110 protein-coding genes, 8 tRNA genes, 1 other RNA gene and 1 riboswitch (1 of these 120 running past the window's edge) are annotated in these 115343 nt (G+C 43.6%); of the genes, 52 read left to right on the forward strand and 67 right to left on the reverse strand.

What is annotated here, in order from left to right:
• A partial coding sequence (locus FTV31_RS01105) for a transposase family protein (protein WP_180012712.1) occupies positions 1–333 on the reverse strand: 333 nt, incomplete at its 3' end.
• Between the two features lie 315 nt (positions 334–648).
• Here FTV31_RS01105 and FTV31_RS01110 point away from each other — a divergent pair.
• Positions 649–1134, forward strand: coding sequence for a hypothetical protein (locus FTV31_RS01110; protein WP_180012805.1), 486 nt, complete (start codon positions 649–651; stop codon positions 1132–1134).
• Positions 1135–1168: 34 nt separating this feature from the next.
• On the opposite strand, the gene FTV31_RS01115 is transcribed toward FTV31_RS01110, so the two are convergent.
• On the reverse strand, positions 1169–2050 hold the full coding sequence (locus FTV31_RS01115) for an alpha/beta fold hydrolase (RefSeq protein ID WP_180012713.1): 882 nt from the start codon (positions 2048–2050) through the stop codon (positions 1169–1171).
• A 154-nt stretch (positions 2051–2204) separates the two neighbouring features.
• Here FTV31_RS01115 and FTV31_RS01120 point away from each other — a divergent pair, with 154 nt between their 5' ends.
• Both FTV31_RS01120 and FTV31_RS01125 read left to right on the forward strand, forming a co-directional pair.
• Positions 2205–2477 (forward strand): hypothetical protein, encoded by a 273-nt coding sequence (locus FTV31_RS01120; RefSeq protein ID WP_004784921.1) that lies wholly within the window; start codon positions 2205–2207, stop codon positions 2475–2477.
• Between the two features lie 138 nt (positions 2478–2615).
• Entirely contained in the window at positions 2616–3113 is a 498-nt protein-coding gene (locus tag FTV31_RS01125) for a DUF2505 family protein (protein WP_005236909.1), read from the forward strand.
• Positions 3114–3166: 53 nt separating this feature from the next.
• Here FTV31_RS01125 and FTV31_RS01130 read toward each other — a convergent pair whose 3' ends face one another.
• Positions 3167–4444 carry an MFS transporter gene (locus FTV31_RS01130; protein ID WP_180012714.1) on the reverse strand — a complete coding sequence of 426 codons (1278 nt, stop codon included), beginning with the start codon at positions 4442–4444 and terminating at the stop codon, positions 3167–3169.
• 316 nt (positions 4445–4760) lie between these two features.
• Here FTV31_RS01130 and def point away from each other — a divergent pair, with 316 nt between their 5' ends.
• The gene (def, locus tag FTV31_RS01135) at positions 4761–5249 is read left to right on the forward strand and encodes a peptide deformylase (RefSeq protein ID WP_180012715.1); all 489 of its coding nucleotides are present in this window, start codon (positions 4761–4763) and stop codon (positions 5247–5249) included.
• Here def and FTV31_RS01140 read toward each other — a convergent pair whose 3' ends face one another.
• The 9 genes from FTV31_RS01140 to sdsA form a co-directional block, all read right to left on the reverse strand.
• Entirely contained in the window at positions 5250–5687 is a 438-nt protein-coding gene (locus FTV31_RS01140) for a YbjQ family protein (RefSeq protein WP_180012716.1), read from the reverse strand.
• Between the two features lie 3 nt (positions 5688–5690).
• On the reverse strand, positions 5691–6047 hold the full coding sequence (locus tag FTV31_RS01145) for a YbjQ family protein (protein WP_180012717.1): 357 nt from the start codon (positions 6045–6047) through the stop codon (positions 5691–5693).
• Positions 6048–6104: 57 nt separating this feature from the next.
• Complete coding sequence (locus tag FTV31_RS01150) at positions 6105–6902, reverse strand: RsiV family protein (protein WP_159123400.1); 798 nt, start codon at positions 6900–6902, stop codon at positions 6105–6107.
• Between the two features lie 137 nt (positions 6903–7039).
• The gene (gene adeK / locus FTV31_RS01155) at positions 7040–8506 is read right to left on the reverse strand and encodes a multidrug efflux RND transporter AdeIJK outer membrane channel subunit AdeK (RefSeq protein WP_180012718.1); all 1467 of its coding nucleotides are present in this window, start codon (positions 8504–8506) and stop codon (positions 7040–7042) included.
• Entirely contained in the window at positions 8506–11682 is a 3177-nt protein-coding gene (locus FTV31_RS01160) for an efflux RND transporter permease subunit (protein ID WP_180012719.1), read from the reverse strand. Before FTV31_RS01160 ends, adeK begins: the two co-directional genes overlap by 1 nt.
• A gap of 13 nt (positions 11683–11695) precedes the next feature.
• Positions 11696–12964, reverse strand: coding sequence for an efflux RND transporter periplasmic adaptor subunit (locus FTV31_RS01165; RefSeq protein WP_034170140.1), 1269 nt, complete (start codon positions 12962–12964; stop codon positions 11696–11698).
• 35 nt (positions 12965–12999) lie between these two features.
• A complete protein-coding gene (locus FTV31_RS01170; protein ID WP_180012720.1) occupies positions 13000–13602 on the reverse strand; it encodes a phosphatase PAP2 family protein in 603 nt (200 codons plus the stop codon).
• A gap of 158 nt (positions 13603–13760) precedes the next feature.
• Positions 13761–15803, reverse strand: coding sequence for a site-specific recombinase (locus FTV31_RS01175; protein WP_180012721.1), 2043 nt, complete (start codon positions 15801–15803; stop codon positions 13761–13763).
• A 15-nt stretch (positions 15804–15818) separates the two neighbouring features.
• Positions 15819–16796, reverse strand: a complete 978-nt coding sequence (sdsA, locus tag FTV31_RS01180; protein WP_004784900.1) for an All-trans-nonaprenyl-diphosphate synthase — start codon at positions 16794–16796, stop codon at positions 15819–15821.
• 444 nt (positions 16797–17240) lie between these two features.
• Here sdsA and rplU point away from each other — a divergent pair, with 444 nt between their 5' ends.
• The 8 genes from rplU to FTV31_RS01220 all read left to right on the forward strand — a co-directional run bounded on the left by rplU (position 17241) and on the right by FTV31_RS01220 (position 23593).
• The gene (rplU, locus tag FTV31_RS01185; protein ID WP_004784898.1) at positions 17241–17552 is read left to right on the forward strand and encodes a 50S ribosomal protein L21; all 312 of its coding nucleotides are present in this window, start codon (positions 17241–17243) and stop codon (positions 17550–17552) included.
• Between the two features lie 19 nt (positions 17553–17571).
• Positions 17572–17826 carry a 50S ribosomal protein L27 gene (gene rpmA / locus FTV31_RS01190; RefSeq protein ID WP_004784896.1) on the forward strand — a complete coding sequence of 85 codons (255 nt, stop codon included), beginning with the start codon at positions 17572–17574 and terminating at the stop codon, positions 17824–17826.
• Between the two features lie 247 nt (positions 17827–18073).
• Positions 18074–18766: an outer membrane lipoprotein chaperone LolA gene (gene lolA, locus FTV31_RS01195; protein ID WP_004784895.1), complete on the forward strand. Its 693-nt coding sequence runs from the start codon at positions 18074–18076 to the stop codon at positions 18764–18766.
• Positions 18767–18931: 165 nt separating this feature from the next.
• Positions 18932–19690, forward strand: coding sequence for a DUF3298 domain-containing protein (locus FTV31_RS01200; protein ID WP_180012722.1), 759 nt, complete (start codon positions 18932–18934; stop codon positions 19688–19690).
• 100 nt (positions 19691–19790) lie between these two features.
• Positions 19791–21062, forward strand: coding sequence for a serine--tRNA ligase (serS, locus tag FTV31_RS01205; protein ID WP_005236894.1), 1272 nt, complete (start codon positions 19791–19793; stop codon positions 21060–21062).
• 73 nt (positions 21063–21135) lie between these two features.
• Complete coding sequence (gene cysG / locus FTV31_RS01210) at positions 21136–22509, forward strand: siroheme synthase CysG (RefSeq protein ID WP_180012723.1); 1374 nt, start codon at positions 21136–21138, stop codon at positions 22507–22509.
• Between the two features lie 34 nt (positions 22510–22543).
• Complete coding sequence (locus FTV31_RS01215) at positions 22544–23020, forward strand: tRNA (cytidine(34)-2'-O)-methyltransferase (RefSeq protein ID WP_180012724.1); 477 nt, start codon at positions 22544–22546, stop codon at positions 23018–23020.
• A 183-nt stretch (positions 23021–23203) separates the two neighbouring features.
• Positions 23204–23593, forward strand: a complete 390-nt coding sequence (locus FTV31_RS01220; protein ID WP_180012806.1) for a hypothetical protein — start codon at positions 23204–23206, stop codon at positions 23591–23593.
• Between the two features lie 69 nt (positions 23594–23662).
• Here FTV31_RS01220 and FTV31_RS01225 read toward each other — a convergent pair whose 3' ends face one another.
• The 6 genes from FTV31_RS01225 to rpoD form a co-directional block, all read right to left on the reverse strand.
• Positions 23663–25051 (reverse strand): APC family permease, encoded by a 1389-nt coding sequence (locus FTV31_RS01225; protein ID WP_004784881.1) that lies wholly within the window; start codon positions 25049–25051, stop codon positions 23663–23665.
• A gap of 264 nt (positions 25052–25315) precedes the next feature.
• Positions 25316–26500 carry an iron-containing alcohol dehydrogenase gene (locus FTV31_RS01230; protein WP_034170151.1) on the reverse strand — a complete coding sequence of 395 codons (1185 nt, stop codon included), beginning with the start codon at positions 26498–26500 and terminating at the stop codon, positions 25316–25318.
• A gap of 1 nt (position 26501) precedes the next feature.
• Entirely contained in the window at positions 26502–27035 is a 534-nt protein-coding gene (locus FTV31_RS01235; protein ID WP_180012725.1) for a hypothetical protein, read from the reverse strand.
• Positions 27036–27109: 74 nt separating this feature from the next.
• On the reverse strand, positions 27110–27769 hold the full coding sequence (gene lipB, locus FTV31_RS01240) for a lipoyl(octanoyl) transferase LipB (protein ID WP_180012726.1): 660 nt from the start codon (positions 27767–27769) through the stop codon (positions 27110–27112).
• Positions 27770–27932: 163 nt separating this feature from the next.
• Positions 27933–28220, reverse strand: coding sequence for a YbeD family protein (locus tag FTV31_RS01245; protein ID WP_004784874.1), 288 nt, complete (start codon positions 28218–28220; stop codon positions 27933–27935).
• A gap of 107 nt (positions 28221–28327) precedes the next feature.
• A complete protein-coding gene (gene rpoD / locus FTV31_RS01250; RefSeq protein ID WP_180002122.1) occupies positions 28328–30214 on the reverse strand; it encodes an RNA polymerase sigma factor RpoD in 1887 nt (628 codons plus the stop codon).
• Positions 30215–30587: 373 nt separating this feature from the next.
• Here rpoD and FTV31_RS01255 point away from each other — a divergent pair, with 373 nt between their 5' ends.
• Both FTV31_RS01255 and FTV31_RS01260 read left to right on the forward strand, forming a co-directional pair.
• Positions 30588–30794 (forward strand): PA3496 family putative envelope integrity protein, encoded by a 207-nt coding sequence (locus FTV31_RS01255; protein ID WP_004784869.1) that lies wholly within the window; start codon positions 30588–30590, stop codon positions 30792–30794.
• A 71-nt stretch (positions 30795–30865) separates the two neighbouring features.
• The gene (locus FTV31_RS01260; protein ID WP_004784868.1) at positions 30866–31390 is read left to right on the forward strand and encodes a YecA family protein; all 525 of its coding nucleotides are present in this window, start codon (positions 30866–30868) and stop codon (positions 31388–31390) included.
• Positions 31391–31477: 87 nt separating this feature from the next.
• Here FTV31_RS01260 and FTV31_RS01265 read toward each other — a convergent pair whose 3' ends face one another.
• The 4 genes from FTV31_RS01265 to FTV31_RS01280 form a co-directional block, all read right to left on the reverse strand.
• A complete protein-coding gene (locus FTV31_RS01265; RefSeq protein WP_180012727.1) occupies positions 31478–31906 on the reverse strand; it encodes an ABZJ_00895 family protein in 429 nt (142 codons plus the stop codon).
• A gap of 29 nt (positions 31907–31935) precedes the next feature.
• Entirely contained in the window at positions 31936–32553 is a 618-nt protein-coding gene (locus FTV31_RS01270) for a DedA family protein (RefSeq protein ID WP_180012728.1), read from the reverse strand.
• A gap of 88 nt (positions 32554–32641) precedes the next feature.
• Complete coding sequence (locus FTV31_RS01275; protein ID WP_159123452.1) at positions 32642–32920, reverse strand: FUSC family protein; 279 nt, start codon at positions 32918–32920, stop codon at positions 32642–32644.
• Between the two features lie 206 nt (positions 32921–33126).
• On the reverse strand, positions 33127–34059 hold the full coding sequence (locus FTV31_RS01280; protein WP_004784858.1) for a rhodanese-related sulfurtransferase: 933 nt from the start codon (positions 34057–34059) through the stop codon (positions 33127–33129).
• Positions 34060–34115: 56 nt separating this feature from the next.
• Here FTV31_RS01280 and FTV31_RS17240 point away from each other — a divergent pair, with 56 nt between their 5' ends.
• The 3 genes from FTV31_RS17240 to FTV31_RS01290 are packed head-to-tail and all read left to right on the forward strand — an operon-like array spanning position 34116 to position 35390.
• The gene (locus tag FTV31_RS17240; RefSeq protein ID WP_257218376.1) at positions 34116–34244 is read left to right on the forward strand and encodes a hypothetical protein; all 129 of its coding nucleotides are present in this window, start codon (positions 34116–34118) and stop codon (positions 34242–34244) included.
• A gap of 3 nt (positions 34245–34247) precedes the next feature.
• Positions 34248–34736, forward strand: a complete 489-nt coding sequence (locus FTV31_RS01285) for a DUF1289 domain-containing protein (protein ID WP_180012729.1) — start codon at positions 34248–34250, stop codon at positions 34734–34736.
• Between the two features lie 42 nt (positions 34737–34778).
• Positions 34779–35390, forward strand: coding sequence for a LysE family translocator (locus FTV31_RS01290; protein ID WP_180012730.1), 612 nt, complete (start codon positions 34779–34781; stop codon positions 35388–35390).
• Between the two features lie 59 nt (positions 35391–35449).
• On the opposite strand, the gene ribB is transcribed toward FTV31_RS01290, so the two are convergent.
• A complete protein-coding gene (ribB, locus tag FTV31_RS01295; RefSeq protein WP_180012731.1) occupies positions 35450–36109 on the reverse strand; it encodes a 3,4-dihydroxy-2-butanone-4-phosphate synthase in 660 nt (219 codons plus the stop codon).
• 106 nt (positions 36110–36215) lie between these two features.
• A riboswitch (FMN riboswitch) is annotated at positions 36216–36372 on the reverse strand.
• A 171-nt stretch (positions 36373–36543) separates the two neighbouring features.
• On the opposite strand from ribB, the gene FTV31_RS01300 reads away from it, so the two are divergent.
• Together FTV31_RS01300 and FTV31_RS01305 are read left to right on the forward strand one after the other, a co-directional pair.
• A complete protein-coding gene (locus tag FTV31_RS01300; RefSeq protein WP_180012732.1) occupies positions 36544–38349 on the forward strand; it encodes a DUF2157 domain-containing protein in 1806 nt (601 codons plus the stop codon).
• A complete protein-coding gene (locus tag FTV31_RS01305) occupies positions 38346–38909 on the forward strand; it encodes a GDYXXLXY domain-containing protein (protein WP_180012733.1) in 564 nt (187 codons plus the stop codon). The genes FTV31_RS01300 and FTV31_RS01305 overlap by 4 nt, the downstream gene beginning before the upstream one ends.
• A gap of 66 nt (positions 38910–38975) precedes the next feature.
• Here the strand turns inward: FTV31_RS01305 and panD are convergent, their stop codons facing one another.
• The 11 genes from panD to FTV31_RS01360 all read right to left on the reverse strand — a co-directional run bounded on the left by panD (position 38976) and on the right by FTV31_RS01360 (position 45073).
• The gene (gene panD / locus FTV31_RS01310) at positions 38976–39356 is read right to left on the reverse strand and encodes an aspartate 1-decarboxylase (RefSeq protein ID WP_004784844.1); all 381 of its coding nucleotides are present in this window, start codon (positions 39354–39356) and stop codon (positions 38976–38978) included.
• Positions 39357–39499: 143 nt separating this feature from the next.
• Positions 39500–40081, reverse strand: a complete 582-nt coding sequence (gene pth, locus FTV31_RS01315) for an aminoacyl-tRNA hydrolase (RefSeq protein ID WP_005236857.1) — start codon at positions 40079–40081, stop codon at positions 39500–39502.
• Positions 40082–40100: 19 nt separating this feature from the next.
• Positions 40101–40397, reverse strand: a complete 297-nt coding sequence (gene rplY / locus FTV31_RS01320; RefSeq protein ID WP_004784841.1) for a 50S ribosomal protein L25 — start codon at positions 40395–40397, stop codon at positions 40101–40103.
• Positions 40398–40497: 100 nt separating this feature from the next.
• The gene (locus FTV31_RS01325; RefSeq protein WP_004784839.1) at positions 40498–41451 is read right to left on the reverse strand and encodes a ribose-phosphate pyrophosphokinase; all 954 of its coding nucleotides are present in this window, start codon (positions 41449–41451) and stop codon (positions 40498–40500) included.
• A gap of 36 nt (positions 41452–41487) precedes the next feature.
• Positions 41488–41562, reverse strand: a tRNA-Gln gene (locus tag FTV31_RS01330).
• 91 nt (positions 41563–41653) lie between these two features.
• Positions 41654–41728: transfer RNA gene (locus FTV31_RS01335), tRNA-Gln, on the reverse strand.
• Positions 41729–41748: 20 nt separating this feature from the next.
• Positions 41749–41823, reverse strand: a tRNA-Gln gene (locus FTV31_RS01340).
• A gap of 26 nt (positions 41824–41849) precedes the next feature.
• A tRNA-Gln gene (locus tag FTV31_RS01345) sits at positions 41850–41924 on the reverse strand.
• Positions 41923–42753: a 4-(cytidine 5'-diphospho)-2-C-methyl-D-erythritol kinase gene (gene ispE / locus FTV31_RS01350; protein WP_180012807.1), complete on the reverse strand. Its 831-nt coding sequence runs from the start codon at positions 42751–42753 to the stop codon at positions 41923–41925. The genes FTV31_RS01345 and ispE overlap by 2 nt, the downstream gene beginning before the upstream one ends.
• A gap of 21 nt (positions 42754–42774) precedes the next feature.
• Complete coding sequence (gene lolB / locus FTV31_RS01355) at positions 42775–43353, reverse strand: lipoprotein insertase outer membrane protein LolB (protein ID WP_180012734.1); 579 nt, start codon at positions 43351–43353, stop codon at positions 42775–42777.
• Positions 43354–43369: 16 nt separating this feature from the next.
• On the reverse strand, positions 43370–45073 hold the full coding sequence (locus FTV31_RS01360; RefSeq protein ID WP_159123462.1) for a tetratricopeptide repeat protein: 1704 nt from the start codon (positions 45071–45073) through the stop codon (positions 43370–43372).
• A gap of 78 nt (positions 45074–45151) precedes the next feature.
• On the opposite strand from FTV31_RS01360, the gene hemA reads away from it, so the two are divergent.
• The gene (gene hemA / locus FTV31_RS01365) at positions 45152–46435 is read left to right on the forward strand and encodes a glutamyl-tRNA reductase (RefSeq protein WP_180012735.1); all 1284 of its coding nucleotides are present in this window, start codon (positions 45152–45154) and stop codon (positions 46433–46435) included.
• Positions 46436–46506: 71 nt separating this feature from the next.
• Here the strand turns inward: hemA and FTV31_RS01370 are convergent, their stop codons facing one another.
• Both FTV31_RS01370 and FTV31_RS01375 read right to left on the reverse strand, forming a co-directional pair.
• Positions 46507–48411, reverse strand: a complete 1905-nt coding sequence (locus tag FTV31_RS01370) for a DNA primase (RefSeq protein WP_180012736.1) — start codon at positions 48409–48411, stop codon at positions 46507–46509.
• Positions 48412–48607: 196 nt separating this feature from the next.
• A complete protein-coding gene (locus tag FTV31_RS01375) occupies positions 48608–49600 on the reverse strand; it encodes an outer membrane protein assembly factor BamD (RefSeq protein WP_180012737.1) in 993 nt (330 codons plus the stop codon).
• A gap of 71 nt (positions 49601–49671) precedes the next feature.
• Here FTV31_RS01375 and rluD point away from each other — a divergent pair, with 71 nt between their 5' ends.
• From rluD to FTV31_RS01390, 3 genes are read left to right on the forward strand one after another with little or no spacing between them, the layout of a single operon-like run.
• Complete coding sequence (gene rluD, locus FTV31_RS01380) at positions 49672–50724, forward strand: 23S rRNA pseudouridine(1911/1915/1917) synthase RluD (RefSeq protein WP_180012738.1); 1053 nt, start codon at positions 49672–49674, stop codon at positions 50722–50724.
• Between the two features lie 41 nt (positions 50725–50765).
• The gene (gene pgeF / locus FTV31_RS01385; RefSeq protein ID WP_180012739.1) at positions 50766–51506 is read left to right on the forward strand and encodes a peptidoglycan editing factor PgeF; all 741 of its coding nucleotides are present in this window, start codon (positions 50766–50768) and stop codon (positions 51504–51506) included.
• 40 nt (positions 51507–51546) lie between these two features.
• Positions 51547–52107: a flavodoxin family protein gene (locus tag FTV31_RS01390; protein ID WP_005236845.1), complete on the forward strand. Its 561-nt coding sequence runs from the start codon at positions 51547–51549 to the stop codon at positions 52105–52107.
• Positions 52108–52157: 50 nt separating this feature from the next.
• On the opposite strand, the gene smpB is transcribed toward FTV31_RS01390, so the two are convergent.
• Positions 52158–52634: an SsrA-binding protein SmpB gene (smpB, locus tag FTV31_RS01395; RefSeq protein ID WP_004784822.1), complete on the reverse strand. Its 477-nt coding sequence runs from the start codon at positions 52632–52634 to the stop codon at positions 52158–52160.
• 138 nt (positions 52635–52772) lie between these two features.
• On the opposite strand from smpB, the gene coaD reads away from it, so the two are divergent.
• The 5 genes from coaD (at position 52773) to FTV31_RS01420 (ending at position 54937) form a co-directional block, all read left to right on the forward strand.
• Entirely contained in the window at positions 52773–53264 is a 492-nt protein-coding gene (gene coaD / locus FTV31_RS01400) for a pantetheine-phosphate adenylyltransferase (protein WP_180002110.1), read from the forward strand.
• A gap of 1 nt (position 53265) precedes the next feature.
• Entirely contained in the window at positions 53266–53529 is a 264-nt protein-coding gene (locus FTV31_RS01405; protein ID WP_008305083.1) for a YfhL family 4Fe-4S dicluster ferredoxin, read from the forward strand.
• Between the two features lie 26 nt (positions 53530–53555).
• An RNA gene (gene rnpB / locus FTV31_RS01410) (RNase P RNA component class A) lies at positions 53556–53933 on the forward strand.
• Positions 53934–54005: 72 nt separating this feature from the next.
• Positions 54006–54082, forward strand: a tRNA-Met gene (locus FTV31_RS01415).
• 123 nt (positions 54083–54205) lie between these two features.
• Complete coding sequence (locus FTV31_RS01420; RefSeq protein ID WP_257227121.1) at positions 54206–54937, forward strand: hypothetical protein; 732 nt, start codon at positions 54206–54208, stop codon at positions 54935–54937.
• On the opposite strand, the gene FTV31_RS01425 is transcribed toward FTV31_RS01420, so the two are convergent.
• Positions 54921–55547: a CatB-related O-acetyltransferase gene (locus tag FTV31_RS01425; RefSeq protein WP_180012740.1), complete on the reverse strand. Its 627-nt coding sequence runs from the start codon at positions 55545–55547 to the stop codon at positions 54921–54923. The genes FTV31_RS01420 and FTV31_RS01425 overlap by 17 nt on opposite strands.
• Positions 55548–55645: 98 nt before the next feature.
• Complete coding sequence (locus tag FTV31_RS01430) at positions 55646–56050, reverse strand: RidA family protein (protein WP_180012741.1); 405 nt, start codon at positions 56048–56050, stop codon at positions 55646–55648.
• A gap of 137 nt (positions 56051–56187) precedes the next feature.
• On the opposite strand from FTV31_RS01430, the gene FTV31_RS01435 reads away from it, so the two are divergent.
• Positions 56188–56769 (forward strand): TetR/AcrR family transcriptional regulator, encoded by a 582-nt coding sequence (locus tag FTV31_RS01435; protein WP_180012742.1) that lies wholly within the window; start codon positions 56188–56190, stop codon positions 56767–56769.
• Positions 56770–56846: 77 nt separating this feature from the next.
• Here the strand turns inward: FTV31_RS01435 and greA are convergent, their stop codons facing one another.
• The 3 genes from greA to carA form a co-directional block, all read right to left on the reverse strand.
• A complete protein-coding gene (greA, locus tag FTV31_RS01440; protein ID WP_005236827.1) occupies positions 56847–57323 on the reverse strand; it encodes a transcription elongation factor GreA in 477 nt (158 codons plus the stop codon).
• 85 nt (positions 57324–57408) lie between these two features.
• Positions 57409–60639: a carbamoyl-phosphate synthase large subunit gene (carB, locus tag FTV31_RS01445; protein WP_180012743.1), complete on the reverse strand. Its 3231-nt coding sequence runs from the start codon at positions 60637–60639 to the stop codon at positions 57409–57411.
• Positions 60640–60652: 13 nt separating this feature from the next.
• Positions 60653–61792 (reverse strand): glutamine-hydrolyzing carbamoyl-phosphate synthase small subunit, encoded by a 1140-nt coding sequence (carA, locus tag FTV31_RS01450; protein ID WP_180012744.1) that lies wholly within the window; start codon positions 61790–61792, stop codon positions 60653–60655.
• A 310-nt stretch (positions 61793–62102) separates the two neighbouring features.
• Between carA and FTV31_RS01455 the strand changes: the two genes are divergently transcribed.
• A complete protein-coding gene (locus tag FTV31_RS01455; RefSeq protein ID WP_180012745.1) occupies positions 62103–62591 on the forward strand; it encodes a hypothetical protein in 489 nt (162 codons plus the stop codon).
• A 102-nt stretch (positions 62592–62693) separates the two neighbouring features.
• Entirely contained in the window at positions 62694–62918 is a 225-nt protein-coding gene (locus FTV31_RS01460) for a hypothetical protein (RefSeq protein ID WP_180012746.1), read from the forward strand.
• Positions 62919–63194: 276 nt separating this feature from the next.
• On the opposite strand, the gene FTV31_RS01465 is transcribed toward FTV31_RS01460, so the two are convergent.
• Together FTV31_RS01465 and yhbY are read right to left on the reverse strand one after the other, a co-directional pair.
• Complete coding sequence (locus FTV31_RS01465; RefSeq protein WP_180012747.1) at positions 63195–63734, reverse strand: DOMON-like domain-containing protein; 540 nt, start codon at positions 63732–63734, stop codon at positions 63195–63197.
• A gap of 11 nt (positions 63735–63745) precedes the next feature.
• Positions 63746–64069 (reverse strand): ribosome assembly RNA-binding protein YhbY, encoded by a 324-nt coding sequence (gene yhbY, locus FTV31_RS01470; RefSeq protein ID WP_004784797.1) that lies wholly within the window; start codon positions 64067–64069, stop codon positions 63746–63748.
• A 196-nt stretch (positions 64070–64265) separates the two neighbouring features.
• Between yhbY and rlmE the strand changes: the two genes are divergently transcribed.
• From rlmE to FTV31_RS01495, 5 genes are all read left to right on the forward strand, one after another.
• Positions 64266–64916, forward strand: a complete 651-nt coding sequence (gene rlmE / locus FTV31_RS01475) for a 23S rRNA (uridine(2552)-2'-O)-methyltransferase RlmE (RefSeq protein ID WP_004784794.1) — start codon at positions 64266–64268, stop codon at positions 64914–64916.
• Positions 64917–65049: 133 nt separating this feature from the next.
• Positions 65050–66939 carry an ATP-dependent zinc metalloprotease FtsH gene (ftsH, locus tag FTV31_RS01480; RefSeq protein WP_034170205.1) on the forward strand — a complete coding sequence of 630 codons (1890 nt, stop codon included), beginning with the start codon at positions 65050–65052 and terminating at the stop codon, positions 66937–66939.
• Between the two features lie 106 nt (positions 66940–67045).
• Positions 67046–67660: a GNAT family N-acetyltransferase gene (locus tag FTV31_RS01485; protein WP_159123477.1), complete on the forward strand. Its 615-nt coding sequence runs from the start codon at positions 67046–67048 to the stop codon at positions 67658–67660.
• A 78-nt stretch (positions 67661–67738) separates the two neighbouring features.
• The gene (gene folP, locus FTV31_RS01490) at positions 67739–68590 is read left to right on the forward strand and encodes a dihydropteroate synthase (protein ID WP_180012748.1); all 852 of its coding nucleotides are present in this window, start codon (positions 67739–67741) and stop codon (positions 68588–68590) included.
• Positions 68591–68694: 104 nt separating this feature from the next.
• Positions 68695–69009 carry a DUF5713 family protein gene (locus FTV31_RS01495; RefSeq protein ID WP_125278212.1) on the forward strand — a complete coding sequence of 105 codons (315 nt, stop codon included), beginning with the start codon at positions 68695–68697 and terminating at the stop codon, positions 69007–69009.
• A gap of 28 nt (positions 69010–69037) precedes the next feature.
• On the opposite strand, the gene FTV31_RS01500 is transcribed toward FTV31_RS01495, so the two are convergent.
• The 3 genes from FTV31_RS01500 to FTV31_RS01510 all read right to left on the reverse strand — a co-directional run bounded on the left by FTV31_RS01500 (position 69038) and on the right by FTV31_RS01510 (position 70805).
• Entirely contained in the window at positions 69038–69727 is a 690-nt protein-coding gene (locus tag FTV31_RS01500) for a hypothetical protein (RefSeq protein WP_005236809.1), read from the reverse strand.
• A gap of 93 nt (positions 69728–69820) precedes the next feature.
• Positions 69821–69906, reverse strand: a tRNA-Leu gene (locus tag FTV31_RS01505).
• Positions 69907–70076: 170 nt separating this feature from the next.
• A complete protein-coding gene (locus FTV31_RS01510) occupies positions 70077–70805 on the reverse strand; it encodes a hypothetical protein (protein ID WP_159123479.1) in 729 nt (242 codons plus the stop codon).
• Between the two features lie 168 nt (positions 70806–70973).
• On the opposite strand from FTV31_RS01510, the gene FTV31_RS01515 reads away from it, so the two are divergent.
• Positions 70974–71480: a hypothetical protein gene (locus FTV31_RS01515; RefSeq protein ID WP_180010610.1), complete on the forward strand. Its 507-nt coding sequence runs from the start codon at positions 70974–70976 to the stop codon at positions 71478–71480.
• 38 nt (positions 71481–71518) lie between these two features.
• Here FTV31_RS01515 and FTV31_RS01520 read toward each other — a convergent pair whose 3' ends face one another.
• The 3 genes from FTV31_RS01520 to FTV31_RS01530 form a co-directional block, all read right to left on the reverse strand.
• Complete coding sequence (locus tag FTV31_RS01520; protein WP_159123481.1) at positions 71519–71797, reverse strand: hypothetical protein; 279 nt, start codon at positions 71795–71797, stop codon at positions 71519–71521.
• Positions 71798–71852: 55 nt separating this feature from the next.
• Positions 71853–73175 carry a hemolysin family protein gene (locus FTV31_RS01525; RefSeq protein WP_180012749.1) on the reverse strand — a complete coding sequence of 441 codons (1323 nt, stop codon included), beginning with the start codon at positions 73173–73175 and terminating at the stop codon, positions 71853–71855.
• A gap of 131 nt (positions 73176–73306) precedes the next feature.
• A complete protein-coding gene (locus tag FTV31_RS01530) occupies positions 73307–74296 on the reverse strand; it encodes a LysR family transcriptional regulator (RefSeq protein ID WP_004784775.1) in 990 nt (329 codons plus the stop codon).
• A gap of 680 nt (positions 74297–74976) precedes the next feature.
• Between FTV31_RS01530 and FTV31_RS01535 the strand changes: the two genes are divergently transcribed.
• From FTV31_RS01535 to FTV31_RS01555, 5 genes are all read left to right on the forward strand, one after another.
• A complete protein-coding gene (locus FTV31_RS01535) occupies positions 74977–76578 on the forward strand; it encodes an isocitrate lyase (RefSeq protein WP_159123482.1) in 1602 nt (533 codons plus the stop codon).
• A 256-nt stretch (positions 76579–76834) separates the two neighbouring features.
• Positions 76835–79930 (forward strand): multidrug efflux RND transporter permease subunit, encoded by a 3096-nt coding sequence (locus tag FTV31_RS01540; RefSeq protein ID WP_180012750.1) that lies wholly within the window; start codon positions 76835–76837, stop codon positions 79928–79930.
• A 172-nt stretch (positions 79931–80102) separates the two neighbouring features.
• The gene (locus FTV31_RS01545; protein WP_180012751.1) at positions 80103–83228 is read left to right on the forward strand and encodes an efflux RND transporter permease subunit; all 3126 of its coding nucleotides are present in this window, start codon (positions 80103–80105) and stop codon (positions 83226–83228) included.
• Positions 83229–83269: 41 nt separating this feature from the next.
• Positions 83270–84604, forward strand: coding sequence for a magnesium transporter (gene mgtE, locus FTV31_RS01550; RefSeq protein ID WP_180012752.1), 1335 nt, complete (start codon positions 83270–83272; stop codon positions 84602–84604).
• Between the two features lie 75 nt (positions 84605–84679).
• Positions 84680–85261 (forward strand): DUF4112 domain-containing protein, encoded by a 582-nt coding sequence (locus FTV31_RS01555; RefSeq protein WP_180012753.1) that lies wholly within the window; start codon positions 84680–84682, stop codon positions 85259–85261.
• 74 nt (positions 85262–85335) lie between these two features.
• Here FTV31_RS01555 and htpX read toward each other — a convergent pair whose 3' ends face one another.
• Together htpX and FTV31_RS01565 are read right to left on the reverse strand one after the other, a co-directional pair.
• Positions 85336–86241 (reverse strand): protease HtpX, encoded by a 906-nt coding sequence (htpX, locus tag FTV31_RS01560; RefSeq protein WP_180012754.1) that lies wholly within the window; start codon positions 86239–86241, stop codon positions 85336–85338.
• 177 nt (positions 86242–86418) lie between these two features.
• A complete protein-coding gene (locus tag FTV31_RS01565) occupies positions 86419–87291 on the reverse strand; it encodes a lytic transglycosylase domain-containing protein (protein ID WP_180012755.1) in 873 nt (290 codons plus the stop codon).
• Between the two features lie 501 nt (positions 87292–87792).
• Between FTV31_RS01565 and ttcA the strand changes: the two genes are divergently transcribed.
• Both ttcA and FTV31_RS01575 read left to right on the forward strand, forming a co-directional pair.
• Entirely contained in the window at positions 87793–88719 is a 927-nt protein-coding gene (ttcA, locus tag FTV31_RS01570) for a tRNA 2-thiocytidine(32) synthetase TtcA (RefSeq protein WP_180012756.1), read from the forward strand.
• A gap of 218 nt (positions 88720–88937) precedes the next feature.
• Positions 88938–89324, forward strand: coding sequence for an SCP2 sterol-binding domain-containing protein (locus FTV31_RS01575; protein ID WP_004784757.1), 387 nt, complete (start codon positions 88938–88940; stop codon positions 89322–89324).
• Between the two features lie 94 nt (positions 89325–89418).
• On the opposite strand, the gene FTV31_RS01580 is transcribed toward FTV31_RS01575, so the two are convergent.
• Complete coding sequence (locus tag FTV31_RS01580; protein WP_180012757.1) at positions 89419–90534, reverse strand: transglycosylase SLT domain-containing protein; 1116 nt, start codon at positions 90532–90534, stop codon at positions 89419–89421.
• A 364-nt stretch (positions 90535–90898) separates the two neighbouring features.
• Between FTV31_RS01580 and greB the strand changes: the two genes are divergently transcribed.
• From greB to FTV31_RS01595, 3 genes are all read left to right on the forward strand, one after another.
• Entirely contained in the window at positions 90899–91393 is a 495-nt protein-coding gene (gene greB / locus FTV31_RS01585; protein ID WP_159123487.1) for a transcription elongation factor GreB, read from the forward strand.
• Positions 91394–91481: 88 nt separating this feature from the next.
• A tRNA-Ser gene (locus FTV31_RS01590) sits at positions 91482–91572 on the forward strand.
• Between the two features lie 260 nt (positions 91573–91832).
• Positions 91833–91923, forward strand: a tRNA-Ser gene (locus tag FTV31_RS01595).
• Positions 91924–91978: 55 nt separating this feature from the next.
• Here the strand turns inward: FTV31_RS01595 and FTV31_RS01600 are convergent.
• Positions 91979–92932, reverse strand: coding sequence for a LysR substrate-binding domain-containing protein (locus tag FTV31_RS01600; protein WP_180012758.1), 954 nt, complete (start codon positions 92930–92932; stop codon positions 91979–91981).
• Positions 92933–93190: 258 nt separating this feature from the next.
• On the opposite strand from FTV31_RS01600, the gene FTV31_RS01605 reads away from it, so the two are divergent.
• From FTV31_RS01605 to epmA, 3 genes are all read left to right on the forward strand, one after another.
• Entirely contained in the window at positions 93191–94414 is a 1224-nt protein-coding gene (locus FTV31_RS01605; RefSeq protein ID WP_180012759.1) for an acyl-CoA dehydrogenase, read from the forward strand.
• 211 nt (positions 94415–94625) lie between these two features.
• Positions 94626–95693, forward strand: a complete 1068-nt coding sequence (locus FTV31_RS01610) for a 4-phosphoerythronate dehydrogenase (protein ID WP_180012760.1) — start codon at positions 94626–94628, stop codon at positions 95691–95693.
• Positions 95690–96670: an EF-P lysine aminoacylase EpmA gene (gene epmA, locus FTV31_RS01615; RefSeq protein WP_180012761.1), complete on the forward strand. Its 981-nt coding sequence runs from the start codon at positions 95690–95692 to the stop codon at positions 96668–96670. The genes FTV31_RS01610 and epmA overlap by 4 nt, the downstream gene beginning before the upstream one ends.
• Positions 96671–96709: 39 nt before the next feature.
• On the opposite strand, the gene FTV31_RS01620 is transcribed toward epmA, so the two are convergent.
• From FTV31_RS01620 to radA, 12 genes are all read right to left on the reverse strand, one after another.
• Positions 96710–97150, reverse strand: coding sequence for a GNAT family N-acetyltransferase (locus FTV31_RS01620; protein WP_180012762.1), 441 nt, complete (start codon positions 97148–97150; stop codon positions 96710–96712).
• Positions 97151–97317: 167 nt separating this feature from the next.
• Entirely contained in the window at positions 97318–98550 is a 1233-nt protein-coding gene (locus tag FTV31_RS01625) for a multifunctional CCA addition/repair protein (protein ID WP_180012763.1), read from the reverse strand.
• 83 nt (positions 98551–98633) lie between these two features.
• Positions 98634–100913 carry an NADP-dependent malic enzyme gene (locus FTV31_RS01630; RefSeq protein ID WP_005236761.1) on the reverse strand — a complete coding sequence of 760 codons (2280 nt, stop codon included), beginning with the start codon at positions 100911–100913 and terminating at the stop codon, positions 98634–98636.
• Positions 100914–101054: 141 nt separating this feature from the next.
• A complete protein-coding gene (locus FTV31_RS01635) occupies positions 101055–103931 on the reverse strand; it encodes a bifunctional diguanylate cyclase/phosphodiesterase (protein ID WP_180002092.1) in 2877 nt (958 codons plus the stop codon).
• 177 nt (positions 103932–104108) lie between these two features.
• A complete protein-coding gene (locus FTV31_RS01640) occupies positions 104109–104819 on the reverse strand; it encodes a 16S rRNA (uracil(1498)-N(3))-methyltransferase (protein WP_180012764.1) in 711 nt (236 codons plus the stop codon).
• A 31-nt stretch (positions 104820–104850) separates the two neighbouring features.
• On the reverse strand, positions 104851–105687 hold the full coding sequence (metF, locus tag FTV31_RS01645; RefSeq protein ID WP_180012765.1) for a methylenetetrahydrofolate reductase [NAD(P)H]: 837 nt from the start codon (positions 105685–105687) through the stop codon (positions 104851–104853).
• 183 nt (positions 105688–105870) lie between these two features.
• A complete protein-coding gene (gene ahcY / locus FTV31_RS01650) occupies positions 105871–107253 on the reverse strand; it encodes an adenosylhomocysteinase (protein WP_005236746.1) in 1383 nt (460 codons plus the stop codon).
• Positions 107254–107436: 183 nt separating this feature from the next.
• Entirely contained in the window at positions 107437–108009 is a 573-nt protein-coding gene (locus tag FTV31_RS01655; RefSeq protein WP_180012766.1) for a hypothetical protein, read from the reverse strand.
• On the reverse strand, positions 108006–109442 hold the full coding sequence (dgt, locus tag FTV31_RS01660) for a dGTPase (RefSeq protein ID WP_180012767.1): 1437 nt from the start codon (positions 109440–109442) through the stop codon (positions 108006–108008). Before dgt ends, FTV31_RS01655 begins: the two co-directional genes overlap by 4 nt.
• A gap of 104 nt (positions 109443–109546) precedes the next feature.
• A complete protein-coding gene (locus FTV31_RS01665) occupies positions 109547–110071 on the reverse strand; it encodes a tetratricopeptide repeat protein (RefSeq protein ID WP_180012768.1) in 525 nt (174 codons plus the stop codon).
• 249 nt (positions 110072–110320) lie between these two features.
• A complete protein-coding gene (locus FTV31_RS01670) occupies positions 110321–111322 on the reverse strand; it encodes a Tim44 domain-containing protein (protein ID WP_180012769.1) in 1002 nt (333 codons plus the stop codon).
• 117 nt (positions 111323–111439) lie between these two features.
• Positions 111440–112828, reverse strand: coding sequence for a DNA repair protein RadA (gene radA / locus FTV31_RS01675; protein WP_180012770.1), 1389 nt, complete (start codon positions 112826–112828; stop codon positions 111440–111442).
• 188 nt (positions 112829–113016) lie between these two features.
• Here radA and FTV31_RS01680 point away from each other — a divergent pair, with 188 nt between their 5' ends.
• The gene (locus FTV31_RS01680) at positions 113017–113448 is read left to right on the forward strand and encodes a hypothetical protein (protein ID WP_180012771.1); all 432 of its coding nucleotides are present in this window, start codon (positions 113017–113019) and stop codon (positions 113446–113448) included.
• Positions 113449–113521: 73 nt separating this feature from the next.
• Here FTV31_RS01680 and FTV31_RS01685 read toward each other — a convergent pair whose 3' ends face one another.
• Complete coding sequence (locus tag FTV31_RS01685; protein WP_180012772.1) at positions 113522–114868, reverse strand: sodium:alanine symporter family protein; 1347 nt, start codon at positions 114866–114868, stop codon at positions 113522–113524.
• A gap of 321 nt (positions 114869–115189) precedes the next feature.
• On the opposite strand from FTV31_RS01685, the gene FTV31_RS01690 reads away from it, so the two are divergent.
• A protein-coding gene (locus FTV31_RS01690) for an amino acid permease (RefSeq protein WP_166137739.1) crosses the window boundary here: on the forward strand, positions 115190–115343 show its beginning. 1250 nt of this gene lie beyond the right edge of the window; 154 of the gene's 1404 nt are visible here — the first part of the coding sequence; the start codon lies at positions 115190–115192; its stop codon lies off the right edge, out of view.

Consider the following 115343-nt stretch of genomic DNA (forward strand, 5'->3'; position numbering starts at 1 on the left):
AACATTCCAGTCGATGCCTTCGCCCTCGGGTAAATCTTTGGGTAAATTAAACAGATTGGACCGAATCAGGCAGTCTTCAACATGACGGACAATTCTTGAGGCTGTGGGCTCTGAAACCCCGTAACTCGTCGCAACGTGAAATAAGGTTCGGTATTCCCGCCAATAGCTCAGACAGAGCAGAACCTGATCCTCCAGGCTTAACTTGGGCGGTCTGCCTTTGGCAGAGACATGCTTCTGCAATTGCTCAACCATCAAATAGAAAGTTGACCATGAGATGCCTGTGTATCGCTTGAACTGAGGATCAGAAAGCTTGTTTGAATCGATGTATTTCATCCGCAGATTATGCACGAATGCTAAGAAATCCGGAGTGCAAATATTAACCAAAAAGAAGATCGTTTTTTGATTTATGAAAGAGATCTAATATTGGTCTTTTGAATTAATTCTAATTTTTAACAAGATTTTAGATTTTCATTTCAAATTAAATACTAGGAAATAGGGCTCAACCAAAGAAAAAATCCAAGAAGATCTAAAAAAATCCTCAAGTTTTCTGTACAAAAAATAGACTTGTGTTAAGTTGAAAGAAGATCGCCAAATCAAGAATTGGCAGACCGTGATAAAAATAAAATTAACCACACGAGATGATCAATGATTCTTAAATTCCTGATTTTTTCATGTCTAGCCCTGATAATTTATGCGATGTGGTTTATCGGCATGAAAATCTATAAAACCCAACGGTATGTAAAGAGTAAACGTGTCGAAAAAGCGGACCCGATTTCCAGGAATGCTGAAGAGAATCAATCTGAGTCTCAGGAAACATTGCATGTGGTCGATGCCTATGAGCTGGAACTGTTTGATGATGTGGCGCAATTATTTTTCCAACATCAGGTTCAGATTCAGGACCGCAGTGAAGCAGAGCAGTTACAGCAGGAATTGCTCCGTAAGATGCCGATGCATACCGGTACACAAATCCGTCAGATGGATTTAGGCGAATGGTCAATTTTCTGGAATTTTTATGACCAGTCACTGGAATATTATGTCGGCCGTTATGGGGTATTTTATGCCCATGTCGACCGTTTCGGCGAGGAACACCGTCAGGAAATCAGAACCGATATTCAACAGGCACGTTATGCTTAAGCAGCTAAATGCTTAAATGCTCTAGAAACTAAAATCAAGCTGCATATTTGAGTTGATGTAATTCGCTGAACTTGGTGAGCACTTCATCCCAGAGCTGTTCTGCGCCCTGACGGAAATAACCCATATGTCCAATGTGCTTGAGTCCATAATCAGCTGCCTGAATATTGATATAATGCAACGGAGCCTGACGATAATGTTGCATAAAAGCCTGTCTGGATTCAGGTAAGGCCCAGGCATCATCAAGCGCGGCTACGGCATAAATAGGTGTTTTTACCGCGGCATAATGGGTATGCAGGTCTTTCAATTCAGGGTCGGCAAAGAAATAGGTCGGATTTTTACACCATTTTCGCCACTGACGATAAACATCACGTGGCAAGTCAGCGCCCATATTTAAACGGCTCCATGGCAAATAGCCTGTCACTGCCACCATCGGTGGAAAAACAATATTCCAGATTACCTGAACCTTGATTCTTTCAGTTAAAGGCATATAACCATGCCAGCCAGCACCAGTGCCAAAGCAGTACATTGCTTCAATACGATCATGATATTTGCTTAATCCCAAGGCCTGTCCGCCATAGGAGTGGCCAATCATATAAATGTCCATACCGGTTTGGCTCAGATAATCAATCGCAGCGCTAAGATCATATTGTCCCCAGTCCAGATAGGACATTTTGAAATTCTTTAAACGTTTGGGTGCAGAATCAGCCACCCCGCGATAATCAAAAGTCAGTACCTGAAAACCTGCGTGTGCTGCATACTCGGCAAAGCGTCGATAGAAAGCTTGGGGAACACCGGTCGCACAGGCAATGACAATATTGGCTTTGGCATATTCACTGCGGTAAAGCTTGCCCGTTAAGGTATAGCCATCTTCTGCCAGAAACTGCACGGTTTCGACCTGAACTTTTCCTTGTTGCATACTGGATATCCTTATACGTGGATTGAATCAGGGGAGGTGAATCTATATTATTTTTAATCTGATCTAAGTCATGATGTCAAAACTCACAAGTCGAAAATGACATCTATGCTTAATATGGCATGCAATCGCCTCATACAAAAGGAAGGGCTGCCTCATGCTGATTGATTTTCATCAGGCACAATTACAGAAATTTATGGCTCTGGCGACTCAGGTTGAAGCCGAACCGGAACACTATCTACAGTTTGATTCGGTTTCTGATTTTTATAAGGCCAGCTGGTTAAAGAAATTTCCTGCGGGCACGGTCTGGTATGCTTCTGGTCTGGATGATGGGGCAGAAGAATTTCATGCGGTTATTGAGTATCGTGAAGTTCAGCTTTTACTCAGCTGTGGACCCTGTATATCTGCAAAAATTGCCTGGAAACATTGACCTCAATGCCAATTTTTCTCAATAAAAAAATAATGACAGCCGATGTAAAATTGACTTAAATAGCTTATCTTCTCTGTCAGATGATTCATTTGACTTAATTTGAGTCCATAACCCCTAATAAAAATAAGGAAAATAGATATGGCCCACCAGTTTACCGTAAACGCAATTATTCGTGGTGTTTCGATTGATGAGTTTAAACGTCTGGCAAATGACATCAGTTTGCATGAAGCGGTTTGTCATCGGATCCCTGCTCAAAATATGGAAATTCTGGTTTCAGAAAAGCAGGGACATCTGTATACCCTGAAACGTGCCTACAATCTGGATGTCAAAATTCCGGATATTGCAAAAAAACTGCTAAAAGATGCGTTTCGCTTGCAACGTACCGATGTCAGCAACTTGGAAGAAATGACTTCAGTCGTGGAACTAGGTGCCAATCTGCCGATTGAAGCCAAATGTCAGCGTGCCGTTACAGGTGATGAACAGCAGATCCAGTTCCAGTTAAACTGGACGGTGAATGTGAAAGTGCCTTTGGTCGGGGGCATGCTGGAAAAACATGCCGAAGGTGAAATCCGTAAATTCAGTGAGATCGAGATCAGCATTGTGGAAGATGAGCTACGCAAGAATCTGAAAGCTTAAGCTCGTATTTTTACGCTTAAAAAAAGAGCCTGTGAGTCAGGCTCTTTTTTATTTTAGGTTGTTTTTTCAAATTTGCTGCGGTAAAGCAGGGCAGTGAATAAGGTCACTAGACAAACGGTCCAGATATAGTACAAGGCGCCAATATTGCTATACAGGCTTAACCATTGCACCAGTGGCAAGGTAATCCCACCTGCAATCGCATAGGCCAGATTATAGGAAAATGAAATTCCGCTGAAACGGATTTGTGCCGGGAACATTTTCACCATGCTATAAGACACCATGCCCACGGTTCCTGAGCTTAAACCGAGCAACATGTAAAGCATGAACACCGTTGACGCTTCAACATGACCCAGACTGTGATAAAAAATCCCAGCCACTACCGCTACAAATATAGAGCCAAGCAAAATCACTTTACCTGCACCGAAACGGTCAGCCAGTACACCCGCAATAATGCAACCGAGCATTTGCATCAGGATCGCAGCACTTTGCATTTTGAATGCATCAGCACGTTCGAAGCCAAAACTAGCCACCAGCAGATTCGGCATCGCCAGAATCAAGACCACCACACAGCCGGTCAGGAACCAGGTAAATAACATCCCAATGCCTACAGCAGTTTTGTGGCTTAACAGCACTTGCTTGACCGGTAATTCTTTAGAAAGCTCTTTTCGAGCTTGCATGGCTTTAAAAACTGGAGTTTCTTTCAAATAACTGCGCAGGTAAAGGGCAATAAAACCGAAAATCCCACCTAGAATGAATGGAACGCGCCAAGCCCAGTCTTTGATTTCCGCTTCAGTGAACTGAAGTGAAATAAATAGCGACATTAGGGCACCAAGTAGAATCCCGAGCGATAGGCCGGCAGTCAGCAAACCATTGGCAATCCCAATTCGGCGTTCTGGCACATGCTCTGACACAAAGGTCCAGGCAGCCGGAATTTCACCGCCAATCGCAATACCTTGAATAACACGCATCAATAGCAGCAGTAATGGTGCAGCATAACCAATACTTTCAAAGGTTGGCATGATCCCGATCATGAGGGTCGGTAGCGCCATCAGCAAGATGGATAAACTGAATAGTCGTTTACGACCGATCAGATCCCCAAAATGCGCCATCACCACACCGCCGAGTGGACGGAAGAAATAGCCTGCGGCAAAGATGCCATAGGTATTCAGCATGGCCCAAAATGGACTCAGGGTACTTGGGAAGAACAGTTCGGAAATTAATTTGGCATAGAACACATAAATGACGAAATCATAGAATTCCAGTGCGCCACCTAGGGACGATAGTCCGAGGGTGCGTTTATCAGCACGGCTCAGATAGGGTTGTGCATTCATGTAGTCGTTCCATTATTTAATATCCATGACTTGATTGCTGATTTTAAAGAAGGGTTATTTTCTTGAATAATCAATCTTTCTTTGTTTAATCTAAACTAAAAGTTATTAAAATTTAAATGAATAAAATTATTTGGAATGTTTTGATTAATTATTTTCCTTTCAGGTGAAGTCTTTAAGGCAACAATAAGCTGGAGTTCAGAAAATCATTCAAAACAGAGCTTATCTTTTTTAAACATATTTATTCATTTTATCCTGATGTTCATTCTGTAATTTTCCCTCTAAGATAGAATTGGATGAAAAATTGCAGGATAGCGCGATGACAAATACCTTGGCGGTGGCACAGCAAGGTGAGGCCATTTTAACCCTAATTGCCAGTCTGGTCACACAGGCTGAATTTGACAGTGACTGGTTGCGGCAATTTAACAGCGCCTTGATGGAGACCATGCAACAACGTCAGGGCGTGGGCATTGCAGCGCCCCAAGTTTATGTGTCTAAACGCATTATTATTGTCGCATCACGGCCCAATTTACGTTATCCGGATGCGCCGTATATGGAAGCCGTGACCATGATCAATCCGGAGATTATCAGTACTTCAGCTACACAAGTATTGGGTGAGGAAGGCTGTTTAAGTGTGCCCGAGCAAAGAGGGAGGGTAGCTCGAGCAGAAGAGGTTCAGGTGCGTTATTTTACTTTAGAGGGAAGGGAAATAGTTCAGTCGTTCAAAGGCTTTCCGGCACGAATTGTACAGCATGAAATTGATCATCTGAATGGAATTTTATTTGTAGAGAAGCTTTCAGAAGCATAATTACTTGGCTTGAATTGCGGTGCCATAAGCGAAGACTTCAACCATACCACCTTGCATGCCAAGTTCAGTCGTACTGAGGCGGATTCCCATAATCTGGTCAGCACCCATTTTTTCTGCTTCCAGTTTTAACCGTACTATAGCTTCACGTCGTGCCCGTTCAACGACACTCTCATAACTGGTCAAACGACCACCTAACATGTTTTGCACATTAGCAATCGCATATTTAAAGTAATCATGTGAAATCACCACATTGCTGCTGATCATATGGCCGGGGAATGTAGATTCGATGAAACGGCTATTATTGACCTGGATATAAGCCAAACGCTGTTCCTGTTCATCCAGATATTGCAGATGCTTGCGCTCGTTATAGCGACCAAAACCGAAACCCACACTGAACAGAATGGCAAAAATGACAATCTGTATAATCAATCCGTCCATGCATTAGTTCGCCTGTGAAAATGGATCAGGCAGTTTAGGCATGACTGGATCAACGATGACTGCTGTGCCATAAACAAACAGTTCAGAAGCACCTTGGGCAATATTTGAGGTAGAAAAACGAATACCCACAATCGCATTGGCACCCATACTGCGAGCTTTTTCAATCATCCGGTTCATGGCTTCCTGACGGGATTCTTCCAGTAATTCGGTATAAGCGGTCAACTCGCCACCGACAATATTTTTCAGGCCGGCCAATAAATCACGTCCAACATGCTTACTGCGCACAGTACTGCCATAGACCACATCGATTTGCTGGCGAATGGTATGTCCCGGTACAGATTCCAGATTGCTTAGTAACATTCATATCCCTAAATTAGAAAAAATACTTTGATTATTATTACACTTAAAATAGATAATTTAGTCATTATAAATTTCTTCAGATGACTCAGGCAGCTGGGGTAAATACTTTGTTTGGATCACCCCTTGAGCTGACCAATAGGGAAGTTCAAGTTCAGTAATACCTTCTGCATAAGAAGCCAATTCATACAATGGATAGACAAATACAATTCCATTGGCATTGAAATAGAAATTATCACTTACTTCAAATGCATTTTGCTCAATATGATGTTGTTCAAGCCACTCACGATTATGTTCGTAAAGTTCAGTTTTGAGTTTTTCTTTGCTTGCAGGTGCCAAAATATCATTCAGGCTTAAACGCTGCTTGGTATTGAGATCAAAAATAACGTAGTCACTATGATGCATACCATGTGCAGCGCCTGCTGGGTAATATTCGGAAAAGTATGTAAAGTTTGCGATATTGTAATGCTGACCGATATAACGTACAGCAGTGGTACTGTAGTTGGTTGATGGCATTTCAGGATCAAGAGTGACCTCTACAGCAGGTGATTTGTCGAAAGCTTCAGCATGGTCTTTTTGTAAACGCTCCAAAAAATATTGGTTTAACCAATTTACATTCGTTTTCACTGTTTGCAGATGATATTTAGTGCAACTGGCAAACTCATCCTCACTGGCTGGATGGCATACTTCATTTTTACTGAGCTGTACACGTTCAGTTTTAGCCTTAATCAACGGTAAGCTTTCTTTTTCAGCGACGGTTTCCGCTGTTGGTTCAGGTTTTGAATCTACTGTATTTTTTTGTTGGCATGCGGTTAAGAAAATTGAACTTACCAAGGCAGATAACAATATTTTTTTCATCGATTTACATTTTATAAAGTGTTAAGTCTCATCCAATTGAGTATACAGATTTCTTGATTCAATAAAATATATCGGCTATTGGACCAACGTATAAAAAAAGCCCACCGAAGTGAGCTTTTCTGAAAAAGAGATTAAGCTTATTTTGCCTGTTCCGCACGACGCTGTTCGGTCACAGACGGGCGATACGGTACGGTGTCTGAAGTGTTAACTTTCAAACCACCACCAAGACTCTTGTACAGCTCAACCTGGCTGTTCAGATTCGCCTGTTCAAGTAATAACAAACCTTGTTCTGCTGCATATGAAGCACGTTGTGCATCCAGTACAGTCAGATAGCTGTCAATACCGGCACGGAAACGTGCTAGAGACAGACGGTAAGTGGTATTAGTTGCATCGACCAGACGGCGTTGAGCAGCAATACGGTCACCAATATTCTGACGTACCGCTAGGGCATCATTCACTTCACGGAATGCAGTCTGAATTGATTTTTCGTAATCTGACAGCGCAATTTGCTGATCTGTTTCGGAAATACGGATATTCGCCTGACGTGTACCCCAATCGAAGATTGGAATATCCAGACTTGGGCCTACAGACCACGCAAAACTGCCAGATTTGAACAGATCACCCAGATCCGCAGATGCAAAACCTGCAGAACCCGTCAGGCTGATGGTTGGGTACAGACGCGCACGGGCAGCACCAATATTGGCACCTGCAGCAGACAGACGATATTCAGCTGCACGTACATCCGGACGGTTAATCAGCAGATCACTTGGTAAACCTGCACCTAGTGCCGCATTAGAGGTAATGCGGGTAACACGTTGTGCCGGTAACAGGTTGGCCGGTACAGGTTGACCTACAAGTAGATTTAGCAGGTTTTGTGCCTGAGCCACCTGGGTGCGATAGTTGGCAACATCATTACGTGCAGTTTCAACAGAAATCTGTGCCTGACGTACTGGAAGTTCGCTATCGATTCCCACATCAAAACGTTTCTTGTTTAGGTTATAGGATTCAAGCTGGGCTTTCAGTGTTTGCTCAGCCAGTGCCAGATTGGCATTGGCAAATGAGTAACTGAGCCATGCTTGGGCTACCTGACCGATCAGGGAAATCTGAGTCGCATCACGCGCACTTTGAGTCGCCAGATAAGTATCTAAAGCATTGTCACGCAAGCTACGCACACGACCCCAGAAATCTAGCTCAAATGCAGTTACACCCAGACCAACGTTGTAAGTCGTTACAGCGCCACGGCTTTGCGGGTTGTTACTGCCAGTATCCTGACGTAACACGCTGCCGCTCGCACCAATGGTTGGCAGGCGGTCATTTTCAGAAATCTGATAAGCCTGTTGGGCACGTTGAATGTTTAATGCGGCAGTACGCAAATCACGGTTATTGGTCAATGCCAAGTCCAGTACCTGTAACAGGCGCTGGTCAGCAAAGAATTCTTTATAACCCTGTTCTGCTACAGAAGTACCTGAAGCATTGGTATAACTGCTTGGGATATTTGCCTCTGCAAGGGGCTCTGGGCCACGCATGCTTTGACATGCAGTCAAAGCAAGCGCGAGGGCAGATACCGCAATGCTACGACCTGTAATAGACCATATATTTTGCATTACGACTTGTACTCCTGATTTTGTTGTTTTGGTTTGTATTTAAAGATACTTCGAATCCACACGTAGAATACAGGAATAAAGAAGATACCTAAAAGAGTCGAACTGATTACACCACCAAGGACACCATAACCGACAGAGTGCTGGCTACCGGCACCGGCGCCTGAAGCAAGTGCTAGTGGAAGTACACCAAAACCGAAGGCAAGGGTGGTCATGATAATTGGACGTAAACGCATTTTTGCTGCATGCAGGGTCGCATCAAACAACTCTTCGCCTTGTTCCTGCAGCTCTTTGGCGAATTCCACAATCAAGATTGCATTTTTCGCAGAAAGACCAATTACGGCAATAATCGCTACCTGGAAGTAGATGTTATTCGACAGGTTCGGGTCTTTAAACAGAATCATACCGCCAAAGGTCAATAGTAATGCACCCACGATGCCTAATGGTACAACCAGAAGAACCGAGAATGGAATTGACCAGCTTTCATACAATGCAGCCAGACACAGGAACACGATCAACAGTGAAAGCGCGTACAAGAATGGTGCCTGTGTGCCAGACTCACGTTCTTCCAGAGACAGACCCGTCCATTCATAGTCGAAACCTTGCATGCCCATTTCAGGAAGCTTGGCAATGATTTCTTCCATCGCACGCATTGCATCACCTGAGCTCACGCCCGGTGCCGGTGTACCCTGAATGTTCATTGCAGATACGCCGTTATAGCGTTCTAGACGAGGCGAACCATAGGTCCATTCACCGGTTGCGAATGCCGAGAACGGTACCATTTCGCCACGGTTGTTACGAACATACCACTGGTTCAGGTCTTCCGGCATCATACGAGAGCTGGCTTCACCCTGAACGTACACTTTTTTCACACGACCACGGTCAAGGAAGTCGTTGATGTACGAACCACCCCACGCCATGCTCATGGTGCTGTTAATTTCAGAAATGCTGACACCTAAAGCACCGGCTTGTGCATGATCGACAATCACACGGTACTGCGGGTTATCTTCCTGACCATTTGGACGGACACCTGCAAGACGTTTGTCTTGTGCAGCCAGACCCAGAACAGTATTACGCGCTGCTAAAAGTTGCTCATGGCTTTGACCACTTGCTGCTTTTAACTGCATGTTAAAGCCGGCAGATACACCCAGTTCAGGCATCGCTGGCAATTGTAACGGCATGATGTAAGACGCATCTTTCACAATCATGTTCAGTGCCATACCACGCTGGATAATTGCACCGACCTGTGATTCTGGTGTGGTACGTTCAGACCAGTCTTTTAGCTTGATAAATGCCAGACCAGCGTTTTGACCTACACCTGTGAATGAGAAACCAGCCACACTAAAGACAGATTGGACATGATCTTTTTCATTTTCCAGGAAGTAGCCAGTCATGGTGTTGATGACTTTATCGGTACGTTCCAGGGTTGCATTTGGTGGCAACTGTACCAGCGTCATCACGACACCTTGGTCTTCATCAGGTAAGAATGAAGAAGGCAGTTTCTGGAAGATCAGCACAATAATCCCGATCACCACCGCATAGATGATACCGGAGAAAATCTTGTGGTGTGTCATACGATTGACGCCGCCCTGATATTTCACAGAAACACGGTCAAAGCTATGGTTAAACCAGCGGAAGAAACGCGCAGCCGGATTGTTACTTTGCGGCTTGTTCGGATCATGCTGTTTCAGAATGGTCGCACACAGGGCAGGGGTAAAGGTTAAGGCCACCACCAGTGACAGAACCATTGCTGTGACCAGCGTGATTGAGAACTGACGATAGATAACCCCTGTAGAACCACCAAAGAATGCCATTGGTACGAATACTGCAGACAGTACAGAGGTAATACCGATCAGCGCACCAGAGATCTGTTTCATCGACTTTTCAGTCGCGCTCACAGGATCAAGATGCTCTTCAGCCATGACACGTTCAACGTTTTCAACCACAACGATCGCATCATCGACCAGCAGACCAATCGCCAGTACCATCGCAAACATGGTTAAGGTATTGATCGAGAAACCGAAAATATTAATGATTGCAAAAGTACCTAATACAACCACTGGAACGGCCATGGTTGGAATAATCGTTGCGCGCCAGTTCTGCAAGAACAGGAACATAACGATGAAGACCAGAATGACTGCTTCAATGAGAGTGTGAACCACCGATTCAATCGATAACTGAATGAATGGTGTGGTATCAAATGCCAGTGTATCCACCATCCCTTGAGGATAGTTAGGACGTAACTGTTTTAAACGTTCTTCAACTGCTTCAGCGGTATCCAGTGCATTGGCACCAGTTGCAAGTTTAATCGCAACACCGCCAGCCGGTTTACCGTTGAATTTAGAATCAAACTGGTAGTTGTCTGCACCCAGTTCTACACGTGCGACATCGCCCAGACGGACTTGAGCACCTGAAGTGGTATTTTTCAGGAAGATGTTTTCGAACTGTTCAGGTGTTTGCAGCAGACTTTGCGCATTCACCGTCGCATTCAGCACCTGACCTTCAATCTGTGGCGCACCACCTAATTGACCGACAGCCACCTGAGCGTTCTGGGTGCGGATTGCCTGAGCCACATCACTTGGAGTCACTTGCAGACTAGCCATTTTGGCCGGATCCAGCCAGATACGCATTGCATAAGAGCCACCAAAGACCTGAACTTCACCAACCCCGGCCACACGGCTTAAAGGTTCAGAAATATTTGAGTTCACATAGTCTTTAATGTCATCTGCAGTCAGGCTGCCATCAGGAGAATAGAAGGCTAATACCTGAAGGAAGCTGGCACCAGATTTGGTCACACGTACACCTTGACGTTGTACATCATCCGGTAAAAGTGCAGTCGCTGACTGTAACTTGTTTTGTACCTGAACCTGTGCAATATCAGGATCGACACCTTGTTCAAAGTTTAAGGCGATGGATGCCTGACCGTTACCGGCACTGTTCGAGGAAATATAACGCAAGCCATCCAGACCGTTCATCTGCTGCTCGATGATCTGCGTTACTGTATTTTCTACAGTCGCTGCAGATGCACCCGGATAAGTCGCAGAAATGGTCACTGTTGGTGGCGCGATCGTCGGATACTGAGCAATTGGCATTTTGCTGATGGTTAAAATACCCGCCAGCATAATTACCAATGCAATCACCCATGCAAAAATCGGGCGATGGATAAAGAATTGAGCCATGAACCATTACTCCTTATGCATTTGCAGCAGGTTTTTGTTCAGGTTGTTTCTTTGCATCATCTGCCTTTTTTGCATCTGCTGCAGGTTGTTGTGCAGCTGGAGCAGCACCTTGTGGGGCCGCTGCTTGAGGTTGATAAGGTTTAGGCACCACTTGCTGTTCAGGTTTTACCTTGGCAATACCATCAACAATCACTTTATCACCCGGATTCAAACCTTCGGTTACGATCCAGTTACTACCTTGAGTACCGACTGTCGTTACTGGACGTGGAGTTACTTTATTGTCAGCACCCACCAGCATCGCCATGGCCTGACCAGTAGGCGTACGGGTTAACGCCGCTTGTGGAATCAGGAAAGCATTTGGAATTTCGCCTTGTACGATTTGCGCTGTGGCAAACATACCTGGCAGAAGTAAATGGTTTTTGTTCGGGAATACCGCACGTAAAGTCACAGTACCTGTTTCAGGGTTCACGCTGGCATCCGAGAATGCCAGACGGCCTTCAACTGGGTAGATGCTGCCATCTTCAAGCTTTAACTTTACTTTGGTGTTGTTTGAGCTGTTGAGGTTGCCTTTGCTTAGCTGTTGACGCAAGCGCAGCAGTTCAGCACTAGATTGGTTGATATCTACATAGATTGGATCTAGACGCTGGATCGTAACCAGTGGTTCTGTCTGATTTGCAGTCACTAAAGCACCCGCCGTAATCGAAGAACGGTTGGTCTGACCAGAAATCGGTGCACGTACGGTTGAATAGCCCAGGTTGATTTCAGCATTACGTAAAGTTGCACGGTTGGCATTCAAATCAGCTTCAGCCAGTTTGACCTGTGCTGCGATGTCATCGTATTCCTGTTTAGAAATGGCATTGGTACCGACCAGTTGACGGTAACGGCCTTCTTTAACACGCAATACACCTAAATTCGCTTCAGCACGGGCAATCGCAGCACGAGCATTATCGACAGTAGTACGGTTAGTGCTTGAATCGATTTCATACAGCGCCTGACCTTCACGGACATAGCTACCTTCAGTGAATAAGCGTTTAAGCACCACACCACTAGCCTGTGGACGTACTTCAGAAATCTCAAATGCTGTTGTACGACCTGAGAGCTCTACAGACTGCTCGACACTTTGTGGCTGTGCAACAAGAATACCGACTTCAGTCGGTGGCATTTGCTGCTGAGCACCAGCTTGCTGGCCCTCTTTAGGATCTTTGCTACAACCAACAAGTGCAAGACTTGTTGCTAATGCGCAAGCAGTCAGGGCGGGTGCCCAAAGCTTTGCAGACATCATTGTTCCACCTCAATTGGATTCTTATCTAAATTTTTTTATTTGTGAACCGTGCAATATCTGATCCAGACCATATACCACAACGAAATCCAAATAAAACTTATACTCCAGCCGGATATGACATCTGAAGGAAAATGTACACCTAGATAAACTCTTGAAATACCCATAATCAGCATCCATGCACCTGCACCCATCCAGATGATGGTATGTCGGGGATGTTGCCGATATATGAATATTGCCAGACAGCCGAGACAGGCTGCATAGACGCTATGGGCACTCGGGAAGGAGCTTCCATAGCTTTCAACCAGATGAAAAGACTCTGCTGGTCGAGATCGGGCAATACTGAATTTTAAAAGCCAGCCTAGGAGAATTCCTCCGATAATTCCGATACATATAAAAATTACGCTTGCATGCTTTTTATACCACAGTAGAAAAATACACCATAGTGTGGATAAAAATAATACAAATGGCATGCCACCTATCACTGATAAGGACTGATTAATTTGATTTAAAAATTCTGTGCGATAGCCGCTAATCCATTCTATTGCAAGCACATCTAACTGGCTTAAAGTTGCAATATCAAGAAATAACACACTGAAAATTAAAAATAAAATTCCGACAATAAGTAACAAGTAATGCATGCCAAAAATCCTTGTCCTTTTAACCGTTATTCAACCGGTTAACTGTCTGCGCTAAAGTGTACTTGCCAGTACACTTTTTTTCAAGAGTGCGTATTTTATGCAAATTCCATTTTTTATTTATGGGATTTTGTACTAAATGCCCAAATATTCTCGCAATTTTACAGTTTTGTGGATGTATGATTTTCGTCAATTTCAATGGTTTGCTTCGGCGGCCAGAAAAACTCACTTGGGCGAGTCAGGAAATGGGTCATGACCAGTTTGGCGAGCGGTTTCCACTGTTCGAAACGCACCCGTCGTGCGCGTAATGCCACAATAATGGTCAGGCTGAAACTTACAAAAAGGTTAGTCAGACCAATCAGCAGAACACCCAGGAAAGAGATGATAATGAGTCCAATATCTGGACCATTAATATTGATCAGTCCTTGGATAAAGTTGGCAGAGGCAAAGGCAATATGACGAATATCTAAAGGCAAGCCAAGAATGAAACCGATGGTACCCATACTGCCCAGCATAACCCCAAAAATAAAATTACCCGCCAGTGCCCCTAAATTACGCTCAATATAATCGGCAAATCGATGCAAACGTTCTTGTCCCATGAGTTGCGACAGGCGAACATGAGCTCTCAGACGAGGACCGACCTTGCGATACACTGCCATATTGTCAAAATAACCCGCCAGCAAACCTGACAGGAATAGACAGACCCCAGCAATGGCCGCATGTGGAATAGCCAGAGAGGTAAAGGGATTCAGGTCATGCAGGGTTTTGGCTGCTTTGGCATGATTCATCAACGGTTCATGCAATGCGGCATCCCAGAAAAAAGCAATCAAGGCCGCGACCGGAATGGCAATCGAAATATTTCCAAGAATTGCCACAAACTGGGTCCGGATAATATTCACAATCAGGGCAGCCAGTTCAGCAATCTGGGCAGTTTTCGAACCCTTACGCTGCTGTACGGTAGAAGCCAGTGCAGCTGCGGTCATTGCCGGTTGTTTGGTCGCAACGGTAAAGTGCAGTACATGAATTAGCATAAAACCGAGCGAATAGTTCATGCTATAGCTAAAGGCTTGCATTAAAGGTGCCATAGTGACACGCGTCATTAAGACTTTCAGCGAAGCCATAAAGGCAATGATGACACCGGCACCGGCTGCCGATTTGTACATAGCCAGAAAGCCTTTCTTGTCGGTACTTACATAATGTTCACCGGTCTTGCTGGCATTTTCAGTCACCTGTAAAGCCAAGAGTTCACTATTGGTGGTCAGTAAAGCACGCACACTGCGTTCACTATAAATCGCTTCAGTAATATCTGCGATAAACAGGCCTATAGATTGATAACGTAAATCATCGTCATCCAGCACCATATTCAGCAGAATTTCAATCCGTTCCAGACATTGTTCCAGTAAAGCCAACATGTAAGTCAGGCTAACACTGACCCCAATCCGTTTGGTAGAGCGGCGAATTTTGGCGACAACATCATGACACTGCTCTAGCATGACCAGAGCTTGGGAAGCATCTGGCGGTGTAATCGCATCCACCAGTTCTACGGTGTTATAGCGTTTTTTATATTCCTGGATAAACTCAATGATCTCACGGTTTTGCACCAGAAAAGGTGATTCATATTCCATGAGCTCAGGCTGGGCATTAATAAATTCAGGATGCAGACCGATCCCACTCACCCGGTAGGACAGAATGGTTAGTGCTTTAATGATCTGATCTTTGATTCGGGTTTTTTCTACCTGATTAGAATGACCCTGATTTACAACAGCAAAAAGTCGCTGCCAGTCTGCTTCATCAAAATAATCCAGCCAGTATTTATCGGTACGCAAATAGAAAATCTTGCGGAACAATTCCTGAAGCTGCAGATGATCTGGAATCACCGGCAGGATATGCGCCCCGATCCGCTGATTCAGCTGGTTCCAGAAACCATCTAGAGAAAGAATCCCAGTATCGGAAAACAGGCTGGCTTGTTTATAGCGGTTGATAATTCTTAAAGTGAAACTTTGTAAAGTTAAGACTGCATTGGGAGTAAGCAATAAAGCCCGGATAAATGCATTAAATTTTGTTTCGATTTCTTCTGTATTTCTGCTGTCTTCTGGGCGTATACGTTCTACAAGTTGGATGAGCAGATTCTCATCCAGCACCGCTTGGGGTTGTTCAAGCTGGTGCTGCATGCTTTGAAAAATATCAAGAAAATTAATATGCATAGGTGAGGTAAGCGGCTATTGAATCCGGTGAAGAGCCAGTTTGGCCAGATTAACGAGGGCCTGACGATACTCTGAATCGGGTAGTGCATTCAAGGCTTGAATTGCAATTTCTGTTTCTTCGGTTGCACGCTGGCGGCAATAATCCAAGGCACCAGAATCATTTACAATCTTGATGACTTCTGCCAAATGATCTGTTCCGCCCGTTGCAATACTGCGACGAATAATTTCATGTGATTCACCGGTGGTATTCTTCATGGCAGCAATCAATGGCAGGGTCGGTTTACCTTCCATCAGGTCATCACCGATGTTTTTACCTAGGGTTTCAGCATCGGACGTGTAATCCAGAATGTCATCAATAATCTGGAAAGCATTACCGAAGTGACCGGCGAATTTACGTAACGGTTCACGGAACTCAGTCTTGTCGGAAAGAATAGCGGCACCTTCGGTCGCCAGTTCAAACAGGCGAGAAGTCTTGCCATGAATAATGCTCAAATAGGTTTCTTCTGAGGTTTCTGGCTGATGTTGCGATTGCAGTTGCAGAACTTCGCCTTCGGCAATTTCGCAGGTACCCGTAGAGAAGTCTTTGAGCAGGGTCATATTGTTAAGGTCGACCAACAAATCAAAGGCACGCGAAATCAGGAAGTCTCCCACTAGCACAGCTGTCTGATTGTTCCAGGTGGCATTAGCGGTTGGACGGCCACGGCGTAAGCCTGATTCATCGACCACATCATCATGAACTAGAGTTGCCGTATGCAACATTTCGATAATGGCGGCCAGTTTGCGATGCTGTTCCAATTCTACGGCACCACAGGCTTTCGCTGCCAACAGGCACATGATGGGGCGCATACGTTTGCCGCCAGCTTCAACGACATGCTTGCTGACCGCCATCACCAGCGCCACTTTTGAGGTAATTCCTTCGTTAATGAATGTGTCCATCGCAGCAAAGTCGTTAGCAACAGGAGCGAGAATATCTTGCTTAAAGTCGATGGCCATGTGAAAGAAAACCTCTAGTTTGGTAAATCGCAGCGGGTAGTTTAACAATTTATAACATGAGTGAAAGCTAAGAAAAGCACAAACTCCACTAAAAATCAGCTTTTTATAGCACTTATTCGAGTTTAGCCTAAATTTTGACATTTAAAAAATGAACAATATCTTTCCGCTAAAGTTTTTTTCTAAACATTCTCAGGCAGCCGGAAAACTCGGAATTGAGCAGCGTTTCTTGGTCAGTATATCCGGTATTAATCTTTGATTTTGAATGAATAATTTAATGATTTATAGGCTTTGTAATGGAGTTCATGATTATTTCCTTAAAATGGCTTGTTGTTTCTTATAATATCCCTTAAAATCTTTGCCCTTGTATAACCCCCAGTGGCGCGCGTTTTAAGATCGATATATTCCTTTATCGGCACGTCGACACGGGCATGTTTGGAGTACATTATGTACGCAGTAATCCAAAGCGGTGGTAAACAGCACCGTGTAGTTGAGGGCGAAACCCTTAAAGTTGAATTATTGAAAGCTGAAACTGGTTCAACAATTACGTTTGATGACGTACTTATGCTTGTAAACGGTGATAGCATTCAAATCGGTGCTCCAGTTGTAGCTGGCGCTAAAGTAACTGCAGAAGTAGTTAGCCATGGTCGTCACGACAAAATCCGCATCATCAAAATGCGTCGTCGTAAGCACTACCGTAAACAACAAGGTCACCGTCAATGGTTCACTGAGTTGAAAATTACTGGTATCTCAGGCTAATTACTAGGAGTAAATAGACATGGCAACTAAAAAAGCCGGTGGTTCGACTAAGAACGGTCGTGATTCGAATCCTAAGATGTTAGGTGTTAAAGTTTACGGTGGCCAAACTGTAACTGCAGGTAACATCATCGTTCGTCAACGTGGCACTGAATTCCACGCTGGTCAAAACGTAGGTATGGGCCGTGACCATACATTATTTGCTACTGCTGATGGCGTAGTAAAATTCGAAGTGAAAGGTCAATTTGGCCGTCGCTACGTATCTGTTGAAGCATAATTTGCTGAAATAGAAAAAAGACCCACAGTTTCTGTGGGTTTTTTTATGCATGAAGATTTATCGGCTTATAAAGCTGTGACAGCGAATGTAAATATCACTATTGAATCTTCATCATGATGAATAAAAACAGGAATTCTGCATTAATAACAATACAAAACTTCTTATTTTCTATCATCTTAGTTCGAGAAATTGGTTTAATATGAGCCATTAGATAAATAGCAATATGCAAATACAAAAAGGTGAGATTATGAGTATGCTTCGTAAAACTGTATGTGCCATAACAATCGGTACGGCGACACTGGCACCTGTCATGAGCACGACTGTATTTGCCGCAACTGCAGCGACGGAGCAGCAAGCTACTGCGAATCTGGTGAAACAGCTCAGCAATATCCGTAGCTTAACTGCAAATTTTGAACAAACGACTAAAGTCACGAATCCGAAAGCGACCCAGAAAAAAGGCTTAACCGCCCAGCACATGAACCAGACCTTTAAAGGTGTGATGAAGGTGGCGCGTCCAGGTAAATTCTACTGGGAAACTTCTAGTCCATCTAAACAGACCATTGCCACTACAGGTAAAACCGTATGGATCTATGATCCAGACTTGCAGCAAGCAGTGCGTCAGAGTCTAGACGATCAAGTGGCAAATACACCGGCATTATTATTGTCCGGCAATACCAGCCAGATTATGCAATCTTATCGCGTAACTCAGCCGAATAAAGCTAAAACCTATTACACGCTTTATCCGAAAAATACCGATGGGGTGTTTGAAAGCCTGACTATTAGTTTTGGTGCCAACAAAGCGCCTAGCTTGATGATTTTGCAAGATTCCTTAGGTCAGACTACGAATATTAAATTTAGTAATGTAAAACTGAATACCACGATTCCGGCATCTACGTTTAACTTTACTCCGCCAAAGGGCACAGACATTATTGATCAGTAAGCATCAATACACCCTAAATAAAAAAGCAACCTCCGGGTTGCTTTTTTTGTTCCTGATCGGGATGGATTTGGAGTCATTACAAGGTTGGCGTATATCTAGAAGTTCGGGTGTTTTAGAATAAACAAAAGTTGAGTCAATGAAATTGCAAAATTTTAGGAGCTCAGGATGAAAATCACTTTATATAAAATAGGCTGGATCGGTTTTATCTTATGTTTGAATCTGGGGTTATTTGCCTGTCAGCCTCAAACCTCTTCAGTCACTACATCCGCGCAATCAGAAGACACGGGGCAAATTCAGTCCAAAACAATTCCGGTTAAAGATGCTAATCAGGTCGTGTGTGAAATCGAAGGTTGTGTGCGTTTTGATTTGCAGACTGTAGATACCAATATAAGCTGGATTGATCAGTATTTTATGGAGCGGATCCAGCGTACTGAGCCGGTCGCTTTTAGCAAAGTGACCAGTAATAAAATTAAAGCAAAGGATGAGCCGAAATTTATTGATCAGCGTTCCATTCAGGTGAGTTACCTGAATCAGCATGCTCATCTAGCTACTTTTATCTTCAAAACTACTCATCAGCCTGAACGTGCCCAGTCACAATCTCATAGTGAATATGTCAATCTAGATATAAAACAGAAGAAACGTCTAGCTCTTCATCAGGTTGTGCGCGGTAATACAGATGAAAAACTGAAACAGGCTCTATATCAAGCAAATAAAGACTGGCTAGATCGCTATCAAATCACCCAGCAGAAATTAGCATTGAGCGACAATTATTATTTTGACGGTCAGGGCTTGGTACTGGTTTATCCGGCAGGTGAGTTGAGTAAGCCAATCAGTGACATGGCAGAATTAAAAGTACCTTATACAGCATTAAGCGAAATCATCCGGCCTGAATATTTATCGCTTCTGCCTCAAACAAGCCTTTAAATATTGTGCTAATAAACTCCAGCCGGTAGGTCAGTCACTGTATTTTTTGACGTTAAGAGCTTACACTATAGCCAGTTTTTTTCTTATCCAAAGATTGACTATGATCGACCCGAAATTACTTAGAAATAATATTGAGGCTGTAAATTTAGCCTTGGCAAAACGTGGTGTTCAACTGAATGTTGAGGAGTGGGCATCATTGGAAGCTCGACGTAAAGAGATTCAATCCAAAACTGAATCCTTGCAAGCTGAGCGTAATGCCGGTGCCAAGCAAGTGGGTCAGATCAAAAAAGCAGGTGGCGATGCCTCTGAAATTATGGCACGCATGTCTGCGATTGGTGATGAAATTAAGGCTGCTGAAGCTGCTCTGGCTGAACTGCAAGCTGAACTAGAAGAAAAATCACTGTCTATTCCAAACCTTCCAGATGAATCTGTACCTGAAGGTAAAGATGAAAATGACAATGTGGAAGTCCTGAAATGGGGTACACCACGCGAATTTGATTTTGAAATCAAAGACCATACTGACCTGGGCGAAATGATGGGCGGTCTGGAATTTGAAACTGCGACCAAACTGACCGGTTCACGTTTCAGCGTTCTGAAAGGTCCTTTAGCGCGTCTGCAACGTGCCATCACTCAGTTCATGCTGGATACGCATACCACTAAAAATGGCTATACCGAAGCCTATGTTCCTTATTTGGTGAATGCAGACTCTCTACGCGGTACTGGCCAGTTACCGAAATTTGAAGAAGACCTGTTCAAGCTGCAAGGCGAGAAAGAATTCTACCTGATCCCTACGGCTGAAGTGCCTGTAACCAACTTCGTACGTGATGAAATTATCGATGCCGACCGTCTACCACTGAAATATGCAGCGCATACCCCATGTTTCCGTAGTGAAGCTGGCTCTTATGGCCGTGATACCCGTGGTTTGATCCGTCAGCACCAGTTTGACAAAGTTGAGATGGTGCAGATTGTAAAACCTGAAGACTCTATGCAGGCACTGGAAGAGCTAACTGGTCATGCAGAAGGTATTTTGCAGGCATTAGGTCTGCCATACCGTAAAATCATTCTGTGTGGTGGTGATATGGGCTTTGGTGCATGCAAAACTTATGACCTTGAAGTCTGGGTGCCAAGTCAAAATACGTATCGTGAGATTTCATCTTGCTCAAATATGTGGGATTTCCAGGCACGCCGTATGAAAGCGCGTTACCGTGCTGACCAGAAAAAAACTGAATTCGTACATACGCTGAATGGTTCAGGTCTGGCTGTAGGTCGTACTTTACTGGCAGTGATGGAAAACTATCAACGTGCTGATGGTTCAATTGAGATCCCTGAAGTACTGCGTCCGTATATGGGTGGCGCAACTTACATCGACTAAATATCGGTGTATGCACCAAAATGTGCATGAAAATTGCTTAGACAGTCAGATTTAAAACTTTTTGAGGCATTTTGTGGATATCTTTCCAATCTCGTTAAAGTTGCAACAGCAACCTTGTCTGATTGTCGGTGGTGGACATATTGCATACCGTAAAGCGGTATTGCTACATAAAGCAGGGGCAGTCATTTCGGTGATTGCACCTAAGATTGAAGCGAGTCTGCTTGAGATTGTTCAAGCGACCGCCGGTCAATATGTTCAGGCACCTTTCAATTCTGAAATTCCTCTACGTTCCTATCGTCTGGTGATTGCAGCGACCAATGATGCTGGAGTCAACCGTCAGGTGTTTGAAGACTGTGAAGCTGAAAATGTGCTGGTCAACAGTGTTGATGATCCGCCACATTGCCGTTTCATGGTTCCAGCAATTATCGACCGCTCACCACTGATTATTTCAGTAGCCAGTAACGGTACTTCACCGGTATTGTCTCGTCAGATCCGCACTCAGCTTGAAGCTACCATTCCGCATGGTATGGGTAAACTGGCTGAGTTCTCTGGTAAGTGGCGTAGTGCAGTTAAAGCCAAGATCACTAATCCCGATGAACGCCGTATCTTCTGGGAAGATTTATATGCCAGTCCTTTGAAAGAACAGATATTTAATGACAATCTGGCTGAAGCTGACCGTCTGATTGAACAAGCCTTAAATGAATGGCAAAAGCCAAAAGGTGAGGTTTATCTGGTCGGTGCTGGACCGGGTGATCCAGAGTTATTGACGCTAAAAGCCTTACGTTTGATGCAACAAGCCGATGTGGTGATCTATGACCGTTTGGTCTCTGCACCAATTATGGATCTCTGTCGCCGTGATGCAGAGAAGATCTATGTCGGTAAGGCGCGGTCTAATCATGCAGTGCCACAAGAAGGAATTAATGCCTTACTGGTGAAATATGCCAGCGAAGGCAAGCGCGTTTGTCGTCTAAAAGGCGGTGATCCGTTTATCTTTGGTCGTGGCGGTGAAGAGATTGAAGAGCTGTTTGCTGCTGGTGTGGCCTTTCAGGTCGTGCCTGGCATTACTGCAGCTTCAGGCTGTTCAGCTTATGCTGGTATTCCGCTCACTCATCGTGATTATGCGCAAAGCGTGCGCTTCCTGACAGGTCATTTAAAAGAAGGTTCACCAGAGCTGCCTTGGAATGAACTGGTCTATGAAAACCAGACCTTAGTACTATATATGGGACTGGTTGGACTGGAAAAAATCTGTGCACAATTGATTGAGCATGGTCAGCGTCCAGATATGCCAGTAGCCCTAGTCTCAAAAGGCACCACACCAGAGCAAAAAGTCGTGGTGGGAACGCTCCAAGATATTGCATCGAAAGTGAATGAGCACCATATTCAGGCACCAACCTTGACCATTATTGGTGAAGTGGTGCGTTTACGTGAAAAATTGAAGTGGTCCTAAACGGCCATTGGACTCCCAAAAGTAGAGAAAAGCTGTGATTCATGTTGTTTTATATGAACCTGAAATTCCTGCCAATACAGGTAATATTATTCGCCTATGCGCAAATACGGGAGCACAGTTACATTTGGTCAAGCCACTTGGCTTTGAACTGGATGATAAAAAACTAAGACGTGCCGGTCTCGATTATCATGAATATGCCAATATGCAGATTTGGGAAAATATTGAAAACTGTCTGGCCGATCTGGCTACTAAGGGCGTAGGTGTGGATGCGGTTTATCCGCTGACTACCAAAGGTTTTGAAACCCCGCATACCTCAGATCTAAATCGTTCTGTAGCCTTGTTGATGGGGCCTGAAACTCGTGGCTTGCCAGAGCATGTACGTATGATGTTTCCAAAAGAGCACTGGATTCGTCTGCCAATGGCAGAGAATTCACGCAGCTTGAACTTGTCTAATGCGACTGCTGTGATTGTCTATGAAGCTTGGCGTCAGCAGGGTTTTAAACCGCTTTAAGCTCATCGTACGGATTTAAAAAGCTGCCTAAGGGCAGCTTTTTTATTTTATGTAACAGATGTGGGTACATATTTGGCCTTTCAGGTAATCTTGCAGATAAACTCTTGAGAATGTAGAAAAAAGGAACAAGATGTGAAGAAAGGATGGTTTTTAGCAGGCTGTAGTACGGTATTGCTGGCCAGCATGATGACACAGGCTCAAGAAGCGCCACAGCAATCAGTATCATCACAAGATACAGTTCAGCCCATTACTCAGGAAGAAATCCGCCAAGGGCTGGCAGCGATGCAACAACGCTTAAATAGCCTCATTGAGCAATGGGGTAAAACCTTTAGCCGTGATGATTTCGAGTGGACCTGGCGTGGACGTCAGATGAAACCAGCCAAACGTCAGGAAGTTTGCGATATTTTCCAGGGCGTGGTGAATGAAATGTATCAAATGGCGGTGAGGAACAAGGCTCGGCTCAGCCCAGAAGATCAGAAACTATTATCCAATCGTGATCAGTTTATTGAAAAATTGGGCTTTCAAAATAACCGGGTAAATACCCAAATGGGTTTTGATTGTCGTCTGCAATAAGCTCAGTCCATTATCCAAGAAAATAAAAAAGGCGCATAAAGCGCCTTTTTTAGGTATGAACAATATTGATTATTCAAACTCATTATGTTGTGGAGCAGGGTGCTTAAAGCCCTTGGTTTTATAACCCAGGTACAAAATACCGAACATCGCCCACCATAAACCGTATTTCAGTGCAGTTTCTTCAATTTCCAGCCACATCGCAAAGATACTGATAAAACCAAGCATCGGGATGACCACAAAGCTGAAAATATCTTTCGCAGTTTTAGTACGACCATCACGCAGTGCATAACGTGAAATCACTGACAGGTTCACGAATGTAAATGCAGTCAAGGCACCAAAGCTGATCATTGAAATCACGATATCCAGATCCATGAAGCCAGCAGTTAAGGCCACTGCACCTACAATCAGAATATTGTAGTTTGGCGTATAGCTTTTCGGACTGATATGACCAAAGATTTTCTTGTTGATCACGCCATCACGACCCATGACATACATCAGACGAGATACACCTGCGTGAGCAGAGATACCAGACGCCATTACGGTAATGATCGCAAAAGTCAGAACATAAGACTGGAACAGTGAGCCGCCGACAAGAAGCAGAATTTCTGGCTGAGTTTCAGCAATATTCTTGAAGTAAGAACCCGGTGTAGAAGGGAAGTACAACTGCATGAAGTAAGTACTGATAATGAAAATCACACCAGCGATTAAAGCAGTCAAGAAAATTGCCTTAGGTAAGGTGTTTTCAGTATCTTTGGTTTCTTCTGCCAGAGAACTTAAAGAGTCAAAACCAGTGAATGAGAAGCACAGTAAGGTCGCACCAGTAATCAAGGCACCGACTGAAGTCAGTTCATTCCAGAACGGTTCAAGACTCCAAAGCTGGTAACGCTGTTCAGCTGTAATCGGACCATCAGCATTGAAACCGGCCTGTAGTTTGGTAAATACCATCCAGGTAAAGATACCGATCACCAGTAACTGTACCAGTACGATCAAACTGTTAAAGTTCGCCACGAAGCGTGCACCACGCAGGTTCACCCCGGTCATGAAGGCAGTCAGTACGATTACCCAGACCCAGTGGTTCACATCAGGAAACAGTGCTTCAAGATAGATCACCGCCAGGATGATGTTCACCATTGGTGATAACAGATAATCCAGCCAGGAAGACCAGCCCACCATGAAGCCAATATTCGGGTGAATCGATTTTTGGGCATAGGTATAGGCCGAACCCGAAGAAGGGTAGCGGCGAATCATGTGACCATAGCTGATCGATGTAAACAAAATTGCAATCAGGGCAATGATGTAAGAAGTAGGAACATGCAAATGACTTTCTTCAGATACCAAACCAAAAGTATCAAATAAGGTCATTGGTTGAATGTAAGCTAAACCAATAATAATGATGTGCCAGAGCCCTAGCGTTTTTTGCAGTTTAGCTGCCGATTGAGTCCCAGAGAAATTTGTCAACGGCGTTATCCTCTTAATCGTTGATCAAGGATCAGTCATATTTAATAAGGATCGTTTGAGACGAACGATCCCCCCTACAATTTTCTATAAAAGCGCGCCAATCTACTTTAAAATTACGGCTTTTACTAGCTATTTTTTGAATTTAGGCCTGCACGAAATGTGCCATTCGAAGAAAAAAACGGCGATTTCCTGCAAGATAAAAGCCCGATGTCTAAAAAAACATCAGGCTTAAATTTTTCGCTATATTGGCTTATTTTTCAGTAATTACCAAGCCTTTTTTAAGATAGATTTCAAATCTTCCAAACTGGCTTCTTTCGGGTTGTAAATGATGGAACCATCATTTAATGCTTTTTCAGCAACTTCATCCAGCTGTGCTTCAGAAATCTTACCTGTTTCACTTAATGTGCGCGGTAATTTGGTCAAGCTATAGATTCGATCACGCATGGTTAAAATTGTAGCAATGGTCTTGTCTGCACGTAAGTGTGCTGGTGTTTGTGCATAGATGTCTGCACCCGCCAATGGCAGCAGCAGCTCGGCAATCTTGTCGCCATTCACTTCCTTGTTGTATTCCAGTACATAAGGCAGGAACAGATTCATACATAGGCCATGCGGCAAATGCGCGACTGCACCTAGAGCATGTCCAAGGGAGTGCACCAGACCCACCATCGAATTGGAGAAGGCAATACCAGCCATGGTAGAGGCCTGAGCCAGCTCCAGACGACCTTGGGCATCAGTTGGGTTGTCGAGTACGTTAAATAGGTTGGCACTGACCTTTTTCACGGCAGCTGTGGCATAGGCATCTGAAATTGGATTGGCTGCCATACAGGTGTAGGCTTCTACAGCATGTGTCATCGCATCCATGGCTGTCATGGCAGTCAGATGCGGTGGCAGGGTCTGAGTCATACGTGGATCCAGAATCGCTGCATGCGGCATCAGATAATAAGATGCAAATGGCATTTTCACATTCTTTTCGGTATCCGATACCACAGCAACCATGGTCACTTCAGAACCGGTACCAGAAGTCGTAGGAATTACGAAAAATGGCTTCAGCGGTTTAGGCAGGTTATGCGCACCAGAATATTTGAGTAAGTCGTCACCACCTTCAGAGACCAAAATATTGGTCGCTTTTGAGGTATCAATCACTGAACCGCCGCCAACAGCAATAATGGCATCGCAATCATGATCACGATAAAGCTGTGCTGCGCTGCGCACTGTACCTAAACTGGAATCTGGCGGTACATCATCGAAAATCGCTGCAATTTTGGCATCGGTCGATTCAAAAGCAGCTTCAATCGGTGCCAGCAGGTTATTGGCACGTACACCTTTATCGGTAATGATCAATGGACGTTTGGCACCTAAAGTGGCCAATTCAAAAGGAATGTGTTCTAACGCGGCATGACCAGCAATTACTTTGACTGGGCAGAAAAATTCATAATAAGGTTTTGCCATGTTATACACTCCGTTTCAAATAAGATTGAGCGACTTTTAAGTAGATGCTGCTCGCTTCCATGATTTTATCTTTGAGTCCCAGATTATTCGGGTATTCTTTGACTGCCAGTTGCGCCACCATTTTCGGCAAGATCAGCGCTTCCATTTTGTTCAGGCAACGTACCAGACGGATCGCATAGGAAATATCACCATCGGCAACCATGCGGTCATTGGCAAAGGCTTGAGACGTGCTTTCCTGAAAGGAAAACACCAGAAAAGCATGATGCAGATGCTTAAAAGTAATGGTCAGGTCTGGCTTGATGCTGCTGTCTTTGACCAGTTCCAGCTGATGTTGTTCCGTGACCCGGGCAACGAAGGCCGGGCCATGCGGAAAAACATTCATTGAAAGCCTAAAATTGGCGGGAAACTGGGCAACTTCCTGTTTGATTTCTGGGTCTACCTGACTTGCCATGACCAAGCCACGGCCAATGATATCCATCATCAGTTTGACATAGGCAAGCTGCAAAGCGGGTTTTACGGATTTTGTCGCAATCACGTGATGATCCCTATCTTGATATTATTGGTTTAGAGTAATTACTCTAATTTATTTATTATTAAAATGCAAAGGCTTTATCTTTGCTCGACGTTCACCTGATTAAAGTAACCGCTGCTACTTAAAGTTTCAATAATTTCAACACATAAGTCATTAAACTTTGGCGGATTGCTGACGAGGTCATTAATTCGCACCATTTCCAGGCCTGCATAGCCGCACGGGTTAATGGTATGGAAACCGGTCAGGTCGCAATCAATATTTAAAGACAGGCCATGATAGCTACGGCCTTTACGAATCTTGAAGCCAAGCGAACCAATCTTGCGTTCATTCACATAGACGCCCGGAGCATCGGGTTTGGCATAGGCTTCAATCTCATGCTTTTTAAGTAGCTCAATCATTAGGTTTTCGGCATACGACACCAATGTACGGACATTCCAGCCCAGACGGTTCAGGTCAAACATAAAGTACGCCACCAGCTGGCCTGGGCCATGCCAGGTCACCTGACCACCACGGTCAGTTTGAATCACGGGAATATCGGTTGGAATCAGGATATGTTCCGGTTTGCCTGCCTGACCTTGGGTCAGTACATCATGATGCTGCAAAATCCATAACTCATCAGGCGTATTTTCATCACGGTTTTCCGTGAAGCTTTTCATTTCCAGAAAACGGTCTTCGTAGGGAGTCAGGTTATTATATTGACGGATAATCAGGGAGGGTTTTTGAACCGCAGCTGTCACAGTGTGCGTCCTTAGAAAATTAAATCATACTGCAAATAATTATAATGATTTCAGCAATAGATAGGAGAGAGATTCGTAGTAATTGTTGGTGAGCTAGTCACACACATAAAAAACACGCCCGAAAGCGTGTCTTTTAATTTGCCAAAGTTGGAGCAGAATAATCTTAAAGAGCAGTCTTGATTAGTGGGCAAGCAGCCAAGTCTGCATATACAGCATGCACCTGTTCCAGTTCAAGAAAACGTAGCTGAGCAGTGATTGAATGATATTTACCAGTACGAGATGGAGTGATGCTTACGCTATCGCCATCAAAGTCAGGGAAATGTTTGGTAAAAATCTCAACGACTGCATTCAGCAGTTCTTCACCTGCAAGGCCAATGAGTTTGATTGGGTAATCCATTGGAAAAACCCAAAGATCTTCGCGGAGTTCACGAGATGGTGTACGGTCTAACATGTAGTCTCCCTATTCGAAACGCCTGCATAGCGCAGGCGTTTGGGTGTATTGCAATACAAAATGGAGGCAGTTGAAGAAATTTCAACTCTCCAGGTTTGTATCAAATCTTAGTCATTTTCCAAGAATGAACGCAGGTGTTCAGAACGGGAAGGGTGACGCAGCTTACGCAGTGCTTTGGCTTCGATCTGACGGATACGTTCACGGGTTACATCGAACTGTTTACCAACTTCTTCCAAAGTATGGTCCGTTGGCATGTCGATACCGAAACGCATTTTCAGGACTTTCGCTTCACGTTCAGTCAGGTTTTCCAGCACTTCGCGAGTCGCTTCTTTCAAGCCTTCTGAAGTTGCAGCATCAACAGGAGAGGTGATGTTGCTGTCTTCAATGAAGTCACCCAAATGCGAATCTTCATCATCACCGATCGGTGTTTCCATCGAAATCGGTTCTTTAGCGATTTTCAGTACTTTACGAACCTTCACTTCGTCCATTTCCAGACGTTCGCCTAGTTCTTCCGGAGTCGGTTCACGGCCCATTTCCTGAAGCAATTGACGAGATACACGGTTGATCTTGTTAATCGTTTCAATCATGTGTACTGGAATACGAATGGTACGTGCCTGATCCGCGATTGAACGGGTAATTGCCTGACGAATCCACCAGGTTGCATAAGTCGAGAACTTGTAACCACGACGGTATTCAAATTTGTCTACCGCTTTCATCAGACCGATGTTACCTTCCTGAATCAGATCTAGGAACTGCAGACCACGGTTGGTATATTTCTTCGCGATCGAAATTACCAGACGTAAGTTTGCTTCAACCATCTCTTTCTTGGCACGACGCGCTTTCGCTTCACCGACTGCCATACGTTTGGCAATGTCTTTGATGTCACGAACTTTAAGATCAAGGTCTTTTTCGATATCTGCAATTTTTTGCTGGAAGGCCAATACGTCAGGACGTACTTTTTCCAGATAAGCTTTCTGATCAGCAGGCGCTTTTGCAATTTGCTCATCTAACCAGGCTGGATTCGATTCCTGACCCGGGAAAGTGGTACGGAACTGGGTACGGTCCATACGGCCACGACGGACGGCATAACGCATCACTTCACGTTCTGCACCACGGATCTGGTCATGTGTGCCACGAATCATTTCAGAAATGATATCGAACAGACGCGGCGTGAACTTGAACATCATGAACACAGTAGCAAGCGCTTGAAGTGCTTCTTCTGCTTCTTTGCTGTTACGGCCGTGTTTTTCCAGTACCGCTTTGGTATTTTTCCAGGCATCGGAAAGTTCGGCAAAACGAACTTTGGCAATTTCTGGATCTGGGCCTGAGTCACCTTCAGAATCGTCATCGCTATCAGACTCTTCATCTTCCTCGTCATCATCCAGTTTTACATCTTTGGTTGACTTGGTCGTTGCTTCTTCGTCTTCTTCGATTTCAGCGACTTCTTCCAGGACTTCTGGAATTTCTTCATCTGATTCAGGGTCTAAATAACCTGACAGAATGTCAGCAAGGCGGCGTTCGCCAGCTTCATAATCTTTGTATTCTTGTAGTACAACTTCTACAGCATTCGGCCAGTAAGCAATAGAGTGAAGAACGTCTCGGATACCTTCTTCAATGCGTTTTGCAATGCTAATTTCGCCTTCACGCGTTAAAAGTTCAACGGTACCCATTTCACGCATGTACATACGTACAGGGTCAGTCGTACGACCTGGTTCGTTTTCTACAGATGCAAGTACAGCCGCAGCTTCTTCTTCTGCAACTTCATCAGCAGCTTCTGCAGTATCCTCGAACATTGCATCATCAGATTCAGGCGCACGATCATGGACAGGAATACCCACATCATTCAGCATTTGAATGATGTCTTCAATCTGTTCGCTTTCTGTGATGGAGTCCGGGAGATGATCGTTAACCTCAGCGAAGGTTAAGTAACCTTGTTCTTTGCCTCGGCTAATCAGAGCCGCTACTTGAGAAGTAGGGGAAGTCATATCGCTCATCTTTGCTTACTCTTCGTTGAATCTGTGGCAGTGAAAAACCGTGCATGATAGCACAATTCACCTGAAATAGTTTTGGAATTGATCAGTCAAGCATGATTTTATAAATATGTTTGAATAACAATTGAATATCGATATTGGGTCTAAGTTTATCTTTTCAAGTGTATTTCCCAATCTAATTTTAGAAACGTCCCTCATCCATGGGATAAAAAGCGTTCACTATCTAACCAGCTAATAAATACACAATTATGCTGTAGAAAAACAAGAGCCAACTAGTATAAACATACAAAATATATAAATAAAACTTGACAAGTTTTTAAAGGCAAGATAAATAGCGCCTAGACCCATTTACATTTTTCACTACGAGGTAGTTTTAGTGTCTTCGACAGATTTTGAACTAGATGATAGCTACGGTGATGATGATGTTAATTTCGATGAGGCATCGAGTAAGCTAAGTGCGAAAGAGTCGTTGGAAAAACGTCGTCTGATTGATGATCTGCTCTCGCAACGCCGCCTGGAACGCGAACTCAAAGATTTTGATTATGACTTCGACGATGATGACGACTTTGACGACGAAGATTAACGAATTCAGATTTAGCATAGCCTGAATAAATGCTATGCTAATCCTTTCGGTTTTCTAAGTTTGGATGTTAAATGAGTGCTTTAGATTTAGACCTGTTGAGTGAATATCTGGATGGCGACCAAAATGAGTATGGTCTGGATTTTGCGGCAACTCATGGTTTCTTATGTGCTATCGCAGTAGGCCCGCAATTTGACAAATGGATGGATGAACTTTTTGAAGGCAACCAGAAAAAAGTGCCTGCAGAAATCATCAATCAGGTTAAAGCATGGTTAGAGTCAATCCGTCAAAGCTTGGCCAATGAAGAAGGGATCACTTTCCCGTTTGAAATTGAAGAAGCAGATACCGAATCAAGTCTAGGTGACTGGAGCGTGGGCTTTGTAGATGCCATGTTCCTGAACGAAGAAGCCTGGTTTACAGAAGAATTTGAAGAACAGTTGGTCGATTTAACGCTGCCAATTATGGTATTCAGTGGCATCGATGAAGAAGATCCGCAAATGGAATCCTTCCGTCGCAATGGCCAGTTAATGGATGAGCTTGCAGAAGAGATTCCAGAAAACTTGAATGAATTATATTTGATGTATCACACACCAGAATAAGTCATGTGCCGCCATGAAAAAGCACCGTCAGGTGCTTTTTTTAGCTCAGGTGTTTTATACAACGTTCGGACTAGTGGATGATTTAATCTAAGGTTTATGATCGGCACCCGTACGCTTGCTCAAGCTATAACGTGCATAGCCATTGTAGGCGATATGGAACAGCAAGGCATGTAAGGCAATACTTGCAGCCACCAGAAACGAATTTGGCCCGCGCCCTGTATAAGCCATTCTTCTATAGATTTCCTCGGTCTGCGGATGCAGCCAGATCACTATAAACAAAAAGATAAATCCGAAGGTCATGGCAATAATCGTGGAACCCCAGACCAGTCTGCTTTTCTCTTCCTGGGTGGGTAGTCGGAGTTCTTTTTTCACAAAGTATCGGGCGCTGAGAAAGGCGGAGGCAATCAGGGCAGGAATCAGCAGAATGGCGCCCAGATTGAACACGTAGATGAGTATGCCCACTATTAAGATCAGAGTCAGATAAACGGTGGCAAAATATTTAAGATAATGCGACATCGTTTTAGCCTCCTTATGCTGAGGTCTCTTCAGGATGGACGATTTTTACGTTGATGTCTACGGTATAAAACCCAACCCACGATGATCACGACAATCGCAATAATCACATAACTGACCTGACTGAAGATTTTGTGCATCAATTCCTGATTTTCACCAAAATAAAAACCGACACAGGCCAGGAACGTGGTCCAGATAACAGTACCTAGTCCACTATAGAACATGAATTTCCAGAAAGGCATATGGCTCATGCCAGCCGGGATACTGATGAGGGAACGTACTGCCGGAACCATCCGGCCAAAGAATACAATCCGGTGTCCATACTGCTCGAACCATTCCAGAGATTTTTTCACGTCTTCAGATTTGATAAACAAGAATTTTCCATATCGGTCTATGAATCTGAAAATACTGTCGTGGTTAAATTTATAGCCAATCCAATAGAGCAATGCCGCTGCCAATAACGAACCGATACTGCCTGCAATAATGACTCCAACCAGCAGTAATTCTCCTTGAGATGCGGAATAGCCGGCAGAAGGCATGATAATTTCAGAGGGGATCGGGGGAAAGACATTGTCAAGAAACATGAGCAGGGCAATGCCCCAGTAGCCCAGCTGTTCCATGACAGAAATAATCCATTCAGTCAGATTCATAAAATTGGCAAAATAAAAAATACTGCTTGTATCCTAAGCAGTATTTTTAAGAGGGTAAAGTTAAGTTATATAAATGGCCAAGTGCGGATTAACTATGGGTTAAGGTATAAATGTAAACTTTACGTAAGCTGTAAGCCAGGCAAACTGGCAGAGCACTGAGCAGTAAATAATGTGCTGCTGTAGCCTCAATATGGTAGCCGATAAACAGGGCAAGAATGGCACCAATGATAGTTCCCAAGATCACAATAAACAGATGTGATTCTGCTTCCAGCTCATCTGTCAGTTGGGTAATACGTTCCAGTTTTGTATTTTCTTTAGGTTGGAATCTAACAATATTATCTGGATCCCGAGCAAGTGAATTGGCCATTTTGTTTTCCTTTTCATTTAAAAAATTAATTAATAATGAAAGACTTATGGTAACAAAGTAATGTGATATAAAGACTATCAAGCTTGGCTGTAAAAATATGCTGTTCTTGGTAAGGGATTGGTAAGTTTTTTATTGCAGATGTAATGCTTATGTAAATAAAAAGCCCTCCGAAGAGGGCTTAGATATTTTTAGTTACAAAACTGGAGTTAGAGACGTTTACGTTTTGCAGCCAGAATTTGCGATTGACGCATACGGAAACCTTCTTTTTGTTTCTCGGTGGTTTTATCGATGCAGTACACACAAGATACGCCGTGTTCATAACTTGGCAGCGCTGCCTCTTCAGGTGTTAATGGCCAGCCACACGCATGACATTTGGTATTTTGACCTTCTTCCACACCATGTGTAACTGCAGTACGGCCATCAAATACGAAACATTCACCTTCCCAAAGACTTTCTTCAGCTGGAGTTTCTTCTAGGTATTTCAGAATACCGCCTTTCAGGTGATACACCTCTTTAAAGCCTTCCTGAAGCAATAAAGAAGTTGATTTTTCACAACGAATACCACCGGTACAGAACATGGCAATTTTCTTATCCTTGTGCTGTTCCAGGTTCTTTTTCACATATTCAGGGAATTCACGGAAAGTTTCAGTTTTTGGATCGATTGCGCCTTTGAAGGTACCGGCTTTGTATTCGTAATCATTACGGGTATCAACCAGAATCACATCATCACGTGCAATCAGCTCATTCCATTCTTTAGGATCAAGATAATGACCAACCAGATCACGTGGCTTAACAGGCACACCTAAAGTCACAATCTCTTTTTTTAGTTTGATCTTCATTTTACGGAATGGTTTGTCAGAGCTATGCGACTCTTTGTATTCCATTTCGTTGAAGCCTTCATCCAGCAGGAACTGATGTACTTTGTCGATGGCTTCACGGTTACCCGCAACAGTCCCGTTAATGCCTTCACCTGCCACAATTAGAGTACCGCAAAGGTTGATGGTTTTTACCAAGTCTAAAAGACGTTGTTGCAGACCTTCAGGATCTTGAACTTCTTTGAATTGATAAAGTGCGGCAACAACCCAACCAGTCGTCGCTTGCTGTTCTACAGGTGCAAGCTGTTCTACAGTAGCGTTCATGGAATACTCCAACGTAGCATGATAATTTGAAAGGCGCATATTTTAACGTGATTTGAATGAATAAGCGAGTAAAAGGCCGGGTTTTAACGGACTTCAAATCGATAGGGAGAGCGTGTATAGTCATGCCGACCCAGGATTTTGATGCAATGATGCAGATGCTGGAAGTTGCAGCACAGTTGGAGTAAGTTTTGAGTTCGGATCGTCGTATTGCATCTTTGACCCCTTGCGCAGGGCGTTGCTCAACCGTATTTGGTGATGCGGTCTGTCGTGGTTGCCGCCGTTTTAATCATGAAGTGATTCACTGGAATAGTTATAACGCAGATCAACATACTGCGGTCTGGCAGCGGCTGGATGCACAGCTAGATCAGATTTTGGTCCCGATGCTGCCGATGGCGAATCTGGCCAAAGTGGAAACATTTGTCCTGTCTAAACGGGTGCGTCTACGTGAAGATGCGACTAAAGGTCGTAAGCTTTACCATGCCTTAAAACTCTGTGAAAAGAATCGTCATTTTACTGATGAAAGCGGTTTAGGCATTCATTACAAACAGGTGCGCCCGCTTTGGGATGAATTCGAACGTCGGGTACTGGCACTCGCCAAAGCCAGTTATGACCTGGCTTTTTTACGGGCAGATGGGATCAGCCAGCATCTGATTCAGATGGAAGAAGAGGACGAATAAGTCCTCTTTTTTATACTCAATTTATAGACGAGGAGGGATTAGGTGAATATTACGGAATATCTGCTGTACTGTCTGGCAGTGGTGATCATGATTGCTACCCCAGGACCAGTCATGCTCCTCGTTGCCAGTGCTGGACTGAAAGGTGGCTATAAGCACGCTTTGCAGACCATTTTCGGGACGAATTTTGCTTCTCTGGTATTGATCACCTTATCTATTTTTAGCTTAAAAGGCTTATTGGTCATTAATGAAAACTGGCTGAATGGCATCAAGCTGCTTGGCTGTTTATATATTGCCTGGCTGGGAATCCAGATTTTCCGGGAAGTCTGGCAAGGGCAGGGTTCAACCAGTTCACAAGGCTTGCAGCCAGTACAGGGTGGCTTCCGAACCGGTTTTCTGGTGGGGATCTCCAACCCCAAAGATATTATTTTCTTTGCTGCGTTTTTCCCGCAGTTTATTGGCATTACTCCAAACTTAGATTCCAGCTTAGTGATTCTGACGATCAGCTGGATTGTGCTGGATTTTTTGACTCTGTCATTAGTTTATTTAGGCTTTCAACGCTTTGCTAAGTCCACGCTGTATCCTTATTTGCTTGGTTTGTGCGGTTTGATTTTATTGGTAGTCGCAGTCTATGGAATATTGTCTGTACTCATCTAAAAATATTTGTATAAAATAAAAAATCCCGGCTTAAGACCGGGATTTTTTATTTTTAAATCTTATACATTATACTGCTGGCGGTAATGTGCTAGTTCATCAATGGTAATCACGGTCAGCTGATGCGTCTGCGCATAAGACAATACCTGAATACCAGAAGCCATGGTGCCATCTGGATTGGTCAGTTCACACAGAACCCCGGCAGGTTTCAGTCCAGCCAGACGTGCAAGATCAATCGTACCTTCGGTATGACCACGACGGGTCAGCACACCGCCTTCACGGGCACGTAAAGGGAAGACATGCCCTGGGCGATTCAGATCACTGGCAACTGCGCCGTCTTTAATGGCTGCTTTAATCGTAGTGGTACGGTCTTTGGCAGATACACCAGTCGTCACACCTTCCGCAGCTTCAATGGTGACAGTAAATGCAGTTTTAAACTGGCTAGAGTTATCCTGCACCATAGGTGGCAGTTCTAAATGATTGGCCAGTTCATCAGTCAGACATAGGCACACAATACCGGAACCATCACGAATCATACGAGCCATGGTTTCTACAGTCAAAGTCTCTGCTGCAATGATGAGGTCGGCTTCATTCTCGCGGTCAAAGTCATCCATCACCAGAACAGGTCTGCCTTGGCGGATGTCTTCGAGTGCTTGTTGGATGCGCTGTTCAGCGGGAGCTAAAGCGGAAAAGAAAATTTCGGGTTGAATCAAACTTGACATTGAAACGCTCACGTAAAGTAAAAGTACGATTGAACATTTCAGGACATAGTGAAAATAGGCTTATAGCAAAACAGTTTCATGCCAGGCATAAAACAGGGTGTACTGCTTTCGTCTTCTTTCATCCGGACTATACCGTCGGCTCTGGATTTGCACCAGATCTGCAGATCAATCGAAATTGACCGCTCGTGGGCTGATTTAGGAATAGAGATTTACTACCCTGAAATTACCACCGGTGGGGAATCTCACCCCGCCCTGAAGCGATGTAGGGCCATTATAGTCCTGATTTTTAAAAGATGGGATAGTTTGGCCAGTCACGAATTTGCAGAATTTCAGATAAGCAAAACAGATTATCTGAATTACTACAGTCCTTTAGCAAAAAACTGGAAACATGTTATGTTGCTATTAACAATAGAAATTGATCAATCATTCTGACAATGAAGAAAACCGAGCTGATCCATAATAATCCATTTTCTCCCTTGCTGTTTTGTGATGCAAAGGTTTTGCGTTATCTCAATATTTTGGGCGTTGCGCTGATTGCAGTCAGTTTGCTGTATTTAATGGCTGCGAACTGGTGGATGCTACCGAATCAGGTACAGTTAGCAATTCCAATGCTGGTTTTACTCTGTAGTGCAATAGCCAGCATTTACTTTAATCAGCGGGAATGGATCAGACAGAGTCTGGATACTGTATCTGGCCTGATGCTGGGCTTAAGTCTGGTGGTGATTGGGCAGATCTATCAGACTGGTGCGGATAGTTATCAGTTATTTCTGCTCTGGGCCGTATTGCTGTTGCCGTGGCTATATCGACCAAATATCGGGGTTTTTGCCATGCTTTGTGTGGTCAGTCAGCTGGCATTGTATTTTTACTTTAAGCAAAGTTTCTGGATGATACGGGCAGAAGGGTTGTATTTATTGACTTTGAACCTACTGACAGCCATCAGCTTTGCCTTTGCCATACGTTATTATCTGCTGCTGCGGTACCTGTTTATTGCACTCATTATCATGATTTCGATCAGCAGCATGATGCAGTTTACCCATCATTTTCAGCTGATCTATCTGGCTTCTTCAGTTGTTCTGCCAGCAGGTACTGCATTTTATTTTTATCGTAAGCATCAGGCACTAGAAACCATTTTACTGATTGCAGGCTTGGCTGCCAGTTTGAGCCTATGGCTGTTTGAACTGGTGGACGATCAGCTTACCAATTCAGCAGCGGGCTTATTTATCTTGGCAATGCTGATCTTTGGCTGGTTTGCGATGATTAGTTTTGCCCTAAAGAAAATTTTTCCACAAACCAAATTCTCCGTCATTCCTTTGGCACTTGGTGCATGGATAGCTGGGATTATTCTGGCAGTTTTATTACTGACCTATTGGAAAGCAGTTTCAATTGTTTTGGGTCTCATTTTTATTGGCATCGCTTGGAAATTATTAAGTCAAAAGAATTCCATATTTTTACGTCAGTTTGCCTATTGTCTTTGGGTTTGCGGGCAAGCTGCTGTATTAATTCATACGGAACTGCTCACCGATAGTCTGTTTATAGTGTGGCTGTTGCAATTAATGATGCTGGCTCTGACTGTGATCAAACGGATGCACTGGTTCATTCTGACCTTACAGCTCTTGATAGCTCATGCTTTAGCAATTGTCGTTTTGGCATTAGAGAACTCCTTTAAGCATGATGATATTGTAATCACGTTTGCCCTAAGCTTGAACTATGTCATTTTTATCGAGCTATTCCTAACCGCTAAATATTGGCAGTCCTCAATTTATCAGAAAAGTATTCTGCTCTGGATCATCGCTATGTTGACAGGTTCAGCCGTGGTTCAATCGGTGACTGGATTAGAGCACTGGCAGGGCATCGGGCAGATCAGCTTTGACCACGTTCTGCTGTTTTATGTTCTTCCGAGCTTATTACTACTGAGTTTTATTTGGCAAAACTGGCAGCAATTTAGTGAAAAATGGCTTTGGCTGATTCCTGTATTTGGCATCTTACTTATTCTATTGGGCTATTTTGAGATTTTTATCATTATGCTGCTTATGGCATGGGCAGTGGTCTATCAGCAACGACTTATACAGGCACTTACCATTTTATTGCTGATCTTCTGGCTATGGATGCTGTATTACAATCTGGGCTTAAGCTTCCTATTAAAATGCATCAGTATCTTTGCTTCAGGGATACTGGTCTTGTTGCTGGCCTATATTTTAAAGGGGTCAAAACTACAACATGAGCAAGGAGAGGCAAGATGAAAAAGTTTCTTCCTTTGCATCTGGCTATTTTCAGTATTGCCTTATTTTGTGGATTGATTGCGCAACATGAATGGCATCTTCGAGATAGCCAAAGTATTTTCGTAGAACTGGCACCAGCAGATCCGCGATCAATTCTGCAAGGCGATTATATGGCGCTGAATTATGATCTGCATTTTAGTGCACTAGCAGCGGAGAATAGATCAGAGCGACCAGAATCAGAAGCGAATATTCAAGATTTTGAAAACCAGTCCCGTGTACCAAGCTATGTACAGCTTGATGAGCAACGAAGAGTTGTCAAAACCAGTTTTGATCAAAGTGCATTGGATCAGCCACGCTCAGCGCAATTAATTCTGAAAAATCCGCGAAATACCTTTGAAGGCTTATATCCGGCTGCCAACAGTTTTATGTTCGCCGAGGGACTTGAGCCTTGTTATCGTAATGCCAAATTCGCTGAATTAAAGCTAAAAGAAAATGGAGAAGCTTTGTTGGCCGACCTGGTAGATCAAAATCTTAAGTCCTTAAACTGTGAGAACCGAAAAAGCTGGTGGCAGGGGAGTTAGTTTTATTTTAATCAACCATAAAAAAGCCCGCGAGAAGCGAGCTTTTTAGAATCTTGTCGAACCAGCTTAGGCAACTTGTACCGGAATGCAATTTGCAGTGTGATTCACAGTGTTATCCGGGTTGGCATAAACCAGACGTGGTTTATGAGCATTGGCTTCAGCTTCAGTGAAATCACCAAATGTTGCGATAATCACGATATCACCAACATCAGCCTGGTGCGCAGCACCACCATTCACAGAAATAATCCCTGAATTATCTTCACCACGAATGGCATAAGTAGTAAAACGCTTACCATTGGTCACGTTCCAAACATGAATTTCTTCGTATTCACGAATGCCAGCTAGATCCATCAAAACGCCATCAATTGCACATGAACCTTCATAGTGTAATTCTGCATGTGTAACAAAAGCGCGATGAATTTTGCATTTTAATAAACGAGATAGCATGGCTAGCGTCCCCTTAGTTGACCTAAGACTTTGATCTTATGGTTGAATCAATTTCTACGACACTGGATAAGTGGGTAGGCTTGCGCATTTTGCGCCTAAATGGCCAGCAAGGCAAGCGGAATTGTCCAGCAATTTATGAATGTTTAGTTCGGTTTATAAGCATTGATTTGATTCATTGCCTGTTGTACTTCACCGTTCACCAGCATTTTGGCGCGAGCAAGTGCATGGGCAATTGCATCGTCCATTAACTCTTGTTCACTGCTTGGTGCTTTACTCAGGACATGACCAGAAACACGGTCTTTAGAACCTGGGTGACCAATACCAATGCGTAGACGATGAAAGTTCGGACCGATATGCGGCACGATATCGCGTAAACCGTTATGTCCACCATGACCACCGCCAGTTTTCAGGCGAATAATGCCTGGATTCATATCCAGTTCATCATGGGCAATCAGGATTGATTCGGGTGCGATATTGTAGAATTTGGCGAAAGGAACAACACTTTTACCGGAAAGGTTCATGAATGTTGTAGGTAGAAGGAGACGGACGTCTTGACCTTCGATATTGCCACGACCGCTGAATCCATTGAATTTAGGGTCTTTTTTAAGGCTAATGCCATATTGATCTGCAAGGCGTTCTACAAACCAGAAGCCTGCATTATGGCGGGTTTGAGCATACTCAGAACCTGGGTTGCCCAAACCTACAATCAGTGAAATATTTGACACTAATCTACACCATTAACACTTATGCGCGTTTGAAGTCAGCGTGCATTGGAGTGTTTTTAGCTGGGTGACGTTGTAACGCTTGGATTTTAACGCTTTCAACTTTACCGTTTACATCAATTTCGATTACTTCTTCGAAGAATGAGTTGCTTTCTAAGAATTTAACAAGCTGACGAAGTTCAAGAGAAACAGCTACAGGAGCAGCTTCGCCACCATAGATGATCGCTGGAACTTTAGCAGCATGACGAAGGCGGCGGCTCGAACCTTTCCCTTGTTGTGCTACTTCACGTGCTTCTGCGTTTAATACGAAGTTTGCCATGATAGACATCCTATTTAAGTTTTAAATGAACCGGACCTGCGACCGATCCGGTGATAGAAAGCCCCGCCAAATGGCAGGGCTTTGGAAATTCAGCGCACTATTATAGATAAGAATCGAACATTGCGCTAATAGATTCTTCGTTGTTGATACGACGAATTGTTTCAGCAACCATGCTTGCAACTGAAACCTGGCGAATCTTGCCAAGAGCTAAAGCTTCTTCTGAAAGAGGGATGGTGTCAGTAACTACCAACTCATCGATCACAGAATTTTTCAGATTTTCAAGTGCTTTACCAGATAATACTGGGTGAGTCGCGTAAGCAACTACTTTGCGGGCACCGAAAGTTTTCAACGCATCAGCAGCTTTACAAAGCGTACCAGCAGTATCCACCATGTCATCAACGATCACACAGTCACGATCTTTCACATCACCAATCAAATGCATAACTTGTGATTCATTCGCTTTTTGACGACGTTTATCGATGATCGCCAGGTCGATATCACCCATCTGTTTCGCAACAGCACGAGCACGAACTACACCACCTACGTCAGGAGAAACAACCATCAGGTTATGATGCTGTTGTTGGCGTAAGTCAGCAAGCAGGGCTGGCGTACCGTAGATGTTGTCTACAGGAATATCGAAGAAACCTTGGATCTGGTCAGCGTGAAGGTCAATCATCACCACACGGTCAATACCTACAGTGGTCAGCATATCTGCAACAACTTTTGCAGTAATCGGCACACGGCTTGAACGGGGACGACGGTCTTGACGGGCATAACCGAAGTAAGGAATCACGGCAGTAATACGACCAGCACTTGCACGGCGTAACGCGTCAGCCATGACCAGGATTTCCATCAGGTTATCGTTGGTCGGTGCACAAGTAGGTTGTACGATGAATACGTCTTTACCACGAACATTTTCAGTGATCTCAACAGCGATTTCGCCATCAGAGAACTGGCCTACAGAGGCAGCGCCTAGAGGAATATGTAAGTGACTTACGACTTTTTGAGCGAATTGTGGATGCGCGGTTCCACTAAAAACGACAAGATTGGGCATGAAGCACCCTTGGCGGTTGGTATGTATGGAAGTAGATGGCAGGGGTAGCTGGATTCGAACCAACGAATGCCGGGATCAAAACCCGGTGCCTTACCACTTGGCGATACCCCTAATGCGGCAGAACTTTAATATTTTTGCGGTATTGTGTCAAGGTAAATTAACAGTCTTACAGCAAATGATGTTCTGTCTTTTTTCGAGAAAATGGCAGGGGCGGCTGGATTCGAACCAACGGATGCCGAGATCAAAACCCGGTGCCTTACCACTTGGCGACGCCCCTAGATTTGATGAACTGTAAGATGGCAGGGGTAGCTGGATTCGAACCAACGGATGCCGGGATCAAAACCCGGTGCCTTACCACTTGGCGATACCCCTAATACAGTACATCTACAGGTGAATAATGGCAGGGGTAGCTGGATTCGAACCAACGGATGCCGAGATCAAAACCCGGTGCCTTACCACTTGGCGATACCCCTATTGAACCTTGAAATGACGTAATGGCGATTCTTGCAGACTGTTCACCAGGTAAGATTTACATGGTGCATTCTCAAGAATGTCGGTCACATTCATATCATCAGTCACTTCGATAAAAACACAAGCACCTGTACCTGTAAGCTTTGCAACACCGAATTGATCGAGATATTGCATCGCCTCATCGACTTCTGGATATAGGCTTCGTGCCACTGGCTCAAAGTTATTTCCGAAATCAGATGGCTTTATCTGATAGGCGCAAAATTTAGAGGGCTTCGTGTCTCTTGTCAACGTTTTTTGTGAAAAAAGCTGTTGAGTGCTGATAAAACAGTCAGGTTTTAACACAATGAACTGTTTTTGATCTAAGTCTATGAATGTTAAGTGTTCACCAATACCTTCAGCCCAAGCATTGTGACCATGAATAAAAATAGGCACATCCGCGCCCAGCTTGACGCCGAGCTCTGCCAGTTGCTCAGAATTTAAGCCACAATGCCATAACTGATTCAGCACAATCAAGGTCGTTGCTGCATTGGATGAGCCACCACCAAGACCTGCACCCATGGGAATATTCTTCTCTAGTCGAATGATCAGACCAGAAGGCGTTTTGGCATAAGGCTGCAAAATCTGCGCTGCACGATAGATGAGATTCTGTTCCAAATCGACTGAGGCTAGACCTTCAATCTGAATCTGCTGATCATCTGTTTGCTCAAACTCTAGCCAGTCACACAAATCTATCAACTGAAAGATACTTTGCAGCTCGTGATAACCATCCGGACGGCGACCGGTGATATGGAGAAACAAATTCAGTTTTGCAGGTGAGGGAACACGAATCATCATAGGCTTGCATCAGACCAGTTAACGGTTTTGAATCACCATTGTAATACGGTTTTCACCCCCATTCTCAAGCGACTGCTTTAAAATCAAGCGGTTTGGAACAGTTGCCTGCTGGTTATAACTGAGGTCTACCGTCCAGCCTTGTTCAATAATCTGGCTGATACGCTGTGAGCTGTCTTTCTGGATCTGGGCAGATTGCGTCGCAGGACGCGCCTGTACCCAATCGACTAAATGACTGATGGGTGCCTGCCAGCCGGTTGCATGTTGCAGTAATTCTTCTGCCGTTGCTGCCTTGATCAGGCCGGTTTTGGCACTATTCAAAGTCACTTGGCCAGGAGTGCCTGAAATCTGGGTTTTTCCGGCACCTAGGATACCAGTCAGTTCAATATCAAATTCTTCCTGCTGCTGCACCCAGGTAAAAAAGGCGCTACCGCTTTGCTGAGGTGTACGTACCCCGATTTTACCTTGCAGCTGGAACTGGTTTTCAGCCTGTACCGATGGCGTGACAGGCGCTTTTTGCTGAACCATCTGCTGACAGCCACTCATGAACAGGGCAGTAGAAGCAAGGAAACAGCAGCCTAAAGTACTTATGTTGCGCATAAAAGAATGGACTCGTTCAGGATTGTGGTGCTAACAATAGCGAATTAAGTTGGTTTAATTCTGGGTCATTTGGATGGTTTTGTTGTAATTGTTGTAACACTTGATGGAATTGTTGTAGATCACCTTTCATATAAAGCGAACGTGCATAACGGACGCCAATTTTCGCACTTGGATTCAGTTCATAGGCTTTAAGCAGCACTTGGGCAGCCGTGGCAAAGTCATTTTGCAAATAACAGATATAGCCATAGGTATCCAGAATAGAAGCCTGTTCTGGCGCATATTCCAGTGCCTGTTCAGCATAGCGCCGTGCTTCATCCAGACGGCGATTTTGTCGCGCCAGTGTGTAGGCATAAGCATTCAGATAGGTTGGGCTATTCGGTTCGATTTTAAGCAGGGTTTTTAACAGCTGATCCAGTTGATCACGGTCTTCATGCGGATCTAATAACAAGACTTGAGCGTAGACCAGTTCCGGATCATCCGGCAGGTTTTTGCTGGCTTCCTCCAGAATTCGGATCGCTGCGTTCTTATTGTTCATGCGTTTCAGAATATCCGCTTGAGCCAGATACAGGAAACTGGCATGTTGCGGATAATTGACCCGTTCCTGAGTCAGAAAGCGCAGCGCATCATGCAATTTATCCTGCTCGGCAAAGATCGCAATGATATTGCGTCGTGAGACCGTATACAGGCTGCCATCCACCAGGCGGTAATACGCCTTGGCGGTTTCATAATGCTGTTTGCGTTCTGCATTGACCGCCAGATAGTAATAGGCTTCATTCTGGTACTGAGCCGAATAACGGAGCTCAACCAGGTATTTTTCAGCTCGTTCATATTGTTGCAGGTCAATACTGGTCAGACCGGCAATAAACAGTGCTTCTTCGTGTTGTGGTGATTTTTTCAGGATCGTTTCTAGTTTCTGTAAGGCCTTTTCAGCTTCATTTAGCTTGATCAGGTATTTAACCTCAGCCAGACGTATATCCATGTTATTGCGATGTTTGCGACTGGCTTTCTCGTACCATTTCAGCGTTTCCGCATCATCACCCAATGCCGCCAACAGATTGGCTTTCATCAGGATATAACCAGTCGACTTTGGACGTTTTTTTAAGGCGCGGTTGATGGTATTGAGAGCCTGTTCTAGCTGACCTTTTTGTGCTTCCAAACCGGCGACCAGCACCAGAATCGAAGGATTGTCTTTGGCTTTGCTAGTACTTAGAGCCTGAATTAAATATTCACGGTCATCCGGCTCATCCGGGGCAATCCCGGCCAGAATTTCTTCTAGATCGGCGTTATCATCAATTTTCAGGATCTTTTCCAGCGTTTCTGCCGCCAGTTCGTACTCATGCGCTTTTAAGGCAATATGCGCCAGATAGAATAATGCCGGCACATCCTGTGGTTCTTGAACGACCCAGTGGGTAGAAATATCCAGCGCTGCATTCAGGTCTTCATGTTCGAGGGCGATATTGAGTGCGCGCTGTTTAACCGCGGTGGAATTGCTTTTAATGGCCAGCACAGTATAGTTGTGTAAAGCGTTTGGAATATCGCGATAGGCGAGTGCGAACTCGGCTATCATACTTTGTTTTATCGCATCATAATTTTGATTTGCATGGTAAACTGCTTCTGCTGCATAAAGATGAGCAGTTGAAGCCATGCTAACCACCAGCAAGAATGTGGTAGAATATTGCTTAATGGTAGGGCCGTTTATACGGCTAGTTGTTAGACGCAATTTTTCTTTATCCAAGTAATGCTTTTTATGACACCGATGTTGCACAATAGCATAAATTTAGTGAAATGATGACCTGATATGTCTTTCTTTGCATTGGGTGTCAACCATCAAACTGCCTCTGTAGAGCTGCGCGAAAAGATTGCTTTTAACCCTGAAAAGTTAAGCATTTTACTTGCCGAGCAAAGCCAGCACCCTGTACTGAATGATATGGTGGTGGTGTCTACATGTAACCGGACCGAAGTTTACGCGATGTCGGACAATGTCGACATGGTGCTAAACTGGCTCGCCCAGACCAATGGTATTGATCCCAAGCAATTACAGAATCATGTTTATCGCTATGAGAATGCGCAAGCCGTCACTCATCTGATGCGTGTCGCCAGTGGTCTCGACTCCCTGATGCTTGGTGAACCGCAGATTCTGGGACAGGTCAAAACCGCACTCTCTCTTGCCAAAGAATCTAAAACCGTTTCGCAAAACCTGAATCGTATCTTTGAATATGCCTTTTATGCGGCCAAGCGTGTGCGCTCGGAAACAGCAGTCGGCAGTCATGCAGTATCGATGGGCTATGCAGTCGCACAATTAGCATTGCAAGTATTTAGCCGACCTGAGCAGTTAACTGTAATGGTCGTGGCAGCCGGGGAAATGAACAGTCTGGTGGCCAAACATCTGGCAGAAATGGGCGTCAGAAAAATCATTATCTGTAACCGAACTCGTGCTCGTGCAGAGAATCTGGCGCATGAAATTGCCCACCGTGCAGAAGTCGAGATTATTGATTTTGATCAGCTGGCAGCAAACTTGCATCGTGCAGATGTGATTTCCAGTTGTACCGGTAGTTTGCATCAAGTCATTCACTATCCGGATGTCAAAGCTGCCTTAAAGAAGCGCCGTTACCAGCAAATGCTGTTGGTCGATCTGGCTGTACCGCGTGATATTGATCCAAAAGTTGAAAAGCTGGATGGAGTTTATCTCTATGGCGTGGACGATCTGCAAAGCGTGATTGATGAAAACCTGGCGCAGCGTCGTCAGGCAGCGGTCGAAGCGGAAGTGATGGTCAATCAACTGGCGACTGAGTTGATCACCCAGCAGAAGGTGAGTGAGGCGGGTAGTACGATTCATGCTTACCGGGATTATGGGGAAAGCTTACGTCAGGAAGAACTGGCAACTGCTATGCAACGTATTGCCAAAGGTGAAAGTGCTGAAACAGTATTGGCCGAATTTTCGCATCGTTTGACCCAAAAACTTCTGCATCCGACCTCAATCATGCTGCGTGAAGCTGCCAAAGCTGAAGATCCAAGCTATTTTGAAATGCTACAGAACAGTTTGCAGGACGTGGTTCAGCATCGCCGTAAGGTTAAACATTAAGATGATGTCGGGATAACTTTCCGATATTTAAAAGGCGTTTAAAATAAACGCCTTTTTTATTTTCATGATTTTTAATCTTCGAGTAAGGTCATGGAACGTTTTTTATCAATTTCATAAATCCGCATCTTGAGATTTTTCATCTCCGCGATGCTACTAAACTTTTTCGATTTTAATTTGTGTTGTAGACACTGATATTGCAGCTTGATCGAGAAGTCTGCCGCCAGTTTGTCTGCCTGCTCAGGAGAAGAGGTGTAATCACTGACATTTGCATGTTGCAGGATATGCTGTAACTCATGATGATGTGCAGCACAGGCACCGAGTACATAATAGGTCGACAATTCCGGATCATCCGGCAATTCATCAAAAATCACATTAAATATATTCAGAATCTTGAACAACAGCTGATCTTCACTGACCAGTGCGCGTAATGGTTCAAAATGAATATACAGATATGGATGATTCAACAGAATCGCAATGACATACTCTTCGGCATCAATTTTGGTGCTAAAGCTTAGAGAGGCGTCATTATTGACTTTGGGTTGCCATTTGCGGCTAAAACCGAGTTTTTCCCGAAAGAACTGCTGTAGTAGATAACGGAATGAGCCAGCTTTTGGCAATAATTCGGTTAGCTGACGTAGCTCTCCCATCACCTGACTTTTACCTTCAGGCGTTGCAATGTCGTGATTCTGGGTAAGATGAGCAAAGACAAAGTCAGAGAGTAGCGGTGCCTGATCCAGCAGACGTCGGAAATTTTCAATGCCTTCACGACGAATCAGGGAGTCTGGATCATGGTCATTCGGCAGGACAAAGAATTTGAGCTCACGCCCATCATTCAGTAAGGGTAGAGCAATTTCCAGAGTACGGCGTGCAGCCTTTTGTCCGGCCGCATCACCATCAAAAGCAATGGTAATCCGGTTATTCTGCTTGAACAGAATATTTAGGTGATCAGTATTACTTGCTGTTCCCAAAGTAGCTACTGCACCATGAATGCCATATTGCTGCAAGGCAATGACATCCATATAGCCTTCCACCATCAGCCAGTCTTGAGCTTTCTGCTTGCGACCTTCATACAGGCCATATAGTAACTGGTTTTTATGGAAAACTTCTGAATCGGGTGAGTTGATGTATTTCGGTTTGATCTCGTCATTCAGTGCACGACCACCAAAACCAACCACGCGACCTTTGCTATCACGAATCGGGAAGATGACCCGATCACGGAGCAGGTCAAAATCCCGGCCACTATCGCTAGTACGAATCAGGCCTAAAAGTTTGAGACCTTCAATATCCTGCGGAAAGGCTTTTTCCAGATGTTGCCAGTCTTCCGGTGCATACCCGAGTCGCCAGTAGGCAATCGTTTCTGCGGTCAGACCACGCTGTTTAAAATACTGCTGGGCACTTGGACTATTGGGTAATTGGCGCTCATAAAACTGCGTGATATTCTCCAGCAGGTCGTATAAGTTGCCATCTGCTTGTGCTTCTGCTGTAGGCATTTGCTCAAAAGCGGCAAAAGGATCATCTGTATAAAATTCAGCTTCAGGTGCCTGAATTTCAGCAAATGGATCAAAATAAGCAGGTTGTTCTGATACTGGATTTGTAGATGTATCCGCAGTTTTTACTGGTGGCGTAGCAACCGGTTTTGGTTTGGCTTCGCGTTTGTATTTTAAGCGATTGGAATCTTTATTGTCTTTAGGCAGTTCAATTCCGGTCTGGCTAGAGAGGTCTTTCATCACTTCAATGAAATTGCGGCTGCCAATATCCATTAAAAAGCGGATGGCATTGCCGTTGGCCTGACAGCCAAAGCAGTGGAAATACTGCTTGTCACGATAGACGTGAAAAGAAGGAGATTTTTCCTGATGGAAAGGGCAACAACCCGAATAGGTACGGCCAGTTTTTTTTAGTTTCACGTATTGACCAATCACATCGACAATATCGGTGCGATCGAGAATCTGATCAATCGTATGCTGAGGAATGGCCATGGTTTGCTAAGCTTCTCGTGCTGCGTTATTTAGGTGTTAAATCATTGAAAATTAAGAGTAGGATGATTCATCCAACGCTATAAATGAATTAATTGGTATAACCTGTTTGCACAATTTGTTCAAGCATTGCTCAGAAAATGCAAAAGGGCAAGTATGATAACTTGCCCTTTGCAAAAATGCACCTGTAACAGTCGGCTTATTCAGCAGTCGGTTCAGGGAGCTTAGTTTCATTAGTTTTAGGACGATCGAGTAAACCAAAAGTCATGCGATTGGTCAGACTGCGTTTCTCTGCCTGTGGTTCAGCCGACTGGCTAGACGTATCGGTCACAGTTTTGGCTTCTTTACCGAAAATACCCAAAGTCGCACGGTTGAAGAAACTGCCTTCACTACGTGCTGCACGCAGGTTCACAGTACCATCAGCATTCACCAGACCTGGATAGTTCAGTTTCAGTACTTCGATATATTGCTGTGCTGTGGCTTTGTCACCCAGCTTGTCATAGCCATAAGCAACGGTTGCCAGCGCTTCTGGAATCTGTGGAGTCTGTGGATAGTGTTCAATTACCCATAAACCACGTTCAACAGCAGCCAAATATGCTTTACGCTTGATATTGAAACGGGCCGCATTCATTTCGCTTTCTGCCAGTTCCTGACCGATAAACTTCATACGCTGTGCAGCGTCTACAGCATAGGTACTTGATGGATAGCGGCGAATGAAATCGACAAAATTCTGGTAAGCCACTTTCAGGTAGCTCACATCACGGTGTGACTGTTTTAATGAGGTATAACGCAGCAGGCCATTATAGTTCTGCTCCATATTCGCTACGCCACGAACATAGTAAGCATAGTCGACATTTGGATGTTGCGGATTCAGACGGATAAAGCGTTCTGCCAGTGCGACTGCACCTTCATAATCTTTTTGCTGGAATTTGACATATAGCAGTTCCAGTTGCGCCTGCGGTGCATACTGGCTGGTTGGATAATAGGTTTCCAGTGCTTCGAGCTGTTTTGCTGCATCAGTATATTGTTTGCGATCTAGCGCATTCTGTGCTTTTTGGATATAAACCTGTTCGCTAGATTCTGGACCTTTGTCCACGACTTCTTTTTTTGGATTACTGCTACAGCCTACCATTGCCGATGCAATGCCTAACGTCACAGCAAGCATTGTCATTTTATAATGTGGTAGCGACATAAAAATTCCTCTGTTAATACGGGCAATGAGCTACAATTGCACTATTAAACCACTTTTGTCTGAATGAGCAAATGAGTCAAGCACAATCTTCCAATTCTAATATCCCTGATACTGATTTCAATTTACTTGAAGATTCTGAGGATGCAGATAACCATACTTCAGACGCAACTGCAACACGTTTATCGTTGCAATTTCAATTGGATGAAAGTTATATCGGGCAACGTATCGACCAGATTGCGGCCATGGTCTGGAGCGATTTTTCTCGAGAAAAGCTCAAGCAATGGATCAAAGACGGCAATTTATTAGTGAATGGTCAACCAGTTAAGCCGAAATTTAAAAGTGACGGCTTTGAAACCCTGACTTTAAACGTTGAACTGGAGGCACAAACCCGTAGCCTGCCTGAAGATATTCCACTGGATATCGTCTATGAAGATGATGACATTATTGTCATTAACAAACCAGTGGGCATGGTGGTGCATCCGGGTGCAGGTAATATGACTGGTACACTGGTCAATGCTTTGCTGCATCATTATCCGAAATCTTCTGAACTGGCGCGTGCAGGTTTAGTACACCGGATTGATAAAGACACCAGTGGTCTATTGGTTGTTGCTAAAAATCTGGAAGCGCAGTTTGCGCTTAGCAAACAGCTTGAGAAAAAGACCGTCTACCGTGTGTATGACCTGATCGTCTATGGCAACATCATTGCTGGCGGTACCATTGATGAACCGATTAAACGTCATCCAGTGGATCGTGTGAAAATGGCAGTCCTGCCAGGCGGTAAGGAAGCGGTGACGCACTACAATGTGAAAGAACGCTTCCAGCATTTCACCCGTATTCAGGCACGTCTGGAAACCGGTCGTACGCACCAGATTCGTGTGCACTTTAGCTACCTGGGCTATGGTCTGGTGGGTGATCAGGTCTATATGCCACGTGTGCGTATGCCAGCCGGTGCTTCGCAATTGCTGGATGACACCTTGCGTGGTTTTAAACGTCAGGCACTGCATGCAGCGACTCTAGGCCTGAAACATCCACGTACCAAAGAAGAAATGATCTTTAATGCGCCGTGGCCAGAAGACTTCGCCAATCTGGTTGAAGTGCTGCGTAGCGAAAACAAGGCCTATTAATTTTTCATTCTATTAGCTGTCATTAAAAAAAGGGAAGCGACATGCAATTTGTACAAGGTTTGCCTCAAGGTGTTTATGTAGGTCAGACCCGTGTTTATCATGAACAGGTACAGCCATCAGCCCAGCCAGAGCTAGCGGGCTTTAACCTGGCTTTGCATGTCAATGATGATGCTGCGCGTGTACAGAAGCATCGCATTCAGCTGTTGAAAGATTTCCAGCCTTTTGGCGTGGACAAAATTACCTGGATGACACAGACGCATAGCACCATTTGTCATACTATCAATGAGCAGATGCCTTTTAAGGCATTGGTCGGTGATGGTCTGGTGACACAGCGCAAAGCTCATGCCTTAATGATGATGACGGCAGACTGCTTGCCGGTAGTGCTGGGTAATGCTGAAGGTACTGAAGTGGCCAATCTGCATGCTGGCTGGCGTGGGCTGGCAGGCGGTATCGTTGAAAATACCATTGCCGCGATGCAGACCCAGCCAACCTGGGCGTGGCTTGGTGCAGCGATCAGCCAGCCTTGTTTTGAAATTGGCGCAGAAGTAAAAGAAGCTTTCTGTTCTAAATATCCTGAACTGGACAGTGCATTTCAGGCAGGGGAACAGGCCGGGAAATACTATGCGGATCTGTATGCAATTGCGCGTTACATCTTGCAGCAGCAGGGTGTTGAGACTGTTTTAGGTGGCGATCAGTGTTCATATCGTCAGGCGGATGAATATTTTTCCTATCGCCGTGAAGCCAAAACCGGACGCATGGCAACATTCGTGTTTATGGCATGAAAATGTTAAACTTGATTGAAATTCTTGGTTTTTGATTGTTATGTCCCTATCTTCCCAATCTGTTGCGATTGTTTATCACAGTCCTTATGGACACACGGCTAAAGTGGCAAACTTCATTGCCGAAGGCGCACAAAAAACTGGTGTCCAGGTGCATATGATGAATGTGGAACAGGTGGATTGGGAGGTATTGGACGCTGCCGATGCAATTGTATTTGGCTGTCCGACCTATATGGGTAGTCTGACTTCTGCCATGAAGTTATTTATGGAGCAGTCGTCCAAGCGCTGGCTGGCACGTAGCTGGCAAGGCAAGCTGGCAGCAGCCTTTACCAATGGTGGTGGCTTAAGTGGGGACAAGCTGGCTGTCTTGCAGCAGATTAATCTGTTCGCGATGCAACATGGCATGTTGTGGTCAGGTCTACCGTTGATGCCGACAGGTCGTTCCACTACAGATCTGAATCGCATGTCGAGCTTTCTGGGCCTCATGACCCAATCTGACAATGCACCTGTTGAAGTGACACCACCGGAAGGGGATTTACAAACCGCGATCTGGTTTGGGGAATATATTGCCTTGACCCTAGCGCGTCTGAATCTGAAAGCCTAATTCGATCCATAAAAAAACCTCCATTAGTTGGAGGTTTTTTATTGCTGGTATTATTTATGGAAAATACGCGCTTTATCACGTTGCCAATCACGGTCTTTCTCAGATGCACGTTTGTCGTGTAACTGTTTACCTTTTACTAACGCAATTTCCAGCTTGGCATGCGGGCCTTTCCAGTAACAGGCCAATGGTACACAGGAATAACCTTTCTGGTTGATCGCGCCCATGAGTTTTTCAATTTCACGGCGTTTCAGCAGCAGTTTACGGGTACGCGTCGCTTCAGGGACAACATGGGTAGATGCACTCAGTAAAGGTTGAATCTGTGCGCCGAACAGGAAGGCTTCACCATTTTTAAAGGTGATATAGCTCTCCACAATACTCATACGACCGGCACGCAGGGATTTTACTTCCCAGCCTTGCAAGGAAAGTCCAGCTTCAAATTTTTCTTCAATAAAATAATCGTGACGGGCACGTTTGTTCAGAGCAATCGTTCCGCCGTTATTTTTTTTAACTACAGTTGCTTTCGCCATAATCAGACACTTCCAAAGTTGTAGCTATTGTACCGTAACTTTTATTGAGTTGAAGTGTTTAAATTGATGGAGTTTCTTCACTAAAAAATGAAGATTTTGTTAAAATGGAAACTTACACAATAAACAGAGTACAAATGGATGACTAAAACTCGTGTAATTTATCCGGGAACTTTTGATCCGATCACCAATGGCCATATTGATTTGGTGACCCGCGCAGCAAAGATGTTTGATGAAGTTGTAGTTGCGATTGCAATCGGACATCATAAAAACCCGGTATTTAGTCTGGAAGAACGAGTTGAACTGGCCAAAACGTCATTAAGCCATTTGAACAATGTTGAATTTGTAGGATTTGATGGCCTGTTGGTGAACTTCTTCCGCGAGCAGAATGCGACAGCGGTATTGCGTGGTTTACGTGCAGTGTCTGATTTTGAGTATGAATTCCAGCTGGCCAACATGAATCGTCAACTGGATTCTCATTTTGAAGCGGTATTTTTAACCCCTTCAGAGCAATATTCTTTTATTTCATCCACATTGGTGCGTGAAATTGCTCGTTTAAGAGGTGATGTGACCAAGTTTGTTCCGCCAAACGTGGTTGAAGCCTTCGAGCGTAAACTTCAACAAGGTTGGTAGAGTGTCTTTATATATCACCGATGAATGTATCAATTGTGATGTCTGTGAGCCTGTCTGTCCGAATGAGGCAATTTTCATGGGTGAAGTCATCTATGAAATTAACCCGGACTTATGTACAGAGTGCGTCGGGCATCATGATAAACCACAGTGCCAGTTATTCTGTCCTGTGGACTGTATTCCGCTTGATCCGAACCATGCCGAGACGCGTGAGGAGCTTCAGGCCAAGTATGAAAAACTGACTGCTCAAAAAACATCAAGCAATTAGTCGCCAGATTTGGTACTATGCGGCTCGAAGTGAGCCAGACGATCGCTGCTGTGGAGATCTCCGTGATTGAAGCAGGGGAGGAAAGTCCGGGCTTCATAGGGCAAGGTGCCAGGTAACGCCTGGGCGGCGTGAGCCGACGGAAAGTGCAGCAGAGAGTAGACCGCCTTCATTATGGTTCTGAGTAATCGGAATCGGAGGTAAGGGTGAAAGGGTGCGGTAAGAGCGCACCGCATGACTGGTAACAGTTCATGGCATGGTAAACCCCACCGGAAGCAAGACCAAATAGGGATCCTTTAGGCATGGCCCATGCTGGATCCGGGTAGGTCGCTTGAGCGTATGAGTGATTGTACGCCTAGAGGAATGATCGTTCTCGACAGAACCCGGCTTATCGGCTCACTTCACCAAATTTTGATCAATCAGCACAATATGGGCTTGACGTTCTAAACAGAAAAACCCATAATGCGCGCACAGTTTAAGGCTATGTAGCTCAGTTGGTTAGAGCACCGCACTCATAATGCGGGGGTCACAAGTTCAAGTCTCGTCATAGCCACCATATTCTGAAAAAACCCACTCCGATTGAGTGGGTTTTTTTATGGCTTAATTTTGAGTTGTACTTGGAGGAAGAGCTGAAACACCTTACAATCGGTCAAATAAAACCATGACAAGAATATTGATAATGATAAAAAAAATCATCTTAAACATCTTAATTTTATATATTACTTTTCCTGTTTTTGCTGAAAATTCAATTCAATCATTGCCGTTTCAAAAAGAAAATGTTTCTGCAACTGAAATAAGGAAAATTTGCCAACAATTAGAATCCGAATGTCATGAAATGAATGCTCAACTCTGGTCAGTCAGTATTGCAAAAAATAAATATTATTATTTGATAGAAGACAAATTACGAATCACACAGCTTGTAAAGCAGCGTGAGCAATATCGAATTATGGAGCACTGGGATTTGGATCAGCATCAACCTGTATTTGCAATTCAGGAGGATCATAAGTCGATCATTTATCTCCATCCTGCACTTTACCCTTTAAATAAGCATAGTTATGCCATTGCCTTGGTTTATGGCGGTATTTCAAACTCTCTGGGTGATGATAGGGGTGAGCGAAGTGTAGATTTTATTCAATTACTTCCAAAAGGAAAAACAAAACTGGTCTTTGAGCATTTACCTTTTTACCAATACCAGAATCAACTCTCCTGCTACCGAGATATGAAAGATGAAAAGAATAATTATTGTGAAGATCAGCAGGCGACCATACTTAAAATCAGCTATAGAGATGTAGGATTGGCTTATTATGAATGGCATCTAAGTTATTTGAATATAAACTGGCTTAAAAATAATAAAATCGATGAATATAAACAGCGGAGTTTGACGCTAATCCCTTTTATTCAAGTGCGTTAAAGGCATGCAGTAGCGATGTAACATCATCCGTCTGCAACTGCTCACGCATTTTTAAAAACTGCTTTTCATCAATGTCATAAATTTTAAGGGAAAGCAGTTTTTTTATATCTTTTTCAGGGAAGCGGTATTTAATGATTTTCGCAGGTACGCCGCCAACTATGGCATAAGGTGGCACATCTTTGGTCACGACTGCACCTGTAGCAACGACCACGCCTTCACCGAGTGTCACGCCTTGCATAATCATGGCGCGCGAGCCAATCCAGCAACCATCGCCAATGACTGTGTCGCCAGCAGGTACAAAACTGCGTGTATCGAACGGAAATGCTGAAATCCAGTCAGTACGATGCAACTGATTGCCACCCATCATAATTACGCATTCTGCGCCAAAGCAGACGAAATTGCCGATATAAAGCTGGTCAATTGGTTTCTCTGGTGTGGCTGGTTTGTCATGCAGATAACGCACCACACAACGCTCGAAACCTTGATCCCAATAAGCTGAGTAATAGCTGTAATTGCCCTTAATATGAATATTTGGATTCTTCACGGTTTTGGAGATGAATTCGAACTCACACCAATGGTTCACAGGGGAATTAATCAACTTTTCAGCCATAACCGGGATACAAAAATAAGGAATACGCCATTATAGCGAATTGATCTTTAAGCTGGAGAACAATCCCATTCAACAACTGGCCTGATCAGGATTAAGTTTTACATGGCCTTAGCGGATTGAGGAATACGCGCAATGACTTTGATTTCGAAGTCAAAACCTGCCAGCCAGGTCACCCCCACAGCTGTCCAATTCGGATAGGGCCTTTGCGTAAAAATCTCGTTTTTAACTTTCATAATACTCTCAAATTGCTGTTCAGGATCGGTGTGAAAGGTGGTGACATCGACAATATCATCGAAAGTACAGCCAGCTGCTGCCAATGTAGCAGCCAAGTTTTCAAAGGCTTGTTCTACCTGTTTCTCAAAGTCAGGTTCAGGACTACCATCTTCACGACTACCAACCTGACCAGAAACAAATAATAAATCTTCTGATTTGATTGCGGCAGAATAACCATGCTGTTCATACAAAGCATGGGGATTTTGGGGAAATATTGCAGTTCTAGTCATGATAATTCTCGCTCAATTTTAATTTATACGTATTTTAGAAAGCTGTTTAAGTTTTCACATACGTAACGTATGTAAACATAATTGACATACGATGCGTATGTCAATTAAAATTTTCACAATACTGATGGAAACAATATATGTCTGTACGTGAACAAAAAATGGCGGAAACCCGCAAAAAACTCATAGAAGTCGCACGTCGTGCATTTGCTGAATACGGTTATGCGGACACTTCCATGGATAAGCTTACGGCAGAAGCGGGGCTGACCCGGGGTGCGCTATACCATCATTTTGGAGATAAAAAGGGCTTATTTGCTGCCGTGGTCGATCAGATTGATTCAGAAATGGCTGAATATGCCGGGCAACATCTGGAGCAGCCTGATGATCTATGGGAAGGATTGATGCTTGAAGGGCGAACCTATATTGAAAATGCTTTGAATGCTGAGTTTCAACGGATTGTGCTACGTGATGGGCCGGCAGTATTAGGAGATCCTGCACATTGGCCAAGTCAAAGTAAATGCCTACAGTCAACACGTGAATGTGTAGAACAGTTACTGGCTGAAAGTAGATTAAAACCCGTCGATGCACTTGCTGCGGCAGTCTTGTTAAATGGTGCAGCAATGAATGCAGCATTGTGGGTGGCTTCTAGTGAGCATCCTGCACAGGTCTTACCTCAGGCTTTACAGGCATTTGAAGCATTGGCGTCTGGCTTCTTAAAATAAAATCGATGGGAATTTCTCGGATCAATAAAAAACCCCTCATTTGAGGGGTCTTACAGCCTAAAATATCTATTTAAAGATTAGATATATTCAACGCTTACGATTTCGTATTCAACTTCACCTTGTGGAGTTACGATTTTCACATCGTCGCCTTCGTTTTTACCCAGCAGGCCACGCGCGATCGGAGAGTTCACAGAGATCTTGTTGATCTTAAAGTCTGCTTCATCATCACCTACGATTTTGTAAGTTTTGCGTTCTTCAGTGTCTAGATTCTCAATAGTCACAGTGACACCAAAAACTACACGACCGTTTTGCTCCAGTTCTTTAACATCAATCACCTGGCAAGCGCCCAGTTTACCTTCGATGTCCTGAATACGGCCTTCACAGAAACCTTGCTGCTCACGCGCAGCATGATATTCCGCGTTTTCTTTTAAATCCCCATGCTCACGTGCCTCTGCAATCGCTGCAGTAATACGTGGACGATCCACAGTTTTCAGTTGGTGTAATTCTTTCTCTAAGGCAAGTTTGCCTTCGGGAGTCATAGGATAACGTTGCATAGTTGTCCCTCAGTAATAAAAATGAAAGTCTATAAATGAAAAAAAGCCCGCCACCGAGAAGGTGACGGGACTTCTCAGTAACGAATTAACCTACTGTTAAATCTTGCAAACGATATACATCCATCGGCAATTTAATTGCTAAAGCTTGGCATACAGCATCAGCACCATTCAGGGTAGTGGTATGGTATACCTTACCTTGAAGCGCAGAGCGACGAATCGAGAATGAATCCTGCTGAGCTTGTTTACCTTCGGTGGTATTGATAATGAGGTGAATTTCACCATTTTTCAAGCGGTCTACAATGTTTGGACGGCCTTCGGTTACTTTATTTACACGTTCACATTCAATACCTGCAGCTTTAATCACATCATATGTGCCGCCAGTCGCAAGAATCTTGAAGCCGAAGTCAGCAAGCTGCTTCGCAATACCTGCCGCACGTGGTTTATCAGAATCACGTACAGAGATGAATGCATGTTTCACTTCGCCTTCAGTTGGTAGACCTGGTAAACGATCGTTAGAGCCTAGAACAGCTTTGTAGAACGCTTCACCAAATGTTTTACCAACGCCCATTACTTCGCCTGTTGATTTCATTTCAGGGCCAAGGATCGGGTCAACACCAGGGAATTTGTTGAATGGGAATACTGCTTCTTTCACAGAGAAGTGAGCAGGGATAATCTCTTTGGTAAAGCCTTGAGACTCAAGAGATTGGCCAGCCATACAACGTGCAGCTACTTTTGCTAAAGATTCACCGATACATTTAGAAACGAACGGAACCGTACGAGAAGCACGAGGGTTCACTTCCAGAATGTAAACATCATCACCTTTAACTGCAAACTGAACGTTCATCAAGCCCACAACGCCAAGCTCTTTAGCCATAGCGATGGTTTGACGACGCATTTCGTTTTGCACGTCTTCAGACAATGAATATGGAGGAATCGAACATGCAGAGTCACCAGAGTGAATACCGGCTTGTTCAATGTGCTGCATAATACCGCCGATCACCACGTCTTTACCGTCAGATACGCAGTCCACGTCAACTTCAATCGCATCATCAAGGAAGTGATCCAGAAGAACAGGCGCTTCATTCGATGCTTGTACAGCATCACGTAAGTAGCGTTTTAATTCTTCGTCGTTATACACGATTTCCATCGCGCGACCACCGAGTACGTATGAAGGACGTACCACCAGTGGATAACCCACTTTAGCTGCTTCTGCCATACCTTCTTCAGCAGATTTTACGATGCTGTTGTTCGGTTGACGAAGTTGCAGACGTTGAATCATTTGTTGGAAACGTTCACGGTCTTCTGCACGGTCAATCGCATCTGGAGATGTACCGATAATTGGCGCACCAGCTTCTTCCAAAGCACGAGCCAGTTTCAGTGGAGTCTGACCGCCGTACTGAACGATAATACCTTTCGGCTTTTCAGTACGTACGATTTCAAGAACGTCTTCAAGTGTAATCGGTTCGAAGTACAGACGATCAGACGTGTCATAGTCAGTTGAAACCGTTTCAGGGTTACAGTTCACCATGATGGTTTCATAACCGTCATCACGCATTGCCAGGGCAGCATGTACACAGCAGTAATCGAATTCGATACCTTGACCAATACGGTTAGGACCGCCACCAATCACCATGATTTTGTCACGGTTAGACGGATTAGATTCACACTCTTCATCGTAAGTTGAGTACATGTACGCTGTATCAGATTCAAACTCTGCTGCACATGTATCCACACGTTTGTAGACTGGAGTTACGCCCAGATTCCAACGGTGCTTACGGAATTGTTTTTGTGAAATACCCATCAGGTTGGCAATACGGTGGTCAGATAAACCTTTACGTTTAAATGAACGGATATTGTCAGCGTTAAGATCACCAAAACCTAAAGATTTGATTTGTTCTTCAGTTTTAACGATGTCTTCGATCTGGATCAGGAACCAGCGGTCGATGTTGGTTGCCGCAAATACTTCGTCTAGAGTGAAACCGTGACGGAATGCATCAGCCACATACCAGATACGTTCTGGACCTGGAACTTTAAGTTCTTGAAGAATTTTCTCGCGCGCACCTTCAGTACCCACTTCGATTTTTTCATCAAAACCAGTTGCACCAACTTCAAGACCGCGAAGTGCTTTGTTCACAGACTCCTGGAAGTTACGACCAATCGCCATAACTTCACCTACAGATTTCATCTGTGTAGTTAGTGTCGCATCAGCTTGCGGGAATTTTTCGAAGTTGAAACGTGGAATCTTGGTAACAACGTAGTCAATTGCTGGTTCGAACGATGCTGGAGTTGTACCGCCAGTGATGTCATTTTTCAGTTCATCAAGGGTATAACCAACAGCCAGTTTCGCTGCGATTTTCGCAATCGGGAAACCAGTGGCTTTAGATGCCAGTGCAGATGAACGCGATACACGTGGGTTCATCTCGATGATTACCATACGGCCATCTTTCGGGTTAATACCGAACTGAACGTTAGAACCACCTGTTTCAACACCGATTTCACGAAGAACCGCTAAAGATGCATTACGCATTAACTGGTATTCTTTATCAGTCAGTGTTTGTGCAGGCGCAACAGTGATCGAGTCACCTGTGTGTACGCCCATTGGGTCAAAGTTTTCGATCGCACATACAATGATACAGTTGTCGTTTTTGTCACGAACAACTTCCATCTCGTACTCTTTCCAGCCAATCAGTGATTCATCGATCAGTAACTGGTGAGTAGGAGAGAGGTCGAAACCACGTTCACAGATTTCCAGGAATTCTTCACGGTTGTAAGCAATACCACCGCCTGAACCACCCATCGTGAATGATGGACGGATAATTACAGGGAAACCGAAGCGCGCTTGAATCTCAAGTGCTTCTTCCATAGATTCAGCAATAGCCGCTTTTGGACATTCCAGACCAATTTTACGCATTGCTTCGTCAAACAGTTTACGGTCTTCTGCTTTTTCGATCGCTTCTTTGGTCGCGCCGATCAGTTCAACGTTGTATTTTTCAAGAATACCGTTGGCATCCAGTGCAAGGGCACAGTTCAGTGCAGTCTGGCCACCCATCGTTGGAAGCACAGCATCTGGACGTTCTTTTTCAATGATTGCTGCAACAGTCTGCCAGGTAATCGGTTCGATATACGTCGCATCTGCCATTGCAGGGTCGGTCATAATGGTCGCTGGGTTAGAGTTCACCAGAATAACGCGGTAGCCTTCTTCACGAAGCGCTTTACATGCTTGAGCACCTGAGTAGTCAAACTCACATGCTTGACCGATGACGATCGGACCAGCACCAATGATCAAGATGCTTTTAATGTCAGTACGTTTAGCCATGATGCTTCCTTAATTACTTCTTAGATGCTTCGATAAGTTCGATGAAATGATCGAACAATGGTGCGCAGTCATGTGGACCAGGGCTTGCTTCAGGGTGACCCTGGAAGCTGAACGCAGGTTTGTCTGTACGATGAATACCTTGGTTCGTACCATCAAACAGTGAGCGATGAGTCACACACAATACCGCAGGCAAGGTGCTTTCATCCACTGCGAAGCCGTGGTTTTGAGAAGTAATCATCACTGTACCAGTTTCGATGTTCTGTACAGGATGGTTAGCGCCATGGTGACCGTGCGGCATTTTTACCGTTTTAGCACCCGATGCAAGAGCAAGAATCTGGTGACCTAAGCAGATACCAAATACTGGAATTTCAGTTGTTTCAACAATTGTTTTTACAGCTTCAATTGCGTAGTCACATGCAGCTGGATCGCCAGGACCATTTGACAGGAATATGCCATCTGGATTTAACGCAAGTACTTTTTCAGCAGGAGTTTGTGCAGGCACCACAGTCAATTTACAGCCGCGGTCTGCGAGCATACGCAAGATGTTGGTTTTGACACCGTAGTCGTATGCAACCACATGGAATTTAAGTTCAGGTTGAGTAAAGCCTTTGCCAAGTGCCCATGAGCCTTCAGTCCATTCGAAACCGGTCGGATCACAGCATTCTTTCGCAAGGTCTAAACCACTTAAACCACCGAATGCACGTGCTTTTTCGACTGCTTCTTCTTCAGTGATGTTTTCACCCGCAAGGATACAACCGTTTTGTGCACCTTTATCACGCAAAATTCGAGTTAATCGTCGCGTGTCGATGTCAGCAATGGCAACTACATTGTGCTGTTTTAAATAATCACCGAGTGATTGATTCGCACGGAAGTTACTATGTAGTAAAGGAAGGTCACGGATAATTAAACCGTTTGCCCATACTTTATGAATACGACCTGATTCAGCGTCTTCTTCGTTGCAACCTGTGTTACCGATATGTGGGTAAGTTAGCGTTACAAGCTGCTGTGCATAACTAGGATCAGTCAAAATTTCTTGATAGCCAGTCATGGCAGTGTTGAAAACGACTTCACCAGTCGTACAACCCGATGCGCCAATTGAAGTACCTTTAAAGATAGTTCCGTCGGCAAGGGCTAAAATTGCTGGGGTGCTCAAACCAAAGCTCCTGAAATTTAGGCTGTAAAAAAGCGAGTAGACGAAAAAAAAGGAAGGTTAATTTTTAAACCTACCCTCCTATGTCTGCTCGCTTGAACTTAACACGGCATTATACGCAGAACCACCCCCCAAGTCCAATAGCTTTACAGCAAAAGTATGAGATAAATGGCTTGCTTTTTGCTTGAAAGTCTGTTTTACGAACAACGTAAAAAAATGTAAGCAATTAAGAATTGTCTAACAAATCAAATCTTAATTTTTATCAAAACTACTAATATGGATGAGTCGTAATATAACTATAGGAATAAGACACATGACTACAGCAGCGAAATCTTCCCAATCCAAGAAAAAGATCAATACCGTGGTTTCAGAAACGACTGAACAGCTTGAAAAAGTAGCAGCTGAAGCCAAAGAACAGGTGGTGGAAACCATCGAAGAAAGCAAAGAGAAACTTGAAGTCGAAGCGAAACAGCTGGGTGATACTATGCAGGAGCAGTTACGTCAGTTGAAACAGGATCTGTTGCAACGGATCGATACTTTGAAAGAGCAGTTATTTGGTTCGCAAAAAGAACTGACTGAATTAACCAGCTTTATCAAAACCGAATTTACTGCAGTCATTGAAGACTTATCCAATATGGGTAAGGAACTGAAAGAAGATGTCAGCCAGATCTCGACCAAACATAAAGAGCATCTGACTGGTACATTCAAGCGCTCAAAAGACAGTACCATTGAAGTTCTAAAAAAGGTCAAACCCATGGTAAAAGCTGAAAGTTCAGAAAAAAGCCCTGAGCTGAAGAGTTAGGGGAAGACGCTGACTTAAATCGCATGAAAGGAGAACTAGATATGTTCTCCTTTGTCTTTTTGAAGCAAAACGGACTCACAATAATAATGAAAGGGGGTCACGATGCAGCAGCATTATTTTATAGGTGTACTTTGTTTACTGACGCTGATTATGATGCTTAATCTGGAAAGTTGGTTGATGCGTGCACTTTATCTCGGTGTGATGATGTTATGTCTGGGATTCTTTGGACTAACTTTTGGAACGATTATTCTGATCATCTTCACGTTAACTGTAATTTTTTATGCCGCGGTAAAATCAGTGCAGGACAATTACCGCTTACATCACTAAAATGTCGAAAACAATTAAAATGAACTCTTAGTCTATCAGCTTAAATAACGTTTAAATCATTATCAAAATAGCCAGCCCTAAGTGTTGAGAGCAGGCTAATTATTTCAATTTAATATTGACCTGAATCTACGTAGAGAAAATACAGAAAAATATTTTCTTCAAGCTATAACAGCGAACTTTGAGCGGATGAGCCGGAAAAGCCCATAAAAAAACGTGAGACTTTAATGCTCACGTTTTTTAATATCTTTGTTATCCAGCAAATGCTTTTAATCTGCATTAAAAGACATGCAGCCAATCCCGTTTATTGTGGAAGTCTGCTTCTGGGCTGCTGTGCTGCATCGCAAAGTATTGATCACCTTGTGAGGTTTTTAATACTGCTGTCAGACCAATAAACAGGTCTGCCCATTTAAGTTTATGTTCAACCATAAACTCGGTCAGATCCAGACTGACATTCAGACCATAATGGGTACGTTTAAGCTGATTCAGTTCGATATCGTATGCAGCAGGTGGCGGCATATCTTCCGGATAGCGATATTCCTCAAACTGATAGGCTTGCCAGGCCTGAGAAGGGGAAAGATTGATTTCGCGATAATAATCTTCACCGTGAACCCCGATAAAGATTTCAAAGCAGGTCTGTTCCCACAAAAAATCACGACGGGGATGTGCAGTAACCATTTCTGGCCACAGCACGTACTGGTTGGGATCACGCAACCAAAATCCGACATTCAAGCTGCATGGATTTTGCTGTTCGATGGCACCGACCAATGAGATTGCCTGAAAACGGCGATCAAATGCGCTGAGTTCGTAACTGGCCATAAATCCTGTACTTAGTTAGAAAGATGGGCAAAACGGACAAGATTGGATAACTTCTGGTTTTGCTTTGGAGCTTTCTTGTAAAGCAGCGCAATTTTACCAATAGTTTGTACCACTTCAGCACCTGTAGTTTCTGAAAGTTCAGCAATGAGTGCTGCACGTGCTTCACGGTCTTCAGCCACCACTTTTACTTTAATGAGTTCGTGATCATTAAGGGCACGATTTAGCTCTTCAACTACAGATTCAGTTAAGCCTTTGTCACCAAGCATTACAACTGGGTTTAATGCATGTCCAATTTGACGTAAACGCTTACGTTCCTGAATAGATAAAGACGCCATGAGAGATAACCTGATTTTTAAAACGGCTTAGTATAGCAAAAGCGAAAAATAAACGCTGTAAATTCTCAGGAAATAATCACTTGTAAATAATCGCAAATTACACCGGAATACTCAGATTTAGATACACATGTATACTGCAAAAAATGTGTTTTTCCCGTACAATGAATCATTAGAAGTTTTTTTTATTTAGAGAGTTATGGCAACACGCATTACCAACCAAAAGTTATCTAAAAGTAGTCGTGCGTGGATGAGAGAGCATCTTGATGACTTTTATGTGAAAAAAGCACAAAAAGAAGGTTATCGTGCCCGTGCTGCGTACAAGTTGCTAGAAATTCAGGAAAAATACGGCATTATCAAACCCGGCATGACTGTAGTGGACTTGGGTGCTGCCCCAGGAAGCTGGTCCCAGATTGCCGGAAAACTGGTCGGTGATAAAGGTCTGGTGATTGCATCAGACATCTTGGAAATGGATGCGCTACCTGATGTGACTTTCTTGCAGGGCGATTTCCGTGAACAAGAAGTATTCGATAAATTGTTAAATATTTTAAACGGACGCACAGTAGACGTTGTAATTTCAGATATGGCCCCCAATACATCAGGTAATAGAGCTGTAGATCAACCACGTCAGATTTATTTATGTGAACTTGCTCTGGATTTTGCCAACAAGGTACTCGGCCCGAAAGGACAGTTTGTAGTGAAAGTATTCCAGGGTTCAGGTTTTGATGAATTTCGTAAAGAAGTCGTCAACAGTTTTGATGTATTGAAGACGATTAAACCTGCTGCATCACGTGCCCGTTCGAAAGAAGTGTTTTTGGTCGGACAGGGACGCAAGAAGGCTTTGAAATAAAGTTTACTTGCCAACACGTTAAAAATTGTGCATTTTGTAGGTTTTTACATTATTGCAAATTGATTTGCAGCTTATTGATTAAGGTCACCCTTCGAGGGCATGATCAAATTAGATTGGAATGGGAAATAAAGCTTTGAGCGATCTTTTTAAGAATGCCGTATTGTGGCTCGTGATACTGGGTGTGCTGGTGTTAATCTTCAGCAACGTCAGTGACCGCAATCAACCGACTACAATGAACTATTCGGAGTTTGTTGCCGCGGTCAATGCTGGCCAAATTAAACAAGTTACAATTGATGGCGAAAGAATTCGCGGTGAAAAATCAAACGGTTCAGAGTTTGAAAGCATTCGCCCGGCAGTTCAAGACCCAGAACTGATGCCAAGCCTGATTAAAAATAATGTGGTCGTTGAAGGTGAAGCGCCTCAACGTCAAGGCTTGCTCATGCAATTGCTGATTGCAAGTTTCCCTGTGCTTCTAATCATTTTGTTATTCATGTTCTTTATGCGCAACATGGGTGGCGGTGCAGGCGGCAAGAATGGCCCAATGAGCTTTGGTAAATCTAAAGCGAAAATGCTATCTGAAGACCAGATCAAAGTAACATTTACTGATGTGGCGGGTTGTGATGAAGCAAAACAGGAAGTAGTTGAAATCGTTGACTTCCTGAAAGATCCTGCAAAATTCAAACGTCTGGGTGCGACTATTCCTAAGGGCGTCCTGATGGTGGGTCCTCCAGGTACAGGTAAAACCTTGCTGGCTAAAGCCATTGCGGGTGAAGCAAAAGTTCCATTCTTTAGTATCTCAGGTTCTGACTTCGTTGAAATGTTTGTCGGTGTCGGTGCATCACGTGTACGTGACATGTTCGAACAGGCAAAACGTCATGCGCCATGTATCATCTTCATTGATGAGATTGATGCAGTCGGTCGTCATCGTGGTTCAGGTACAGGTGGTGGTCATGATGAACGTGAACAGACTCTGAACCAGATGCTGGTAGAAATGGATGGTTTCGAAGGCAATGAAGGCATTATTGTCATCGCTGCAACTAACCGTGCTGATGTACTGGATAAAGCCTTACTTCGTCCAGGTCGTTTCGACCGTCAGGTAATGGTAGGTCTACCAGATATTAAAGGTCGTGAGCAAATCCTGAATGTACACTTGAAGAAACTTCCTTCTACTACTGGTGTAGATGTCAAAGTGCTTGCTCGTGGTACGCCAGGCTTCTCAGGTGCACAGTTGGCCAATCTTGTAAACGAAGCGGCATTATTTGCGGCACGCCGTAACAAGAACACAGTCGATATGCATGACTTTGAAGATGCGAAAGACAAACTGTACATGGGTCCTGAACGTAAATCGATGGTACTTCGTGAAGAAGAACGTCGTGCTACGGCTTACCATGAAGCAGGTCATGCGATTGTGGCAGAAATGCTTCCAGGTACAGACCCTGTGCATAAAGTGACCATCATGCCGCGTGGCTGGGCATTAGGTGTAACCTGGCAGTTGCCTGAGTTTGACCAAACTAGCCATTATAAAGACAAGATGTTAAATGAACTCTCAATCCTGTTTGGTGGTCGTATCGCAGAAGAAGTGTTCATTAACCAGATGTCGACTGGTGCTTCGAATGACTTCGAACGTGCAACTAAAATGGCACGTGCGATGGTGACCAAATATGGTATGTCGGACAAGTTAGGTGTCATGGTCTATGAAGATGACTCTCAACAGTCTTTTATGGGTAGCATTGGTACCCGTACGATTTCTGAGGCCACCCAACAACAGGTGGATGCGGAAGTTCGTCGCATCATTGATGAGCAATACAAGGTTGCACGCGATATCCTTGAAAATAACAAAGATATTGCCCATGCCATGGTGAAAGCGCTGCTTGAGTGGGAAACAATTGATCGTGAACAGATTCGTGACATTATGGAAGGTCGTGAGCCAAAACCACCTAAAGTTTATGTTTCAGACAATCCAGTGATTGATGTAACACCGACTGATGGTCCAATGACTCCTCCGCCATTACCAGCGAACTAAGTTAACAATTAAAACCACCTTCGGGTGGTTTTTTTATGGCTATTGTTTTGTCATATCTAGTTGAATGCTATAGTCAACTCATAAAAATCAATGAGTAAAAATAAGAATGAATTTACTTGTTCTGGAATCCAGTATTTATCAGCTACGTTTGGAGCCACTGAGCTGGGAACATTTTGCAGACTTAGAAAATGCATGTGCCGAAGGGGACTTGGGGGAAGTGTTATATAATTCGGTACCTTACCTACATAAACTTAAACACTACTTTACCCAAGCTTTTGAACAGCAGTCCAAAGGTGAAAGAATGGCTTTTGCCGTGATTGATTTAACTTCAGACCGAGCAATCGGCACCACCAGCTTTCATGATATCAAGCCGGAAATTCCACGTGTTGAAATTGGCTTTACCTGGTATGCCAAACCTTATCAACGAACCTATGTAAACCGGGTCTGTAAATATCTTTTGCTGCAGCATGCATTTGAAGAGCTGAATGCTCAAGTGGTAGGCTTTCGGACTGATCATCTGAATCTTAAAAGTCAAAAAGCTATTGAAGCTCTGGGTGCCAAACAGGATGGCATCATTAGATGTCATATGCTGCGTAAAGATGGCGTGACACTCAGAGATAGTTATATCTATAGTATTTTAAAAAGCGAATGGGTTGATGTAAAAGCGTTACTGCAATCCAAGCTGATGCAATATTCCAATAAGAACTATTTTGAAATCTAGCTATTGAATAGATTGAGCTTTGCTTTATTGATCTTTCCATAAGACAATACCGGGGTTATTGTGAACTAGGATTGAACCATGCAGCTGAAGCCACTACGACCACAGATCTGGACTTTCGGTCATTTGAAACTGGATTTGTCTCAGCCGCATGTGATGGGAATTTTAAATGTGACTCCGGATTCCTTTAGCGATGGGGGGCTGCACAATCAGAAAGATCAGGCAGTAGTAAAAGCCCTGGAAATGATTGCTGATGGTGCCACCGTAATTGATGTGGGTGGTGAATCTACACGTCCAGGTGCATCAGTCGTGGAAGTTGAAGAAGAAATCCGTCGTGTTGTGCCTGTAGTTGAAGAACTGGCCAAGCATGATGTGATCATCTCGATTGATACTTCACAGCCAGAAGTGATTAAAGCAGCCGTGAAAGCGGGTGCACATATCTGGAATGATGTACGCGCGCTCACTCGTCCACAAGCGTTAGAGACGGCAGCAGAACTGAATATTCCGGTGATCATCATGCATATGCGTGGTGAGCCGACTACGATGAATAATCTGGATCAGTATGATGATGTGACTCAGGATGTGATTCGGGAACTGTCACAACGGGTTCAAGATGCTCTAGATGTGGGTGTTAAAGCTGAACATATCATGATTGATCCTGGTTTTGGATTTGCAAAAAATGCCCAGCAAAATTTAAAGCTGTTGCAAGAGTTTTATAAATTGACAGAAATGGGCTATCCGATTTTGTCTGCTTTATCCCGCAAACGTTTTATTGGTGCTGCTCTGAATGGTGCAGAACCACAAGCACGTGCAGTAGGTTCGGCTGCGGCGCATTTGCTGAGCATTCAGCAAGGTGCCTGTATGGTTCGTGCGCATGATGTCAAGGCAACAGCAGAGGCCATAAAAATCTGGAAAGCTATGCAAAATGCCTAAATCTGGGCTGAAAGACATCTAAGGACACAAGCTGTTTGGCTTTTAAACAGCAATGTGCTATAAGGCACGCTTAAGTTAGATTGTCATCTTTTAGAGTGCCTGTAATGTTTGCAGATTTACTTCTCCCTATGTTCGATGATGAATATTATCCCGATATTCTGGTTGCAGAAATCAAGCAACACATCGAACGCTTTGCTTCCAAAGTATCTAAATCCGGTTTATCAGATCAGGACGTGTACCAGCTAGCGCATGAGACTGTGGCAGATATTAATGCCATGAAGCCACAGTTTGAAGATCTGGACTCTTCTCTGGATGATACTGCCGCAGACTATATTGCCGAGGCCATGATGATGGTCGTGCAAGAGCAGGGTCTGTTTGATATTGAAATGGAAGAACTGGTCGTTAATCGCGAATGGTAAAAAAAGCCCTGTTAAACAGGGCTTTTTTTTAATAATCTGAAAATACGTCTTTTAAATTTTTATAATGAATTTCATCCAGTAATTTCTGCTCTTCCAGCATGCAGCTATGATGCAAATCCAGATAATACTGTTTTAAATCTTTTTGATAAGGCACCGGTTCCGGCTCTTTGCTTTGCGATTGCTGATAAGACCAGTAAGCCAGCTGACGGATTTTCTGCAAACGTACCAATAGGGTGCTGCGAGTCGAAACTCTAAAGCAGGGCTCAACTAAAACCGGTACGAGGCTACTGAAAGCAAGCAGGGCCAAACAAGGCAAGGTAATAAATGCTGAGTGAAAATACTGATAATTTATAAATGACAGAATCGCAATCAGGGTTTGCATATACAGGCAGAGTTGCAAACGCTTGGCATAGCGAACAGAACTGTATTTCGCCTGAAACTGGGCGCGCCAGATATAAGGATAGAGCATGCCGATCATTACAATAGTACCTGCACTAAGCGCCTGATATTTTGAAGTCACAAAGTCAGGGTAAAACGGCAGCGAAAAGCACAGGCAACAAAATCCTGTGATCATGATCAGAATACCAATACGTAAATACAGATAGAGATCAGTGGTCTGGTTCAAATATTTATAACGGCCATAGCTGAGGCTGCAAAAGAATGCATCAGGATGGCGTAATTGCAATCTGGCTAGATCAAAAGAACGGGATGCAGACATGAGAAGGGCACATTCTATTGGTGATAATCACGCATAAAAAAAACCAGCTGAATGCTGGAGATTTTCATTGCACCATTCTAATCAGAATTAAAATGGTGCCCGAGGCCAGACTCGAACTGGCACGCTTTGTGGGCGGGGGATTTTAAATCCCCTGTGTCTACCGATTTCACCACTCGGGCATGTGCGCAATAATAGAGGACGAAATAAAGCTTGGCAAGTAAATTTCAATACGTTTGCTTTATTTTCAAGCAATTCAGTAGTTTAAATTAAAAAATTAAATCCATAGTGCTAGATGATAAGCGTGAGAAGTCATGTAATTTTCTATTTCAGGCCGTGATTCATAAAACATTTACAGGTGCTCGTCCAGATAAGTATCGATATCGATGTATTTAATCTTCTTGCACTGCTCATGTTCCAGTTTAAACAAGCGGGTATGTAAATCCGCATAGTGCTGAAGCTGATTTTTCAATTCTTCATTTGGGGAGGTCGGCTTGGAATGAAAAAATAATTTCAGACGTAGTTTCCAGGTTTGTTGATAAGCCCAGAAACAGATGCGACGTAACTGCTGCAGTTGATATTGTTCAGTGCTATTGGTAGCAGGGCGGAACATATTTTCTTTATAGAACCGTACAAAACCAAAACTGATCCCGAAAAAGAATAGAATCCACATGGTCATACTGCTTTGTAGAAAAACCAGATTCAGCGCTTCCAGCACAATGACTACAGTGAGTTTAATCGGTGTATGTCTTAAAAACTGATAGAGGGAATGAGAAGAGTGCCGGATCTGCTTGATCACTAGTGGAACCACCAGCATCAGAAATAACAGAATAGTCAGAATTGCATAAGCTTGCGCCTGAAAGTCTGGGGCAGTTGATAGCTTAGAGGAATAAACATCTTTGAGAACCAGGCTAATCGGTACAAAGATCATGGCAGCCAGCACCCAGGGAATCAGTTCCTTGAGATCACTTAAAATACCCTTGGTCTTGATCTGACCATAAAACAGATAATTTCTTTTGAAGGCAGCGGGATAAAGCAGTTTAAGTTGCTGTAATAAAAGATCAATCTGTTTGGTTTGCATGATAAAAAGTAAATAAGAAACTTGCCGCCTACTATAGCCAATTTACGCCAGAATGATAGAGATGATCCGGATTTTGCAATTATTAGAGTTGAAGCTAAAGATTTTAATTTTTTAGTGAGGATTTATGCGAAAATAGTCCATTGCATATTTATTTTTTAGGGACAGTTTATGACTGATCAATCTCCTGCGACGCTAAGCGACATCGAAATTTTAGACATCCTTCAAACCATGAAGAATGATGAGCTAGATACGGAAGCAAAAGAAGTTATTCGTCAGGGTGGTAAAGCGGGTCGTCAGGAAGCGCATAAACAGGCGCTGGTCGTATTGAATCAGTCATTTGAAGAAAAATTTGTTGAAGCAGTTTCTCTGGCCCTGAATCTGAATGAAGCACAAATCAAAAAAATCCGCTATAAGAAAGACCGTATCCGTATTTTAAAAGCACGTGGTATTGATTACCTGGCAATTGATGGCGCGGAAACTGCCTTTGTACTAGCGCAGATTGCACAGGCGATTCTACGTGAAGATGCGGTCGTCACTCATGACTTACATAATATTTTCCCATTCTGGAAAGAAGGCTGGCCAATGGTGCAATTTGATAATACCTACAAAATTTTGCAGGAAGATATCCAGATCCATTATCAGGCAGTCCTTGAAGCACTTTTATCAAAAATCTAAATTGAATTGAATGTAAAGAAGCACCTTCGGGTGCTTTTTTAATGAGAATAAAATAGGGAAAGCAGCCAACGCACAGGAAAGATAAACAGCCGCCACCAGGTGATGAGTGGATAATAAAAATATTCGCCTATTCTTAAAGTCGAATCAAATCCTTGCCGACGCCGTTCATAAGGATAGGGAGTCAGCCAGATTGAAAGTAAAATGAGCACAATTGCTAGGATCAGAAATATAGGCTGTTGATCTTGCATAAAGAAGAAATAGAATAAATATAAGGCCGAATAAAAACTCAGACAGGCGAGTAGCGCAGCAATATTCATAAAAGTCTCATTATTATTGTTTTTCGAGTTTTAAAAAAATTGAAGAAGAACCAGATTATTCTGATTCTTCTGTCGGTGGCTTTTTCACTTCTAGCATACGTGTAACCAGTAACTGGTCAATCTTGAAATGATCAACATCGACAACTTCAAACTTATAACCCGCATGTAGCACAATATCTGCAGGACGTGGAATCTTGCGCAGCTTGAACATCATAAAACCAGCCAGAGTTTCATAATTCTCTTCATCTGGCATTTCATCAATTTCCAGCGCATGTTTGATGTCTTCAATGGGCGTACTGCCATCAATCAACCATGAATTGCTGTCACGCTTAATGATCTGCTGGTCTTCTTCCAGGGGAGTAACCCAGTCGCCCATCACGGTAATCATAATGTCGGAAAGGGTAATCACACCTACGACCAAGGCATATTCATTAATAACGACGGCGAACTTTTCCTTGGTTGAACGGAAGCGATCCAGTAATTCAGATAGAGTCAGTGTATCTGGAATGGTTAGAACCGTACGGATGGTATTTTCATTTAACTGAAGTAAAGACTGATTATTCAGAATACGAACCAGAATATCTTTGGAGTCGACATATCCAATCACATCGTCGATATTTTCATTACAAACCAAAAACTTGGAATAAGGAAATTCAGCCAGTTTTTGACGAATACTGGCTTCTGATTCTTTCAAGGTAAAGAACACCACATTTTCGCGAGTCGTCATACTGGAAGGAACATTACGTTCTTCAAGCTCAAACACATTCTCAATAAAGTGATGTTCCTGTTTCTGTAACACACCTGCCTGAGCACCTGCATCCATTACCGCAGAAATATCCGCGAAGGTAATATTGTCATCTCGGATGGTATTCACTTTAAATAAGCGGAACAACAGGTTCGCAATGGCATTGATGAACCAAGCCAATGGTTTACAGATTTTAATAAACACCTGAATTGGATTAATCACCGAGACAGAAATTTTTTCTGGGGCAATCATCGCCAGACGTTTCGGCATCAAGTCCGCAAACAGAATAAATAATGATGTGACTACAGTGAAGGACAGGCTGAACGCAATCGTTTCAGTCCAGGGACCTTGATAAAATCTGGAAAGTAAATTGATGATATAAGGGCGGAAGGCACCTTCACCTAAAATACCGCCTAAAATGGCAACGGCGTTTAAGCCGATTTGGGAAGCTGCAAAAAAGTCAGCAGAGTTTTCTTGTAAATCTAAAACTTTTTGAGCGCGAATATCTCCCGATTCAGCCAAAATTTTCAATTTGACCTTACGAGCACCTGCAAGCGCGATTTCTGTTAATGATAAAAAACCGGCCCCCGCGATGAGTAATAAGATAATCACGATATTTTGAAAGAGGCTCACGAATCCACCTGTGGATTAATATGATCTAGCTAAAAATATTTTTAACACAAAAAAAGACTTGAGGTACAAATAAAGCAACTCAAGTCTCTAGAGTATAAGCTTAAAAATGAGCAATTTAGCTAATATTCAATTTAATAATGTGAAAATTGCGAATTATTCATTAAAAATTCACGATTTTCTTCTTCGATCATCTGACGCGCTACATACAGAATCAGCTGACGTAACCAGCGATGGGCGGGGTGATGATGCAATAAAGGACACCACGCCATCTTTAATTCAAACTCAGGAATATAAAATGGTGGGTCTTTAATGAGTAAGTTCTGGTTTTTGGCTTGCAGACGTGCAATACGGGTCGGTAGTGTTGCTACAAGATCGACATTGGCAGCCAAAAGGCCGGGCATCTGATAATGACGGGTAAATACCGAAATCTTACGTTTTTGGCCAATACGCTCAAGCGCCTGATCAATCCAGCCGAGACCTGCCTGTTTCTCAGGATTCACCCCAAAGCCAACGCCCATACCGGTTTTTGATACCCAGATATGCTGTGCATCGAGATAGCTTTTCAGATTCAGGTTACCCGCAGCCGGATGCTTGTTATTTAAAAGGCAAGAAAAACTATCACGCCAAACCAGTACCTGATGGAAGCTTTGCGGAATTTCATTAAAACGGTTAATCGCCAGATCAACTTTACCTTGTTCCATGTCACGATAGGACACATCACTTGGCGTTAAGAAGTCGAGCACCACATTCGGTGCTTCTGAACGCAATGCTTTCACCAGGCGTGGTACCAGCGTGGCTTCAGCATAATCTGAAGTCATGATGCGGAAGACACGGTTTGAAGTATAAGGACGGAATTCAGTACGCGGTTCCAGAATCATGGAAAGATCCGCTAAGGCGTCGCGGATACGAGGTTGGAGTTCTAGTGCACGTTCTGTTGGAGTCATACCTTCAGAAGAGCGAATCAGGAGGGGATCATTAAATAAATTTCGTAAGCGACGTAAAATGTTACTCATCGCAGGTTGGGTTACCCCAAGTTGTTCTGCTGCACGCGTGACATTTTTTTCACGTAAAAGTACGTCAAGATAAATGAGGAGATTAAGATCGACCCGCTCCAGATTCATAAAAAAAATACCGAAAATAAAATTATGAAATTATATGGATTATGCCATAACTACTATAGCTTGTGTACGCAACTGATGAAAAAAAGCCCAGCTGATTGTACTGAAATACCTTTTTAAAGTCTCTTTCACCGTAGATTTTGCCAGCCTGAATCCTCCTCTATTTTTAAGAGCAGAAAGCAAATCTGGCTGCCTTCAAAACGAAAGAAAGGTATTTCTGAAAAACAGAGGGAATTAGCAAATAATGTGCCAGATTTGATTAAAAATATTTCAACAAATAAATGAAAAATAATTCCTTTGAAATAAGTATTCCAAGTTTTAAGGCTCATAAAATAAACAAAAGTTGGTGAAATTAGGCGCTGCTAAAGTCTTGCAAGACTTAAGTCTAATGATTTTTTTTTGTTCTTGTTGCTGATGTTTTAGGCAAAATCCAATTTGAAAAATATATAAATAAAATTTTAAATACAATGATTTATGAAAAATTGATCAATATATAATTAGACTTTCATCTACATATTTTTTAAATAAATAATGATAATTCTTGCAGAATATTGGATTAATTTTTCGAAGCCCACTAATCTTTAGCTATCCCAACGGATCGTCGAAAATCTGAACAAGTCATTGAGGGTGTGATTTGAGCGGTTCGTTGCAGAAAAATCCTAATATTAATACAGGAATATATCATGACTACATACCAAACAGCGATTGATGCAATCCGCGAATTAAAAGCGAAATTCGGTAACACTTGGGCAGACATCAGTCCTGAAGATGCTGCGCGTATGCAACTTCAAAACCGTTTCAAAACTGGTTTAGACATTGCTAAATATACAGCGGCGATTATGCGTCGTGATATGGCTGCTTATGATGCAGACTCTAGCAAATACACTCAATCACTAGGCTGCTGGCACGGTTTCATCGCTCAGCAAAAAATGATTGCGAACAAAAAATACTTCGGTACAACTGAACGTCGCTATATCTACCTTTCTGGCTGGATGGTTGCTGCACTTCGTTCAGAATTCGGTCCTCTTCCTGACCAATCTATGCACGAAAAAACTTCTGTTCCTGCATTGATCGAAGAAATCTACACATTCTTACGTCAAGCTGATGCGAAAGAACTGAACGACCTGTTCCGCGCACTTAAAAAAGCTCAAGACGCTGGTGATACAGCTAAAGCTGCTGAAATCACTTCACAAATCGACAACTTCCAAACTCACGTTGTGCCAATCATTGCGGACATCGACGCTGGTTTCGGTAACGAAGAAGCGACTTACTTACTAGCTAAGAAAATGATCGAAGCGGGTGCTTGTGCACTTCAAATCGAAAACCAGGTTTCTGACGCGAAACAATGTGGTCACCAAGCTGGTAAAGTTACAGTTCCACACGAAGACTTCATCGCGAAAATCCACGCTCTTCGCTATGCATTCCTTGAAATGGGTCTTGACGATGGTATCATCGTTGCACGTACTGACTCTGAAGGCGCTGACTTGACTCAAAAAATCCCAGTGGTTAAAGAGCCAGGCGACATCGCTTCTCAATACATCAGCTACTTAGACACTCAAGAAATTGACATCTCTGAAGCACAAGAAGACGAAATCCTGATCAAACGTGATGGCAAACTTCACCGTCCTAAACGTCTTGCTTCTGGCTTGTACCAGTTCCGTGAAGGCACTCAGATCGACCGCGTTGTACTTGACTGTATCACTAGCTTACAAAACGGTGCTGACCTTCTTTGGATCGAAACTGCGACTCCAAACGTAGCTGAAATCGCCCACATGGTTAACCGTGTACGTGAAGTTGTGCCAAATGCGAAACTTGTTTACAACAACTCTCCATCATTCAACTGGACACTGAACTTCCGTCAACAAGCGTACGACCGTTGGGTTGCTGAAGGTAAAGACGTATCTGCATACGACCGCGCTAAACTGATGAGCGCTGAGTACGACGATTCTGAATTGGCTGCTGAAGCTGACGAAAAAGTTCGTACATTCCAAGCAGACGCTTCTCGTGAAGCAGGTGTGTTCCACCACTTGATCACTCTGCCTACTTACCACACAGCTGCTCTTTCTACTCACGAGCTTGCTCAAGGTTACTTTGGTTCTGAAGGTATGTTGGCGTATGTTGCTGGCGTACAACGTAAAGAAATCCGCGGTGGTATCGCTTGTGTGAAACACCAAGCAATGGCTGGTTCTGACATCGGTGACGACCACAAAGAAATCTTCGCTGGTGACAACGCGCTTAAAGCGGGTGACGATGCGAAAAACACAATGAACCAATTCTCTGCTTAATCAGCTCTGAATCGATTCTAAAAAAACCCTGCGCAAGCAGGGTTTTTTTATGCCTAAAATAAAAATAATAACCTTATAAATTGTTGAAATAGCTAGATGAAAGGCAAAATCTTCATATTTTCTTCATGATTCAATTTTATACATATTTTTCTGTGATCAAGCCTTGCATTCTCTAGGCCACTGCCTGAATATCCTTAAGCTGACTCAATAATGCAACGCTTTCCATAATTCATTAAATTCAAAGTGATTCAGACTTATGCTGTCTAAGTTTTTCATTCATCGTCCTATTTTTGCAGGTGTACTGGCCATTGTGGTCATGGCCATTGGACTTTTTGCGGTGATGAATTTACCTGTCGAACGTTATCCGGATATTGCACCGCCTCGCATTACCGTGGCAACAACCTATACCGGGGCATCGGCAGAAACGGTAGAAGAGAGCGTGACCCAGGTGCTGGAACAGCAAATTAAAGGTATCGACCGCTTGCTGTATTTCAGCTCCAGCAGTGATTCCTCAGGTCGAAGCCGGATCAGCATCAGTTTTGAAAATGGTACCGATCCAGATACAGCACAAGTACAGGTTCAAAATGCGATTAACGGGGTTCTCAATCGTTTGCCAGATGATGTCCAGCGACAGGGCGTGAATGTCTTCAAATCTCTTGGCGATACCCATATGGTCATCGGTTTGTATGATGAGTCACGGCGTAGCAGCAATATTGAACTGTCTGATTATTTGACAACGCATCTGGAACAGGATATTTCCCGAATTGATGGCATTGGTGAAGTCGATGTTTTTGGTTCACAGTTCGCAATGCGCATCTGGTTGAATCCAGCAAAATTAAAACAGTATAATCTGATGCCAAGTGATGTGCGGCAAGCGATTGAATCACAGAATACTCAGGTGGCAGCCGGCGCAATTGGTGATTTGCCGACAGTCGATGATCAGTATCTGAATGCCAAAGTCACATCAGGCAGCCGTTTAAAAACAGTCGAAGAATTTGAAAATATTATTGTGAAGTCTGCCCGGGATGGCAGCTTTATCTACTTAAAAGATGTTGCACGGGTTGAATTGGGTGCAGAAAATTATCAGTCATATAGCACTACCAATGGCTATCCTTCTGCTGGTCTGGGCATTTCACTGGCCTCCGGTGCCAATGCAATTGCAACGTCGAGTCTGATCAAGGCTGAAATCGAGCGACTCTCCCAGCAGTTGCCGGAAGGCTATAAAATTGCCTATCCGCGTGATAATACCCCGTTTGTTAAAGAATCGATTAAAGAAGTCGTTAAAACACTGTTCGAGGCGGTCATTCTGGTCGTCATTGTGATGTTTATCTTCCTGCAAAACTGGCGTGCCACCTTAATTCCGACTGTAACAGTGCCTGTAGTTTTACTCGGAACCATGGCGGTACTTTATGTTTTGGGACTGAGTATTAATACGCTGACTTTGTTTGCCTTAGTACTGGCCATAGGCTTGCTGGTCGATGATGCCATTGTGGTGGTGGAGAATGTTGAACGTCTGATGCATGAGCAGCAGCTTACAGCCAAAGAAGCAGCACTGGAATCCATGCAGGAAATTAGCGGAGCATTGATCGGGATTACCCTGGTGTTAACCGCGGTCTTTATTCCCATGGCATTCTTTGGTGGCTCAACCGGAGTGATCTATCGTCAGTTTTCGATTACGCTCGTGGCAGCGATGTCTCTGTCGCTGATGGTCGCACTGATTCTGACACCTGCACTTTGTGCGCTGATTCTGAAACCGAATCCCAAACCTGCCAAGTGGGCGAGTTGGTTTAACCAGAAACTGGATGGTTTGAAGCATCGTTATCTGAAAGTTTCCAATGTCACTCTACAACATAAGGCCATTAGTCTGGTGCTGTTTGCCGGATTGCTCTGCGTATTTGCTTTATTTTATCGCGCCTTACCCACCAGTTTCTTGCCGAGTGAAGACCAGGGTATTCTGAATCTGCAAATCCGGCTGCAGGAAGGCGCGCCAATGAAAAACACCATTCAGGTCGGGGAGCAGATTCGTCAGTATTTTCTGGAAGAAGAAAAGGACAATATCGACTTGGTCATGCTACGTTATGGCCGTAACTTCTCAGGTACCGGTCAGAACCTGGCGACCGGTTTTGTTGCCTTGAAGCATTGGGATGACCGTGTTGGAGAAGAAAATACTGCGCAGGCGATTCGTGAACGTGCTATGAAGCATTTTCGCAGTAACCGCGATGCTCAAGTCAATATCAGCATGCCGGCTTCAGTGAATGGTTTAGGGCAAACCGACGGCCTGGATTTCTGGATTCGTGATATTAACGGTAATGGCCGTCAGTATCTGGAAGAGCAGTTCCAGAATATGCAGGCTGGAGCAGCTCAATATAGTAGCTTTGAAAATCTGGATAAGCGTTCCAATCCGGAAAAAGCCGAACTGAAAGTCAATATTGACCAGAAACAGGCGATGGCCAATGGTCTGAGTCCATCCGCAATCAACAGTACGCTTTCAGCGGCCTGGGGGGGTAATTATATTAATGACTTTATTGATCGTGGCCGGATTAAACGGGTGATTATGCAGGGCGATGCAGAATTCCGTTCCAAACCTGAAGATCTGGCGCAATGGCATGTACGTAATGACCTGAACGAGATGGTGCCTTTCAGTAATTTCGCTCAGGTGGACTGGAGTGGTGGTCCTGAGGTGGTCAACCGTTTTATGGGCTATACCTCGCTGCAAATGGAAGCGGATATGGTCAAAGGTTCCAGTTCTGGTGAAGCGATGCAAGATGTTGAAAATCTGGTGGCAGAACAGGATGGCATTGACGTGGTCTGGAGCGGTTTATCCTTTGAGGAAAAACAATCCAGTAATCAGGCAATCTGGTTATATCTGGTGTCGATTGGTTTCATTTTCCTGTGCCTGGCCGCTTTATATGAAAGCTGGACGATTCCGACTGCGGTCATGTCCGCTATTCCTCTAGGGATAGGCGGGAATATCATTTTTAGTTTTCTGGCAGATTTTCCGAATGATATTTACTTCCAGATTGCTTTGCTGACCACGATTGGTCTGTCCTGTAAGAATGCAATTTTAATCGTAGAGTTTGCGGCATTGGCTCAGGAAAAAGGTAAATCGGTAGTTGAAGCTGCACTTGAAGGTGCTTCGCTACGCTTGCGTCCGATCCTGATGACATCTCTGGCCTTTGGTGCTGGCATTCTGCCACTGGTCTTTGCTTTTGGTGCTGGTGCAGCCAGTCGTCGTGAGATTGGAATCAGTGTTTTTGGTGGAGTGATCTTTGGAACGATACTGGTGCTAATTTTTATTCCATTTATGTACGTTTTAATTCGCCAAATGACGATGAAGAAATCACATACATAATATCAATTGAGAATATAGCATTCTAAAATCCCCGTTATAACGGGGATTTTTTTATCGGAAATAAAAAGGTAAAGATTGGCTTAAATTTAAGCATGGTGTGAAAATTGCTATAGAAATCATCTATTCATGGCGTGTGCATCCTAAAGATGCATTTGATGGGGATTTCTGATTTATGTTGTCGCGCTTTTTTATTTATCGTCCCAAGTTTGCAGCGGTCATTGCAATTTTAATGATGGCCCTTGGGGTATTTGCACTTCAAAAAATTCCCATTGAACATATGCCAAATATGGATACGCCAGCTTTAGGCGTTTCCGCAGGTTATCGTGGTGCATCGGCTGAAACTGTTGAGCAATCGGTGACCCAGATTCTGGAACAGGCAGTAAAAGGCATTGAAGGTCTAGAAACCTTTCATTCCAGCAGTTCGGTGGGACGGGCCCAACTTACGCTGCAATTTGAGCAAGGGGTCGATCTTGATCAAGCCCAGTTACAGGTTCAAAACGCCGTGAATGGCGTATTGAGCCGCTTACCTGAAGAGACGCAACAAGGCGGAGTCAATGTTTATAAATCAGGGTATGACCAGTTTGCACTGTTAAGCTTATATGATGAGAGTGGGCAAAGTAGCGTCACCGAACTTTCAGATTATTTAATGGTGCATGTCGAACCGCGTTTGTCACGTATTGAAGGTGTAGGGGAAATTGACCTGTACGGTGCAGGTTATGCCATGCGGATCTGGCTAAATCCGCATAAGTTGCATCAGTTTAACCTGATGCCAAGTGATATTCGCAATGCCATTGAAACCCAGAACGCACCATTGGCTTCAGGCGCAATTGGTGGTTTGCCGACGATGCAGGATCAATATCTCAATGCCAAGGTTAGTGCGGGTTCACGTTTAAGCAGCGTGAAAGAATTTGAGAATATTATTGTTAAAACCACGGATTCCGGTTCATTGCTGTACTTAAAAGATGTGGCACGGGTAGAACTGGGTGCAGAAAGTTATAACCACATTAATTATACCAACGGACAGCTCTCTTCAGCTTTATCGATTACTTTGGCGCCACGGAGTAATGCCATTGCAGTGTCCAAACAGATTCAAGACGTATTAAAAAACGCTCAGGCCAATTTGCCACCGCACTACCAGTTGCAAATGACCATGGACAAAACTCCATTTATTACCAGCTCAATTGAACAGGTAGCTAAGACCCTGGTTGAAGCCATTATTCTGGTTATTGTGGTGATGTTTATCTTCCTGCAAAACTGGCGTGCCACGATTATTCCGGCCGTTACGATTCCAATTGTGGTTTTGGCGACCTTTGCAGTGCTGTATGTCTTGGGTATGACTCTGAATAGTTTTACCTTATTTGCCCTGATCTTAGCCATCGGTCTGCTAGTCGATGATGCCATTGTAGTGGTGGAAAATATTGAACGCCTGATGCAGGACGAACATCTGGATGCCAAAGTGGCTGCCTTAAAGTCCATGCAGGAAATGAGTGGAGCACTGGTCGGTATTACGCTGGTACTTACCGCAGTATTTATCCCGATGGCTTTCTTTGGCAGCGTCACTGGGGTGATTTATCGTCAATTTTCCATTACTTTGGTGGTTGCGATGTTGCTGTCTTTATTCGTGGCCTTGGTGATTACCCCAACATTTGCGGCACAGTTATTGAAACGCAAACATCATCAGGCTCGCTGGGCACAGCACTTTAACCATGGCATGGATCAGCTCAATGCCGGTTACCAAAAAGTTTCAGCTCGAAGCATGCGACTGAAGTTCACGATGTTGGCACTGTTTGGTGTGTGCATAATGGGCTTCGGCTGGGTATATAAGCATTTGCCGGAAGGATTGATGCCCACTGAAGACATGGGCTTTGTTATGGGGCAGATTGTCATGCCGGGCAATGCACCGCGTACAGAAGTCGAAAAAGTCGGGCGTGAAGTACAAGATTATTTGATGAAACACGAATCGGAACGCATTCAGAGTGTAGGTGTCTGGTATAGCGGCAACAACGTCGGTGTAGGCCCGTATCGTGGGCAGCTCTTTGTGGTATTAAAAGACTGGGCTGAGCGCAAAAATCCTGAAGATTCAGTCTTTGCTATTGTCGATCGAGCACAGAAACACTTTGCCAATCATGCCAATGCCCAAATTTTCTTTATGGCGCCTTCCATGTCGAGTAATGGTCGTGTAGTCGATTTCTGGTTGCAAGACCTGGATTATAAAGGAGCTGAATTTTTACAGGAGGCATTTGGCCAGATTGAAGCGCGTGCCCAAGGCAAATCATCGATTGAATTTCTACAGCTGGACCAACCTAAAGAAAGTGCTGAGCTGAATATCAAACTTGATGCAGAGCGTGTGTTAAAGCATTCCATTCCTCAGCAAAATGTAAACAGTACTTTGGCTGCAGCATGGGGTGGAACTTACATCAATGACTTTATTGATCGTGGCCAGATTAAACGTGTGATTATGCAGGGTGAAGCAGAATACCGTTCCAAGCCTGAAGATCTGGCTTTCTGGCATGTACGCAATCAAAAAGGTGAAATGCTGTCATTTAACCAGTTTAGCAGTCTGAATTGGCAGGGTGGGCCGAACAGTATTAACCGCTATATGGGCTATAACGCTGTTCCAGTCTATGCTGGGATTCCAAAGGACAAGTTTTCTAGTCAAACCATGCAGGATGTTGAAGCATTGGTAGATGCCCAGGAAGGTGTGAATCTGGCCTGGAGCGGAGCCGCATTGGAAGAAAAGCGCAGCAGCGGTCAGGCGATTTTCCTGTATGTGATTTCGATTGCCTTTATTTTCCTGTGCTTAACCGCTTTATATGAAAGTTGGACCATTCCTGCGGCCGTGATCAGTGCCATTCCATTGGGTGTAGGCGGCAGCATCTTATTTTGCTGGGTCTTTGGTTTCGCCAATGATATCTTTTTTCATATTGCCTTGCTGACGACGATTGGTCTGTCCTGTAAAAATGCCATTCTGATTGTAGAGTTTGCTGCACAGGCAGAGAAAGCAGGAAAAACAGCCATAGCTGCAGCCTTAGAAGGAGCAAGTTTGCGCTTACGGCCTATTCTCATGACCTCTATTGCTTTTGCTGCGGGAGTGATTCCCTTGATCTTTGCCTCTGGGGTCAGTGCGATCAGCCGTCAGGAAATTGGTGCCAGCGTTTTGGGCGGGGTCATTTTTGCAACTATTTTGGTATTATTCTTTATCCCGTTTATATATGTGTTAATCCGAAACCTGTTTCATGTCAAAGCAACAAATAAAGTTATACAAATCAATCAGGAAAATGAGGAATACTCACTCTAGGGCGGGTATGTTTCATACCTGCATGGAATGATGGTATGGGAATGCAGCACCAAGAAAAAATACAGCAACTACATGAGACTCTGCTGACAGGGGAAAATAATATTCATCAGCTTCTACAAAAGCTAAATATTGCCGATCAGGCCAGAATTTTGTCTGAGCTTGGACCAGCAGAACGCTGTCACCATTTCAAGCAGCTGGAACGTCAGGCAGAAGTACTGGAGTACTTACCACTGGCCATGCAAATCCAGCTGGCCTATCAATTTCCTCTGGAGCAACTGGCCAGTCTGATGGATGCCATGCATTCCGATGACTTCATTGATTTATACAAGCAGATGCCCTGTGAAGTACAGCAGCAGTTACTTGGCAAATTATCTACCCAGTCGCTACAAACCCTGCGAGAGCTGCATGCTTATCCGGAAGAAACAGCCGGTGCATTAATGAGTTCAGACTTCGTCACGCTTGCTCCCAAACTGAGCATGACGGAGGCGATTGAAACGCTACGTGATATTGCGGGGAATCATGACACTTTATATCTGATCTATATCGTGGATGAGAAACAGCATCTGCTCGGCGTAATTTCCTTAAGGCAAATTATTCAGGCACGGCCGGATGCCACCATTAATGAGGTCATGACCACAGATGTGGTCTATGCCACAGTGGATGAGGATCAGGAGCAGGTCGCCCGTACCTTGGCCTATTATGATTTTATTGCCTTGCCAGTGGTCGACGCGACCCAGAAGCTGGTCGGGATTATTACCTATGATGATGCCATGGATATTGCAGAGGCAGAAAGTACTGAAGATATTTTAAAATCCGGTGCAGTGACGCCTTTGAATGAACTGAGTCTGAAAACCGCACCGATTCTCAGATTGTATCAAAAACGGGTATTCTGGCTGGTCATTCTGGTGTTTGGCAGTCTGCTCTCCGGAATCGGAATTGCCCATTTTGAAGATATTATTTCCACCCATATTGTGCTGGTATTTTTCTTGCCATTATTGGTGGGTAGTGGCGGGAATGCTGGTTCACAATCTGCCACCTTGATGGTGCGTGCCTTAGCAACAGGTGATGTACAGTTTAAGGACTGGTTTAGCCTGCTGGGTCGTGAGTCCCTGGTTGCTTTATGTCTGGGTGGAACGATGGCCATTGCAGTATCAATTCTGGGTTATATTCGAGGCGACTGGATGGTCGCTGTTGTACTCGCTTTAAGTATGTTAGGTATTGTACTGATGGGATGTCTAATCGGCATGAGTTTACCCTTTATTCTCAATAAATTGAAAATGGACCCAGCCAGTGCATCAGCACCTCTGGTGACTTCAATTTGTGATGCCACCGGGGTGATTATTTACTTGTTTATTGCCTCTCAATTATTGTTTTAAATACTTAGCAATTACAGCTTAAATAGAAAAAATACTTTATGCTCAATTACATCAGCTTCATTTCTGGAAGAACCTATGCCTGATCCCGGACAAAAAAATAAATTGAGCCAACGGGATGTCATTCGTCTGGAGCGGGATCTGGCCAAGTTTGCCAATATGATGGATTCGGTGGTACGGATTCCATTTACCAAGCAGGGCGTCGGGGCAGATGCTGCTTTGAGTACCATTCCGGTAGCGGGAGATATCGCAGGTTTTGTATTGACCAGTTATGCGATTTATAAAGCCCGTCAGATCGGGGTGCCAAGTGAAAAATTAAAGCCAGTCCTGAAAATGGCTGTCATGGATGCTGTGGTCGGCTTTATTCCTGTAGCAGGAACAATATTTGATATTTTTATTCGTCCTAGCCGTAAGGCACTGGATATTGTGCATCAGCATATCCGGGACGAATACCAGATCCGTACCGATCATCATGTGGTACATCCATTTCTGCATGAAAGTTTGGAACGCAGACAACAGCAATCTGCTTTCTGGCGTAATCCTGTGGTGGCCTGGATCTGGATTCATCTACCAGATATCTTAGGAACTTTCTTTTTGATTCTGTTAATTATGGCCATTGGCTGGGGCACAATGCAGCTCTTTCAATGGTTTAAAGCCTGAAGGTTTATAAACCTAAACTTAATAAAAAAGCCTGCAAATGCAGGCTTTTTTCTATCAAGCAATCAATGCGTTGCTTAAGGGCAATCGAGTTGTTGCAAGGCAGCAACACGTTGTTCAATCGTTGGGTGAGTCTGGAACAGTGCCGCCAGACTAAAACCTTGTTCCTGACCAGCAGAAATCGCAAAGGCTTTCATTTCTTTCGGCATAGCATCCGGCATTTCTGATTCAGCCTGTAAACGTAATAACGCTGAAATCATGGCCTGTTTACCAGCTAAACGCGCACCTGCTTCATCAGCACGATACTCACGGTAGCGTGAGAACCACAGCACGATCGCTGAAGCCATAATACCAAATACGATATCCAGCACAATGGTAATCACAAAATAGCCAATACCCGGTGCTTCACCCTCTTCACGGCCGAAGATAGTACGGTCTACGAAGTCGCCAACTACGCGGGCAAAGAACATGACAAATGCGTTGACTACACCTTGAATCAAGGCCAGTGTCACCATATCACCATTGGCAACGTGACCGATCTCGTGTGCCAGTACCGCGCGAAGTTCATCTTTGTTCATGCGTTCAAGCAGACCTGTAGAAACAGACACGAGCGCATCGTTCTTGTTCCAGCCTGTTGCAAAGGCATTTGACTGATAAGATGGGAAAATACCCACTTCCGGCATTTTAATGCCAGCGCGCTGAGAAAGTTGCGCAACTTCTTGTAATAACCATGCTTCTGCCTGGTTACGAGGGGCATTTGGGTCAATCAGTTCAGTACCGGTTGTTTTTTTCGCCATCCATTTAGACATGAACAGGGAAATCAGTGATCCCACCATACCGAACACAAAACAGATCACCAACAGGTTGCCTAGATTCAAGCCACCCGCGCCATGGTAACTACCGACACCGAAGAGTGACAGGATAATGCCAGCTACAACCAGTACCGCGAGGTTGGTTAGCAAGAACAAACCAATCCGCATCATTGAGAAATCCTCTTATTATAAAAAAATAATCTGATTAGCAAATGAAAATCATTGAAATCAATATGGGGTGAAATGACTAAAAATTCAAGAAAAAAATGGCCCTAGATCACAAAACACAGCTTTATTTTTTGCTGCATTTTCGCTAAGGCTATTTAGAATCAAATGATTTTGATTTATTTATTCACTTAAATAAATTTTAGCTGCTGCTGTTGCATTCGCCGTTGCATAAGAACCCATCGGTGCATCGGTATAACTGCCATCAGCATTCATAATAATCTGACGCTGATACTTGGCTGCCTGAATGTGTGAAGTACTGCTGCTATCATTGGAGTAGTTCACTGAACTGGCAATGATGCGGCCTTCACTGGATGATATGCTAGACGTGGTTGTACTTGCACTCAGGCCATGAGTATACAGATTTTGATAACGGCTGGTCACACGGCGTACATAATCCTGAGTCTCCCGGAAAGGCGGGATTCCACCATATTTGCTGACATTACCTTCACCAGCATTATAGCCCGCCAGTGCCAGGCTGGTATTGCCATTAAAACGCTTTAATAACCAGGCCAGATATTTGGCGCCTGCCATAATGTTCTGATGCGGATCATAAGCATTACTGACATTAAAGCGACGTGCTGTAGCTGGCATCAGCTGCATCAGGCCCTGAGCACCCACAGGAGAGCGGGCATGGGTATTAAAGCCGGATTCAGTATGCATGACTGCTTTAATTAAACCTTCAGACACACCATAAGTCTGTGCGGCCTGACGAATGATCGAATCAAAAGCATTCTTATTCTTGCTATAGCTAGGCAAAACCGACGACTCGCTGCTGCCCCAGTTACTATAGCTATGAATATTGCTATCCGGATAATAAGTCTTCTTTTCGACCTGAAGATGATTATAACGGCTCTTCTTATTGGTCAATAAGGTACTGCCGTTTTTATCACGCAACTGATAGATGGTTTCACCGGCATACACCAAATGACTGCAGCTCAGCATGACCAAGCTACCGATCAGTTGACACCCCAAGAAATACGTCTTTATTTTCATTGTTTATATTTGATAAATAATAAGCTAGAAAAATTCATGAATGAGTTTAACAAAAAATTACGTAATGCACAGCCTTATACGCTGCATTTATAAACGAGTATGTAAACGGGAAAGGCTGTCAATATTTTGAACACTAAAATATTTTTTTTATTTAATTTAAAACCTTAGGGTTGACAGGTTTAACTTATTGATTTTAATAACAAAATAAATTGATCAAAAAATGATCAATTTAAAGAAAAGCCTTAAATTTTGAGGTGAACAAGTTGTCAAGTCCATTTCAATCCACAAAGTTATCCACAACTTTTGTGGACAACTGTGGAAAAGTCCAAAAGATAAGCATCTCGCTTAAAAACTGAACTAAATCGTTCAATATATCAATCTAAATAAAACATGAAAATGAAACTAATATGGCATTTGTATGAAAATAAATTCTTTTGATGCGATACGGAACCGAATCAGCTAAAATTGCGCGGTATTTTTATTTATGGGTTATTCTCGTCTATGTACTCGCCAGTTGAATCCGAGCAAGGATTTAATTTCAAACCTGAACTGCCAACAAGCTCTGCCTACTACCGTTTGTTGAAGAAGCTTCGCCGCCAGGTCGGACATGCCATTCGCGACTTCAAGATGATTGAAGACGGCGACAAGGTCATGGTGTGTATTTCTGGTGGTAAAGACAGTTATACCTTGCTTGATATCCTGCTTCAGTTTAAACGCATTGCACCGATCAACTTTGATGTGGTGGCGGTTAACCTGGACCAGAAACAGCCCGGTTTCCCGGAAGATGTATTACCGCGTTATTTAGAAGAAAATAACATTCCGTATTACATCTTGGAAAAAGATACCTACAGCATTACCAAAAAACTGACACCGGAAGGTAAGACTTACTGTGCAGTATGTTCACGTCTGCGCCGTGGTTCTTTGTACGGTTTTGCTCAGGAAATTGGGGCGACTAAAGTAGCACTGGGTCATCACCGTGATGATATTCTGGCAACATTCTTCCTGAACCTGTTCCATGGGGGCAGCCTGAAAGCCATGCCGCCAAAATTGCTGTCTTCTGACAAAAAGAACATCCTGATTCGTCCTTTGGCTTATGTGGAAGAAAAAGACATCATCAAATATGCACAGATGCGTCAATTTCCAATTATTCCATGTAATTTATGTGGCTCTCAGGAAAATCTTCAACGTGCCATTATCAATGACATGTTACGTGAATGGGACAATGCGCATCCAAAACGTCTGCACAGCATCTTTGGTGCCTTGCAAAATGTTTCACCATCTCAGTTAGTTGACCGTGAATTATTTGATTTCGAAATTCTGGATAGCCAGCGCGAATTCGATTTCAAAGGCAGCTGTTCCACTGAAGAGGCGGTAGAAAGCGAGAACCGCCGCATCAATATGGTCAATCTGGGCTTTGCAGCAGACTAATTGATCTATATAAAGTTAAGCCGATACAGGCATGGGCTACGGCCGATGCCTGAATCAAAAATAATGCAAGATAAGAACTACAAAAATTGAACGGTGCGTACAAAATTCGTTAGCCTTTGCCATAATGATCATGTTATAACAAGTCACAAGCATAATAGCTTCAACCTGATGTCGTCTGGATAGCCGACACAAATGAATAAATAAATTGAGGAAAGATCATGCCTGCTTTTTTAACTGATGATTGGTTTTCGACTGTAGACACGCTCACTGCACAAGCTGGTGATTTGGATTTGCCACCTGCTTTGGCGAATCTGGCAATTAATTTGGTCGTTGCAGACACTACAGGTAATACAGAATTATCTTTGGAAGGTGGCGCGATTAAAAAAGGTTTATCTCCAAATGCAAAAACAACATTGAACATGGATGGTGAAACCTTACGTAAAGTTTTCCTTGAGTTTGATATGGCGGCTGCAATGCAAGCCTTCATGACAGGTAAAATCAAGGTGCAAGGCGATATGTCTCAATTGATGGCATTGCAAACAGCAAAGCCAAGCCAAGCACAAAAAGACCTGTTCAAGAAAGTTCTTGAAAATACCACAGCTTAATAGTTTTGATCTAAGAAGCTGTAGTAACAAAAAAGCTTACCCTGAGGTAAGCTTTTTTTTTATAGCTGAATATCTGGATTTGAAATGATCAGGCTTAAATATTCACCAGCTGTGGAGTGGTCTTGATGTGTTCCAGATAGGCACGGATACGGGTCACGTATTGAAGAGCCTGACGGTAACGACCATTGTTAGCTTTATTCTGTTCCAGATAAGCATACAGGTTTACCCAGTTATTCGGATTCTTGCCTTGGGCCTGAATACGTTTTTGCAGCTGATTCACAGCACCTGGACCCATGTTATAGGCAACCAGAGCAAACCAGTTACGATCCGGATAAGGGATATGTTCATAACGACTCAGCATCTGGTCATAGTATTTGGCACCCCCATCAATACTTTCGCCTGGATCTGTCCGGTTACTAACCCCCATCGCTTTTGCGGTAGAGCTTGTGAGCATCATCAGACCGCGGACACCGGTGGGAGATACGGAGTTTGGCTTTAGATAGGATTCCTGGTAACCGATCGCGGCGAGCAGGTGCCAGTCCAGATCGTACTGCTGAGCAGATTTCTGGAAGCTCGCCTTGTATGTGGGGAGGCGCTGGTTCAGATCCTGTTGAATTTCATCCCAAGAATGTTCTTCTACCACATTCTGATTGTAGAAGGATGCAAGCTGCTTGATCGCACCGCTTTGTTTGCCTTGACATACAAAAGCACTGGCAGTTTGACTCAAGGGATCACTGGCTGATTTAAATACCAGATTCAGATTGGCATTCAGTCCATTACTGGCCAGCGAAGATTCATCACCACAAGTGGCAGAAAAAGCCGTTAAACGCTGTTGTTCAATCGTACCCAGATCAGTGGTGGTCATGGCCAGATTGGCTTTGCCCTGCGCTACCCATTTCAGGGCCGTGGCATTATCCGGAACAGTTTTAAAATCCAGCTTAACATTCAGGCTGTTGGCATAGTTGCGAACCAGGTCATAACCAAAACCATGCTGATGTTGTCCATCCTGAAACACAGTCGTTGGACTTTGAACTGCGACGACGGTGAGTTTGTTGCTATTGACCACATGATCATATTGAAGTGTGGTTTTAGTGGCATTGATACTATGAAAGGGGATAAGTGCCGTACTCAGTACCAGTGCTTTTACAGGGAGAGAAGAGATAAAAGAGCTAAGGCAAAGCCTCGACCCAGTGGTTGAACTACTGTGCATGTTGTCTCCGCTACAAGTAATTTATGCCCTAAAAATCACAGCCAATACTAGCCAGAAACTTTTAAAAGTTTGATAAATTCAATAAGGGTTGGGCAGTCATGACGTCATTCAAAAATGACTAAATTGATCGGGAAATATGTAGAAAAACTACATAGATTAAAAAATAAGCGATTCCAAAAGTAGGGTGCATATTAAAGATCAAAAAATGAATTGTCAAATTTTGTACATAATTTATTTTTTAAATGTAATTTAAGTTGTTAAATTTATTGAAGAAAAAAATTGCATATTCTAGCTTGTCCTAAAACTCCAAATAAAATAAGCTCTTAATGTCTAAAAACTGGTTCAAAATTGGCAATTAAAATACATGAAATCTAACCTGATTACCCGTGGTGGACATGATAAATTGGTGGCAGAACTTAAAAATCTCTGGCATGAAGAACGTCCTGAAATTACCAAAAAAGTGAACTGGGCAGCCAGTCTCGGCGACCGTTCGGAAAACGCAGATTACCAGTATAACAAACAGCTTTTACGTAAAATTGATCGTCGGGTTCGTTATCTGGGCAAGCGTTTGGAAGAGCTGCGAATTGTTGATTTTTCTCCTGAACAGGAAGGCAAAGTTTATTTTGGTGCCTGGGTCGAAATTGAAAATGAACAGGGTGAGCAAAAGAGCCTTCGGATTGTGGGCGTCGATGAAATTTATGATCATCATCCCCAGCATATTTCGATTGATTCACCCATGGCACGTGCCCTGTTAGGCAAGTCAGTGGATGATGAAGCTGAGGTGATGACACCATCCGGCAAGAAACTCTGGTTTATCAATTCAATTCGCTATGAAAAGCCAGAAAATTCAGAAGATTAATGAAATTGATTTTATTTTGTGCAGTTGATGCAGAGAAATTGGAAAAATATTTGCCAAGCGCAATTTTTATTTATATGATGGCGGCCATGGAAGCGTGGCAGAGCGGTTTAATGCACCGGTCTTGAAAACCGACGAGGGCTTATACCCCTCCGTGAGTTCGAATCTCACCGCTTCCGCCAGATACGAAAACCCCGATCATTGATCGGGGTTTTTATTTTTAACTCATTAAAATGATTTTAAATTTTCATTGTTCAAAATGATGTGAACATTAAGGCTAAATTCATTCTGAAAATAAAAATATCAGCCCCTAAATCTTATGTATAAAATTTTATCTACTCTAAAATTTTCGTCTGATTTTTAACTGAATGAACTGATTTTTACAGAAGTTTTGCGAAAATTTATTGCCAAGAAACAGAAATATTTATATGATGGCGGCCATGGAAGCGTGGCAGAGCGGTTTAATGCACCGGTCTTGAAAACCGACGAGGGCTTATACCCCTCCGTGAGTTCGAATCTCACCGCTTCCGCCAGATACGAAAAACCCCGATCATTGATTGGGGTTTTTTATTGTCTGATCATTGGGGTTTATAGGTCAGACTCAGATGGAAGGCTGCCCTGAATTTCCTGTTGTATCCATGCAACAAATTTTTCAATCAACGGTGAGCTTTCCTGACTGGAATGGACCAGATAATAGCCTCGTTTCTTTTCTAAGGTCTTACTGGATACCAGCACCAATTCCTGTCGCTTTAATTCTTTTTCAATTAGCATTTGCGGGATCAAGGCCATTCCCATGCCATGGCTAGCCACTACAGCGAGCATAGAAAACAGTTCATGTCGTTGCCCCTGCAAAGGATTTGGATGTTGGATCTGATGTAGCTTGAACCAGTCTTCCCAGATATTCGGCCGGGTGGTTTGCTGTAATAAAGGGAGTTGAACCAGTTGTTCAGCACTTAAGTCATAGCTGTAGTCATTAATCTTCTGTGCATCGGGAAAATACTGTTGAATCAGGTCAGGTGCACAGACAGCAACTACATCTTCATGCATTAGAAAATGGCTATGCGTACCAGGCCATTGTTCGACCTGTTGAGGTGTTCCTGCATAAATAGCAGCATCGAAAATCTGTTCCTGAAACAGAAAAGGGCGGGTGCTGGTTTCCAGATGTATCGTAATTTCAGGATACAGCCGATTAAAGCTCTGGAGTTTAGGTAATAGCCAGCGCGTCGCAAAAGTAGGTACTACGCCCAGTTTTAAAGTGCCGCCACGCCCTTGATGCGTTATGACATCTAGTGTTGCCTGTTCCAGTCCTTTGAGATGCGGAGTGATACTCTTTAAATATTGTTGTCCAGCATGATTGAGTTCTACACCATGCCGCGTACGGGTAAATAAAGCTGTGCCTAAATACTCCTCCAGTTGCTGGATCTGGCGTGAAACTGCACTTTGGGTTAAAAACAGTTCCTGCGCAGCATAGGTATAACTGGCATGACGTGCAGCAGATTCGAAACAGATCAGCGCTTGCAGGGAGGGTATTTTTCTACGCACCTGTTTATCCTTGAACTTAAAATAGTCAGATATCAATAAATGGTATATCACTCTTATACTACTATACGACTTTGGTATAAAAAACAAGCAAATTAGCTAAGAAAATAATTTCTGGAAATAGCAACTTATATAAGGTATGCGCAAATTGCATAGCTGCATGCAAATTTATTGTTTGAACAAGTCATGATTCATGCCTAGAGTCACTCTGAAGGATAAAACAACATCTAATAGATAGATGAAGGATTGGCAGGGAATACTATGAATCAAATGGTCGATACGAAAAAAACCAGCAAAGTCTATTTTAACTGGCAGGATCCGTTCTTACTGGAGCAGCAGCTGACTGAAGAAGAACGCATGATCATGGAATCTGCGCGTGCATATTGTCAGGGACAGTTACAGCCGCGTGTATTAGAGCAGTTCCGTCATGAAAAAACCGATCCAACCATTTTCCGTGAAATGGGTGAGTTAGGTCTACTTGGTCCAACGATTCCAGAACAGTACGGTGGCGCAGGTCTAAATTATGTCAGCTATGGCCTGATTGCCCGCGAAGTAGAACGTGTGGATTCCGGTTACCGTTCTATGGCCAGCGTACAAAGCTCATTGGTGATGGTGCCAATCAATGAATTTGGTTCTGAAGAGCAGAAACAGAAATATTTACCGAAGCTGGCGACTGGTGAATATATCGGCTGTTTCGGTCTGACTGAGCCTGATCATGGTTCTGATCCGGGCAGCATGATTACACGTGCCAAGAAAGTCGATGGTGGTTACCGTCTGACTGGCGCGAAAATGTGGATTACCAACAGTCCGATTGCAGATGTATTTGTTGTGTGGGCGAAAGAAGTGTCTCCTGAAGGCAACGTCGGTGATATTCGTGGTTTTATCTTGGAAAAAGGCTGGGAAGGGCTTTCTGCACCAGCGATTCACGGCAAAGTAGGTCTGCGTGCATCGATCACCGGCGAAATCGTCATGGACAATGTTTTTGTACCAGAAGAAAACGCATTCCCGGAAATTCGTGGTTTGAAAGGTCCATTTACCTGTCTGAACAGTGCTCGTTATGGTATCGCCTGGGGTGCGATGGGTGCAGCTGAATTCTGCTGGCATACAGCGCATCAATACACCATGGACCGTAAACAGTTCGGCCGTCCATTGGCTGCGAATCAGCTGATCCAGAAAAAACTGGCAGACATGCAAACTGAAATTGCATTAGGTCTACAAGTGGCTTTACGTTTTGGCCGCATGAAAGATGAAGGCATTGCATCAGTTGAAGGTACTTCACTGATCAAGCGTAATAACTGTGGTAAAGCACTGGATATTGCCCGCTTAGCGCGTGACATGATGGGCGGTAACGGTATTTCTGATGAATTCGGTGTAGCACGTCATCTGGTAAATCTAGAAGTGGTCAACACTTATGAAGGGACCCATGATGTACATGCCCTAATTCTAGGCCGTGCGCAAACGGGTATTGCTGCATTCTCCAATTAAAAGAGGAAAATTTTTCGTGCAGGGTATGGCTTTCAATCGCCTAACCTTGCGTCATTTTCTTACTCCAATTACACTCCTTTGCCGAAGTGATGTTTGACTTCGGCATTTTTTATATCTCTATGTTTGCAAGAATTCATCTAAAGCTTGAGTGAAAATAGTCACATTCCGGTTGACGCGGTATGATAGACAGATTCAGTCATTGGAACAGATTATGAAAATTGTCGCAGATGAAAATCTGGCATTTACCGATTATTTCTTTGCAGAATTTGGCGATATTCAGCATCGTGCAGGAAGAACTCTCACTGCGAACGATGTAAAAGATGCCGAGGCTTTATTGGTCCGTTCCGTGACCAAAGTCAATGCAACACTCGTACAGGACAGTCAGATTAAATTCGTCGGCAGTGCCACCATTGGTACAGATCATCTGGACATTGCTGCACTAGAACAACAGAACATCCGCTGGAGCAATGCACCCGGTTGTAATGCGCAGGCGGTAGCTGAATATGTGATTACAGCTTTATTATATTTACAACCCCAATTGATCAATGCAAATAAAGAATTCACCTTGGGCATTGTCGGTCTAGGAAATGTCGGTTCACGTTTGGCAACAATGGTCAAACTGCTGGGCTGGAATGTGATTGCCTACGATCCCTTTGTACAGCGCGATCAGGTTCATCAGGTTGAATTTGAAGAACTGCTAAAGAACGCAGATGCTATTTCCATTCATGTACCTTTAACCAAAACAGGTCAGCATCCGACTTATCATTTGATTAATGCTGCTGCACTTGGACAAATGAAGCCTGAAGCCATTTTAATTAATTCGGCGCGTGGGCCAGTTGTTGAAGAAGCGGCGCTAATTGCTGATATTCAGGCAACTCAACGTCAGGTTGTACTGGATGTGTTTGAACATGAACCGGAAATTTCTGAACAGCTACTGAATCTGATTACTTTGGTGACACCGCATATTGCAGGTTATAGTCTGGAAGGTAAGGCACGCGGTACTCAAATGATTTACGAGGCATTTTGCCAGACTTTCGGCTTTGAAATTAAAAAGCAGTTTGAAAGTCAGCTGCCTGTTTGTGAACAGTTTTTCCAGAACCAGGATTTAAAACTGGCGCTGCAACAGCATTTATCCCAGATCTATGATATTGCCCGTGATGATGCCAATCTGCGTGCATGTTTAAAAAATGGCAAAGTCGATCAGAAAGCATTTGATCATTTACGCAAGACTTATCCTTTACGACGTGAATGGGCCTCTCATGGAGGGCCAAAGGCATGAGTCAAACTGTATCTTATCAACCAACCTGTGATTTAAAAGCCATTAAAGCACGTGCCAACATGTATGCCCAGCTCCGTCAGTTTTTTGCTGAACGTGACGTGCTGGAAGTGGAAACACCGATTTTATCTCAGGCTGGCGTGACCGATGTGCACCTGGCTTCGATTCAGGCCCAGCGTCATGTCATGGGTAAGCTCGGCACACATTATCTACAGACCTCACCTGAATTTGCCATGAAACGTTTATTGGCCAGTGGTAGTGGGCCGATTTACCAGATCTGTAAGGTGTTTCGCGATGATGAACACGGCCGCAAGCACAATAGTGAATTCAGCATGCTGGAATGGTATCGTCCGGCCTTTAGTCTGAAAGATCTGATGTTTGAAGTGACAGATCTGTTAAATGTGACACTTAAGGCACGTTTTGGAGAAATCCGCCCCACTGTGCTCAGCTATAAACATGCCTTTATGGATCGCCTGGATCTCAATCCTTTACAGGCCACTTTACAGCAACTCAAAGATTGCTGTCGCAGGGTAGGTCTCAATCTGGACTTGGGGGATGACCGTTTAGGGTATATCGACCTTTTATTCTCGCATATGGTCGAGCCAAGCCTGGGTTTCGATACGGCTGTATTTCTGACAGATTTTCCACCGGAACTGGCATCATTGGCTAAAACCAGAATCGATGAAGATGGGGAGCTGGTTGCTGCCCGTTTCGAGTTGTATATCGAAGGGCTGGAACTGGCCAATGCTTATGATGAGCTGATTGATGCTGAAGTTTTGCGTTCCCGCTTTGAAGCAGATAATGCAGAACGGGCAGTGCTTGGCTTGCATGTCATGCCGATTGATGAGTATTTGCTGGCGGCATTGCCACAAATGCCGGAATGTTCAGGTATTGCCCTAGGTCTTGATCGCTTGCTGATGATTGCAACCAATCAGATGAAATTGGAAAAAGTGATTACTTTCCCGGCTGAAATTTCATAAATTAAATTCACGATTGATCAGCTGGTTATGACTGGCTGATCATTCCAGATTCTTGCGAAATCCAATACTGTAACTGTCAAATCCCAGTCCTTGATAAAAGGCATGCGCAGGATAGCGTTCTTCGCGATTTCCGCTGTTGAGCTGAATCATCTTGAAGCCTTGCTCTTTTGCAATCTGTTCAATAGCAGCCATTAATTGCTTGCCTATACCTTTTCCACGATAGGCCTGATCAATTACAAAAGCCTGAATCCTTAAATATCCACCGTCAAATTCCCAGGTGTATTCCTGAATAAAACCGGCATAGCCGATCACATGTGAATCCTGTTCTATAACTAGTGTCTGATAATGACTGTCTTGATGAATCCGTTCCCAACGCTGTTTGATACTTTTCAGCGTAGAGGGATAGCCAAGCTGAATCGTGAGTTGATGAACGTCATACAGGTCTTTTTCAAGATCCAGTTGACGGATGAGATAAGTCATTAGACATATTCTTAACTAAAAATAATATCAATCATAATCAATATTTACTTTGCTTAAGTGTTGAAAGTGCACAGTAGCTTCAAAGAATTATTGCTATCTATATAGAAAATCGAGATGAATGAGATTTCAGATATTAAATAAAAAGGCCCCTTGAAGGAGCCTAATGTTTAAAGTATGGCACTATGCTGTTCTTTCAGTTCTGCTAAAGCCGCAATCCGTCTTTCAATCAGCATTTCACCAATATCCGGACCTTGAATTTCTGGTGGCAAGTCTTGTGCTTTAATGCTACGTACGACCTGCATGGCATCCAGCACATATTGAGCCTGAGGATAAGCACGATTTTCTAGACCCAAACGTCCACGGGAGTCACATTCACAAGCCTGTACAAACGCTTCAACACGTTCAGGACGACGTAAAACATCTAGACGCTGTAATAAACGCCATAAAGTGCCAGGTTTTAAGTTAAAAGCCTGGTGACATTTTAAGTGTTCTTTACAAACTGCCAATGCCAGCTGTTTGGTATGAGTCGGAACTCTTAAACGTTCACACAGCTCATTTACCGGTTTGATCCCACGTTCTTCATGCATGATATGGCGTGGCAATTCTTCAACAGGGGTTAATGCCTTACCCAGGTCATGAACCAGAACTGCAAAACGAACATCCAGAGTATAATTTTGGCGGCAGGCTTGCTGTAAAGACATCATGGTATGAATACCACAGTCAATTTCCGGATGATATTCAGGACGTTGCGGAATGCCATATAAGGCATCCAGTTCCGGGAACAGCACTTTTAAAGCACCACAACTACGTAATACTTCAAAATACACATCTGCATCCTGTTCCATCAGTGCGCGTGTGGTTTCTTTCCAGACCCGCTCAGGTGTCAATGCATTAAGCTCGCCCGATTCCGTAAGCTGCTTCATCAGCACCAACGTTTCTTCTGCAATGCTAAAACCCTGATGTTGATAACGCGCAGCAAAGCGGGCAATCCTTAAAACACGTAAAGGATCTTCGACAAAAGCTTCTGATACATGACGCAGTACACGATCAGCCAGATCTTTTTGACCGCCATAAGGATCATAAATCTTACCTGAATCATCCATGGCCATGGCGTTGATGGTCAGGTCACGGCGGATCAGATCCTCTTCCAAGGTGACATTGATATCGGTATAAAATTCGAAACCATGATAACCATAGCCAGACTTGCGTTCGGTACGTGCCAGAGCATATTCGTCTTTGGTTTCAGGATGAAGAAAAACAGGGAAGTCCTTGCCAACAGGTTGAAAACCTTTAGCAAGCAATTGTTCCGGCGTCGCGCCGACAACCACATAATCTTTTTCGTGATAGGGGTGTCCAAGTAAATGATCCCGAACTGCACCGCCTACTAAATAAACTTGCATGAAAAAACCTCTATTCTTACAAGCATCATGCTACAGAATAGAGGTTTTCTCAAGTCAAGAAGTTACGCTGATGCGTACATTCCTTAAAGCGCGTTTTTTTCTGCTTCCTGAATTTCAGCGACAGTTAACGCAGTCATATTCACTACGCGACGAGTCGTTGCAGTTGGTGTCAGGATATGAACAGGTTTCGCAGCACCAAGCAGGATAGGACCAATGGTCACGTTATTACCTGAAGTTGCTTTTAACAGGTTAAACGAAATATTGGCTGCATCCAGATTTGGCATGATCAGCAGGTTTGCAGAACCTTTGAAACGAGAGTTCGGGAATGCAAACTGACGGATATTTTCGTCTAATGCTGCATCACCATGCATTTCACCTTCAACTTCAAGCTCAGGTGCAGTTTCAGAAAGGATTTCATATACACGACGCATTTTTTGTGCGCTGGCATCGTGCTGGTCTGAACCGAAACTAGAGTGAGAAAGTAGGGCAACACGCGGTGTAATACCGAAACGACGTACTTCTTCAGCAGCTAGAATCGTCATCTCAGCAAGCTGTTCAGCTGTTGGATTACGGTTGATGTAGGTATCCGCGATGAACAGGTTACGCTCTTCCAGCATTAATGCATTTAAGGTAAAGAAGGTATTATGGCCATCCTGTTTGCCGATGACATTGCTGACAAAGTCTAGATGGATGTCGTAGCTTGAGTAAGTACCACATAACATACCGTCCGCCATGCCATGACGTACCAGCATCGCAGCGATCAGGGTAGAACGGCGACGTGCTTCACGGTGTGCATATTCAGGCGTTACACCTTTACGTTGCATCAGGTTATAATAGTCGTCTGCAAATTTTTCGTAATCCGGGTTCTTTTCCTGATCCACGATGGTGATGTTGACACCATCTTCAAGACGTAAGCCCAATTTCTTGATATTGGCTTCGATGACTGCTGGGCGACCCACCAGAATCGGTTTAGCCAAGCCTTCATCCACTGCAATTTGCGCAGCACGAAGTACACGCAGGTCTTCACCCTCTGCATAAGCGATACGTTTAGGATCTGTTTTAGCTTGTGCAAAGATTGGTTTCATCATGAAAGCTGAGTTGTAAACAAACTCAGACAGACGTTGACGATATGCCGAGAAATCTTGAATCGGACGAGTCGCTACGCCAGAATCCATTGCAGCTTGTGCAACTGCAGGCGCAATTTCCAGAATCAGACGTTGATCCAGTGGACCAGGAATCAGGTAATCACGACCGAAAGAAGCTGATTTTTCACCATAAGATGCAGCATCTGCTTCTACATGTGCCATGCGTGCAATTGCGTGTACGCAGGCAATTTTCATCTCTTCATTAATGGTGGTGGCACCAACGTCTAATGCACCACGGAAGATATAAGGAAAGCACAGTGCGTTATTTACCTGGTTCGGATAGTCAGAACGGCCAGTCGCCATGATCACGTCATCACGAATTTCGTGTGCATGTTCAGGCAGAATTTCTGGATCTGGGTTCGCCAAGGCAAAGATAATTGGATCTTTGGCCATCAGTTTCACCATTTCTTTGGTGAGAATACCGGCTGCAGAAAGACCCAAGAACATATCTGCACCTGCAATCACGTCACCGATTTGAGAGGCATCAATGTCTTGTACATATGCTTTTTTTGATTCGTCCAGACCTTCACGTTTAGTTGTTAATAGACCACGTGAGTCAGCAACGATGATATTTTCTTTTTTCGCGCCAAGGGCACAAAGCAAGTTCAAGCAAGACAGGGCAGCAGCGCCGGCACCTGAAGCAATGATCTTGATTTCATCAATTTTTTTGCCGTTTAATTGCAAAGCATTAAGAAGAGCAGAACCTACAATGATTGAAGTACCATGTTGGTCATCGTGGAACACAGGAATTTTCATGCGTTCACGAAGTTTTTGTTCAATGTAGAAACATTCTGGAGCCTTGATGTCTTCCAGGTTGATCCCGCCAAAAGTGGGCTCTAGAGAAGCGACAATATCAACAATCTTGTCTGGATCATTTTCAGCAATTTCGATATCGAATACATCAACACCCGCAAATTTTTTGAACAGTACGCCTTTACCTTCCATGACTGGTTTAGACGCCAGTGGGCCAATATTACCCAAACCAAGAACTGCTGTACCGTTACTGACCACTGCAACCAGGTTACCGCGTGCGGTATAAAGTGCAGCTGTTGAAGGATCGCGTTCAATCTCAAGACATGGTGCGGCAACGCCAGGCGAGTAAGCAAGGGCTAAGTCACGTTGGTTGACCAATTGTTTGCTTGGTGTAACGCTGATTTTTCCTGGAGTAGGGAATTCGTGATAGTAAAGAGCCTGCTGCTTTAAAGATTGTTCGTCCATCTGTATCTCTATCGTTGTAAAGATTACCCAGAAAGCGGGTAAAAAATTGCATTTATGGCTCTGAATATAACATTTGTTAAGCACTTAGCCCAGTCAAAGTCGACCATTTTTGCGACAATCTTATTCGAGGTAGATATAGACTTAGACTTGATATATATAAGTTTCAGCGACGCGATTCTGTTCTAAATATGCAGTTGCTTCCAGTTCCGGCAATGGCTTGGAGAAGAAGTAGCCTTGGGCAATATCACAATCTAAATCACGCAGATATTGCAGCTGTTCTTCAGTTTCAATACCTTCAGCGACGACAGTCATGCCCATGGCTTTACCCATCGCGACCATGGCGCTGACAATCGCTTCCTGTTTATGTTCACCAATTTTAGAAACAAAACTGCGGTCAATTTTAAGGATGTCAATAGGAAAATCGGCAAGATAGGATAAAGAAGAATAACCAGTTCCGAAGTCATCTAGCGAGATATTAATCTGGCGCTGCTTGATCTGGTTCAGCAGATTTTTGACAGATTCAGAGTTTTCAATCAGTGAAGATTCAGTAATTTCCAGTTCCAGACTGGTGCCAGAAATCTGGTTTTCGCTAATGGCCTGATCCAGATCATCGAGTAACTGACCACGACGCAGTTGCTGTGCCACGATATTCACAGAGACACAGATATTATGAAAGCCAAGATCATTCCATTCACGAATCTGTTTGGCAGTTTGCTGAATTACCAGACGGCCGATCTCGGAAATCAGGCTGGTCTGTTCGGCTAAAGGAATAAACAAGCTAGGTGGGATGATGCCTTTTTCTGGATGTTTCCAGCGCACTAAAGCTTCAAAGCCATAAATATGCTGGTCATTGAAATTAATTTTCGGCTGATAATAAACTACGAGTTCGCCATTTTGGATGGCTTTACGCAGATCGCGTTCAATGAAAATTCCTTGCTCTAGCAAAGCTGTATTTTCATTGGAGTAAAAATGGATAGTATTCCCGCCTAGATTTTTGGCTTCACTCAGCGCCTGTTCTGCACAGTTATTTAAATAGTCTAACTGACGACCATGATCTGGATAGAAGGCTACACCCATCGACAGGGTAATCACATAATCTTGGCCGAAAATATGGAAAGGAGCCTGGAAGGCTTCAGCAATTCGTTGACAGTGTTCCTGTACAGATGGGCGAATATGCGAGATTTCATACAAAATCGCAAAATCGTCACCATTTAGATGGGCAACAAACAGGGCTTCTGCATTGGTCAGACGTAAGCGCTGTGCCACCTGACGCAACAGCTCATCACCACCATTATTAGACAGGTATTCATTCAATGGACGGAAACGGTCGATATTGAGTCGAATCACCGCCATTTTCTTGATGGAATCTTTTTGCGTCATCAGATACTGATGCAGCTGGTAGTTATAGTAAAAACGGTTTGGCAAATCAGTTAGCGTGTCATAATTTTCCAGATAAGACAGGCGCTGTTCCTGTAATTTACGCTCAGTCAGATCAGAGACAATGCCGATATAGTGGGTGATACGGCCTTCATCATCGGTAATCGCATTGATATGCAACCAGAGTGGCATTTCTTTGCCGGACAGGAATTTTTCACTCAGTTCGCCATCAAAGGAACCGATTTTCACGACTTGCTTGATGATATTGGAATGAATGCTGCGCTGCTGTGACTTATGACTTGCAGTAATATCAAACAGATATTTACCTAGAATTTCATTACGTTCAAAACCGGACAAATTCTCGAAATAAGGATTCACTTCGATATAACGTAATTCATCATTTAAAATGAAGATTCCTTCAGCCGCCTGCTCAATTACACTTGCTGCCAGTTTCAAGCGTTCTTGAGAACTACGTTCCTGTTGAATATCTCGTAAAATTCCAACCATGCGTAAAGGACGGTGAGTTTCGGGATCGCGACTGATCACCCGGCCTACATCATGTACCCAGCTCCAGACTCCCGGCGCTTGCTGAATCCGGTAAGTTACTTCATAGCGCTCAGTTTTCCCACGCAGGTGCTGTTTCATATTGCTTTTAAACGCAGCCAAATCATCGGGATGAATCATATGCTGTAACTGCAAATGATGCTCACTGGATTTCCGTTGTACCTTCTCATCTTTATGATTGGTCAGCAAAATACTGCGGTCTTTGATATTCCAGTCCCATGGACGGATGCCGGCGATTTCATGGGTCAGCTCAAGGTTTTGCTGCTGGTTTTTCAGATCAATATTAATCTGTTCGATATCATAAGTACGTTCACGAACTTTCTGTTCCAGTAACTGATTGCTGAGCTGTAGCTCCAGTTCGATATCTTTTGATTTATTGACTTCAGTCTGTAACTGTTTGCACAGTTCATCCGTCCAGGCGACCTGCTGTTCGGCATTGCTCACCAGTAATTCATTTTCCGCATAAAGGCGGGAAGTACGTGTGTGAATACGATAGGTACTATTGGCACAGAGCAGGATCACAATAACTGCAAAATTTAGAGCTAGACCAAAGACCGGATTGGCACCAGAAATATGAAAAAACTGAAAGAGTAAAAAGGGTACTAATGAAGGTAAAAATACCAGTGAAAAGTAACTGAGCTTCTGGGTTAAATAAGTCAGACCGAAGGCTTGAGTCACGATTAATAGCAAAGCCGAAAGGGTTAGTGCTTCTATTTCATCAAAATTAATATTGGCCTGCGGCAAGTAATAATAGATCAGGGAAATACCGGAAGCGATACAGCAACCTACCGCAAGGCTCTGAATCTGTAACCAGTAATGTGCGTTTTTGAGTTGATATTGTTCAGGTTTAAAATATAGGGTATTGATGAGCCAGCACATGCTGACGGTAATTTCAGTCAGGATAAACCAGAGATTAAAATAACTATTCGATAAGCTATATTGAATGTGATAAACACAGAAAATATAGAGGCAAATAATCATGATACTTAACAGAAAATATCGGCTATGTCGAAGCGTGTTCGCAATCTGAGCACGATGCAAGTGCTCTTTGATATAAGCCTCTTGATTATCAATCATATAACTAAGTGCCTTGTATTCGTCCTGAACGGTGCTTATCCTAGATTTTAATTTTTATTCAAGCCTGAATGATTCTTAAATCAATCAATATGTGTTTCATTATTATTGACTCAAGAGTAGAGTGCTTATAAATAAAAATCAATAAAATTAATAACTAAATTTTACAATTTTGACCGCTTAAATAGTGTAATTCAAAATTGAGAGGGCAACGACAGGAGCAGTTTCGGTACGCAGCACACGTTCACCAATACACCAATTGACAAAGCCTTGCGCATTCGCCGCTAGGATTTCTGCTTCACTCAAGCCGCCTTCAGGGCCAATCAGCAAAGCAATATCCGGCGTGGCATTCGCCAGAACATCAATTTCTTCTTTATTTGGCGCTAGCACCAGTTTGGTAGTAGGAAGATCGGTTTCCAGCCATTTTTCAAGTGACATTGGCGCTAAAATTTTAGGGACAATGTTCATTCCACACTGTTCACAGGCGGCAATGGCTACACCTTGCCAGTGATCCAGTTTTTTCTGGTCGCGGTCGTATTTCAGGCGCATCTCACAGCGTTCAGAGGTTAAAAGCTGAATTTCAGATACACCCAGTTCGACCGCTTTCTGGATCGCATAATCCATGCGGTCACCTTTACTCATGACCTGGCCAAGCAAAGCTTTAAATTTTGGTGTGCGGTCAGTAGGGTTATAACTATTGACCTGTACAGCAGCCGACTTTTTGGAAACTTCAACCAGTTCAACTTCATATTCACCACCTTGTCCATTAAACAGGGTGGCTTTTTCGCTGACTTGAGCGCGTAAAACTTTAACCCAATGATGAAACACTGTTTCAGTCAGTTCTACAGTGGTATCTACTGCTAAATCAGCTTCAATAAAAAAACGCGGCATTAAAGTTTTACTCTCAAATCAGGTATTTTACTTATGCAAGACCGAGGTCTTTAACAAGTTGACGGGTTGGATCAGTGGTATTCATGGTATAGAAGTGCAAGCTTGGTGCACCGCCAGCAATCAGGCGTTCGCAGAATTTCACCACGACTTCATGACCAAAGGCTTTAATGCTTGCAGTGTCATCCCCATAAGTTGCCAGTTGCTTGCGAATCCAGCGTGGAATTTCTGCGCCTGTACCATCTGCGAAGCGAATCAGGTTGCTGGCATTGGTAATCGGCATAATACCCGGCGCAACCGGAATATCAATTCCAGCTTTCTGGATACGGTCTACAAAGTAGAAGTATGCATCTGGATTAAAGAAGAACTGGGTTAAGGCAGCATTGGCGCCAGCATTTACTTTATCAACAAAGTGCTGAATGTCTTTATCAAAGCTGTCTGCTTGAGGATGCATTTCAGGATAAGCCGCAACTTCGATATGGAAATGATCACCTGAATGTTCACGGATAAAGCGAACCAGATCCTGTGCATAAGGCAATTCACCTAGGCCCACCTGACCAGATGGCAAGTCACCACGCAGTGCGACAATACGATCAATCCCTTGTGCTTTATACAAATCAAGCAGTTCAGCGATACGCGCTTTGTCATCGCCGATACAAGACAGGTGAGGAGCAACGGGTGTGCCTTTACCGTTAAAATCATTAATCGTAGATAAAGTACGTTCACGTGTTGAACCGCCAGCCCCATAAGTCACAGAGAAGAATTCTGGATTCAGCAGTTGTAGTTCTTGATGTACGGTTTTAAGTTTTTCTGCACCCGCATCAGTTTTAGTCGGGAAAAACTCAAAAGAAATTGGAATCTGTTTAGACATGTTCAAATCCTTTTTATAAATACTTGTATTTTATAGATTACCCTCATCCTAACCTTCTCCCAGAGGGAGAAGGGACTACCATTGTGATAGTTAAAGTCTTTAAGATTTACCCTATAACAATTTTCACAATGGAAATCTCCCTCTCCTTATAGGAGAGGGCCGGGGTGAGGTGGAAATCAAAAATTAGTATTTATAAGCATCAGACTTGAATGGACCTTCAACAGGTACACCTAGGTAATCTGCCTGTTCTGGAGTCAATTGAGTCAGAACACCACCGAAACCGGCAACCATTGCAGCAGCAACTTCTTCGTCTAATTTCTTAGGAAGCAGTTCTACACGAATCGCTGCTTGTTTTTGATCTTCAGGAAGATCCGCAAATTTCTCAGCGAACAGGTGCATTTGACCCAATACTTGGTTCGCGAATGAACCGTCCATCACACGTGATGGGTGACCAGTTGCATTACCCAGGTTTACCAGACGACCTTCAGAAAGCAGGATCAGGTAATCATTTTCATTTTCTGAACGATATACTTGGTGTACTTGAGGTTTCACTTCAACCCATTTGTAACCACGTAGGTAATTAGTATCGATTTCAGTGTCGAAGTGACCGATGTTACAAACCACTGCGCCAGCTTTCAGTGTATCTAACATTGCAGCGTCACATACGTGGTAGTTACCAGTGGTAGTCACGATCAGGTCGGTATTTTGAAGAAGATCAACGTTCACATCTTCTTTTTTGCCAGTTTGAACGCCATTTTTGTATGGAGAAACCACTTCATAACCGTCCATGCATGCTTGCATCGCACAGATTGGATCGATTTCAGATACACGTACGATCATACCTTCTTGACGAAGAGACTGAGCAGAACCTTTACCTACGTCACCATAGCCGATCACTAATGCACGACGGCCAGAAAGCAGCATGTCAGTTGCACGTTTGATCGCATCATTTAGAGAGTGACGGCAACCGTATTTGTTGTCGTTTTTAGACTTGGTTACTGAATCGTTGACGTTGATCGCAGGAACTTTCAGAGAGCCGTCTTTCCACATTTCCAGAAGACGTGCTACACCTGTAGTTGTTTCTTCAGTAATACCGTGGATTTTTGCAATCAGTTCAGGATATTTTTCGTGAACAACAGCAGTTAAGTCACCACCATCATCCAGAATCATGTTGGCATCCCAAGGTTTGCCGTTCACATTGATCTGTTGTTCAAGACACCACATGTATTCTTCTTCTGTTTCGCCTTTCCAAGCAAATACAGGAATACCGCGAGCAGCGATTGCAGCAGCAGCGTGATCTTGAGTAGAGAAGATGTTACAAGAAGTCCAGCGAACTTCAGCGCCTAATTCAACCAGAGTTTCAATTAAAACCGCAGTTTGAATAGTCATGTGGATACAGCCAAGAATTTTGGCACCAGCAAGCGGTTTAGCAGCTGAGTAGCGTTTACGCAGACCCATTAGGGCTGGCATTTCAGCTTCTGCAAGTTTGATTTCTTTACGGCCGTAGTCAGCTAGGGAAATATCGGCAACTTTATAATCTGTAAATGAAGCATTAACCGCGTTCATCACGATCTCCTTATAAAAAACAATAATTGATCATTCAGTTCGCGGATGCCGTTGTTGGTCTGTCTAGAAAAAGTTGGACCGATCGTCGAGCCTGGCGCTTTTACATTTCGTACCTGTAAAACGTCGCAGCATCCCTCGACTAGCGGGGTATTGTACTTGGAATTTAAAAGAGGGGAAAGAGAGTTACAGCTTAATTTCAAAACGCTTAGGTAGTTGTAAATACTTTCCAGAATTATTTGACCATCTTAATGAGCCGTAACCACTCATAATTCTATGTCCAATCCAGCGTGTATCAATAATAGAGTTTTCTGCATTTACAGGATTGACGAGTAAAAGGCTGCCCATGAAAGATAGCCATTCTTTATGGGTAAGCAACTTTCTTGAATACGCATGGAAAGAATGACCACTAGAAAAAAAAGTCATCTCTTGAAAAATTTTTTTATCTATAAAGTTGTTGAGTCTATAAAAAGCTTCACGTGTAATTTCATTTTTGATTGTAAAATCAATCATAGGTACATGGTAAGTTTTACCATATTTGGTTTTTATATTCGAATGAAAAGCAAGCTCCTGATTACTATTTAAAGAGTTGATTAAATTTGAAATATATATTTCAGTAAATTCTGTTCCATTAGGATGAACAAATTCTCTTTCATCTGACAAAGAATCAGGTAAATAAATATACTTAGACAATGAATAAGTAGATTCATTGTCTAAGACGGATTGGATTAGATAAAAGGGATGATCTTTGCTGATCATTGAATTCGAATACCTTCTAATAATTGATACATTTCTAATGCGAAATCATCGGTCATTCCAGAAATGTAATCAACAATTAAATGTGCACGATATAAAAATTCTTTATCAGGATTTTGAAGAGTAGCAGTACGGTATTTATCGACATAGGTAGATGGTAATCTTCTAAATAGGCGTAGTTCAAAATCTAATTTATTTTTTCGAATGTTCTCATTCAGAATCAAAGATTCAAATTTTTCTTTAGGTAATTTTAATAAAAGTTCATAGTGATTCAGTAATCCTTGAATAATATTTCTACCAGCCAACTCAACTTTTTCTGCTGATGGATCAGAGTAAATGCGAGCTATTGCAATTTTTTTTACTTTCCTCAGTAATTTGCTTGTATTTGAATCCTTGACTAATAAATCAACTTTCTCACCTAAAAGTATTTTCTCTAAGTTTACGCAAAATTGCTCAGCAACTTCTTTAACAGCTTTATGAATAATAGGCGTTTTAAACTTAATAAATGAAAATGCTAGAAACTGATCAGCATGCACTCCAAAGGTAGATTGGAAATCAATATGTTCCTCTACACAATATTCTTTAAAAACCTTTAAAAGTTCTTCTCTACTGATGATTTTTTTATCTAGGGCATCTTCTAGATCACTCATTGAATATGCAATTTCATCTGCCATATCCATAATTTGCATATATGGGAATGATTTATACGGTGACCAATTAAGTTGATTACAGGCAGTGTTATAGGAATCTAAACTAGTATTAAATAAACCATTCTTTTTGCTAATTTTATCTTCAGGTTTTGTACTTTTAGACCATGGATATTTAACGATTGAAAGTAGTAAGGATGATGTTAAATTTAGTCCATGACAATCCTCACCATTTAATAAGTTTACAATGCGATAACCTTGAGGATTACCATCAAATTCTGTTAAATCAAATTCATCTAATTTAATATCATTTAGAGGGTGATTTTTTTTATCATCACCGCTTAATCCTTCAAAATCTGCAATAAATTTTGTGAACCATTCTTGAATTGCAGCTTCACCTAAATGACCGAAGGGTGGGTTGCCTAAATCATGTAGAAGACAAGCTGTTTCTACTGTACTAACAAATGCAGTTAAAACATCGTATTGTAATTGAGTCTTCAGACTAGGATGCTGGTCTAATAGAGTACTGATAATACTCTGCGCAATATAACGACCAACTTGAGATACTTCAAAGGAGTGAGTTAAGCGGCTACGTACAGAAGCATTTGCTTCTAATGGAAAAACTTGAGCTTTTTGTTGAAGTCGTCGGAATGCTGCGGCATTTATTACACGTCCACGATCACTTTCTGCTGCCTCTAACAATGTTGCATCTGCACGTGTAGCAGAACGTAGACGATCAGCTTTTAAATAACTAAATAACTTTTCAACTTGTTGTACTGAAGTTTGCATATTTCCTCTGGATGGATAAAATTTTATTTATCCATCCAAAATTGAGACTATTATTTAAAATTCAAGTTATTAGGGTATAAATATTTTTATCTTAAACAATATTTTTATTCTATGTCCTGCTCAATTTCATCTGCTTTCTTAGTCCAGTAATCTGCCTGTATGTCATCAACGACCACACCAAGACCATTGGCATAAATAAAGGCAAGATCACGCATGGCTTGAACTTCACCCCATTCAGCTGCTTGCTTTACAAGAGCGATAGATTTTTCAACATCTTTTTCGACCACATCACCACGACGGTAAAAGCCAGCCAGCTCCAAAGTTGCCGTAGGGTGTTTTTCGAAATTGGCTTTGCTCAACCAGTAATAGGCTAACTCAAAGTGAGCTTTAGAATCTTCTGGGTCTTCCTCAGCGATTTCTTTGGCATAAACCGTATAACCCTCACCGAGCCAGTACATGGCTTCAACCCAGCCACCATTGGCTGCTTTCAATGCCCACTCTTCGGCTAGCATGATGTCTTCGTCATGCTCGCTTTGCATATAGAGTTCGGCAAGCTCAAATTGGGCTTCGGCATTGCCTGCCAGTGCGCGGTTTGCCAGCGTGGCAGGGGGAGAAACACGCTCAGTCATGTCAGTATCTCAAATATCTTTGTATCTAGATTAAAAGGTTCAAAATAAAAAAGCTAATCTGAAAATTGGCTTTTGTACAAAAGTCGACTGATAGCGCTTAAAACATGCAAACGAAGCTATTTGTTTAAGGGAATAACAATAAAATGAATAGAAAGAGAACAAGAATAAATTTAAATAGTTTTCAATGATTCAGAAAACAAAACAGCGGCCCGAAAGCCGCTGTTGATATACGATTAATGAGATAAAAATTTAGTCTTGCTGGATTCCTGCAACCACCCAATCTTGTTGAGAGCCGGCAGGTTTGACAAAGTGCCAGATTTCAGCAAACGGTTGAGGTTGGCTATTCAGGTCTTCACTTACAGTACCAGTGAAACGTACGCTTACTACGTATTGACCATTCTCATTCGATGAATCTACCACCATTGCATTCAGGTTAGAGAACTCAGCTACGTCCTGATCCTGATTTGCCATAATGTCGTTATACATCGACTGGTAAAGATCAGGGGTTAGGTAACGTTTAATTTCTGAAATGTTGCTCGCCGTATTCATTGACTGAATGTGGTTGAAGCGCTGACGTGCAACACGTAAGAAAGTCGCAGGTTCTGTTCCATCTGGAAGCTGGTTGCCGCTATTGGTATAGGCTGCACCAAATGGGGCGTTATTTACCGGAGCTGAACCAAACGGTGCATTCGTGCTTGTACTACCACCTACGTTCTGACCAAAAATATTGGTGTTGTCACCACCGCGAGGAGGCGTTTGACCAAATGGTGCTGAATGACCAGCACCACTATTTGGGGCATATGGATTAGAAGCTACTTTTTTTTTTGCGCCCATCTTACGGAAAATGAAGAAGGCAACAGCGGCAGCAAGCAAGATCCAGATCCAGCCAGGAATACCACCTTTTTCCTCTTGTTGCTGTTGAGCTGCTTGAGCTTCAGAAGCCGCTTGTACTTCTTTGTCATCAGCCAGCGCATTGGCAGCAACCGCACCCACGGCAGCACCTGCTACACCGGCAGCAACCATACTACCTACACCTGGGCCAGATCTTTGCTGAGTTGCAGCACCAGCGGCTGGAGCCTGTTGTGCTGGCGCAGCTTGACGAGGTTGTTGATAAGATTGAGTAGGCGCAGCAGAACGTTGCATACCATGGCTTTTACCGCCACCGGCACGTTTTGCTTCAGCAGTTAAAGGAGCAACCAGTAATGCTGCTGTTAAAAGACCTGCAATCAAACCACGCTGTCGAACTTCCATTCAATTTTCCTATGTGAAAAAAACTTATTTGAATACTCTATTTATATAGGCTTTATAGGGGATTTCAATCAAAAATGTGTATTTTTTTAGGCTTTTCGCAAGATTTATCAATTAAAACTAATTGAGTTCGTCACTTAGGCTCATGGCTTCACTCAGGGCTTCATGCAATCGGGCTACAGCAATGACCTGCACGCCGGGAATCGGTTTTTGCGGTGCATTGGCACGCGGCAAAATAATATATTTAAAACCGTGTTTAACAGCTTCCTTCAGACGCTCCTGACCATTCGGCACCGGACGAATTTCACCAGAAAGACCAACTTCACCAAAAACAGCGAGTTGCTGAGGCAAGGCTTTAGTCCGGATACTGGATGCACAGGCTAAAAGTACAGCCAAGTCAGAACCGGTTTCAGTAATCTTTAAACCACCGACGATATTGACATAGACATCCTGACCAGATGTTTGAACACCACCATGACGATGCATCACGGCGAGCAGCATATTCAGACGGTTTTGCTCTAACCCTAAGGCTACACGGCGTGGCTGGCCATGGGCATCATCGACCAAAGCCTGAACTTCAACCAGGAGTGGGCGAGTCCCTTCACGGCTAATCATGACGATAGAACCTGGAATTGCTTCATCATAACGACTGAGGAAAATGGCAGATGGATTGGCCACTTCACGCAGACCTTTATCGGTCATGCCAAAGACGCCAAGTTCATTGACTGCACCAAAACGGTTTTTGACTGCGCGGATCATACGGTAACGAGAATCCGACTGGCCTTCAAAATACAGCACACAGTCCACCATATGTTCCAATACACGCGGACCTGCTAAGGCACCTTCTTTGGTCACGTGACCAACAATAAACAGGGCAGTGCCGCTATTTTTGGCGAAACGGGTCAGTAGGGCTGCAGATTCACGAATCTGTGACACACCACCTGGTGCAGACTGCAAGGTTTCGGTATATAAAGTCTGAATCGAGTCCAGAATCGCAACAGCAGGACGTTCCTGAGCCAGCACTTCACAAATACGTTCCACACAGGTTTCTGCCATGACTTTCAGTTGGTCAGTTGGTAAGTCCAGACGCTGGGCGCGTAATGCCACCTGAGATAAAGACTCTTCACCTGTCACATATAGGGCAGAGCTATTGCCTGCTGCCATATGGGTTGCGGTTTGCAGCAGAATAGTTGATTTACCAATCCCCGGATCACCACCAATCAGAACCACAGAACCTGTAACGAGACCACCGCCTAAGACTCGGTCAAACTCACCAATCCCTGTTTGCAACCGGGTTTCATGTGAAACGGAGACTTTGTTTAAGGTGGTAATCGCAGCTGCCTGACCGGCATAGCCCCCAATTTTTGGCTGAGCACGATGTGTCGTTGCTGGCGCAATACTGACTTCTACCAGACTGTTCCATTCCCCACATTCAGAACACTGACCCGCCCATTTAGGATGGTCTGCTCCACATTGTTCACAACGATACACACTTTTTGCTTTAGCCATAATTTCCGAAAATAAATATTGGGAATGGGGGCTACAGCATAGCGGTGAATGAGACTGAAAACCAAGACCTTTGGCTGAAAAAGTCACTGATTTACGTCAGCATATGACGCATATGGATTAACCTTTCTACATGAAAGTGAAATACCTTCTATAATGAGAAAATTCATCACGGGTACAGGAAACCTGACATGCCACAACTTTTAAAACATATCGATGCGATCGCACGTGAAAAAGACCGTGATGTATTATTTGTACATTTTGAAAATTACGAACATGAAAATGCCGATGCTGAGTCCTATCATTTGCGGCAGAACCTAGTGGAATGGCTGGAGCAACGCCAAATTAATTTTGCACCCTGTATGGGCATAGAACAGCCTGGCGTAATTGAAAGTTATTCAGGTGATCTTTATATCGATGTGCCATTTGATGAAGCCCATCCGATTTACCAAATGGTTAGTGAACATCTGGAAGATGCTGAAGGGGAGATGAAGATTCCGGGTGTGCTGTTCTTTGTATTGTCCTTGGAAACTGCGCTTGAGATTGAAGCAGACCGTGAAGAGTTCTTGAATCTAAATCAAGCTCATGATGATGACGATGAATTTTCTGGCCGTGTGAACTGATATTTTTAGCAAACTTAACTAATAAAAAAAGCCACGATGAACGTGGCTTTTTTATTAAGGGTTTTAAATTTGATTAATACAGTTCACCTGATTTACGGCGAGCAATAAAATCTTTGGATTCTTTCACGATCACCCCAGACAGCAGTAGCAGGCCGATCAAGTTTGGAATCGCCATCAAACCGTTGAATGTGTCTGCGAACAGCCAGACCAGATCCAGTGTTGCTACACAGCCAATAAATACTGAAGCGATATAAATGATGCGATAAGGGAATACAAATTTTTCACCGAGCAGATAGGTGGCACATTTTTCGCCGTAGTAGCTCCAGCCCAAAATGGTAGAATAGGCGAAGAAGATAATACCGAAGGTCACAATCCAGCCACCAACACCTGGCAGCAGTTTGTTAAATGTAGAAACGGTCAGAACAGCACCGGTTTGTCCACCAAAATCACTGCCGGCCATGATGAAGCCCATTACCAGGACAATACCGGTAATCGAACAGACAATAATCGTGTCAATAAAGGTTCCGGTCATGGAAACCAAGCCTTGACGTGCAGGGTGATCGGTTTTTGCAGCAGCTGCGGCAATCGGTGCTGAACCCATACCAGCTTCATTCGAGAAGACACCACGCGCGACACCATAACGAATCGCCGCACCAATCGCACCACCTACGGCAGCTTCACCAGTAAAGGCATAGGTGAAAATCATTTTCAGTGCAGGGCCCACTAAATCGAGATGGGTGAAAATAATGATCAGACCGCCCGCCACATAACCAATCGCCATAATTGGAACGATGAAGGAAGCAGCTCTAGAAATCCACTTAATCCCGCCTAGAATTACCAGTGCAGAAAACGCAGTGATCACGATCCCTGTAACCCAGGTTTCCAGACCGAAACCATTTTCTACTGCAAGTGCAACAGTGTTGGACTGAACTGAACTACCAATTCCGAAAGATGCGACAGCACCAAAGAACGCAAAGATCAGCGCCAGCCATTTCCATTTCAGGCCACGCTCAATGTAATACATTGGACCGCCAGACATTTCACCGCGTTCATTTTTAACCCGGTATTTGACGGCCAGTACACCTTCGCCATATTTGGTTGCCATTCCGAACAGGGCAGTCATCCACATCCAGAATACGGCCCCAGGACCACCCAGTACACAGGCAGTTGCCACACCGGCAATATTACCGGTACCGATTGTAGCTGACAGTGCGGTCATGAGTGAGCCAAACTGGGAAATATCGCCTTCATGCGAAGGGTGTTTGCCAAAAACCTGTTTAAAGGCCAGTGGCAACATGCGGAACTGCCAGAACAGCAGGCGGATGGTCAGGAATATACCGGTACCGACAATGAGGACCAGCATATATGGGCCCCAGACCCAGCCACTGACGGTTTCCATGATGCTTTGTAAATTTTGCATAAATTTCTTCTTATTTATCCGTGTCAGCTTTATTTGAGATGTTGATTGAAAAGCAATTGCTATGCCATGCGCGCTCATCCTAAACGCGAATATTGGCGGATTTGTATTCTATTTTTTACATAGTTTCAGCGCTTTGACAAGAAAAATCCTGTATTCATTGCGCCTTAAAACTAAGACTAAAGATAAATGAATATTGATATAAGAAAAATAAATTAACTTGCAAGATTAGTTGGAAAATACAAATGATGCGAATTTTCTTTTTGTATTCCGGGTTTTTTACGTTAATTTGTCGCGATTAAAACTCAAAGTTGAAATGAAATAATGTCAGAAAAATATAGTCACTCATCATCGGAAGATGGTGAGCTACAGCGTAGTTTATCCAACCGGCACCTGCAGTTAATTGCCATTGGGGGTGCGATTGGCACCGGCCTGTTTATGGGTTCAGGTAAAACCATTAGCCTGGCAGGACCATCCA

It is taken from the genome of Acinetobacter sp. YH16031, assembly GCF_013417335.1.
Taxonomy (GTDB): domain Bacteria; phylum Pseudomonadota; class Gammaproteobacteria; order Pseudomonadales; family Moraxellaceae; genus Acinetobacter.

Excerpts from the sequence above, each read along its gene's own strand:
- lolA (WP_004784895.1), top strand. The coding sequence starts at position 18,074 with ATGAGTATGCTTCGTAAAACTGTATGTGCCATAACAATCGGTACGGCG.
- FTV31_RS01495 (WP_125278212.1), top strand. The coding sequence starts at position 68,695 with ATGTTTGCAGATTTACTTCTCCCTATGTTCGATGATGAATATTATCCC.
- FTV31_RS01175 (WP_180012721.1), bottom strand. The coding sequence starts at position 15,803 with ATGCATATTAATTTTCTTGATATTTTTCAAAGCATGCAGCACCAGCTT.
- FTV31_RS01620 (WP_180012762.1), bottom strand. The coding sequence starts at position 97,150 with ATGACTTATCTCATCCGTCAACTGGATCTTGAAAAAGACCTGTATGAC.
- FTV31_RS01115 (WP_180012713.1), bottom strand. The coding sequence starts at position 2,050 with ATGCAACAAGGAAAAGTTCAGGTCGAAACCGTGCAGTTTCTGGCAGAA.
- FTV31_RS01390 (WP_005236845.1), top strand. The coding sequence starts at position 51,547 with ATGTCCCTATCTTCCCAATCTGTTGCGATTGTTTATCACAGTCCTTAT.
- FTV31_RS01125 (WP_005236909.1), top strand. The coding sequence starts at position 2,616 with ATGGCCCACCAGTTTACCGTAAACGCAATTATTCGTGGTGTTTCGATT.
- adeK (WP_180012718.1), bottom strand. The coding sequence starts at position 8,506 with ATGCAAAATATATGGTCTATTACAGGTCGTAGCATTGCGGTATCTGCC.
- FTV31_RS01245 (WP_004784874.1), bottom strand. The coding sequence starts at position 28,220 with ATGTTAGACCGTACACCATCTCGTGAACTCCGCGAAGATCTTTGGGTT.
- sdsA (WP_004784900.1), bottom strand. The coding sequence starts at position 16,796 with ATGGCCATCGACTTTAAGCAAGATATTCTCGCTCCTGTTGCTAACGAC.
- FTV31_RS01625 (WP_180012763.1), bottom strand. The coding sequence starts at position 98,550 with ATGCAAGTTTATTTAGTAGGCGGTGCAGTTCGGGATCATTTACTTGGA.
- FTV31_RS01575 (WP_004784757.1), top strand. The coding sequence starts at position 88,938 with ATGCCTGCTTTTTTAACTGATGATTGGTTTTCGACTGTAGACACGCTC.
- FTV31_RS01260 (WP_004784868.1), top strand. The coding sequence starts at position 30,866 with ATGAGTGCTTTAGATTTAGACCTGTTGAGTGAATATCTGGATGGCGAC.
- FTV31_RS01680 (WP_180012771.1), top strand. The coding sequence starts at position 113,017 with ATGCCACAACTTTTAAAACATATCGATGCGATCGCACGTGAAAAAGAC.
- FTV31_RS01460 (WP_180012746.1), top strand. The coding sequence starts at position 62,694 with ATGCAGCAGCATTATTTTATAGGTGTACTTTGTTTACTGACGCTGATT.
- greB (WP_159123487.1), top strand. The coding sequence starts at position 90,899 with ATGAAATCTAACCTGATTACCCGTGGTGGACATGATAAATTGGTGGCA.
- FTV31_RS01130 (WP_180012714.1), bottom strand. The coding sequence starts at position 4,444 with ATGAATGCACAACCCTATCTGAGCCGTGCTGATAAACGCACCCTCGGA.
- FTV31_RS01230 (WP_034170151.1), bottom strand. The coding sequence starts at position 26,500 with ATGGCAAAACCTTATTATGAATTTTTCTGCCCAGTCAAAGTAATTGCT.
- smpB (WP_004784822.1), bottom strand. The coding sequence starts at position 52,634 with ATGGCGAAAGCAACTGTAGTTAAAAAAAATAACGGCGGAACGATTGCT.
- FTV31_RS01510 (WP_159123479.1), bottom strand. The coding sequence starts at position 70,805 with ATGCAAACCAAACAGATTGATCTTTTATTACAGCAACTTAAACTGCTT.
- serS (WP_005236894.1), top strand. The coding sequence starts at position 19,791 with ATGATCGACCCGAAATTACTTAGAAATAATATTGAGGCTGTAAATTTA.
- FTV31_RS01540 (WP_180012750.1), top strand. The coding sequence starts at position 76,835 with ATGCTGTCTAAGTTTTTCATTCATCGTCCTATTTTTGCAGGTGTACTG.
- dgt (WP_180012767.1), bottom strand. The coding sequence starts at position 109,442 with ATGCAAACTTCAGTACAACAAGTTGAAAAGTTATTTAGTTATTTAAAA.
- ispE (WP_180012807.1), bottom strand. The coding sequence starts at position 42,753 with ATGATTCGTGTTCCCTCACCTGCAAAACTGAATTTGTTTCTCCATATC.
- FTV31_RS01545 (WP_180012751.1), top strand. The coding sequence starts at position 80,103 with ATGTTGTCGCGCTTTTTTATTTATCGTCCCAAGTTTGCAGCGGTCATT.
- metF (WP_180012765.1), bottom strand. The coding sequence starts at position 105,687 with ATGTCTAAACAGATTCCAATTTCTTTTGAGTTTTTCCCGACTAAAACT.
- FTV31_RS01270 (WP_180012728.1), bottom strand. The coding sequence starts at position 32,553 with ATGAATCTGACTGAATGGATTATTTCTGTCATGGAACAGCTGGGCTAC.
- FTV31_RS01140 (WP_180012716.1), bottom strand. The coding sequence starts at position 5,687 with ATGGACGGATTGATTATACAGATTGTCATTTTTGCCATTCTGTTCAGT.
- FTV31_RS01630 (WP_005236761.1), bottom strand. The coding sequence starts at position 100,913 with ATGGACGAACAATCTTTAAAGCAGCAGGCTCTTTACTATCACGAATTC.
- FTV31_RS01265 (WP_180012727.1), bottom strand. The coding sequence starts at position 31,906 with ATGTCGCATTATCTTAAATATTTTGCCACCGTTTATCTGACTCTGATC.
- carB (WP_180012743.1), bottom strand. The coding sequence starts at position 60,639 with ATGGCTAAACGTACTGACATTAAAAGCATCTTGATCATTGGTGCTGGT.
- FTV31_RS01220 (WP_180012806.1), top strand. The coding sequence starts at position 23,204 with ATGATGACACAGGCTCAAGAAGCGCCACAGCAATCAGTATCATCACAA.
- rlmE (WP_004784794.1), top strand. The coding sequence starts at position 64,266 with ATGGCAACACGCATTACCAACCAAAAGTTATCTAAAAGTAGTCGTGCG.
- rpmA (WP_004784896.1), top strand. The coding sequence starts at position 17,572 with ATGGCAACTAAAAAAGCCGGTGGTTCGACTAAGAACGGTCGTGATTCG.
- FTV31_RS01435 (WP_180012742.1), top strand. The coding sequence starts at position 56,188 with ATGTCTGTACGTGAACAAAAAATGGCGGAAACCCGCAAAAAACTCATA.
- rpoD (WP_180002122.1), bottom strand. The coding sequence starts at position 30,214 with ATGAGCGATATGACTTCCCCTACTTCTCAAGTAGCGGCTCTGATTAGC.
- FTV31_RS01665 (WP_180012768.1), bottom strand. The coding sequence starts at position 110,071 with ATGACTGAGCGTGTTTCTCCCCCTGCCACGCTGGCAAACCGCGCACTG.
- FTV31_RS01515 (WP_180010610.1), top strand. The coding sequence starts at position 70,974 with ATGACTGATCAATCTCCTGCGACGCTAAGCGACATCGAAATTTTAGAC.
- panD (WP_004784844.1), bottom strand. The coding sequence starts at position 39,356 with ATGCTATCTCGTTTATTAAAATGCAAAATTCATCGCGCTTTTGTTACA.
- FTV31_RS01565 (WP_180012755.1), bottom strand. The coding sequence starts at position 87,291 with ATGAAAATAAAGACGTATTTCTTGGGGTGTCAACTGATCGGTAGCTTG.
- FTV31_RS01150 (WP_159123400.1), bottom strand. The coding sequence starts at position 6,902 with ATGAAAAAAATATTGTTATCTGCCTTGGTAAGTTCAATTTTCTTAACC.
- FTV31_RS01305 (WP_180012733.1), top strand. The coding sequence starts at position 38,346 with ATGAAAAAGTTTCTTCCTTTGCATCTGGCTATTTTCAGTATTGCCTTA.
- yhbY (WP_004784797.1), bottom strand. The coding sequence starts at position 64,069 with ATGGCGTCTTTATCTATTCAGGAACGTAAGCGTTTACGTCAAATTGGA.
- FTV31_RS01200 (WP_180012722.1), top strand. The coding sequence starts at position 18,932 with ATGAAAATCACTTTATATAAAATAGGCTGGATCGGTTTTATCTTATGT.
- FTV31_RS01555 (WP_180012753.1), top strand. The coding sequence starts at position 84,680 with ATGCCTGATCCCGGACAAAAAAATAAATTGAGCCAACGGGATGTCATT.
- def (WP_180012715.1), top strand. The coding sequence starts at position 4,761 with ATGACAAATACCTTGGCGGTGGCACAGCAAGGTGAGGCCATTTTAACC.
- FTV31_RS01275 (WP_159123452.1), bottom strand. The coding sequence starts at position 32,920 with ATGGCCAATTCACTTGCTCGGGATCCAGATAATATTGTTAGATTCCAA.
- FTV31_RS01145 (WP_180012717.1), bottom strand. The coding sequence starts at position 6,047 with ATGTTACTAAGCAATCTGGAATCTGTACCGGGACATACCATTCGCCAG.
- FTV31_RS01670 (WP_180012769.1), bottom strand. The coding sequence starts at position 111,322 with ATGGAAGTTCGACAGCGTGGTTTGATTGCAGGTCTTTTAACAGCAGCA.
- folP (WP_180012748.1), top strand. The coding sequence starts at position 67,739 with ATGCAGCTGAAGCCACTACGACCACAGATCTGGACTTTCGGTCATTTG.
- FTV31_RS01425 (WP_180012740.1), bottom strand. The coding sequence starts at position 55,547 with ATGGCTGAAAAGTTGATTAATTCCCCTGTGAACCATTGGTGTGAGTTC.
- FTV31_RS01685 (WP_180012772.1), bottom strand. The coding sequence starts at position 114,868 with ATGCAAAATTTACAAAGCATCATGGAAACCGTCAGTGGCTGGGTCTGG.
- rplY (WP_004784841.1), bottom strand. The coding sequence starts at position 40,397 with ATGGCAAACTTCGTATTAAACGCAGAAGCACGTGAAGTAGCACAACAA.
- mgtE (WP_180012752.1), top strand. The coding sequence starts at position 83,270 with ATGCAGCACCAAGAAAAAATACAGCAACTACATGAGACTCTGCTGACA.
- FTV31_RS01605 (WP_180012759.1), top strand. The coding sequence starts at position 93,191 with ATGAATCAAATGGTCGATACGAAAAAAACCAGCAAAGTCTATTTTAAC.
- FTV31_RS01485 (WP_159123477.1), top strand. The coding sequence starts at position 67,046 with ATGAATTTACTTGTTCTGGAATCCAGTATTTATCAGCTACGTTTGGAG.
- FTV31_RS01160 (WP_180012719.1), bottom strand. The coding sequence starts at position 11,682 with ATGGCTCAATTCTTTATCCATCGCCCGATTTTTGCATGGGTGATTGCA.
- FTV31_RS17240 (WP_257218376.1), top strand. The coding sequence starts at position 34,116 with ATGAATAAGCGAGTAAAAGGCCGGGTTTTAACGGACTTCAAATCGATA.
- rluD (WP_180012738.1), top strand. The coding sequence starts at position 49,672 with ATGAGTCAAGCACAATCTTCCAATTCTAATATCCCTGATACTGATTTC.
- ahcY (WP_005236746.1), bottom strand. The coding sequence starts at position 107,253 with ATGAACGCGGTTAATGCTTCATTTACAGATTATAAAGTTGCCGATATT.
- htpX (WP_180012754.1), bottom strand. The coding sequence starts at position 86,241 with ATGATGCGGATTGGTTTGTTCTTGCTAACCAACCTCGCGGTACTGGTT.
- rplU (WP_004784898.1), top strand. The coding sequence starts at position 17,241 with ATGTACGCAGTAATCCAAAGCGGTGGTAAACAGCACCGTGTAGTTGAG.
- FTV31_RS01170 (WP_180012720.1), bottom strand. The coding sequence starts at position 13,602 with ATGCATTACTTGTTACTTATTGTCGGAATTTTATTTTTAATTTTCAGT.
- ttcA (WP_180012756.1), top strand. The coding sequence starts at position 87,793 with ATGTACTCGCCAGTTGAATCCGAGCAAGGATTTAATTTCAAACCTGAA.
- FTV31_RS01500 (WP_005236809.1), bottom strand. The coding sequence starts at position 69,727 with ATGTCTGCATCCCGTTCTTTTGATCTAGCCAGATTGCAATTACGCCAT.
- FTV31_RS01430 (WP_180012741.1), bottom strand. The coding sequence starts at position 56,050 with ATGACTAGAACTGCAATATTTCCCCAAAATCCCCATGCTTTGTATGAA.
- FTV31_RS01370 (WP_180012736.1), bottom strand. The coding sequence starts at position 48,411 with ATGGCCATTCCTCAGCATACGATTGATCAGATTCTCGATCGCACCGAT.
- FTV31_RS01580 (WP_180012757.1), bottom strand. The coding sequence starts at position 90,534 with ATGCACAGTAGTTCAACCACTGGGTCGAGGCTTTGCCTTAGCTCTTTT.
- FTV31_RS01280 (WP_004784858.1), bottom strand. The coding sequence starts at position 34,059 with ATGAACGCTACTGTAGAACAGCTTGCACCTGTAGAACAGCAAGCGACG.
- radA (WP_180012770.1), bottom strand. The coding sequence starts at position 112,828 with ATGGCTAAAGCAAAAAGTGTGTATCGTTGTGAACAATGTGGAGCAGAC.
- coaD (WP_180002110.1), top strand. The coding sequence starts at position 52,773 with ATGACTAAAACTCGTGTAATTTATCCGGGAACTTTTGATCCGATCACC.
- FTV31_RS01455 (WP_180012745.1), top strand. The coding sequence starts at position 62,103 with ATGACTACAGCAGCGAAATCTTCCCAATCCAAGAAAAAGATCAATACC.
- FTV31_RS01520 (WP_159123481.1), bottom strand. The coding sequence starts at position 71,797 with ATGAATATTGCTGCGCTACTCGCCTGTCTGAGTTTTTATTCGGCCTTA.
- FTV31_RS01300 (WP_180012732.1), top strand. The coding sequence starts at position 36,544 with ATGAAGAAAACCGAGCTGATCCATAATAATCCATTTTCTCCCTTGCTG.
- epmA (WP_180012761.1), top strand. The coding sequence starts at position 95,690 with ATGAGTCAAACTGTATCTTATCAACCAACCTGTGATTTAAAAGCCATT.
- FTV31_RS01375 (WP_180012737.1), bottom strand. The coding sequence starts at position 49,600 with ATGTCGCTACCACATTATAAAATGACAATGCTTGCTGTGACGTTAGGC.
- FTV31_RS01635 (WP_180002092.1), bottom strand. The coding sequence starts at position 103,931 with ATGATTGATAATCAAGAGGCTTATATCAAAGAGCACTTGCATCGTGCT.
- FTV31_RS01120 (WP_004784921.1), top strand. The coding sequence starts at position 2,205 with ATGCTGATTGATTTTCATCAGGCACAATTACAGAAATTTATGGCTCTG.
- lolB (WP_180012734.1), bottom strand. The coding sequence starts at position 43,353 with ATGCGCAACATAAGTACTTTAGGCTGCTGTTTCCTTGCTTCTACTGCC.
- FTV31_RS01420 (WP_257227121.1), top strand. The coding sequence starts at position 54,206 with ATGATAAAAAAAATCATCTTAAACATCTTAATTTTATATATTACTTTT.
- hemA (WP_180012735.1), top strand. The coding sequence starts at position 45,152 with ATGTCTTTCTTTGCATTGGGTGTCAACCATCAAACTGCCTCTGTAGAG.
- FTV31_RS01640 (WP_180012764.1), bottom strand. The coding sequence starts at position 104,819 with ATGCCGCGTTTTTTTATTGAAGCTGATTTAGCAGTAGATACCACTGTA.
- FTV31_RS01610 (WP_180012760.1), top strand. The coding sequence starts at position 94,626 with ATGAAAATTGTCGCAGATGAAAATCTGGCATTTACCGATTATTTCTTT.
- ribB (WP_180012731.1), bottom strand. The coding sequence starts at position 36,109 with ATGTCAAGTTTGATTCAACCCGAAATTTTCTTTTCCGCTTTAGCTCCC.
- FTV31_RS01325 (WP_004784839.1), bottom strand. The coding sequence starts at position 41,451 with ATGCCCAATCTTGTCGTTTTTAGTGGAACCGCGCATCCACAATTCGCT.
- FTV31_RS01655 (WP_180012766.1), bottom strand. The coding sequence starts at position 108,009 with ATGATCAGCAAAGATCATCCCTTTTATCTAATCCAATCCGTCTTAGAC.
- FTV31_RS01165 (WP_034170140.1), bottom strand. The coding sequence starts at position 12,964 with ATGATGTCTGCAAAGCTTTGGGCACCCGCCCTGACTGCTTGCGCATTA.
- FTV31_RS01530 (WP_004784775.1), bottom strand. The coding sequence starts at position 74,296 with ATGAATCTGGAGCGGGTCGATCTTAATCTCCTCATTTATCTTGACGTA.
- FTV31_RS01465 (WP_180012747.1), bottom strand. The coding sequence starts at position 63,734 with ATGGCCAGTTACGAACTCAGCGCATTTGATCGCCGTTTTCAGGCAATC.
- pgeF (WP_180012739.1), top strand. The coding sequence starts at position 50,766 with ATGCAATTTGTACAAGGTTTGCCTCAAGGTGTTTATGTAGGTCAGACC.
- greA (WP_005236827.1), bottom strand. The coding sequence starts at position 57,323 with ATGCAACGTTATCCTATGACTCCCGAAGGCAAACTTGCCTTAGAGAAA.
- FTV31_RS01535 (WP_159123482.1), top strand. The coding sequence starts at position 74,977 with ATGACTACATACCAAACAGCGATTGATGCAATCCGCGAATTAAAAGCG.